Here is a 112,790-nt window from a genome sequence, read left to right as displayed (position 1 = left end):
CGTGGCCGCTGCTTTGCGCGACCTCAGGGCGAGCCACCCTTCCGTCGGCGTGCGCGTGTCCTTCCAGCCGCTCGGCGGGCCGTTGGTCGCCGTGCGCGAAGGCCGCTCGACACTCGGCATCAACGTGGGCGGCGACTTTCCCGACCCGCGCATCGCGCGCCGCATCCTGACGCGGCTCGCCTTCGTCGCTGTCGCCGCCGCCTCCCATCCGCTCGCCCGGCGCGACCCGCGGGAGCCGCTCGGCATGGAGGATCTCGCCGATCAACTGCAGATCATCCTCGAGGACCCCTCGCCCCTGTCGCAGGGGCGCGACTTCGGCGTCCTTTCGCCGGGCACATGGCGCGTCGACAGCCAGGAGGTGAAGCACGCCCTCATCCTCGGCGGCCTGGGCTGGGGGCGCTTGCCGCTGTGGCTCGTGGCGCGCGATCTCGCCGAAGGCCGGCTGGTGCGGCTCAACGCGACGGCCTTCGGGCCGGGCGGAGAGGCCATCGTCACCGCCTATCTGGTGCACCGGACGGACGCGCCGCTCGGCCCGGCGGCGCGCGCCTTCGGTGCCGCGCTCGAACGGCACGCCGGCGTCGGTCCCGCGCCATTGAGCGGTGACAAGCCCGACGCGTCGTGAGAAGACGGTATAAGCTCCGACCAGCCGCGAGGTGCGACCCATGCGTATCGAACCCGTCTTCCTGTTCGATCTCGACGGAACGCTCGTCGACAGCGTCTATCAGCATGTCCTCGCCTGGAAGGAGGCGCTCGATGCCGAGGGCATCGACCTGTCCGTCTGGCGCATCCACCGCAAGATCGGCATGAGCGGTGGTCTCTTCACCAACCAGCTCCTGCGCGAGACGGGAATGGATATTTCGGCCGAGCGCGTCGACCGCCTGCGCAAGGGCCATGCGGCGGCCTACAAGCGCCTCGCCGGCCAGGTGCGGCCGCTGCCCGGCGCGCGCGAACTGCTCGCCTGGCTCACCGACAACGGCATTCCCTGGGCGATCGCCACCAGCGGCCGGATGGAGACGGCATCGCTCAACATCGAGGCGCTCGGCGTCGACCCCGCCAAGGTGCCGGTCGTGACGCGCGACCAGGTGAAATATGCCAAGCCTGATCCCGACCTCTTCGTCGCCGCCGCGGCCCGGCTCGCCGCGCCCATCGAGACGGCTGTCGTCGTCGGTGATGCCATCTGGGACATGCTGGCGGCAACGCGCTGCCGCGCGCTCGGCGTCGGCCTGCTCAGCGGCGGCTACGGTCCGGACGAGCTGCGCCAGGCCGGTGCCTTCCGCGTCTATGAGGATCCGGCCGACCTGCTGAAGCACATCGACGAGGTGGGCGGCCGCCGCTAGAGCTCCGCACCGGGCCGAATCGGCTATCGTCGGCGTCATGGCGCCCGCGAAGACGACACCGCACGTCCTGCCGAAGGCGGCGGCCAGGCACATCTGGATCGCCGCGCAGCGGCTCGACACGCCCGAGCCCTTCGGTGCGGGGCCGGAGGCGACGAAGGCCGCGGTCGAGCACCTTGGCTACGTGCAGATCGACACCATCAACGTCATCGAGCGCTGCCATCACCACATCCTGTGGACGCGCATCCCCGCCTACCGGCGGGAGGATCTCGCCCGGGCGCAGAGCATCGACAAGAGCGTCTTCGAATACTGGACGCACGCCCTCTCATACGTGCCGACGCGGGATCTGCGCTTCTATCTCGGCGCCATGAAGCGCTACCGCCGCAAGCCGCGGCCATGGTTTGCCTCGGTGAAGAAGGCGGATCTCGCGCGGGTGCTGCGGCTCATCGAGGACGAGGGCCCGCTGACCATCCGCGACATTGAGGACGATGTCCTCGTCGAGAAGGATCACCCCTGGGCCAGCCGCAAGCCGTCCAAGCGGGCATTGCAGCTCGCCTTCTTCACGGGTGTCCTGACGGTCAGTGCCCGCAGTGGCATGGTCAAGACCTACGAGCTGATGGAGCGGCACTTCGGCTGGGACACGCTGCCGAAAGCGGCCTCGGAGCGGGAGCGGGCGGCCTATCTGCTTGACCGTGCGCTCCGTGCGCAGGGCATCGTGAGCCTCGATTCCATCTGTTATCTCGATGCGCCCAGCAAACCGGCGGTGCGGCGCGTCATCGAGGCCCGGGTGCGCCGCAGGGAACTCGTGCCCGTCGTTCTCGCGGGAGAGGAGAAGCTTGTCCACTGGGCGCGGCCGGAGGTGCTCGACATGGCGGCCCTACCGTCCGGCCAGGTCCACATCCTCTCACCCTTCGACCCGCTGATGATCCAGCGCAGGCGCACGCAGCTCTTCTTCGGCTACCAGCACCGCTTCGAGGTCTATGTGCCCAGGGACAGGCGCCGTCTCGGCTATTTCGCGCTGCCCGTGCTCTTCGGCGACGAGATCGTCGCCGCCATCAACCTCAAGGCCGACCGTGAGAACGGCCGGCTGCTGATCCAGCAGTGGACCTGGTTCGCCGAGGCGACGCGCGCCGGCCTGAAGGTGGCGATCGACGAGGAGTTGCACCGCTTCGAGCGCTTCCAGCTCGCCGCCTGACGGGCCGGCGAGCCGGCCCTCAGCGCGTCTGCTCGAGGCGGTCGCGCAGGGCACGCATCTCGGCGTGGACGCTCTCGATGTCGCGGATGGCGAAACCTTCCGCCAGCGCCGGCGAGTGCCGCGCCAGGGCATCGCGCAGCGCGCCCGTGTAGACAGCACGCCCGCCCTCGATGACGAGGCCGCCGCGCTCCTCGTAGGCGCGGTTCCACGCCACTGCCTCGTCCTCCGTCATTCCCTGCGGCAGGCGCAGCGAGAGCCGGCCCGCGCGCAGCGCGACGGGATAGCCGCCCGGCCGTCCGTCCGGGCCGGGCACGTGGCCGATCCAGTCCTCACCGGCGGCCATCGCCAGCACCAGCGGCACGCCGCTCGCGCCCGAGATGTCGATGACCGGTTCCGGTGTCAGGCGGATGTCGGCGAACGAGCCGTAGACATCCGCCACCTCCTGTCCGTCGATCCACACCCGCGGCGCCGGGCCGGAGCGCGTCTCGGGGGCGCGGCGGAAGGGCGCGAGATTCTGGTAGTGGGCCAGCACCTGGATGCGGGCCGGATCGGTGATACCGCGGGCGCCGGAGAAGGCGTTGGAGAGGATGGCGACGTTGCCCATGCCGCAGGCGACCTTGTGGCCGAGCGCGGCGATGAGCCCGTTGACGACATCCGGGAAGCAGCAGTTGACCAGCATCGTGCCGCCGCCCGAGGCGGTGATGGCCGCCGCGACGCGGGCAGAGATGACCGTCTGGAAGACGGCCGTGGCGCTGAGGCCGCCCTCGGCGACGAGCCGGGACCAGGCGTCACCCGTCGTTGCGATCACCTGCGAGGTCTGCACCGAGGCGGCCTGCACGACGACCTTCGGCCGGGTCGCGCCGATAAGGGCCGGGGCGGCGTCGCGAGCGAGAAGGTCGGTCCGGTGGCCGCGGAAGCTGGCCGGCGCGCCGAAGATGGCCGCGCGGGCATTGGCGGCCAGCACCAGCCAGTCGAGCCGCGCGGCGTTGCGGCCGGCGATGACGACCGAGACCGGGCGGCGGGCCGTCGCGGCGATGTCGAAGGCGATGCGGGCGGCGAAACCGCCGGTGCCGCACAGCAGGATGTCGCAACGTTCGTCCATGTCAGGCCTCCTGTGCAGCAAGCCGGTCCCAGCAGTCGTCGCGGCTCGTGGACAGCTTGTGCTTCATGATGCGCTGGCTCGCCGTGCGCTCGAAATCGTCGACGATGGCGATGTAGCGCGGGTTCTGATAGGGCGCGAGGCGGGCGCCCAGCCAGCGCGACAGCTCTGCCTCGTCGATGCGGCAACCGGGACGTGGCTTGACGAAGAGCTTGATGTCCTGCTCGCCGACATCGGCCTGGACGCCGATCATGGCACAGTCCTCCACGTCCGGGTGCTCGGCCGCCACGTGCTCCACCTCCCAGGCGGAGACATTCTCGCCGCGGCAGCGCACGCTGTCGGTCATGCGCCCGTGGAAGCGCAGGTTGCCGTGCGCGTCGTAAGAGCCGACATCGCCGGTGTGCAGGCGGCCATTCCGCAGCGCCTTGGCAGTTGCTTCCGGATTGTCGAGATAGCCCTCGAAGAGGGCGCCAGGCAGGCTCGTCTCGACCACGATCTCCCCGCGCTCGCCGGGGGCGACGGGTTTGCCGTTCTCGTCGAGGAGCAGCACCTTGAACCAGGGCAGGGGCGTGCCGACGGAGCCGACGGTGCCGCTGTCGTTGAAGGTGGTGATGCTCGAGGCCTCGGTCATGCCGTAGCACTCGCGGATCTCGACCCCGAAGCGTTCCTGGAAACGCTGCCAGATTTCGGTGGGACAGCCGCCGCCCCAGGCGATGCGCACCTTGTGCGCCCGGTCCTGCGGCCCTTCCGGCTGCTTGAGCAGGATCTGCAGGATACCGCCGAGATAGTGGATGTGGGTGGCGCCCTCGGCGATGACCTGGCTCCAGAAGCGGCTGGCGCTGAAGCGGTCCACCATGGCAAGCGTGATGCCGTGGGTCATCGGCAGCAGCAGCAGCTGCGCGCCGCCGATGTGGTAGAGCGGCTCCCAGACGAAGAAGACGTCGCCCGGCCGTGCCACCGACACGCGCGAAACGGCCTCGGAGGCGAGCCGCAGCATCCGGTGCGAGACGATGACCCCCTTGGGCCTGCCTGTCGTGCCGGACGTGTACATGATGGCGCCGGTGGTCTCGGGCTCCGGCAGCGGCCCGTCGAACGGCTGGCCCGTGCTGAGCACCGCCTGGAGGGCGGCCGGCTCCTCCGGCGTGCCGTTGAGCATCAGCGGCGGGCATTTGTCACCCGTCGCATCCATGACCGTCTCGACGAGGTTGCGCTCGACGATGAGGAGCTTCGGGGCGGCGTGGGAGAGAAGATAGGCGAGGCCGTCGCCACGCTGCTGCACGTTGACAGGTACCCAGGCAATGCCGGCACGCAGCAGGCCGAACACGACGGCGAGCGTTGCCGGGCTGTTGCGCAGCATCACGGCCACGCGGTCTCCCGGCCCGATGCCGCGCGCGGCGAGTTCGGCCGCGAAGGCCGCTGCTTCTGCGGCCAAGCGGCCGAAGGTCAGCGGCACGCCGTTGAAGCGGGCGTAGATGCCGTCCGGATCGCGCGCCGCGCGTTCCTCCAGGAGGCCGGCAAAGCGGAGCCCTTCGGGGGAAAGTCCGGCCAGTCCATCGTCGGTCAAAGCCATCGTCAGCGTCTCTTGCTCGATCGAAGCCGCAGTCCAGCAAGGCGCGGAGCCCTTCGGTGCGAAGGCCGCGCGCCGCGGCGCGTGTTGCACGGGTTGCCAGCCGCTTCGCGCGGCCGGCGGTTCAGGGCGAGCGGCGAACCCGCTCGGCGACGAGGAGCAGCACCGTCACGATCGCGAAGACCACGACGGAAACCGCCGCCAGCGTCGGGTTGAGCTGCAGGATCATGTCGTCCCACATCTGCTTGGGCAGCGTCGTCTTCACCCCGCCGCTGACGAAGATGGCGATGGTCAGTTCGTCGAAGGAGGTGATGAAGGCAAAGAGGAAGGCGGCGATGAGGCCACCCTTCACCAGCGGCACGGTGATGAGGAATAGCGTGCGCAGCCGGTTGGCGCCGAGCGTCGCCGCCGCCTGATCGAGGCGGGTGTCGTAGCTCTTCAGCACCGCCGCGATGGTGACGAGCGTGAAGGGAATGGCCAGCACCGTGTGGCCGATGACGAGGCCGAGGTCGGTCGCCACGAGACCGATCTGCGCGAAAAGGTAGAACAGCCCGACCGCGATGACGATGCGCGGCACGATCATCGGCGCGAGGAAGAAGGCGAAGATGGCGCCGTTCCACCGGCTGTTGCCGCGCGCGAGCGCCAGCGCCGCGAGCCCGCCGATGACCGTCGCCGCCGCTGCCGTCGCGCCGGCGACGAGGAACGAACGAACCGTGGCCTGCACCCACAGCGGCGAGGAGAAATAGGTCTCGAACCAGCGCAGGCTGAAGCCTGGCGGCGGGAACTCGAGGAACTGCGACGAGGTGAAGGCGATCGGGATGACGATGAGCGTCGGCGCGACCAGGAAGGCGATGACTGCCCAGGAGACGGCCGGCAGCATGGCCCGCCCGGCCCGCGGGCCGAACAGGCGGTTCACCGGCATGGCGATCAGCGCGCACACGCTGGCGAGGCCGTGCAGCAAGGCCAGGCCCGCAAGGCGCAGGCGGCCGCTGGCTTCCTTGCCATCGGAGCCCTGGCCGGTCACCGTTGAAAGGCCGAAGACGCGGTCGTAGACCCAGCAGGAGACCAGCGCCGCCAGCAGCATCATGGCGGCGAGCGCACCGGCGAAGGACCAGTTCAGCAGCTCCTGCACCTGGGCGATGATGAGCTGGGCCAGCATCGTCTCGCGCCGGCCGCCGAGGAAGGCGGGCACGATGAAGAAGCCGAGCGAGGAGATGAAGACGAGCAGGCCCGCCGCGGCGACGCCGGGCAGCGACAGCTTGAAATAGACGAGCCAGAAGGCGTGGACGGGCGAGGCGCCAAGGGTCTGCGCCGCCTGCACCAGGCGCCGGTCGATGCCGGTCATCACCGGCAGCATGGTCATGACAGCGAGCGGCACCATGGCATGCACCATGCCGACCATCACGCCGAACTCATTGTTAATGAGCGGCAGCGGCTGCGAAACGATGCCTGTGCCAAGGAGCAGATCGTTGATGACGCCGGTGCGGCCGAGCAGCAGCATGAAGGCGAACGTCTTGACGAGATAGCTCGTCCAGAACGGCACCATCACGAAGAGCAGCAGGCGCCCGCGCACGGCATCCGGCATGCGCGCCAGCCAGTAGGCGAGCGGGTAGCCGAGCAGAAGCGAGAAGATGGCCGTGTAGCCCGCGATCTTGAAGGTGATGCCGAGGACGCGGATGTAGACATCCGTCGTCGTGATGCGCGCGAAGGAGGCGAGGCTGAAGCCGCCCGTCTGCGCGTCCTGCACGCTGAGGACGAGAAGCCGCGCGACGGGGAAGGCGAAGAAGACGACGAGCAGCACAAAGCCCGGCACGGCGAGCCACAGCGGGCTCGGACGCCAGGGGCGCGGGCTCGTGTCCGTCATGGAGAGCGCCATCGTCATGGTACGAAGGCCGCGCTGTTGGCGTCCCAGCCCGCGGTGATCGTCTCGCCGATCTGCGGCACGGGATCGCCCGGCCACAGCCGCAGAATGGCCTGGGTGCCGCCGCCGAGATCGGCAATGACGCGCGTCTCGGATCCGGCGTAGACGATCTCGGATACGGCGCCGGTGATGCGGTTGGGGGACGCAGCGCCGATGCGCAGGTGCTCCGGGCGCACCACGAGCGCACCGCCCTTGCCGGTGGCACTGACGTCCTCCGGCAGGTTGAAGATGCCGTGCGGCGTGGCAAGCCGCGGCCGGCCGGCGTCATGGACGAACTCGCCGCGGAAGATGTTGGAAATGCCGATGAAATCGGCTGCGAAGGCGGTGCGCGGGCGGGTGTAGATCTCGTGCGGGGCGCCGATCTGCTCAATGCGCGCGTGGTTCATCAGGCAGATGCGGTCCGACATGGCGAGCGCCTCTTCCTGATCGTGCGTGACGTAGATGATCGTCGTGCCCGTCTCGCGGTGCAGGCGCTTGATCTCGATCTGCATGTGGTCGCGCAGCTTCTTGTCGAGGGCGCCCAGCGGCTCGTCCATGAGGATGATCGAGGGCTGGTAGACGAAGCAGCGTGCGAGCGCCACGCGCTGCTGCTGGCCGCCCGAGAGCATGCGCGGAAAGCGGTCGCCGAGATGGCCGAGATGGACCATCTCGAGGGCATCCTTGACGCGCCGGCTGATCTCGCCGGGGGCGCAGCCGCGCATCTTGAGCGGAAAGGCCACGTTCTCCGCCACCGTCAGGTGCGGAAAGAGCGCATAGTGCTGGAAGACGAGGCCGATATCGCGCTGGTGGACCGGCGTGTCCGACTGATCCACACCGTCGATGAAGAGCCGGCCGCTCGAGCGCTCCACAAGGCCACAAATGAGCTGGAGCAGCGTGGTCTTGCCCGATCCGGAGGGACCGAGAAGGGTCAGGAACTCGCCCTTCTCCACGGCTAGCTGCGTCGGCTCAAGAGCCGTCACGTTCCCGTACCGCTTGGACAAGCCGTCGATGAGGAGCTTGGGCATCGCGCCGCCGGCGGACCGGGGCGTGGAATGGATCATTTCCGTCGCCGTCACGGCAACCTCCGATGCATGTCCCGGCCGGGAAGGGCCGGAACATGCAGTACAATCAGGATACTACGTGTCGCACAAGGACGACGCGGTTCAGCTCAGCAGCCAGCTGTTGAAGCGCTCGGTCATGGCCGAACGATTGGCACTCCACCAGTCCTCGTTGGCGATCGTCATCTGGCCGAGGTTCCACGGCGACGTCGGCAGATGCGCTGCGCGTTCGTCGGGGATGAAGTCATAGGCGCTCAGGTTCGTCGGCCCGTAGGCGAGCGTCTCGGTGAAGATCGCCTGCTGGGCCGCCTCGGCGCAGAAGCGCACGAACTGGCGGGCGGCCTCGGCGCGCGGGCAGCCCTTGGGGATACCCCAGCCCTCGATGGAGTAGAGGCCCTGGTTCCAGACGATCTTGGCCGGCGCGCCGCCATCGATGGCCGCCTGGAAGCGGGCGCTCCAGCCGGCGATCATGTCCACCTCGCCGCTCTGCAGGAGCTGCGTGGACTGGGCGCCGCCGGTCCACCACACGTCGATGTGCGACTTGATCTGGTCGAGCTTCTTGAAGGCACGGTCGGCGTCAAGCGGGTAGAGCTTCTCGAGCGGTACGCCGTCGGCCAGCAGCGCCTCCTCGAGCGTGTCGATGGGATTCTTGCGCAGGGAGCGGCGACCGGGGAACTGCTCGAGATCCCAGAAATCGGCCCAGCTTTCCGGCGCCTTCTTTATGCGGTCGGTGCGATAGGCGAGGACCGCCGCGTAGACGTCGACGCCGAGCCAGAAGGGCGAGATGGCGAGGGGCATCAGGCTCGGAACGTCGGAATGCGAGAAACCGATCGGCTCCAGCAGCCCCTCCTTCGTCAGGATGTCGCGCGCCGAAAGGGTCAGCGTGCAGACGTCCCAGGTGTAGGAGCCCGTCTCCACGATGGCCTTGAACTGGGCCGTCGGCTCGGCCTCACGTGCCACGTTGACGATGCGGATGCCGGTCTTCTGCTCGAACGGGTCGTAGAAGGCCTTGCGGTAGGCCGGCCCGAAGGGGCCACCCGGGTCCGCGACAGTGAGCTGCGTCGCCGCCCTGGCGCGACCGATGATGGCCGGCGTCGCAAGTACCGCGAGACCGGCGCCGGCGCCCGCCTTCAGAAGGCTGCGACGGTCGAGATACTTTTTGTCCTTGTTCATGGAAGCCCTCCTGCAGGCATGTTGGCCTGTCTTGATCCCCACTGGTTGAACGGGCAGAGAAGGATCAGCCCTTTCTTGCCGCCCGACTGGCGAGAAACTTTTCCATCATTCTGGCGGGCTCGCCGGACGCGTAGGCCTCGCGCTGGATGCGCACGCCGGCCGCGAGCGCATCGCGGAAGCCCGCCTCCGTCATCTCGCGGAAGCGCTGGCGATTGAGACGCATGGCCGTCGGCGGCTTCTCTGCGAGATGCTCGGCTAGCGCGAGCGCCTCCTCCATGACCTTGTCCTGCGGAACGATGCGGTTGAGGACGCCGATGCGATAGCATTCCTCGGCGTCCATCATGCGGCCGGTGAGCGTGAGGTCGATGGTGTGCGCAAGGCCGATGATCTCGCGCATGATCCACGGGCCCGTCGTGCTGGCGATGCCGGAGTTGATCTCCGGCTGGCCCATCTTGACCCCGGGGTGGCCGATGCGCAGGTCGCACAGCAGCGCCACCTGGAAGGCCGAGCCGGCAGCCACGCCGTTGACGGCGGCGATGATGGGCTTCGACAGCGAGCGGATGCGGTCGTAGAGCCGCTCCCACTCGCCAACCCACTCCTCCGCACGGTCGGCATCGAAGGTCTTCGTCTCGTTGAGGTCTTGCCCCGCTCCGAAGGCGCGATCGCCTGCGCCGGTCAGGATGATCGCACGCACGGCGGCATCCGCCTCCATGGCGTCGAAGGCCTCGATGAGCTCGACGCGCATGGCCGTGTTCCAGGCGTTGAGCACCTGGGGACGGTTCAGCGTGACGATGCCGACATTTCCCCGCTTCTCCGTGAGCACGAACTCCGGCATCGGCGTCTCTCTCCTTTGATAGGAAATATTGACATGCAATAAAGTCTATTGAATGTTCATCGAACGGGCTGGCGTTGTCAACGGCATTTGTGAAACTGGGGCGCAGTTCGGTGAGAGAGGGGAAGATGGCTGACACGAACACGAAGCCAGCCAGGCGGGGCGGGACCGCGGGCAGCCGGGCCAGCGGCGACGCCCTGATGGTGATGTCGGTCGAAAAAGCCTTCCGTGTGCTCGAGGCCTTCGGCGGCCAGCGCCAGACGATGAGCCTCTCGCAGGTCGCGGCCGCAACGCAGATGGATGTCAGTGCCGCCCAGCGCTTTACGCACACGCTCACGCGCCTCGGCTACCTGCGCAAGGACCCGGAGACGAAGCGATTCGAGCTGACGCCGAAAAGCCTGGACCTCGGCTATCACTTTCTGCGCGGCAACCGGCTGATCGAGCGGGCGATGCCCTATCTCATGCACCTCAGCAAGGAGACGGAGGAAACGGTCAACCTCACGGTGCTCGACGATACGCACATCATCTTCGTCGCGCGCTTCATGAGCCGGCACATGCTCAACACCGACGTGATCATCGGCACGCGGATGCCGGCCTATTGCACTGCGCCGGGGATCGCCATGCTCTCGCGCCTGCCGGAGGAGGAGGCGCTCGACATCATCGACCGCTCCGAGCTCAAGGCCTACACGGCGCACACCACCTGTCGGCGCGAGGATCTCGCGGCCAAGCTCCGCCTCTCGGCCGAACGCGGCTTCGCCACCGCCTTCAGCGAGGTCTACAACGGCGACGCCTCGATCGCGGCGGCCATTCTCGACGAGCATGGCCGCCCGGAGGGTGCCGTCAACATCGCCGTGTCCTATGCCCGATACACGGAGGAGGAGGCCGTCGGGCGGTTCAGCCCCCTTGTCGTCGCTGCCGCCCGGGCCATCTCGCGCAACTGATCGCGAGGGCCTTGACAGGTCACCGCGTTCGCTCTTTCGTATATCTAATAAGAATTATTACAATACAATAAAAGAAAGGGGCAGCCATGGGCGGTGGCGGCGGGCGCGACCCGACGGCCGAAGGGCGCTTCATACGTGCCGTGCCACGCGACGCGGAGCGGGTGCGCTTTACCATCGACGGTCGGCCAGCCGAGGCTTGGTCCGGTGACAGTCTCCTCGCCGCGATCCTCGTGACGCAGCCGTCCCTGCGGCAGCACGAGTTCGACGGTGGCGCGCGGGCCGGCTTCTGCCTGATGGGCGCCTGTCAGGACTGTTGGGTGTGGAGTGAGAAGGGCGAGCGCCTGCGCGCCTGCACCACGCCTGTCGCGCCGGGCATGGCCATCTTGACGGCTCCGCCGATGGAGCGCTTCCCCCATGGCTGAGGTCGTCATCGTCGGCGCCGGCCCCGCCGGCATCCGCGCGGCGGGCGTTCTGGCGGCACAGGGGCTCAGGCCCATTCTCGTCGACGAGGGCCGCCAGGCCGGCGGGCAGGGCTATCGCCATCCCTCGCCGGGCCTTGCGCTCGATATGGATGCCCTCATGGGCACCGAGGCCGGGAAGTACAGGGCCCTGCACGCGGATTTCGCGGAGCTGCTGCCGCTCATCGACTACCGTCCCCGCACGCTCGTGTGGGGCATCGAGGAGCGCAGGCTCCACTGCATGCGCGACGGCCGCCAGATGACGATTCCCTTTGATGTGCTCGTCATCGCCACCGGCGCCATGGACCGCGTCGCGCCGCTGCCGGGATGGACCCTGCCGGGTGTCTTCACTCTCGGTGGCGCACAGGCGGTGCTGAAGGACCAGGGCTGCCTCATCGGCCGCCGGGTGGCCTTTCTCGGCGCTTCGCCGCTCCTCTCGCTTGCGGCGCTGCAATACCGCAAGCTCAGCGCGCAGGTCGTCGCCGTCTGCGACACCTCGCCCTTCCGTGACAAGATCGCAGCCCTGCCCCGGCTCGCCGCGGTGCCGCGCACCCTGGCGCGCGGCATCGCCTATCTCGCCGCCCTGAAATCCGCCCGCGTGCCTCTGTTCCACGGCGTGACGCCGCTGGCCATCGAGGGCGACAGGGAGGTAACGGCGCTGCGCTTCCTTGACGGGCGGGGTCGTGAGCGCCGCATCACCTGCGATGCGGTGGCGCTCGGCTACGGCCTCAAGCCGGAGACGCAGCTCGCCGAGCTGGCGGGTGCCCGTTTCGCCTTCGATGCCCACTTCCGGCTGTGGCTGCCGGTGACGGATGAGGACGGCCGGGCGGGTGAGGGGCTCTATCTGGCTGGCGACGGCGCGACGATCGGCGGTGCCGATGCCGCAGAGGCGAGCGGCACCCTCGCTGCGCTCGCCGTGCTGCACGACCTCGGCCTGCGGCCATCCGTCGACGAGCGCCCGGCCCTGCGCCGGCGGCTCGCCCGTCTGCGCCGCTTCCAGCACGGCCTCGCGCGGGCCTTTCGCTGGCCGGGTCCGGCGCTCTCGCGCGTGCCGGACGAGGTTACCGTCTGCCGCTGCGAGCATGTGACGGCAGGGGACATCCGCCGCGCGATGGATGCCGACCTCGGCCCCGTGGACGTCAACCGCGTCAAGGCCATCACACGCTGCGGCATGGGCCGCTGCCAGGGCCGCGTGTGCGGCCCGGCGCTGCAGGAGATCGCGGCTGCCCATGCCGGGCTGGAGGCCGAGGCGGTGGGCAGGCTGCGCGGGCAGGCGCCGGTCAAGCCGATTCCCATCGGCCTTCTTGCGGAGGAGCACGCATGACGAAGCGCCAGGCGGATGTCGTCGTCGTCGGCGGCGGACTCATCGGTGCGTGGACCGCCTTCTTCCTCGCGCGCCGCGGCCGCAAGGTGGTGCTGATCGAGAAGGGCGTGGTCGGGGCACAGTCGAGCGGCACCAATTTCGGCAACCTGCGCCTGCAGGGCCGCTTCCCCGGCCAGTATCCCCTGTCCCTGCGGTCGCAGGCGCTGTGGGAGGACATCGAGAACCTCATCGGTGACCGCTGCGAATTTCACCAGAGCGGCCACCTCTACATCGCCTTCAACGCCGCCGAGCGCGAGAAGCTCGAGGCCTATGCGGCGGTCAGCGAGAGCTACGGCCTGACCATCGAGCATCTCGGCCCCGCCGATCTCACCCGGCGCTATCCTTGGCTGAGCACCAGGGCGGTGGCGGCCACCTTCTCGCCGCGCGATGCCACCGCCAACCCGCGCCTTGTCACCCCTGCTGTGGCCCGCGCCGCCAAGGCGCTCGGCGTCGAGATCCTGGAACACTGCACGGTGACGCATGCACGCCGCGACGGGGCCGGCTTCATCGTCGAGACGGCCGACGGCCGCAGCTTCGGCAGCGACCATCTCGTCAACTCCGCCGGCGCATGGGCCGGAGAGATCGCCGAAATGTTCGGCGAGAGCGCGCCGCTCTTTCCCGCCGGGCCGCCCCAGTTCGTCACCGAGCCTTTCCCCTATTTCCTCTTCCCCTCCGTGCAGGCGGTGGACGGCACGGTCATCTTCCGGCAGATCCCGCGCGGCAACATCATTCTCGCCGGCTATCCACGCACGGCGGCGGACCCGATCCGCAACCGCGCGCCCGTGCCGCCGTCGAAGACGCTCGCGGCCATGCGGCACCTTGCGGCCGTGGTGCCGGCGCTGCGCCACTGCCACGTCATCCGGGTCTGGTCCGGCATCGAGGGTTACCTGCCGGACATGATCCCCGTCATCGGGCCGAGTGCGACGACGGAAGGGCTCTTCCATGCCTTCGGCTTCTGCGGCCACGGCTTCCAGATCGGTCCGGGTGTCGGGCTGTGTCTCAGCGAGATGATCTGCGACGGTCGCACCGAGACGCCGCTCGAGCCCTTCTCCATCGCGCGCTTCCGCGGCACTGTCGCGGAGGACGAGAAGTTCCGGCGGGAGTTCGATCGCCCAGCCGCCGCCGAGAAAGGGGGGCCTTGGGCCCGAAGGGCGTCGCCATCGCCGGCGGCGGCCCGCAGCATCCCGTGCGCTGCGGCGCCTCGATGGCCGCGGTGCCCGACGAGGTGAAGCGATGGAACGCACGGTTCTTTATCTCGACGAGGTGACGGTCACGGCCCTGACGGGCGACGTTGCGGCGGTGCGCGAGGCGGTTGCCGCGGCCTTTGCCGCCCACCGGGCCGAGCCGGCCCTGTCGCGGCCCAAGCTGTCGCTCGACGTGCGCCCGGGCCATGCCTTCCAGTCGATGTGCGCCGCCTCGCCGGCGCTCGGCTTCGCCGTCAACAAGTGGTACGGCCTCACCGAGCACGGCATCGATGCCTGCCTGTCGCTGAACGACTTCGCCACGGGCCGTTTGCTCGCCGTGATGGACGGAAACGCCTTCACCGGCGTGCGCACCGCGGCCATGTCGGCCGCGGCCGCCATGCATCTCGTCTCGCCCGGCAGCCGTACCATCGGCTTCGTCGGCTGCGGCTTGCAGGCCGGGAATCATCTTGCCGCGTTCCGCGCCGCCCTGCCGTCGCTCGTCGCGGTGCAGGCCTTCAGCCGCACGCGCACCTCGGCCGAGCGCCTCGTCGCGAAGGCGCGGGCCATGGGCCTCGACGCCGTCGCCACCGAGGATTGCGAGGGCCTTCTCGCCGCCTGCGACATCGTCGTCACCAGCGTGCCGATGCGGCCGGGCTTCCGGCCGTTTCTCGACGCCCGCCGCCTGAAGCCGGGCGCCTTCGTCGCTGCCGTCGATGTCGGCCGCAGCTGGATCGGCGAGAGCCTTGCCGCGTTCGACACGCTCGCCATCGACGACCGCAGCCAGGCCGGCGACTATGCCCCGATCCTCTCGGCGCGGCCGGAACCCGGCTATGACGCGGATCTCGCCATGCTGTGCGCAGGGGAGGGCGGGCGCCCCCGGTCGGGCGGGCGGTCGATGTTCCTCTTCCGCGGCTTTGCCCTCGCTGATCTCGCCGTCGCGGCCCTCGTGTACAGGCGGGCACTGGAGGCCGGTGCAGGCCTGCGCCTCGGCCGGTGAGGCGCCGGGCAGGCCGTGACAACACCCCGTCTTCGTGAGAAGAGGAGCTTTCCGTCGCGACCTGCAATATAGCAAGGGGGCCATGTTCCGCGTCCTCGCCGCCAGCCTTGCCGTCGTCTTTCACCTCATCCTCCCGGCAGCGGCCGGGCCGGACGCGCGGCCCGTGCGGGTCCTTACCTCCTTTCCCCCGCAGTTCGTCGAGCCCTACAGGCGTGCCTTCGAGGCACGCCATCCCGGCAGCACGATCGAGTTCGTGCATCGCAAGACAACCGCGGCGGTGGCCGGCATCATGGGCGGCCACCAGAAGGCCGACGTACTGTGGGCGTCGGCACCCGACGCCTTCGAGATCCTGAAGGCCGCCGGCCTTCTGGCGCACCTCGATCCCCGCCCCACCGGCGCGCCGGAGCGCATCGCCGGCTATCCGGTCAACGATCCGGACGGCGCCTATCTCGGCTTTGCACTGTCGGGCTACGGTTTCGTCTACAATCCCGACTACCTCGCCGAGAGGGGGCTGCCGGTGCCGCGCGGCTGGTCGGACCTTGCGGCGCCGATCTATGCCGGGCACATCGGCATCAGCGCGCCGTCGCGCTCCGGCACGATGCACCTCATGGTCGAGGCCATCCTGCAGGTCTACGGCTGGGAGCGGGGCTGGGCCCTGTGGTCCGAGATCGGCGGCAACCTTGCCACCGTCACGGCCCGCAGCTTCGGCGTCTCGGCCGGGGTCGCGCGCGGGCGCTTCGGCATCGGGCCGTCCATCGACTTCCTCGTGAACCAGGATGGCCTGCCCAGGGGCTCGACGGCCTTCGCCCTGCCGGAGGAGACGCTGTTCGTGCCGGCGAGCATCGCGGTGATGGCGGGTGCGGACAACCGTGAGGGCGCCGAGCGTTTCGTCGATCTGGTGCTGTCGCCCGAGGGCCAGGCGATCCTGCTTGATCCGGCCATCGCCCGGCTGCCCATCTCCCCGTCGGCCTACGCGCCTGGCTCGGCCGAAGGGAACAGCCCCTTCCAGCGCGAGGGGCTCTTTGCGCACGGCCTGTACGATCCGCGCCTTTCCGCCGCCCGCTACGAACTCGTCAACATCATCTTCGACGAGATGATCACCTTCCGCCGTGCCGAGCTTGTGCGGCTGTGGCGGATGGTGAGGGCGGCGGAGACGGCGCTCGTGCGCGGCGGCGATGCGGAGCTGGCGCGCCTCGTCGGCGAGGCGCGGGCCGCCCTGACGCGCCCGCCCGTGGACGCGGGCGAGGCCATGGACCTGGAGCGCTGGCGGAAGCTGGAACGCGTGCGCCGCGGCGTCCCCGTCCCGGAGCCGCAGGCGCAGCTCGAGGCGCGCATCAAGGCAGCCGTCGACGACAACATGCAGCAGGCAGCCCGTGCGCTTGCCGCCGTCACCGCCCGGCTCGAGGCACGCGCCACGACTGCGGGGGCCTTGCCGCGATGATCCGAAGGAGACGACTGGGAATCGGCGGGCGCCTTCTGCTCGCCTTCCTCGGGGTCGGCGGGCTTGCCGTCGGCGCCTGCATCGTCGGGTGGCTGTCCTATGCCCGGCTGAGCGAGGAGCTGGAAGCGGTCGCCACCGACCATCTGCCGGCGCTCGCCTTCTCGGCCCGCCTCGCCGAGGCGGGGGCGAACGTCATCGCCAGCACCCCGGACCTCGCCGTGGCCGAGCGGCGCGAAACCTACGACGCCATCCGCAAGACGCTCGTCGAGCGGCTCGGCGTGCTGCGCGCCGTCCTCGACACGCGCAGCAGCGAGGATTCGCTGTCGCCGGAGCTCATCCTCGTGAGCGAGGGCATCGAGGCAAATCTGGAGGCCATCGACCGCGTGGCGGAGCGGCGCTTCCCGCTTGGCGAACGGGCGCGGGCGATGAGCGAGGAGTTGCGCTGGCTGCAGGCGGACCTCATCGAGGAGGTCGAGCCCCTGATCGAGGACGCCCGTTTCAACATGGAATCGGCCATCGACAGGGTGGGGCCTGGTGACGCCGCGCAGGCGGGGCGCCGCACCCTGCGCGAGGAGAGCCGCAAGAGCGAGGCCCTGCTCACCATCAACGCCCACGCCAATCTCGTGGTCGGCCTCCTCGGGCGGCTCGCGACCGTACCGACGGTGGAGGATCTCGACGCGACGAGCCACTTCATCGGCGAGATCGCCGACCAGCTCGACATCGAGACGAAGGCGCTGGCTAACTGGACCGATACTGTCACGGTGAGCCAGATCGTGGCGCGCCTCCTCGCTCTCTCAGACGCGAAAACCGGGCTCGCGGCTCTCAAGCGGCAGGAGCTTGCGGCCATTGCCGAGGCGCAGGCGCTGCTGGCCGAGAACCGGCGCCTCGTCACGCGGCTCGGCGCGCTCATCTCGCAAGAGGTGAGCCGCACGGAGGCGATCGCGCGGCGCGCGGCGGAGCGCTCGGCCGAGGCCATTGTCGTCGGGCGCAATCTCCTGCTCGCCATAGCCATCACCTCTCTCGCCATTGCGATCGTGGTCGGCTGGTTCTATGTGCGCCGCAGCCTTGTTGCGCGGCTGGAAGGCCTGACGCTTGCCGCGACGACGATCGCCAGCGGACCCACCATGCCCGTGCTGCCGCCACCGACCGACGACGAGCTTGGCGACCTCGCCAGGGCGCTCGCCGTGTTCCGGCAGACGCGTGACGATCTCGTCCAGGCCGCCAAGCTCGCTGCCCTCGGCCAGATGGCGGCGGGCATCAGCCACGAGCTGAACCAGCCGCTTGCCGCCATCCGCTCGCACGCGCACAACAGCGCCATCCTGATGGAGCGCGGTCGTTCAGAGGAGGCGCGGGCGAGCCTCGAGCGCATCCAGGGGCTCACGGCCCGCATGGCGGAGCTCATCGGCCATCTCAAGCGCTTCGCCCGCCGCCCGGCGTCAACCCTCGAGCCGGTGGACCTGAAGGCCGTTGTCGAGGGCGCGCTGAGCCTCTTCGCGCAGCGCATCGACGAGGAACAGGTGGAGGTGCGGCTCGCGTTTCCCGAGGGGTCGGTTGTGGTCGAGGCGGAGGAGATCCGCCTCGAGCAGGTCATCGTCAACCTCGTTTCCAATGCACTCGATGCGCTGCGCGGGCGCGAGGAGCGGCGCATCGAGATCAGCGTGCAGGCAAAGGACGGGCGTGTCCTGCTCAGGGTCAGTGACACCGGCGCAGGAATAGACGCGGCGGCCCGCGAGGCGATCTTCGATCCGTTCTTCACGACCAAGCCGGTCGGGCTGGGGCTCGGCCTCGGGCTGTCGATGTCCTACAACATCGTCAAGGACTTCGGCGGCGCCCTCTCGCTGGCCGAAACAGGACCGGACGGCACGACATTCGTGGTCGATCTTGCCGCAGCAGGGCGGGCATGAGCATGGCGGACAGGTTGGAAACAGGCGTCGTTCTGGTGGAGGACGATGCGGAGGTGCGCGATGCGTACCGGCTGACGCTCGAGCTCGACGGGATCGGCGTCATCGCCGTCGGCTCGGCGCGCGAGGCGCTGGACCTCTTGGGCGCCGACCGGCCGGTCGTGGTCCTCAGCGACGTGCGCATGCCGGGACTCGACGGCTTCGGCCTGCTTGAGGCGGTGCGCAGCATCGACGCCGACATCCCGGTGGTGCTCGTGACGGGCCATGCCGACGTGCCGATGGCCGTCAAGGCGGTGCGGGCCGGCGCCTGGGATTTCATCGAGAAACCGGCCGATCCGGTTCGGCTCGTCGAGACGCTGCGGCGCGCCCTTGCCCACCGCGCACTCGTTCTCGAGAACCGCACCCTCAGGGCAGGAGCGGCCGAACGCGACCCCTTCGCCAGCCGGCTCGTCGGCCGCTCGGCCGCCGTCGAGCGGCTCAGGCGCAGCCTGCGCCGGCTGGCCGATGCGGAGACGGACGTGCTTCTTTTCGGCGAGACGGGCACGGGCAAGGAGGTGGCCGCGCGCGCCCTGCACGACTTCGGCCGTCGCGCCAGGGGGCGGTTCGTCGCCGTCAACTGCGGCGCTATCCCCGAGACGATGATCGAGAGCGAGCTCTTCGGCCACGAGCCGGGGGCCTTCACCGGCGCGCGTGAGCGGCGCATCGGCAAGATCGAGCATGCGAGCGGCGGCACGCTCTTTCTCGACGAGATCGAGTCGATGCCACTGTCGGCGCAGGTCCGGTTGCTGCGCGTGCTGCAGGAGCGCACTATAGAGCGGCTCGGATCGAACAAGGAGATCCCGGTCGATCTGCGCGTCATCGCCGCCACCAAGGTCGATCTCGCGGAACTCGCTGCGCGTGGTGCCTTTCGCGAGGATCTGGTCTACCGCCTCAACGTCGTCACCGTGCGGCTGCCGCCGCTGCGCGAGAGGCGCGAGGACGTGCCGCTGCTCTTCGCCCATTTTCTCGATCTCGCCGCCCAGCGGCAGGGCAGGGCGGCGCCGACGCTCGACCCTGCGTTCGTCGAGCGGCTGCGGCAGCAGGACTGGCCGGGCAACGTGCGCGAGCTGCGCAACGCCGCCGAGCGTTACCTGCTCGGGCTCGACGACGACGAGCCGCGCGAGCCCTCCCCCGGCACCACGGGCCAGCTGACGCTGGAGCAGCAGATGGAAGCGGCCGAGAAGCGCATCATCGAGGAGACGCTGGCGCGCTTTGCGGGCCGCATCGGCGTCACGGCCGAGGCGCTCGGCATCACGCGCAAGACGCTTTACCTGAAGATGAAGAAGTACGATCTCGGCCGCGGCGCCGCCGTCGACAGCTGATGTTACCCTTCTGACCCATCGGCTGGCGCCGCCGTTACATCGATTACTCGAGATCGCCGGCCGGAAGGGTGACCGTTTCAAGCGTAACCTTTGGCAGGCCGGTCCTTGCGCATTCTGGCCCGCTTGTTGCTCAGCGGCAGCGAGCCGCCACTGGCGGCCAGCAGAACAGCCCTTTATGGGAGGAACAAGATGCCACGCCATTACGCCGCCGCCGCGGCGCTCGTCGGTGCTGCCCTGTTCACGGGTGTTGCCTTCGCTCAGACCGGCAAGGTCACGGTCGTGACCTCCTTCTCCAAGGATGTGACGGACCCGATCAAACAGGCCTTCGAGAAGGCTCATCCGGGTCTCACGCTCGACGTGCAGAACCGCAACACCAATGCCGGCGTGAAATATCTCGAGGAGACGAAGGCCAACAACCAGGTGGACCTGTTCTGGGCTTCCGCTCCCGACGCGTTCGAGGTGCTGAAGGGCAAGGGCCTGCTCGAGCCCTACAAGCCGAAGGCCGAGGGCATTCCTGACAAGATCGGCTCCTATCCGATCAACGATCCGGACGGCTTCTACTCCGGGTTCGCTGCCTCGGGCTACGGCATCATGTGGAACGAGCGCTATGCCAAGGCCAATGATCTGCCCGAGCCGAAGGAATGGCAGGACCTCGCCAAGCCGGTCTACTTCGACCATGTCTCCATGGCGGCGCCGTCGCGCTCCGGCACGACGCACCTGACCATCGAGACCATCCTGCAGGGTGAAGGCTGGGACCAGGGCTGGCGCACGATCAAGGAGATATCCGGCAACTTCCGCGAGATCACCGAGCGCTCCTTCGGCGTGCCGGAGGCCGTCAACTCCGGTCAGGTCGGCTTCGGCATCGTCATCGACTTCTTCGCCTTTTCCTCGCAGGCTTCAGGCTTCCCGGTGAAGTTCGTCTATCCGACGGTGACGACCATCGTGCCGGCGAACGTTGCCGTGGTCGCGAATGCGCCGAACAAGGAAGGCGCCCAGGCCTTCGTCGACTTCCTCGTCTCGCCTGCGGGCCAGGAGGTTCTGCTCGAGCCGAGCATCCGCCGTCTGCCGATCAACCCGGCGGTGTACGAGAAGGCGCCGGCGGACTACCCGAACCCCTTCAAGGATCCGTCGCTCGGCGCACGGGTGAAGTTCGACGTGAACGTGTCGGAGAAGCGCTCCAACGTCGTCGACGTGCTCTACGACCAGACCATCACCTTCCAGCTCGACGCCCTGAAGGCGGCCACGAAGGCCATCCACGACGCCGAGGCGGCGCTCGCCAAGAAGGATGACGCCGAGGCCCGCGCCCTCATCAAGGAAGCGAGGGATCTCATCGCCGCCATGCCGGTCACGGAGGAGCAGGCCTCCTCGCCCGAGATCACCGGCGCCTTCACCGGCGGCAAGCAGAAGGGCGCCCGCCAGGCCGAGCTCGAGCAGCAGTGGGCCGCCTTCGCCAAGGAAAACTACGCCAAGGCCCAGGCGAAGGCCGAGGAGGCGCTGAAGCGCCTGCGCTGATCCCCTTCTCGACCGGACGGCCCCGCGGGGCCGTCCGCACCTTTCCATGTTGATTCGAGGGAGCGTCCATGGCTGACGCCACGACCGCCGGGCGAGCGCATGCGCCGTCCAGGCCTTTCCGGCATTTCATGACGTCCGCGACGCCGGGGCAGCTTGCCCTTGCCCTCGGTATTGCCGTCTTTCTCGCCCTTTTCCTCATCATTCCAGTGGCGACGGTGATCTACGTCGCCTTTACCGAAAAGGGCACGAACACCTTCACGCTCGTCAATTTTCTCGATTTCGCGCGGACGGACCTCTTCATCCGTTCCTTCTGGAACTCGGTCTATGTCTCGGCGATGTCGGTGGTCGTGGCGTCTGTCTTCGCCCTGCCGCTCGCCTACATCACGACGCGCTTCGAGTTCCGCGGCGCGATGATCATCCAGACGCTGGGCTTCCTGCCGCTCATCATGCCGCCCTTCGTCGGCGCCGTGGCGATGCTCCTGCTCTTCGGCCGCAACGGCACCGTCAACCTGCTGCTCAACGACTGGTTCGGCTTCCGTATCCCCTTCATGGAGGGGCTGAACGGGGTCATCTTCGTGCAGGCGGTGCACTATTTCCCCTTCATCCTCATCAACCTGTCGGCGGCGCTGCGCAACATCGACCGGGCGATGGAGGAGGCGGCACAGAACCTCGGCTGCTCGGGCTTCCGCCTGTTCCGCCGCATCGTCTTCCCGCTTGCCATGCCGGGCTATGTCGCCGGCGCGTCGCTTGTCTTCGTCAAGGTCTTCGATGACCTGGCGACGCCGCTGCTCCTCAACGTCAAGGACATGCTGGCGCCGCAGGCCTATCTGCGCGTCACCTCCATCGGCATTGCCGATCCCATGGGGTATGTCATCGCGGTCGTGCTCATCGCGATGTCGATCCTGGCGATGTGGGTGTCGTCGCGCGCCATGCGCGGCAAGGATTACGCCACCGTGCAGCGCGGCGGCGGCGGCCTCGCCAAGCGGCGGATGCGGCCGTGGGAGAGCGTGCTGGCCTATGCGGCCGTGCTTCTCATCCTCCTGCTCGTGCTTGCGCCGCACATCGGCCTGCTGCTCCTGTCGTTCGCCACGGTGTGGTCCTTCAGCCCGCTGCCGGACGGCTTCACGCTGGCGCATTACGGGCGCGTGTTCGGCGAGAGCTTCCTCTACGTGAAGAACACGCTGATCTATGCCACGCTCGCCGGCCTCGTCGACGTGGTGCTCGGCACGGCCATCGCCTATCTCGTGCTGCGCACCAGGCTCGTCGGCCGGCAGTGGCTCGACTGGGCGGCGACGGCGGCGCTCGCCATCCCGGGCGTCGTGCTCGGCATCGGCTACCTGCGCACCTTCTACGGCGTGCAGCTGCCGGACGGCACGCCGCTGGCGACGCTGTGGATCGTCATCGTGCTGGCGCTCGCCATCCGGCGGCTGCCCTATGCGCTGCGCGCCTGCTATGCCGCCCTGCAGCAGATCTCCGTTTCCCTCGAGGAGGCGGCAGAAAACCTCGGCGCCACCAAGATGCGCACCGTGCGCCGCATCGTGCTGCCGCTCATGGCCGGCGGCATCCTGGCCGGCTTCGTGACGAGCTTCGCCACGGCGGCGGTGGAACTGTCGGCGACGCTGATGCTCGTGCAGTCGAACGCGGACGCGCCGCTCGCCTACGGGCTCTACGTCTTCATGCAGTCGGCAGCCGGGCGTGGCCCGGGCGCGGCTCTCGGCGTCATCGCCGTGCTGCTTGTCGCCCTGTGCACCTTCGCCTCCCACCTCATCATCGAGAAGAGCCAGAAGGCCAAGGGGGCGGGGCGCTGATGCGCCCCCGCCCCGACCGAGCCGGCCCCAAGGGACAACGTCAATGAACCAGCCCGTTTCCGCTTCCGCGCTCGACACCAAGGCCGTCGACGTGGAAATCCGCAACGTCGATCTGTCCTACGGCACCAACCACGTGCTCAAGGGCATCAACCTTCACATCAAGCCCGGCGAGTTCTTCGCCTTCCTCGGCCCCTCGGGCTGCGGCAAGACCACGCTGCTGCGCCTGATCGCCGGTTTCAACCGCGCCGACAGCGGCGAGGTGCTGGTCGGCGGGCAGGACGTGTCCCATCTGCCGCCGTGGAAGCGCGACGTCGGCATGGTCTTCCAGTCCTATGCCCTGTGGCCGCACATGACCGTGAGGCGCAACGTCGCCTTCGGCCTCGAGGAGCGCAAGGTGCCGAAGGCCGAGATCGAACGGCGCGTGACCTCCGCGCTCGAGCTCGTCGGCCTCGCCCACCTCGCCGACCGGCGGCCCTCGCAGCTCTCGGGCGGCCAGCAGCAGCGCGTCGCGGTGGCGCGGACCATCGCCATCGAGCCCAAGGTGCTGCTGCTTGACGAGCCGCTCTCCAACCTCGATGCCAAGATGCGCGTGCAGGTGCGGCGCGAGCTGCGCGACCTGCAGCAGCGGCTCGGCCTGACGACGATTTTCGTCACGCACGACCAGGAGGAGGCGAACACGATCTGCGACCGCATCGCCGTGATGAACGACGGTGCCGTGCAGCAGGTCGGTTCGCCCATGGAGCTCTATGAGAAGCCGGCCAACCTGTTCGTCGCGAGCTTCCTCGGCACGGCCAACATCGTCCCCGGCCGCGTCATCGAGGAGGGCGGCCAGCGCGTGTTCGAGATTGACGGTGGCCTGCGCCTGCCGATTCCGGCCGATGCAAAGGTGCCGCAGGGCGCGAAGCTCGTCTTCCGCCCGCAGCACGCCTCGCTTGGGGCGACGGGAGCGCGCGACGTTTCCCTGCCGGGCACTGTCCTGCACAGCGAGTTCCTGGGCTCGACGGTCCGCTACGGTGTCAGGCTCGGCTCCACGGAGGTCTCCATCGATGTGCCATTCCAGTCGGGCGAGGCCATCCACAAGCCGGGTGCTGCCGTGGAGGTCGGCCTCTCCCTCGATGCGGCCGTCTGGCTCGCATCCTGAAGCGATGCGGAGCGGTCCGCGCCTTCGCAAGCGGCTCGCGACGGACCAGAAGCGCGGCGGCCAGTCCGCCGCCGCGCAGTCTCCCCGGCCGGAGCCTTCCCGATCCCGATCCTGTCCCATCGAGAACCTTTCATGACGCCCAAGGCCATCCTCTTCGACCTCGACGGCACGCTCGTCGACAGTGTCCGTGACCTGACGGATGTCCTCAACATCTTCCTTGCGGAGGAGGGGCTGCCGCAGGTCAGCCTCGAAAAAGTCAAGTCGATGATTGGTGACGGGGCGGCGAAGCTCGTCGAGCGGGCCCTCGTCGCGACGGGGGGAGATCTCGGGCGCCGCTCCGCCCATGTCGGCCGTTTCCTCGCCATCTACGAGGCCGGCGCCTCCCGCCACACGGTGCCCTACCCCGGCGTGCGCGAGGCGCTGGAGGAGCTCAGCCGGCGCGGGCTGAAGCTCGCGGTCGTCACCAACAAGCCCTACGCGGCGACCATGGACATCCTTGCGGCGCTCGACCTCACCGGTTTCTTCGGCGCGGTCGTTGGCGGCGACAGCCTGCCGGAGCGCAAGCCGCACCCGGCACCGCTCCTTGCTGCCCTCTCGCAGCTCGCGGTTCCGCCCGAGGCGGCGATCATGGTCGGTGACAATTATCACGACGTGGAGGCTGCGCACGCCGCCGGCGTGCGTGCCTTCGCCGTGACCTATGGCTACAGCCACCGGCCGCATCACGAGCTCGGCGCCGAACGTCTCCTCGACAACATGGCCGAGCTGCCCGCCCTCATCGACGTGGCGGTCTCCGCCTGAGCCGGACATCATCCATGCGACTGATCCTTGTGCGTCACGGCGAGACGGTGTGGAACGCCGAGCGCCGCCTGCAGGGCCATGCGGACGCCCCGCTTTCGGAACGCGGCCAGGAGCAGGCGCGGCGGGCCGCCGCCTTCTTCGCGGCCGAGCCGCCGCCCGGCCTCGTCGTTACCTCCGACCTCGGCCGCGCGCGCCGCACGGCCGAGATCCTCGGCTTCACGGGAGCCGAGACGGATCCGCGCCTGCGCGAGATGGATCTCGGCGAATGGACGGGTCGCTACATCAGCGACATCGAGGCCGAGGACCGCTACGCCTATCGCGATTGGCGCCTCGGCAGACTCACGCCGCCCGGTGGCGAGACCTGGGAAGCCTTTCGCGCCCGTGTCGGGGCGGCAATTTCGGATGTCATCGCCCGCGCGCAGGACGATGCCGTGATCGTGACGCACGAGGGCGTGGTGCGCGCTGCCTGCGATCTTCTCGTCGGGCTTGCGCCCGCGAGCCTCGCGCCGCTCTCACCGTGCGCCATCACCGTCTTTGCGGTCAACCGCACGGTGTCGCCGGCCACGGCACGCCTTCTGACCTTCAACTACGTCTCCTCGCCCGCGGACCTGAAGAGCCGCGGCCTTGACCACGCGCCGGTATAACCGGCGCAGCGTGGTCTCACTCGAAGACGGGCGGCTGGCGCGGGGCGCCAAGAGCTTCGCCGAGCCAGCGCATGTCGGGGTCGCCCCACAGGTCGAGCACCCCGGCGACGAGGCGCTCCACCGCGGGGGCCGCCAGCGCCATGCCGCAAAGGCCGTGCACCTTGTCGAAATAGGCGGCCTCGCCCACCGGATTGGCCGGCGAGCCGAGCGGGCTTGTCACGCGTGTCTCGAAGAAGCGCCCGTCACGCGTCGAGATGCGCACGAGGGGCTCGTCGGCGGCGGGCAGGGCCTCGTCGACGATGAGCGCGACGCGCTCCATGGCCGCCCGCAGTGCCGGGTCGGCCCGGTGCGCGGCGCGGTAGGCATCGAGGCCGGCGTGCCCCAGCACGAGGCGCGCCGCCAGCGCGTAGGGCAGGCTCATCTGCGCCTCTGGCAGGGTGTCGACAGTCCGGCCGCCGCACATGTCGAGGAGAAAGCGGCTGAGGCGCACCTCGATGCGCTCCACGTCGTCGCGGCCGAGGCCGTTCTCGTCGAGGAGAAGGCCCAGGGCATCGATGGAGGAATGCGTGCCGCGGCAGGACGCATAGGGCTTCAGTGACACGCGCTCCATGCGCCAACGCTCGCCAAGGCCGATGGTGAGCGCCTCCGGCTGCGCCGAGGCGGATGCGAAGGTGGCGAGGAAGCCGCCCCAGCGGTCCTCGAAAATGGCGGAGGGGCCGGTGACGCCGGCGCGGGCCAGCATCGCGGCGAGCAGCCCGGCTTCGGCGGCGCGGCCGGCATGCACGCGCTTCGTCTGGCTGCCGTCGTGGATGAAGGCCCACAGGCCGCCGCTGAAGCTCGCGGCGTGGCCGAGGGCGTAGCCCATGCGCGTCGTGTCGAGCTGCATCAGCCGTCCGGCGGCGACGGCGGCGCCGAAGGTGCCGCAGGTGGCGGTCGAGTGCCAGCCGGCATTGTTGTGCGGCTCGTAGCCGCCGCAGGCTTCCAGCACGCGCCGGGCGACATCATAGCCGAGCGTCACGGCGAGGATGAATTCGTCGCCGGAGATCGGCCGTTCCGACATCGCGACCGTGGCCATGGCCGCGGGCACGACGACCGCGCCGGAATGGTCGCAACCCCCCGTGTCGTCGAGCTCGAAGGCATGGCAGGCAATGCCGTTGACGAGCGCGGCCGAGCGCGCGGAAAGCCGCCGGTTGGTGCCCCAGGCAGCGGCAGGCCCCGGCTCCTCGCTCGCCTCGACGAGGGCAAGGCACGCCTGGGCCTCGCGCGAGGCGGCGCCGGCGATGCCACAGGCGAGCGTGTCGAGGATGTGCCGGACAGCCTTGTCGCGGATCGCGGCCGGCAGATCGGCGGGCGTGGCGTGGACGACGAAGCGCGCAAGCACAGCGGCGCGCAGGTTGTCTGCACTGGCGGACGTGGTCATGGACACTCGGCAAAGAGGACGCCGGGCGGAAACCCGCCCGGCGCGAGGGGGGATGGGGCTTACTTGTTGGCCCCGCCGTTGATCATCACCTTGTCGAGCTTGGCGTCGAGGAGGTCCCACTTCTTGAGGATCTCGTCATAGGTGCCGTCGGCCATCAGCTCCTTGAGGGCGGCGGCGACGGCGTCACGCAGCTCGGTGTCCTTCTTGGCGAAGCCCATGCCCTGGTAGACGGAGGTGAAGGGCTTGCCGACGACGGCGTAGGTGTTCGGCTCGAGGTTGAGCAGATAGGGAAGGGTCTCGCTGCCCTGCACCGCGGCGTCGAGGCGCTTCTGCCGCAGCTGCGTGCGGGCATCCGCCGAGCCTTCCGTGCCGACGATCTTGAGGCCGGGCTTGCCCTTGTCCTCGCAGTTCTCCTTGCTCCACTTCGCCATCTCGTTGGGGAAGGAGGTGCGGCGGCTGGCGCCGACGGTCTTGCCGCAGAGGTCCTCGGGTTCCTTGAATTCGGAGGCGCGATCGGCCGTCGTGTAGAACTGGGCGCCGGAGTTGAGATAGTCGACGAAGTCGAGCGTCTCGTGGCGGCTCGGCAGGTCGCTCATGCCGCTGAGGATCATGTCGGCGCGGCCGGTGGTGAGCGAGCTCACCATCTGCTCGAAGCCGATTTCCTCCCACTTGATCTCGACGCCGAGCTTCTTGCCGATGGCGTTGCCGAGGTCGATGTCAAGGCCGGTCAGCGTGCCGGTCTTCGGATCCTTGAACTCGAGCGGGGGATAGTTCGGCACGTTGGCGACGACGATCTGCTTCTTCGCCGCGATGCGCTCGGGCAGGGCCTGGGCCATGGCCGCGCCGCCGGCGAGGGCGAGCGCGAGCGCGGACAGGACGAGGGTACGTGTCTTCATAAGAGATCTCCGTTTCTCTAGAAGTGCTTGTCTTACTTGTGGACGGCGGAAATGAAAGCGCGCGTGCGCGCCTGTTGGGGATCGGACAGCACCTGGCGCGCATCGCCGATCTCGACGAGCTGCCCCTGGTCCATGAAGGCGACCCGGTTGCTGACCTCGCGGGCGAAGCCGAGCTCGTGGGTGACCACGATCATCGTCATGCCTGTGCCGGCGAGGTCGCGCATCACGCCCAGCACCTCGCCGACGAGCTCCGGATCGAGCGCCGAGGTGGGCTCGTCGAAGAGGAGCAGCTCCGGCCGCATGGCGAGGGCGCGGGCGATGGCGACGCGCTGCTGCTGACCGCCGGAGAGGTGGGCCGGGTAGGCGTCGCGCTTGTCGGCGAGGCCGACGCGCGCCAGGAGCGCCTCGGCCCGTTCCCGCGCCTCGGCCGGCTTCTCGCCCAGAACCTGCACCGGGCCCTCGATGATGTTCTCGAGGGCGGTGAGGTGGGGGAAGAGGTTGAAGCGCTGGAAGACCATGCCGATGCGGCGCCGCTGGCGCGCGATTTCGGCATCCGTCAGCTCGTAGAGGAAGTTGCCCTCGCGCCGGTAGCCGACGAGCTCGCCCGCCACCCAGATGGCGCCGCCGTCGATGCGCTCGAGCTGGTTGATGCAGCGCAGGAAGGTGCTCTTGCCAGAGCCGGAGGGGCCGATGATGCAGAGCACCTCGCCCTTCGGCACCCGGAGGTCGATGCCCTTGAGCACCTCGTTGCTGCCGAAGCGCTTGCGCACGTCCGCTGCGACCACGATCGGGTCGGCGGGCAGCATGTTCTGGTCGGCAGCGGCGGGGGTGGTGCGAATGGCCATGCGAGACCCTCCCGTCACTTCGTGCTGGCGGCGGGAGCCGCACCCTTGGAGAAGTACTTCTCGATGCGGCCCTGGATGAGGCTGAGTATCGTCACCACGATGAGGTACCAGAAGGCGGCGACGATCAGCAGCTCGATGACGCGCGAGTTGGCGTAGTAGATGTTCTGCGCGCTGTGCAGGATCTCGGCATACTGGATGACGCTGGCGAGCGACGTCAGCTTGACCATGCCGATGAATTCGTTGCCCACCGGCGGGATGATGACGCGCATCGCCTGGGGCATGATGATCCGGCGCAGCATCTTGAGCCGCGTCATGCCGAGCGTCTGGGCAGCCTCGTACTGGCCGCGGTCGACGGAGAGGAGGCCGGCGCGCACCACCTCGGCCGTGAAGGCGCCCTGCTGGATGCCGAGGCCGAGAAGGGCGGCGACGAACGGCGTCATCACGTCCACCGTCGGCACCGAGAAGACGCCCGGGATGCCCATGGTCGGGAAGACGAGGGCAAGGTTGAACCACAACAGCAGCTGCAGCAGCGCCGGTACTGCGCGGAACAGCCAGATGTAGCCGAGTGCCGTGTAGGACAGCACCGGATTTTCTGACAACCGCATGATGGCGAAGATGACGCCCAGGGCAATACCGACAACCATGGCGAGGATCGCCATGACGATGGTATTGACGAGGCCGGTCATGATCGCCGGCACGGTCAGGAACTCGCCGACGTAGTTCCACTCGATCTGTCCGACGGCGAAGGCGTGGGCGATGGCGGCCAGCGCCGCCACGACCAGGGCGGCCGCGACCATCCGGCCATAGTGCCGGCGTGGCACGTGCACGAGATGGCTGATCTGGTAGACGGTGTCTGTCATCGGCTCTTCTCGTTCTCTTGGATCCCGCCGTGGCCGCAAGGGCCTTCGGTCAGGGATCGTTCCTAGCATCGTCATCGGAGCCGTCGGTGCCGATGACGATGCTATCCCCCGGAAGTTTGGTGTCTCAGGCGCTCTCGGCCCAGTGCCGCTGCGCCTCGACGGTTCTTTTCAGCCGTTCGATCTGCTCGCCGACGCGGACCGGCGAGGTACCGCCGTAGCCGGTGCGGGCTGCGACGGCTGCTTCGGGCGTCAGCCGCGGCAGCACGCCGGGGCCGAGCCGGGCATCGACCGCGGCGAGGTCCGCCGGCGTCAGCTCGGACAGGTCGATGGCCTTCTCCTCACAATAGCGCACGAGGGCGCCGGTGATCTCGTGCGCCTCGCTGAAGGGGACGCCGTTCTGCGACAGCCAGTCGGCCACTTCCGTCGCCAGCGTGAAGCCTTCGGTCGCCTGCTCGGCCAGACGTTCGCGGTCGACCTTCATGGTGGCGATCATGCCGGCCATGGCGGGCAGCACGAGCTCGAGCGTGTCGATGGCCTCGAAGCTCGCCCACTTGTCCTCCGCAAGGTCGCGGTTGTAGGCGAAGGGCAGGCCCTTGAGCGCCACGAGGACGCCATTGAGCACAGCGATGAGGCGCGCGGCCCGCCCGCGCGTCAGCTCGGCGATGTCCGGATTCTTCTTCTGCGGCATGATCGAAGAACCCGTCGCATAGCCATCGTCGAGATCGACCCAGCGGAACTGCTTCGACGACCAGAGGAAGACTTCCTCGGCCAGGCGCGAGAGGTTGACGCCGAGCATCGCCGTGACGAACAGGAATTCCGCCACATGGTCGCGGCTGCCGACGGCGTCGATGGAATTCTCGCAGGGCGCGTCGTAGCCGAGCTCCCTGGCCGACAGCTCCGGATGCAGCGCGATGGCGGAGCCGGCCAGCGCGGCGGCGCCGAGGGGCGAGCGGGCGGCGCGCCGGTCGAAGTCGCGGAAGCGGTCGATGTCGCGCGAGAAGCCCTGCGCGTGGGCGAGAAGCTGCTGGGCGAAGGTGACGGGCTGGGCGGGCTGCAGGTGGGTGAAACCGGGGCAGAGCGTGTCGCGGTGCTGTTCCGCCTGCGTGATCAGCGCGTCCTGCAGGGCGAGCACGTGGCTGGCGAGCCGGCGCGCGGCGCTGCGCAGGTGCAGCTTGAGGTCGTTAGCCGCCTGGTCGTTGCGCGAGCGGCCGGCGCGGAGCTTGCCACCGAGGGGGCCGAGCCGGTCTTTTAGCATGCGCTCGAGGAAGGTGTGCACGTCCTCATCGGCCGGCGAGGGGGCGATGCGCCCGGCGCGCCAGTCCTTCCCGATCGCCTTGAGGGCGGCGATGATCTCCTCCGCCTCCGCCTCGGTGAGGATGCCGGCGCGCATCAGCTCGCGGGCATGGGCCACGGACGACATTAGGTCCTCGGGCACCAGGCGGAAGTAGTTCGCCGGGGACCGCGACAGATTCATCAGGGCCTCGGACGGCGGCGAACGGAAGCGCGCACCCCACAGTCTCACGGGTTCGGTCATGCGTAATCCTCCTGTCGCAATCAATGCTGGCATCGGCCCGAAAACTGGACAATTGAATTGATTTCCGAAACATTAGTCCAAAATGGAATAGGAGTAGGGCCATGACGCGCCCGCATCTGCCGACGACGACCGGACTGCGCGTCGTGGTGGCGCTCGCCCAGCACGGCACCGTTTCTGCCGCAGCCCAGGCCCTCAACCTCACGCAGAGCGCCGTGAGCAAGCAGCTCAAGGCCCTGGAAGATCTCGTCGGCCTGGCGCTCTTCACGCGCACGAGCCGCGGGCTGGCGCCGACCGAGGCGGGCGTGATCTACATTGCCCAGGCGCGGGTTGCGCTCGGCGCGCTGGAGACGGCGGCGGCGCGCGTGGCGGGCCTGCGTTCGTCGCGGCCGGCGCTCAGGCTGCACGTGCTGCCAATTCTCGGCGACCGGTGGTTCATGCCGCGCTTCTCGCGCTTCGTGGAGGCCCATCCGGACATCGAGGTGCAGTTCAGCACCTTCGCCGCCAGCGACACGATAGCAGAGGCGGACGTTGTCTTCCGCTTCGGCGACGGGCAGTGGCCGGGTTGGCAGGCGGACTATTTCCTCGGCCGCGAGGTCCTCCTCGTCGGCTCGCCACAGTTCATCGCCCGCGGCGGGGGCATTGCCGCGCCGGAGGATGCCTGGCGCTTCCCGATCCTGGAGCACCGGCAGACGCCGCTGCACTGGAGCGACTTCGCCACGAGCCACGGCATCGGCGAGGTGCGTGCCGAGCGCTTGGTGCGGCTCGGCTATTATTCTCTCGTCATCCGCGCCGCCATCGCCGGGCAGGGGCTGGCGCTTGTTCCGCGCAGCCTCATCCTCGACGAGCTCGCCAGCGGGCAGCTCGTCAACCCGGCGGGGCTCGGTTACATGAGCAGAAACTGCTACTGGCTGACGACGCCGCTCGACCGTCCGCGCAGCGCCGATCTTGCCACCTTCTGCGAGTGGGCGCTGGCGGAGGCGCGCGAGACGGAGAGCGCATCCCGGCCGGCGCCGCCGGCTCAGACGCCGCGCGCCGCCTCGCAGCGCTCGTAGTGGTCGGCGATGTCGCGGCCCGTCGCCCACCAGACATCGTCGAAGCCCGCCACATAGGTGAGGAACTCGTCGAGCAGGCGGTAGCGCATCGGCCGTCCCGACACCTGCGGGTGCAGCATCATGGTGGTGACGCCGCCCCAAGCGTGTGTCTGCTCGAACTCGTCACGCCAGATCGAGAGCACGGCCTCGCGGCTGAAGAGTGCGCGCGGGCTCATGCGGTGCGTGATGCCGAAGTTCCAGTCGTCGAGGCTGTAGTTGACCGGGATCTCGATGGGTCCGGGCCCGTCCGGCAGGAGATGGCGATAGGGCCTGATGTCGTCGCGCCAGGAGCTCGAATAGCGGATGCCCCGGTCGCGCAGCATCTTCAGCAGGGCCACACAGCTCTCGCCCGACGGCGCGCGATAGCCCACGGGTATCAGGCCGAGGACGCGCTTCAGCGCCTCGAAGCCGCGTTCCACCTCCTCGCGCATGGTCTCGTCGTCGCCGGGTTCCGGGCGCAAGTGCCAGTAGCCGTGGTGGGCGATCTCGTGCCCAGCCTTCAGGATAGCCTCGCAGGCGGCGGGATGGGCCTCCACCGTCCAGCCGGTGATGAAGAAGGTCCCCTTCGCATCGTGGCGGGCGAGCAGTTCGAGGAGCTTCGCAATGCCGACACGCGCCTCGTAGCCGCCGTAGGACATGGTGACGAGGCGTTCGGCATTGCGCCGGTCCATGCCGAGCCAGACCGATTCGGCATCGACGTCGAAGCCCAGGAAGAATGCGGAGCGCTTCCCCTCGGGCCAGGGAAAGTCTGGTGCGGGTGGCGCGGGATTGGCCGGGCGGGGCGTGTCGGCTGGCATGGTCTCTCCTCCTGCCGGCCGATGCTGCCAGCCGGCGGCCAAAATGCCAATTGAATGATTTCCTGCCTGCCAGTCGGCGACGGAATAGCCTTAGGGCATCTCGGTGGCGAGCGCGGCGAGCTGCTCGCCGGGCAGTGTGTAATAGATCTTCTCCATCACGCGGGCACCGAGCGCCGCATAGAGCCGCTGGGCGCCCTCGTTGTCCCTGTCGGTGGTGAAGTCGATGCGGCCGATGCCGTTCTCCGTCGCAAAGCGGGCCAGGAAGGCCATGAGGCTGCGGCCGAGCCCCCGGCCGCGCGCCTGCTCCACGACGAAGAGATCCTTGAGATAGACGAGCCCCTTGAGGTCACGGCCCGGCCGAATCACGGCGATGCAGGCGAGCCCGAAAGGCGTGCCGTCCGCCCCGCGGGCGATGACGAAGCGCGTGCCCTCCCGCTCGCGCAGCGTCGCCGCCACCATCGCGCGATAATCGTCCACCGGCGGCAGTGTCTCGCCCGGGCGGTAATGGGCGTCCATGGCCGCGATGAGCTGCGCGACATCGGCAGTGTCCGCGAGCGTAGCGAAGGCGATGGAAATGGCTGATGCCGAATCGGGAACGGACATGCGGGCAAACCGGCGTTGGGACGATCGACGCGACTTTGCCGGGCTCGTGGCGAAAGGCAAGCGGGCAGGAAGCGGCCCCTTCGCGGAAGCGGCGCCGGCGCTTGAACGTGCGGCGCGGGAGATGAATAGTGGCACTCCCGTCCAGCCGCGCGGCCGCGCCATGCACGGCACCGCACTCCTTCTCCTGCGAGGTCCGCATGACAGTGACCCTCGGCATCATCCATACGTCCCCGGCCACGCTCGACCTCTTTCCCGGCCTCATCCGCGCCCAGGTGCCGGACGTGCGCATCGTCAACATCCTCGACGATTCGATCCTGCCGGAGCTTCGCGACAACGGCGGGCGCCTCGAGGCAGTGCTGCCGCGCTGGGCCGGCTATTGCCGCGCGGCGAAGGATCAGGGGGCCCGGCTCCTCTTCAACGCCTGTTCGTCCATCGGCGCGCTCGGCGCCGTCGTCGCACCGCAGATCGGCATCCCCATCGTCCGCGTCGATGCCGCGATGGCGCGGGAGGCGGTGCGCCGCGGCCGGCGGGTCGGCGTCATCGCGACCTTGCCGACGACGCTGCATCCTACAACCGCTCTCGTCGAGGAGACGGCGCAGGCGGAAGGCGGTGCCGTCGAGGTCGAAGCCGTGCTGGTGGATGGCGCCTACGACGCCCTGATGGCGGGTGACCGCGAGGAACACGACCAGCGCGTGGCCGACGCCCTTGGGGCGCTCGTCGCGCGCAGTGACGTCGTGGTGCTGGCGCAGGCTTCGATGGCGCGGGTGGTGCCGGCCCTGGCGGAAGGCGAGCGCAGCAAGGTACTGGCGAGCCCGCCCTTCGCCGTGGCGGATGTCATCGCAGCGCTGAGGCGCATCGGCTGACCGGCCGCGCCTACGCCCGCTTCCTTTCGAGCTCCGGCTCCATCTGGGCGATCAACAGCTCGCAGCGCGCCTCCTCGATCATCGCCTTGATGACGCCCACGGGCTGCCTGTCGGTGACGAGTACGTTAAAGTCACGCAGGTGGGCGAGGCGCGCCATGGCGACCCGCCCGAATTTCGTATGGTCGGCGAGCAGCACCCGGCGGCGGGCGTTGCGCAGCATGCTGCGACCGACGACGACCTCCTCGTCCCGGTATTCCAGCAGATTCCCTTCCGAATCGATGCCGCCGATGCTCGTCACCAGCAGGTCGCACCGATACTGCTCGACGAACTCGGCTGCGTACATGCCGCAGACGGCGCCGTTGAACTTTGACCACCGCCCGCCCGTGACCTGGATGGACACGTCCGGACAGTCGGCGAGGATCGTCGCCGCCGAGATGCTGTTGGTGACGATGCGCAGCCCGGCCGGCTGGCAGCGGGCCAGTGCGCGCGCGAAGGCGTCGACGGTAGTGCCCGGCGTCAGGAACAGCGAGTTGCCCGGCTTGACGAGGCGGGCCGCAGCCTCGGCGATAGCCGCCTTCTCGGCTGCTGTTTCCTCGTAGCGCAGGTTGTAGGCGGCGTTGGCGGTGCTGCGGTTGATGCTCGCGCCGCCGTGGTGGCGGCGCAGGAGCCCCCGCTCGGCGAGGTCGCGGATATCGCGGCGGATGGTCTGGGGCGATACCGCGAACATCTCCGCCATTTCCTCGATCGTCAGGTAGCCCTGAACCTCGAGCGTCTCGAGAATTCGGTCGTGTCGGGTGATCAGTGCAGCCATGTTCTTGCCATAGCGCGCCCTAAGGGCGCCCGCAATGCTCGAAAAAGAAAATGGACTTGCGAAAACGAAAACGGAATGCTCATCATGAGTGGCATCCGGCTGCAGGATCATAACGCCTCCGCGCCGGAGGGAGCAAACAAGAACATGCGGGCCGCGTGAGCGGAACCGAAAAAGCCGCCGGCCGCGGCGGCAGTCGTGGGGAGCTGAAACGCGCCATGGGGCGGATCGTCTGTGTCGGCAATCTCGTTCATGACGAAGTTTTTCGGGTCGGCGAGCTGCCGGCGTCCGGCATCAAGACCGGCGTGATCGACTACGAAACGCGCTTCGGCGGTCCTGCCGCGACGGCGGCCGTGGCCATCGCCCGGCTCGGCGGCCACGCCGCCTACTGGGGTCGTGTCGGCCAGGACGATGCGGGACGCGATGCCTTGCGGCAGATGCGAGAGTGCGGCGTCGACTGCAGCGGCGTCGCGCAGCTGCCGGCTGGCCGCACGCTGCGCGCCATCGTCCTTGTCGATGCGCGCGGGGAGCGCAGTATCGTCTCCGACCGGCGCAGCCTCGCGACGGATCCCTCGGTTCTGCCGGACGACCCGCTGGACGACACGGCGGCCGTCCTCGTCGACAGCCGCTGGCCGGCAGCGGCGGAGGTGGTGCTGGACAGGGCAGGGCGGCGGCACATTCCCACCGTCTTCGACGCCGACGGCGGCCTCGCGGCCGACGGCGAGCGGCTGCTCGCCAAGGCCGGGCACGTCGTCTTCTCCAGCGAGGGCCTCAGGGACTACGCGGGTGACGGGCCGGCGGAGCATCTGCTGCGCCGCTGCGCCCGCGCCGCTCCGGACCATATTTTCGCCGTCACGCTGGGAGCCGAGGGCAGCTTGTGGCTGGTCGACGGCGACCTCGTGCACGTGCCTGCCTTCCGCATCCCCATGGCTGACACCACGGGCTGCGGTGACGTCTTCCACGGGGCGTATGCCCTGGCCTTGAGCGAGGGCATGGCGCCAATCGCGGCGGCCCGCTTTGCCGCGGCTGCGGCGGCGATCAAGGGCGCCCGCGGACGTGGCTGGGACGGCATGCCAGACCGGGCCGCGGTCCTCGGGCTGCTGGCCGAAGGCGAGCAGACGCCGGCCGCCGAGGTCGTTCGGGCATGAGTCATAAAGCGAAAACGTATGTTGCGAATCTGAAAAAATGGTGCCTAACTGATGGTCGAAAACAATCACGACGCATGACAGAGGCTGTCAGAGCCGGGCTCTCCCGAAAGGCTCCTTCTGCTTCGTGACGCCGTTCGATCATCATCCGGGAAGGTATCGACCATGGGCTGTTCCACCGTTGCCGCGCTCATCGAGGATCTCCGCAGCATCGACGTCGATCTCGCCAGGGGCGGGGATTTCTCGGCGAGCCGCCGGCCGCCGCCGGACATGATCGACCGCTGGGCTGAAACCGCGGCGCTCGGTGAGCCGGATGCCCGGGCGCTCGCCATCTGGGCGATCCGCGAGGCGGCGCTTGCTGCCGGCATTGTGCCGGCGTCGGTGCAGGAACTCTATCTCGCTCGCGCTGCCGGACGCTGGGAGGGGCGCACCGTCCCGGCCATGAACCTGCGCGGCTGGAGCTACCAGACCTGCCGGGCGGTGTTCCGCGCGGCGCGGGCGATGGATGCGGCACTGTTCATTTTCGAACAGGCGGTGGCCGAGTCGATTTATGCTGCGCAGCCGCCGGTGGAATACACTGCCGCCGTGCTCGCCGCCGCCCTGCGCGAGGGGCACGAGGGGCCGGTCTTTCTGCAGGCCGACCACGACCAGGTCAACGCCGCCGCCTATGCCAGGGACAGTGCTGCCGAGATCGCGCGGCTCGAGGCCGTGATGCGCGAGCAGGTGGCGGCCGGCTTCTACAGCATCGACATCGATGCCTCGACGGTGGTCGACCTCTCGCTGCCCACTGTGCGCGACCAGCAGCGCCTCAATGCGGAGCTGACGGCGTATTTCACGCGCTTCGTGCGCTCCATCGAGCCCGAGGGCGTGACCATCTCGCTCGGCGCCGAAATCGGCGAGGTGGGCCACGAGAACACCACGCCCGAGGAGCTGCGGGAGTTCATGGCCGTTTACCGGGAGGCCCTCGCCGCCGGCGGCGGCACCATAGCGCCCGTCAGCAAGATCAGCATCAACACGGGCACGCACCACGGCGGCAAGATGTTGCCGGACGGTACGCTCGCCCCGGTGAATGTGGATTACGAGCTTGTGCGCACGATTTCGGACCTGTGCCGGTCGGAGTACGGCATGGGCGGCGCGGTGCAGCACGGGGCCTCGACGCTGTCGGGCGAGCAGCTCGCCCGCTTCCCCGGCACCGGCGCCATCGAGATTCACCTGGCGCTCGGCTTCAACAACCTCATCTTCGACCACCCGCGCCTGCCGCAGGCGGTGAAGGACGAGATCAGGGACTACACCTTCGCCAACCACGCCTCCGAGCGGCGGCCGGACGAGAACGACGTGCAGTTCCTCTACAACACCCGCAAGAAGGCGTGGAAAGTCATGAAGAAGCGCTTCTGGGAGCTGCCGCAGGACATTCAGGCGGACATCATGGCCTCGCTCGAGGAGATGTTCCGCAACATGTTCACCTGGATGAACGTCGGCGGCACCCGCCAGCTGGTGCGCGAATATGCCCGCCCGGTGAAGGTGCATGCCGCAAAGCCCGAGGTGATCGCGAAAATCGCCCGCTGACTGAACCGGCGGGTCGATGAGAAGGGGGTCCGGCAAGGGCCGAGAGCCCCCCGGTGAGACAGAGGAAACGCCCATCTGAGGAGGACGATCATGAACAAGAGACGCGGATCGGTGTGGTTGACCGCGGCCGCGACCGCCCTTGCGGCGTCGCTCGCCATGTCGACATCGTCTGTAGCCCAGCAGCGCGAGGTGCGCTGGAGCCAGTGGAAGGGCACGGAGGTCGGCGAGAAGTTCATGGCCGAACTCAAGGCAGCCTTCGAGAAGGACCATCCCGACATCACGCTCGTTCCCGTCGATGCGCCCTTCACGGGCTTCCACGATCGGGCCATCGTGCAGCACCAGGCCGGCAACCTCGCCGACGTGCTGTTGGTGCAGGTGGACTGGGTGGCCGAGTTCGCCGATCTCGGCATGCTCGAGCCGCTCGACGACCTCATCGCCAAAGAGCCACCGGAGTTCTTCAATAACATTGCGTCCGCCTTCCACCAGAAGTGGCGCGGCAAGCAGTATTACCTGCCCATCGAGAGCGGCGCCGTTGCGCTGTTCTACAACACCGACCTGTTCAAGGCCGCAGGCCTCTCGGAGCCGCCGAAGACGTGGGACGAGTTCGCCGAGATGGCGCGCAAGCTCACGAACCCGGAGAAGCGCCAGTTCGCGATCACGGCGACGCTCCAGTCGGAGCCGCCGACAAACATGACCTACGACATCTATCCGCTGATCCTGCAGGCGGGCGGCAAGCTCATCGATTCCGAGACCAACAAGGCCGCCTTCAACAGCCCTGAGGGTGTCGCCGCCATCGAGTGGTACGCGGGGCTGATCAACAACGACAAGGTCAGCGTCCCTGGCGTCCTTAGCAACGGCGAGAAGGAGAAGCGCGCCAACTTCGCCTCCGGTAACGTCGCCATGATGTTCGAGGGGCCGTGGGGCATCGCCATCCAGCGTCAGCTCAACCCCAACCTCAACTACAAGATCGCGCCGCTGCCCGAGGGCAAGACCACCGGCACAATGGTGCGCGGCTCGCTCAACACTGTGACCACCCAGGCCAAGGACAAGGATGCCGCCTGGACCTTCGTCAAGTGGATGTCCGGCCCCAAGGGCATGGCCCTCTGGTCCAAGGGCACCGGCGCCCTGCCGGCCCGCACGGACGTCATGAACGAGGACTGGTTCAAGGAGAAGACGGAGTTCGCCGCCTTCGTCACGCAGATCAATCGGGCGAATGCCCAGTCGCCGTTCCTTGTCATGCCGAACGCGGTGCAGATGAACAAGATCATGACCACCGAGGTGCAGAACGTCGTGCAGGGCAAGAAGACTGCGAAGCAGGCCCTCGACGATGCCGCGGCCGAGTGGAACAAGATCTTCGACGCGGTCAAATAAATCGACGGCTCCTCTCGGGGCCCGCGGCGGCGGGTCCCTGCCGACCTCTTAATATGTCCAGGGGCCGCGCCGCCGTGACGGCGGCCGGTTCCCGACAACGGCCGGGTGAGCCATGTCCACCTTCCGAAACCGTTTTCGCGACGAGATCCTGGCCTATTCCTTCCTGTGGCCATCGCTGCTGATCCTCGTCGCCCTGCTCATCTATCCGCTCGGCGACGTCATCCGCCTCAGTTTCTACGACAGTAACCTTAAGCGGGAGACGTGGGTCGGGCTTGGCAACTATGTCGCGCTGCTCAACGACCCGTTGTTCTGGAAGGCCTTCGGCCAGACGGTTGTGTTCACTGCGGCGAGCGTCGTGCTGCATCTCGTCATCGGCCTCGGGCTCGCCCTGCTGCTTAACATGCAGCTCAACCAGACCTTCCGCTCGCTGGCGCGGGGCCTGTTGATCGTGCCCTGGCTGCTGGCGCCCACCGTGGCAGGCATGATCTGGGTGCTGATGCTCGCACCCTTCGGCGTCCTCAACGGCGTGCTGGCCCGCCTCGGGCTCATCGACATCAACTTCGCCCCGTCCTGGCTCGGCGATCCCTCGACGGCGCTCGGCTCGGTCACGGCCATGAATGTTTGGCGCGCCTTCCCATTCTTCATGGTCATGCTGCTCGCCGGGCTGCAGGCCATCCCGAAGCATCTCTACGAGGCGGCGGACATCGATGGGGCCTCGGGGCTGCAGAAGTTCTGGCACATCACGCTGCCGCAACTGCGCGGCGTCATCACCACCATCGTGCTGCTCGATTCCATCTGGACCTTCCGCGCCTTCGACCCGGTCTTCGTCATGACTGGCGGCGGGCCCGCCCACGCCTCCGAGGTGCTGGCGACGGTGATCTACTTCGACGGGTTCCAGAAGCTGCGCTTCGGCTACGCCTCGGCGGAAGCGATGGTGATGTTCATCGTTCTCTTCGTCGTCAGCGCCGTCTATGTGCGCCGTACCCTGAGCAAGGAGCAGTGACATGCCGAGGCCCGCGACCGAACCGGCCGTCGTCTCTCCCTACTACCTCGGCCTGCGCAACCGCGAGCGGCTGGCGCGCTTTGCGGCCTATGTGCTGCTCGTCCTCGCCATCGTCATCGTGTTCTTCCCTCTCGCCTGGATGGCCACCGTTTCGGTGCGCCCAAACCTCGAAGTGACGCGGATGCCTCCGGACTGGATTCCGGAGATCTTCACGTGGGAGCCCTACGCCAAGATCTTCACGACCCCGCGCTATCTCGTCGTCTTCGCCAACACGATGGTCATCTCGCTCGTGGTCACAGCGCTGTCGCTGGTGCTCGGGGCGATGGCGGCCTATGCACTGGCGCGCTTCCGCTTCGCCGGCCAGCGCGCGGTGCTGATGTTCCTGATCACGACGCAGATGTTCCCGCTCGTGCTCCTGTGCATCCCCTATTTCCGCATCTTCATCACCTTGGGGCTCTACGATACGCGCACGGCGCTGGTGATCGTCTATCTCACCTTCACGCTGCCCTTCTGCATCCTCATGCTGCGCAGCTACTTCCTCAACATCCCGCGCGACATCGAGGAAGCGGCGATGGTGGACGGCTGCTCGCGCCTGGGCGCAATCTTCCGCACGCTGGTGCCGATGTCCTATCCCGCCTTCGTCGGCGCGGGCCTCTACACGTTCCTGCTCGCCTGGAACGAATTCCTCTTCGCCGTGGTGCTGATCGAGTCCTGGGAGAACCGCGTGCTGACCATGGCCATCTACAGCCTGATGGCCGAATTCGTCACCGAGTGGAACATGATGATGGCCTTCTCGGTCCTCGCCAGCCTTCCGCTCGTCGTCGCCTTCATCTTCCTGCAGAAGTACATGGTCCAGGGCATGACGGCCGGCGCACTGACGTCCTGAAGTGATCGACGCGCCGGAAAACATTCATGCGCCCCGGAAAATGTCCGGGGCGCATTACTATTGGCAGGTAAATGAATTCTGTTGGCCACGCTTGTTATTGATAATTGTTCGCGGTAGATTTTGCAGATAAGTGTTCATGCTGGCGTTCCTCCAGCCCGACGCCAATCCTTCCCTGCCCTGAGCGGCTGTCTCACCCCCCAGACGACGATCTGCTCAGGGCCTTTTTGCCCGCTGCCTGTCCTGCCGTCCGCGCGCGCCGCGCAAACATGCAGTGACAACGTTGTCATTCACGCCAAATCGGCTATGATAACGTTGTCATTCGCGAATCGAGCGGGGTAACATGCAGCGCGCCGATGCCGTGTGGGGCGATATCGACAGCCGCTTCCGCGGCATTCCCGTCGATTGCGGGCCGGTGGATCTCGATGCCGTGGCGGCGTTCGGCTGGCGGCCTGCGGCCGGGGACATGCCGCTGCCGGTGTTGACGCTGGACGAGGAGGCTTTCGCCGGCAATTGCGAGCTGATGTTCGCCTATGCCCGCTCGCAGGGCGTCCTCATCGCTCCCCATGCCAAGACGCCGATGGCGCCGGCGCTTGCCCGCGCGCTCGTCAATCGTGGTGCCTGGGGTGCGACGGTTGCCAACGTGCAGCAGGCGTCCGTCATGGCCCGTGCGGGCATCAGCCGTCTGCTGCTCGCCAACGAAATCGGCGGGCGCTCCGGCGCCCGCCATCTCGGCGCCTTCCTCAAGGCCTGGCCGGGCGTCGAGCTGCGTGCATTCGCGGATTCGCCCGCCTGCGTCGCGGCGCTCGCGGAGACGGCGCGCCTTGCCGGGCGCATCCTGCCTGTTCTTGTCGAGGTGGGCGGCGCTCGCGCCGGAGCGCGGCATCTGGGGGCCGTAGAGGCGACCATCGCCGCCGTCGCCGGGGCGGACGATTGCCTGGTTCTCGATGGCGTCGCGGCCTACGAAGGGGCTGTGGCGAGCGCCGATGCGGCCGCGACGCGGGAGGCGATCGGTGCCCTGCTGGCGCTGGCGGGGGAGGCCTTTGCCCGCGTGCGCGCGGCCGCACCTGGCCGTCACCTCATCGCTACGGCCGGCGGCTCGTCCTACTTCGACGAAGTGGTGGCGATGCTCGGTCCGTGCGTCCGGGACGACGGCAACGCCTCCCTCGTCCTGCGCAGCGGCGCCATATTCTTCCATGACCACGGGGTCTATGCCCGCGCGCTCGCAGGGCTGGATGCCCGCGGCGGTTTCGCGATCGACGGCAAGTTCGTCAAGGCGGCCGAGGCATTCCGCCCGGCTCTGCGACTGTGGGCGGAGGTGCTGTCGCGGCCGGAGCCGGGCCTCGCCATCTGCGGCATGGGGATGCGCGACGTTTCCTTCGACCAGGGCATGCCCGTGCCGCTGGAGGCCTTTCGCGACGGGGTGCCACTCGGCCGTCTTGAGAGTGCTGCCGTCGTCAAGCTCAACGACCAGCACGCTTTCCTGCAGGTGCCGGACAATGCTGCCCTCGCGGTGGGCGACATCGTCGCCTTCGGCATCTCGCATCCCTGCACCTGCCTGGACCGCTGGCGGCTCGTCTTCGGCCTCGGCCCCGACGGGCGGGTGGCGAGTGTCTATCCGACATTCTTCGGCTGAGACCGGCCATGACGCTGAACTTCAGCCAGCTCTGGCGTTACGAAGATCTGCTCGCGCAGGGCACGCTGATGACGCTGCTCCTGACGGTGATCGCGGCCGGCGCGGGCACCCTGATCGGCGTCGGCGGTGCCGTCCTGGTGCGCGGCGGGCCGCGGCCGGTGCGCTGGGCCATCCGCGGCTATATCGAGGTCATCCGCAATACGCCGGCGCTCATCCAGCTCTTCATCATCTTCTTCGTGCTGCCGAGCCTCGGCCTGCGCCTGCCGCCCTTCGAGGCGGCGGCGGTGGCACTGAGCATCTATTTCGGCGCCTATGCCATCGAGATCATCCGCGCGGGGCTCGACGCCATTCCGCGCGCGCAACTTGAGGCGGGCCAATGCCTCGGGCTCACCCGCTGGCAGGTTTTCCGCCACATCGTCCTCCTGCCGGCGCTGCGCACCATCTATCCGGCCTTCACGAGCCAGTTCGTGCTGCTGCTGCTCGGCACCTCGCTTGCGTCGCAGGTCTCGGCGGAGGAGCTGTTCCACGTCGGTGGTTTCATCGAGAGCCGCACGTTCCGCAGCTTCGAAGTCTACGCCGTCATCTGCGCCATCTACTTCGCGCTCGTCATGGCCTTCAAGCTCGCCTTTGCAGGGCTCGAACGGCTCATCTTCCGCTGGCCGATGCGGCGCTGAGGATCCCATGCGCACGTTCAACGAAGCCGATCTCCTCTCGCTGTTCTCGGCCCTGCGCTGGACGGTGGTTCTCGTTGCCCTGGCGCTCGCCTGCGGCGGCCCGCTCGCGCTGATGCTGGCGCTGATGCGCTCAAGCCGCATCGCGCCGCTGCGCTGGCTTGCAGCCGGCATTCTGCAGCTCGTGCAGGGCGTGCCGCTGCTCGGCCTGCTGATGTTCTTCTACTTCGGCATGCCGGTGTTCCTCGGCGTCGAGGTGCCGGCCCTCGTCGCCGTCGGCGTCGCCTTCACGGCCTATACCGCCGTCTTCCTGGGCGAGATCTGGCGCGGCGGCATCCAGGCGGTGAAGCAGACCCAATGGGAGGCAGCGGCCTGCCTTGGGCTGACGCGCTGGCAGCAGTTCCGCTACGTGATCGCCCCACAGGCCTTCCGCATGGCGCTGCCGCCGACGGTCGGCTTCCTGGTGCAGCTCATCAAGAACACTTCGCTCGCCTCTGTCGTCGGCTTCGTTGAGCTTGCCCGCGCCGGACAGATGGCGAGCGCCGCAACCTTCCAGCCGCTGCTCGTCTACTCGGTCGTGGCGGCGATCTATTTCGCGCTGTGCCTGCCCCTCACGGTCTGGTCGCGCAAACTGGAGGCCCGTCTCAATGGCGCTCGTTGAAATCCGCGACGTCCACAAGAGCTTCGGCAGCGTCGAGGTGCTGAAGGGCATCACGCTCGACGTCGAGAAGGGCGACATCGTCACCATCATCGGCCGCTCGGGCTCCGGCAAGTCCACGTTGCTGCGCTGCATCAACGCCTTGGAGACCATCGACCGGGGTGAGATTCGCATCGAGGGCGAGCGGATTGCCGCCGACATGCCCAACCTCCGCCAGCTGCGCCAGCGGGTCGGCATCGTCTTCCAGGCCTTCAACCTTTTTCCGCACCTTACCGTGGAGCGCAACATCACGCTCGCGCCGGTGCTGACCGGCAAGGTGCCGAAGGAAAAGGCGCGGGATCTGGCGCTTGACGTGCTCGCGCGCGTCGGCCTCGCGGACAAGATCGACGCATGGCCAGAGCAGCTGTCCGGCGGCCAGCAGCAGCGTGTGGCGATCGCCCGCTGCCTCGCCATGTCGCCGCATCTCATGCTGTTCGACGAGGTCACGTCCGCGCTCGACCCGGAGCTCGTCGGCGAGGTGCTGAAGGTGATGGAGGACATGGCGCGCCAGGGCATGACCATGATCCTCGTCACGCATGAGATGGGGTTTGCCCGCACCGTCGCCACCAAGCTCGTCTTCATGCACCAGGGCAGGGTCTGGGAGCAGGGCAACCCCGCAGAGCTCTTTGCGGACCCGAAGACCCCTGAGCTCAAGAACTTCATCAGCTCCGTGAAATAGGCGCCCGCCTGGCGCCCGGGGAGAATCGTCAGGAGTCAGAGGAGAACAAGGATGAGGATTATCGCAACACTCGCCGCCGCGGCGATCGCCTGCGCGGCGCTGGCCATGCCGAATGCGGCGCGCGCGGACAAGCTGCAGGACGTGATCAGCGCCGGCAAGCTCCGCGTCGGCGTCCTGATGGATGTCGCCCCCTGGGGTTTCAAGGACGACAAGGGCGAGCCCACCGGCCTCGACATTGATCTTGCCAAGCTGCTTGCCGCCGACATGGGCGTGAAGCTGGAGCTCGTGCCGGTGACGGGCGCCAGCCGCATTCCGAGCTTGCTCGCCGACAAGGTCGACATCCTGATCGCGGCCGCAGGCGCCACGCCGGAACGCGCCCAGCAGGTCATGTTCTCCCAGCCGTACGCTGCGGTGAACCTTGGGGTCTACGGACCGAAGGACATGCCCTCCGCCAAGACGCCGGAAGACCTGAAGGACGTCACCATCGCCGTCGGCAAGGGCACGACGCTCGATGTCTGGCTGACCGACAACGCCCCCGGCGCCAAGCTGGTGCGCTTCGAGGATGCGCCGGCTGCTGTCGCCGCCTACCTTGCCGGGCAGGCCCAGGCTTTTGCCGAGAACAGCGCCATCGCGATCAAGGTGTCGGAGGATAACCCGGGCAAGGAAGTGGAGCTCAAGTTCCTCATCCGCCAGTCGCCGGCCCATATCGCGGTGCGCCAGGGCGAGCAGAACCTGCTCAACTGGATCAACACGACGCTTTTCTACAACCGCATGAACGGCAAGCTCGCCGAGCTGCAGAAGCGCTGGTTCAAGGAAGCGCAGGAACTGCCGCACATGTGACGTTTCCGGCGGCGCGGGAGCCCGCGCCGCCACCCACCCGAAAAAAGAGAGATCCGAAGATGATCCAGCGTTATCAGGCCGGCAAGCGCATGAGCCAGGCCGTCGTGCACAATGGGACCGTCTACATCGCGGGCCAGGTGGCCGATAACCCCAAGGGCTCGCTCGAGGAGCAGACCCGCTCCGTGCTCGCCAAGATCGAGGCGCTTCTGGCTGAAGCCGGCTCCGACAAGTCGAAGCTCCTGGCCGTCAACGTCTTCCTGCCGCACATCAGCGATTTCGACGCCATGAACGCCGTCTACGACGCCTGGATCGATCCGGCCAATCCGCCGGCCCGGGCTTGCGTCGAGGCTCGCCTTGCCAATCCGGACCTGCGCGTGGAGATGACGGCGATCGCTGCGCTCTGAGCCTTGCCGAGGCCGCGGCTCTGGCCGCGGCCGCCTCACGGGCGTCCGCCCGCTCGCACCAAGGTCTGCTCCATGCACACCGGCCTCATCCACTCGATCGACTTCGACGCCGACGGCAGGCAGTTCGGTCATCTGCGCCTGCCGTATTCCATCGACCGCTCGCCCTACTTCCACATCCACATTCCGATCTGCCGCATCCGCAACGGTGCCGGGCCGCGGGTGCTGCTGATGTCGGGCAACCATGGCGACGAATATGAGGGCGAGCTGCTGCTGGCGCGGCTGATGCGCCGCCTCACGCCCGCCGCCGTGCGCGGCGAGATTACCATCCTGCCCATGGCCAACCTGCCGGCGGTCATGGCGGCGCGGCGCCGCTCGCCGTACGACGACGGCAATCTCAACCGGGCCTTTCCGGGCGATGCCGGAGGCACGCCAACAGCACGCATCGCCCATTTCCTCGAGAACGATCTGTTCCCACGCCACGACGTGGTCTTCGATCTGCACGCGGGCGGCACCTCCATGGCGCATCTGCCGTGTGCGTTGATCGAGCGTCAGGGGCCGCCCGAGCGCTTCGCGCGGGCCGTCGAGCTGATGCAGGCGCTTGCCATGCCCTATGGCTTTGTGGCCGAGAATGGCCCGGCGGCGCCGACCTCGATGGGTGCCGCGGCACGGGCCGGCGCCATCGGCATCAGCGGCGAATTCGGCGGCGGGGCGACGGTGACGCGCGAGAGCATGAGGCTCACGGCGCGGGCCATCGACAACCTGCTCATCGCCACGGGCTCCATCACCGCCCCGGTCCTCTCGGAAGGGGAGGCGCCGGCCGCCGAGCCCATGCAGTTGCTTGTCCTCGACAGCCACGACCAGGCGATCTATGCCACGCGTCGCGGCTGGTTCGAGCCGGTGGCGGATATCGGTGACCGCGTGGCAGCGGGCGATCTTGCCGGCTACTACCACGACCTGACGCGTCTCGACCTGCCGGAAGAGCCGCTGTATTTCAAGCAGGGCGGCATCGTCATCTCTCGGCGGCTGCATACCGACAGCGAGGCCGGCGATTGCCTAATCCAGGTCGCACGTCCCGTCGCGGCGGGCGATCTTGTCGCGCCGTAGGGAGGCAACGGGGAGTAGGGGTGTGAAGGCTGGAGACGGGAGACGGCAGCCCACCATCGATGACGTCGTACGCCTGCCGGCTTCGGCCGGCCCTGCTGTCCCGGGCGAGCGGGCGATGCGTATCGAGGATGTCGCTGCGCTCGCCGGCGTCTCGCCCATCACCGTCTCGCGCGCCCTGCGCGACCCCTCCAAGGTGGCCGAGAAGAGCCGCAAGCGCATCCTCGAAGTGGTCGAGCGCACCGGCTATGCGCTCAACCCCCACGCGCGGGCGCTGCGTTCCGGCCGCTCGGACATCGTGGCGGCCTTCGTCTCCAACATCCTCAGCCCGCAGTTCAGCCTCGCCGTCAGGGCCTGCGCCGCCTTCCTGGAGCCGGAGGGCTTCCAGCTCATGATCGGCCAGACCTCCTACTCCTACGCGCGCGAGACGGCGATGATCCGTTCATTGCGGCAGATCCGGCCGGCGGCCGTCATGTTCACCGGTGTCATCGAGCTTGAGGACAACCGCCGCTTCCTCGCTGGGCTGGGCATTCCGGTGATGGAGACCTGGGCTTACCCGCGCGATCCCATCGACATGCTGGTCGGCTTCTCCAACATCGACGGCGGGCGCATGGCCGCCGATTGCCTCGCCGATGCGGGCTATCGGCGCGTCGCCTACGTGGGGCGCAGCGGCGGCCGCGGCGCCCTGCGGCGCAAGGGTTTTGCCGCCCGTGCCGGCGAGCGCGGGATGATGGTCGTCTGCGAGTTCACCGTGGACGTGGTGCAGAGCGTCGCCGACGGGCGCAGTGCCTTCCACGCCTTGCGTGAGCGGGCGCCCGATGTGGAGGCTGTGTTCTTCGCCAACGATCTGCTGGCCGTCGGGGCGCTCATGGAGGCCCGGCGGCTCGGCCTCGACGTGCCGGGCGACATCGCCATTCTCGGCTTTGGCGACAACGATCTCGCCGATGCGCTGAGCCCCGGCCTGACGACGCTGGCGATCGACGTCGAGGCCCTCGGCAGGCACGCCGGGCAGATGATCCTCAAGCGGCTGCGCGACGAGGAGCTCGCCCAGTCCGTCGTCGTTCTCGAGCCGGTGTTGCACCGGCGGGGCAGCGTCTGAGGCGGCCTCGTCACATGGCGCGGGGCCGCTCCTGCCCGGCGCGGGTGTCGAGCGCCGTCAGGGCCTGTTCGAGCAGCCGTCGGGTTTCGCCCGCCGAGCCGGCATCGAGCGCCGTGACATCGAGGAAGAGGTCGAGCCCCTGCGCCTGGCCGTGGATGACCCCGGCTTCGGGCACTTCGGCGAGCCGCCGCACGACATAGGGCACGACCGGCCGGCTGATTCCCTTGACGGTAATCGGCGGCAGCGCGTCGGCCTCCACGATGTCCCGCACAAGCGCGTAGGTCTCGTAGCTGATGATGATCGAACCCGGCTGCGCCACGGCTTGCAGGCGCGCGGCGAGGTTCGCCTCCGCCCCGATGATCGTGTAGTCCATGCGGTTGTCGCTGCCGAAATTGCCGACGTGGCAATAGCCGGTGTTGATGCCCATGCGCACCTCGAGCGGCTCGGCGAGGCCACGCTTGCGCCATTCGGCATTGAGCCGGGCGAGTTCCGCCTGCATGTCGAGCGCCATGCGCACGGCAGCCGCCGCATCCTCCCTGACGCCGCGCGTGTCCGGATCGCCGAAGAAGAGTAGCATGGCATCGCCGACGAACTTGTCGATCGTCGCGCCGTGGCGCAGGGCGATTACCGACATCTCGGTGAAATACTCGTTGAGCAGGGCCGTGAGATCCTCTGGCTGCAGCCGCTCGGTGAGCGCGGTGAAGTCCTTGATGTCGGAGAAGACGATGGTGAGCTTCTTGCGCTCGGCGGTGATGGCCACGTCCTTGGCGCCGCTGAAGATGCTGCGATAGACCTGCGGCGAGAGATAACGGGCGATCTTGGCCGAGACGGAGCCGAGGAAGGCGTTCGCCTGCGCGAGCTCGCCGTTCATATGCCGGACGAGGGCCGCCTGCCGGCTCTGCATGCGGATGAAGGCGAGGCCGCAGGCCGCAACCACGGCGATGTACGCGAGCAGGGCCTTGAAGGAGAAAATGCTCGCCTCGATGGGCCGGCGCACCGTCACCTCCTGCACGCCGCGCACGTCACCGACGCGCCAGTTCTGCTTGGGGCTGTCGGGATGGCTGTTGTGGCAGGCCACGCAGGCCGGGCCCATGACGATGGGCGTGGCGACGCGCACCGTGCGGTCGACGAGCGTGCCCGAGACATCGACGACCGGCTTCGTCGCATCCTGCCGCAGCCTTTCGAGCGCCGTCTGCTCGAACGCGTCGATCGGGTGGCCCGGCCGCTTGCGGAAGGGAAAGTCGGAAAAGATGCGGATCTTGACGGCGCCGTCGCGCGCGCTGATGCGCTTGCCCAGCTCGATGGACAGCGCAGTGGGCATGGGCGCTTCCCGGCCGTGCCCCTCGAGCCGCCCCAGAACCTCGTTCGCGTAGTAGGCGCGCATCTCGTCGATGAGCAGGCCGATCTCGCTCGCCTCGCCCTGCATCATGCGCGCAGACGGGCTTCTCAGGTCGAACCACACGGCAATAGGAAGTCCGATGACGACGGGCAGGAGCAGAAGGGCGAGCGCGAACGTCGCCGGTCTCGGTTGCTGATGCGGTATGAGCGAAACAGGAACGCGCATGGCTGACCCACGAGTCGGAGGCCCGCCGCCGGGCGAAGGCCCGGCCGGCGCTGCCGACGGCGGGAGAATGCGCGGGGCGCGTTTCAGGCGCATTGCGTCCGAAACGTTTTTGGTTTCGTCTCTTGCGGTTTTCCCGCAACAATCGTTTGATTCAGCCTATCAGCGGTTTCGTTTGGCCTTCGCTTTCAACGTGTGGCTTCCCCTTCGAGATCGACACCATCGAAGACGTGGCGGCCCAGCGGATCGATGCCGAAACCCTTCACCTCCTTGCGGGTGGCCATGAAGACGATCGAGTGTGCGAGGGGCACCCACGGCGCCTGGCGCTTGAAGCTCTCCTGCGCTTTCCGGTAGAGCGCCTCGCGCTCGGCCCGGTCGCTGGTGGCCTTGGCGCGCGTGACAAGCGCGTCGTATTCGCCATCGCACCACTTGGCGACATTGTTGCCGCCGGGGCGGGCTGCGGCGCAGCCCAGGAGCACGTTGAGGAAGTTGTCCGGCTCGCCGTTGTCACCCGTCCAGCCGTAGAGCGCGAGGGCGGGCTCGCCGGCCTGCAGCTTCGCGCGGTACTGGTCCCAGTCCGCCGTCATGAGGCGGGTGCGGATGCCGACACGCGCCAGATCGGCCTGGATCAGCTCGGCCACGCGGCGGCCGTCCGGGTTGTAGGGCCGGCTGACGGGCATGTACCAGAGGTCGGTGTCGAGCCCGTGCGGATAGCCGGCCTCGGCGACGAGGCGCCGCGCCTCCTCGGGGTCGTAGGGATGGTCCTCGACGGCCTCGTTGTAGGACCACAGCGTCGGCGGAATCGGGTTCTTGGCCACCGTGCCGGTGCCCTGGTAGACGGCCTCGATGATGGCGCACTTGTCGATCGCCATGTTCACCGCCCGGCGCAGGGCGAGGTTGTCGAAGGGCGGGCGCGCGGCATTCATGGCGAGATAGCCGATGTTGAGCCCCTCCTGCTGCAGCAGCCGCAGCGAGGGATTGGATGCGATGGCCTGCCGGTCGCCGGGGTTGGGGAAGGCCATGACGTGGCACTCGCCTGCCTTGAGCTTGGTGAGCCGCACGACAGGGTTGGGGGTGATGGAGAAGACGAGCGTGTCGATCTTCGGCCGTCCGTTCCAGTAGTCGGCCAAGGCCCGGTAGCGGATGGCGATGTCCTTCTGGTAGCCGACGAACATGAAGGGCCCCGTGCCGATGGGCTCGGTGTCGAGCCGCTCGGGCTCGCCACGGCGCAGCAGAAGCTCGCCATATTCGGCGGACAGCACCACGTTGAACGGCATTGCGAGATTGGCGAGGAACGGTGCTTCGGCCCGCGTGAGGCGGATGCGCACGGTGTGGTCGTCGATTTTCTCGATGGCGCGGATGAGATCCGGCATGCCGAGATCGCGGAAATAGTCGAAGGTCGCGCCGGGCGTGTTGTGGAAGGGGTGGTCCTCCTTCCACTGCCGCATGAGCGAGAAGAGGACATCGTCGGCGTTGAAGTCGCGCGTCGGCGTGAAGATGCCGTTGGCGTGGAACTTCACGCCCCGCCGCAGGCGGAAGGTGTAGGTGGTGCCGTCCGGGGAGATGTCCCAGGACTGCGCCAGGGCGGGCACGATCCGCGTCGTGCCGGGCGCGAACTCGACAAGATTGTTGAACATCGGCCGGCCGGCGTTCATGCCCGTCGTCGTCGTCACGATCTGCGGGTTGAGGGCCTCGGGGCTGCCTTCCGAACAGAAGACGAGCGTCTTGGCGGCCGCGGGCGAGGCGAGGAGGGCGAGCAGGAGGGCGCCGGCTGGCAGCTTCGTCGTCATGGATCCGTTCCCCTTTACAGCGCCGCCATGGCCTCAGTGCGGGCCTCGCCGGCAAGCTGCTTCGGCATTTCGATGCGGAAGGTCGTGCCGGCGCCCGGGCGGCTCTCCACGTCGATGCGCCCCTGCAGCTTGTTGGTGACGAGGTTGTAGACGATGTGCAGCCCGAGCCCGGTGCTGCCCCGGTGGCGGGCCGTGGTGAAGAAGGGGTCGAAGATGCGTCCGAGGTGCTGCGGGGCGATGCCCTTGCCGTCGTCGCTCACGGTGAGATGCAGCTGGTCGCCCGCGTCCCGCACGGTGATGGCGATGCGCCCGCTCTCGCCCTCGTCGTAGGCGTGCAGGGCGGCGTTGATGACGAGGTTGGTCAGCACCTGCGCCAGCGCCCCCGGATAGGTGCCAACCTGCAGCGGCGCCGGGCAGTCGATGGCGACGGCATGCTGCGTCTTGCGCAGCAGCGGCCCGAGGCTGCGGATCACGTCCTCGAGCCAGCCCTTCATCTCGAAGCGCCGAGGCTCGTCGCTGACCTGGTCGACCGCCACCTGCTTGAAGCTGTGCACGAGGTCGCTGGCCCGGCCGAGATTGTCGAAGAGCAGGCGCGAGCCCTCCTTCATCCGGTCGAGGAAATGGGCGAGGCGCGAGCGCGGCAGCTGGTTGCCCTTGAGCGCGCGCTCAAATTCCTGCGCCTCGTCGCCCAGCAGCGTGGCGGTGGTGAGGGCAATGCCGAGCGGCGTATTGATCTCGTGTGCGACGCCGGCGACGAGCTGGCCGAGGGAGGCAAGCTTCTCGGCCTGGATGAGGTCGGCCTGGGCCTGCCGCAGCTCGGCGAGGGTCTCGTCGGTCCTTTCCTTGGCCTGGCGCAGGTCGCGCTCGCGCCGGCTGATCTCGGTGACGAAGATGTTGGCGGCCCGCGCCATGTCGCCAAGCTCGTCGCGCCGGTCGGATTCGGCGATGCGGCCGGCGAGCGGATCGGCGGCGAGGGCGAGCATGCTGCCCTGCAGGCGGCGCAGCGGCATGGTGATGGAGCGTGCTGCCGCGAAGGCCGCCACCGAGCCGAAGAGCAGGCCGACGGTCGCACCGATGACAAGCACGTGGCCGATGAAGTCGCCGAGCCAGTCGGCGTCGCCCGTGAAGAGGTCGTTGAGCGAGCGCGCCTTGGCCACCATGGCCGCGGCCGTCTGGTCCATGTCGGCGATCATCGCGTTCTGCTTGCGTATGCCCTCGATGGTGGTGCCGAGCCGCTCGCGCCATTCGGTGATGGCGTCGATCATGTCGGTCTGGATGAGGGGCGAGATCGGCAGGGCGGCGGCGATGTCGGCAAGCTCGCCGCTGCGCGCGAGCTTGCGCTCGGCGAGGTCGGCGTCGCGACGGGTCAGGGCCTCGTGCGTCTCCTGGCCGAGCCTGAGGGTGGCGACGGCGACGTTCTGTGTCGCCTGCTCGGTTTCGTTGGCCTCGACAGAATAGGTGAGAAGCTGGGCTACCTCCTCCTGAAGGGCGCGCTGGGCGGTCACCTCGATCTTGAGCAGGCGGTCGCACCAGGCAAGCAGTCGCTCCGTGATCGCGGCGAGATCCGCGCGTTCCGCCGACGCCGCGGCGCGCGAGAGGTCGCCAAGTTCGCGCGCCTCGCCGCCGCGCCGCGTTCCCAGCGCCTCGCCGAGGCCGGTCGCGGCGTGCTGCATCTGCGCCAGAGCGAAGCTGGGGTCGCTGCCATCCGGACGCTGGAGCACCGTCTGCAGGCCCCACAGGGTGGCGCGCAGCTGGTAGGCGCTGTCGACGATGTCGCGCAGGCGTCTCAGCTGCTGGTCCTTCTCGGTGAGGGTGGTGATGATGTCGGCATTGGATGCGTGCTGCCGGGCGCGTGCCTCCTCCGCCAGGGTGACGAGCCTTGCCGCGCGCAGCGACATTTCGGCGATCAGCCGGTCGTTCACCGTCGTCACGGCGATGTAGTCGTCCATGCGCGCGGCATAGCGGGCGAGCGTGTCCTGGAAGCTCGTCACCTCGCGGCGCTGCTCCTGCGTGCGCGCGAGCGGAGCGAGCGATGCGAGCTGCACCTGCGCCCGCGCCGCCAGCTCGCGGAAGCGCTCGGCATGCGGGTCGCGCTCGGCCGGGTTGGCGCCCACATAGTCGTCGCGCACGCTCATGGCGACCAGAAGGTCGCGGTAGATGGCGCCGGCGAGGACGGCGCCGCTGCGGGCCCGTTCGGCCTCGCTTAGCAGCAGCCAGGCGGCCACGGCGATGCCGGCGGCGATCGCAATGGGAATGCCACCCACGAGCATGATCTTGTTTCGGATCCGCATGAGCTCTCCTACGGACTGGCAGGCATCCTGCCCGCGCGCCGTTGCGGGGCTTTTGCGTCGCCGGTGGGGCAAGGCGCCGTTTCTTTTCCGGCATGACACGATGTTTCGTGTCCCCGTCGGGCACGAAACGCGGGGCAAGGCGCCGTCCGGCTCAAAGGCGTAGCCGAGGCCGCGGACGGTGCGGATGAAGCGCGGATTGGCCGGATCCGGCTCGATCTTGCGCCGGATGCGCGTGATGCGCACGTCGATGGCCCGGTCGAAGGCCTCGGCGTCGCGCGCATCGGCGATGTCAAGCAGATACTCGCGCGACAGCACCCGTCGCGGATGGTCGGCGAAGGCCTTGAGCAGCAGGAACTCCGACTTGGTCAGCGGCTGCGTGCGGCCGTCCTCGTCGCGCAGGCGGTGGGTGTCGATGTCGAACCACTTGGTGCCGAAGCGGACACTGCGCCCGGCCTCGGGCTGGGCAGGGGCGGACCGGGCGCTGCGGCGCAGGACCGAGCGGATGCGCGCGACGAGCTCCCGAAGCTCGCAGGGCTTGGCAAGATAGTCGTCGGCGCCGAGCTCGAGCCCGACGATCCTGTCGATGGCGCTTGCCGTGGCGGTCAGCATGATGACCGGCACATCGCCTGAAGCCTTGAGCTGGCGCACCACCGAGAGCCCGTCCTCGCCGGGCATGTTGAGGTCGAGTACCACAAGGTCCGGCTGCTGGCGCGCCATGAAATGGCGCAGGCTGGCGGCGCCGTCGCACAGCGTCACGGCAAAGCCGTGCATGCGCAGGTAGTCGCCCACCATCTCACGGGTTGCCAGCTCGTCGTCGACCACGGCGATGTGCGGCCCTGTGTTCATGGCGTGTCGATACCATTGTCGAGGGGTAGGACGAGGCTGAAGGTGGAGCCGTGCCCCGGGCCGCCGCTGCGGGCGGTCACGGTGCCGCCGTGCAGCTGGGCGATGCGGCGGGTGATGAACAGGCCGAGGCCGGTCGCGCTCTCGCCGCCCGTCGGCTGCGCCGAAAGGCGCTGGAAACGGCCAAAGAGGCGCATCTCGTCCTCGGCCGACAGGCCCGGCCCTTCGTCGCGCACGTGGCAGACGGCGTTTCCGGCCTCGCGCTCGAGCGTCACGGCGATGCCTGTGCCGGGAGGGCTGTACTTGATGGCATTGGAGAGGAGGTTGTCGAGTGCCTCGCGCAGGCGGTCGGCATCGCCGGTCAGCATGAGGTGCTCGGGGCCAGCGAGGGCGATCCGCTGGTTCTTGCGCTCGGCGAGGATGCGGTTGCTCGCGACAACGTCGGCCGCGAGCGCGGCGAGGTCGACCGGGCCGCGGTGCAGGGTGATGTCGAGGGCATCGCCCATGGCATCGGCGATGAGCGCGTCGATCATGCGGCCCATGTGGCGGGCCGAGCCGCGCACGTGCTCCACCTGTGCGCGGATGGCCTCGCGCGGTGGCGGCTCCAGCGCCAGGAGGTCGTCCAGCATCTCCATGCGCCCGAGGATGATGCCGAGCGGGTTCTTGAGGTCGTGCGCGATGGTGCCGAGCATCTCGGACTTGAGGCGGTTGGCGCGGGCAAGCTCGGCGCTGCGGGAGGCAAGGCGCTCGTTGGCCTCGCGCGCAGGCTGGCGGTGCGCTCGGCCACGCGCTGCTCGAGCAGGGCATTCGCCTCGGCGAGTTCGCGGCGCGCCACCTCGAGACGCTTGAGCTGGGCATAGCTGCGCAGGGCTGCCGTCAGCGTGGTGAAGAGCCGGTCGGCCGTGAGTTCGGTCTTGGCCTTGTAGTCGTTGATATCGTGGTCGATGACGATGCGGCGCTCCGGCGCCTGACCGGGCTGGCCGGTGCGCAGGATGATGCGCACCGTCTCGTTGCCGAGCTCGTGACGGATGAAATCGACAAGGCTTAGGCCGGCATCGTCGCGCTCCATGACGACATCGAGCAGGATGACCGCGATGTCGGGTCGCTCGGTGACGAGCCTGCGGCCCTCGGCGGCCGAGGCGGCGGTGAGGATCTCGAGGCCGCGCCCGTCGAGCCGGTAATCCCGCAGGGCGAAGCGGGTCGCCTCGTGCACGGCCCAGTCATCATCGATGACGGCAACCGTCCAAGGTCGCGTCCTGCTGGCCTCTTCCTCGTGAGGCATATCATCGGTGAGGTAGAAAAGATCGCTCTCGTCCACCAGCACGCCTCGCTCCCGCCCGGTGGAAAGACTAGCACGATCATGCGCCTGCAACATCCGCCACGCTGCCGAAAAGCTTGGCAGACGACAGGCCGCAGCTAAGCAGCAAGCCACCGCCGGCAGCGGCACACCGCTGCAAGAGCGGTAGCATCTCGTTGTATTTTCGAGCTGTTTTATTTGCCGGACTGGCCGCCGGCCGGCGGGTGGACCTCCCGAATTCCGATGGAAGTTTGGTCGAAAATCGCTCGATCGGATAGTGCCGTCGGCGGCCACAAGGCCGGGCGCCCCTCCGGGCGGGGAGGGGCGCCGGAGGTTCACACGACGGAAAGCCGCACGTCCACGTTGTTGCGGGTGGCGTTGGAATAGGGGCAGACCTCGTGCGCCCTGGCGACGAGTGCCTCGGCGGCGGAGCGCTCGACGCCGGGCAGCGAGATCTCGAGCGCGATGTCGAGGCCGAAGCCGCCGGCTGCGCGTGGCCCGATGCCAACCGTCGCGGTGACGGCGGCGTCGGCCGGGACCTTGGGGCCGCCGCCCTGGGAGGCGACGAACTTCATGGCGCCGAGAAAGCAGGCGGCGTAGCCGGTGGCGAACAGCTGCTCGGGATTGACGCCGTCACCGCCGGGTCCGCCCAGCTCCTTCGGCGTGGTGAGCCTGACGTCGACAGCGCCGTCGAGCGTTGCCGAGCGGCCGTCGCGGCCGCCGGTGGCGCGGGCGGAGGTGCGGTAGAGAACGTTCACGGACATGGCAGTTCCTTTCGGGGACAGGGGGCGTTGTGCTTCAATATCGTGCGCGAGTTCATCGCGTGCGATATAAATGATGCAGGGATGCTGCGCTGTCAAGTCAGGCGAGGGCTGGCCCGCCTGGGCTGGCAGGGACCTGGGCTGGCAGGGAATGGCGGCCCGCACAGGACACAAGGGCTTGCCGCCGGACCCGGCGAGGACGGCGGCGGGAGCCTTTGGGATGCGGTGCAGTCTTCGTCAGGCCACGGGGGCGCGTCTCAGGTTGGGCAGGAAGACGGTGAGGAGCCCCAGCATCGGCATGAAGGAGCACAGCCAGTAGACGAAGCCGATGCCCTTTGCATCCGCCACGATGCCGAGCAGCGCTGCCGCGACGGCGGCCGTGCCGAAGGCGAGGCCGAAGAAGATGCCGGCGACCATGCCGACGCGGCCGGGGACGAGCTCCTGCGCCAGGACGACGATGGCCGGAAAGGCGGACGCGAGCACGAGGCCGATGATGGCCGAGAGCACAATCGTCCATTCGAGGCTGGCGTAGGGCAGGGCGAGGGTGAACGGCAGCACGCCGAGGATGGAGATCCAGATCACCGCCTTGGCGCCGATGCGGTCCCCGATGGGGCCGCCGATGATGGTGCCGAGGGCCGCCGAGCCAAGGTAGACGAACAGCATCACCTGCGACATCTGCACGGACACGCCGAAGCGGTCGATCACATAGAAGGTGTAGAAGCTCGAGATGCTCGCCGTGTAGACGTTTTTCGAGAAGGTCAGGATGGCGAGGATGGCGAGCGCGAGGACGACCTTGTGCCGCGCGATGGTGACGGGGCGCGTTGTCTTCGGCCGCTGCTTCGCCCTGGCCTGGTAGCGTGCGTACCAGCCGCCGACCTGCCACAGGATGGCCATGCCGACGAAGGCGATGACCGAGAACCAGGCGACGCTCGCCTGGCCGCGGGGCACGACGATGAAGGCGGCGAGCAGGGGGCCGAGCGACGAGCCGAAATTGCCGCCCACCTGGAAGAGCGACTGGGCAAGGCCGTAGCGCCCGCCCGAAGCGAGGCGCGCGACGCGCGACGCCTCCGGGTGGAAGACGGCCGAGCCGATGCCGATGAGCGCCGCACCGCAGACGAGGAGCAGGTAGTCGCTGGCGAAGGCGAGCACCATGAGGCCGAGGAAGGTGGAGCCCATGCCCACGGGCAGCGAATAGGGCATCGGCTTCTTGTCGGTATAGAGCCCGATCATCGGCTGCAGCAGCGAGGCCGTGCCCTGGAAGGTCATGGTCAGGAGCCCGACCTGCCAGAAGTCGAGCCCGTAGTCCCGCTTCAGCATCGGATAGATCGCCGCCAGCAGCGACTGCATGACGTCGTTGATGAGATGGCACAGGCTCACCGCCGCGATCACGAGGAAGGCCGTGGTCTCGGCCTGGGATCTGGCGGTTGCGGCGGGCGTGTCGGTCACGGGCGGCTCCGGCGGCTTGGGGCTTCTTCCATAAGCGGGTCTCGGGCGTACTGCTATCGTGTTCTGGTCCAGACGTTTCGTCATCGGGCCGGACGTGAGGGCGGCGCATGGATGGGCGCTGCATCATGCAGCCCCTGCATGCCGATACTGGTCCCCGCGGCGCATGATGACTGTGCTCCGAGCCACGGTGTTTTCAGCGAGGTGTGTCTTGCGCGGTGTCGTCATCCACGCTCCCCGGGATCTGAGGATTGAAGAGGTGCCCATCGTCCCGCCCGCGCCGCTCGAGGTGCGCGTGCGCATCGAGGCCGGCGGCATCTGCGGGTCCGACCTGCACTACTACCGCCACGGCGGCTTCGGCACCGTGCGCATCAGGGAGCCGATGGCGCTCGGCCACGAGGTCGCCGGCGTCATCGAGGAGGTGGGTGCCGGCGTCTCGCATCTCGTTCCCGGCATGCGCGTGGCGGTCAATCCGAGCCGTCCGTGCAACGCGTGCCGCTTCTGCCTCGGCGGGCAGCGCAACCAATGTCTCGACATGCGCTTCCTCGGCAGCGCCATGCGCTTTCCCCATGTACAGGGCGGCTTCCGGCAGAGCCTTACGGTCGATGCCGCCCAGGCCGTTCCGCTGAGCGACACGCTGTCGATGGCCGAAGCCGCGATGGCGGAGCCGCTGGCGGTCTGCCTCCATGCCGCGAGCCGGGCCGGCAACCTGCTCGGCGCACGTGTCCTCATCACCGGCTGCGGTCCCATCGGCGCGCTCGCAGCGCTCGTTGCGCGCCACGCCGGCGCGGCAGAGATCATCGTGACCGACGTGGCCGCGGCTCCGCTCGTCGTGGCGGAGCGCCTCGGCATCACGCGTGCCGTCAACGTGGCCGAGGAGCCCGAGGCGCTGTCCGTCTATGCCCGTGACAAGGGCACGATCGACGTTCTTTTCGAGGCTTCGGGCAGCGCGGCGGCGCTGGCCGGAGCGCTCGATGTCATGCGGCCGGGCGGCGTGATCGTCCAGCTCGGCCTCGGCGGCGACGGCGCCCTGCCGATCAACGTGCTCGTGGCGAAGGAGCTGCAGCTGCGCGGCACCTTCCGCTTCGACCGCGAGTTCGAGCTTGCCGTCGCGCTGCTCGGCGGCGGCGCCATCGACGTCAAGCCGCTGTTGACGGCCATTCTGCCGTTCGAGCGCGCGACGGAGGCCTTCGAGCTCGCCTCGGACCGCAACCAGGCGATGAAGGTCCAGCTCGCCTTCTGAAGGGCGGCCGATCTCCACCATTGGCGGGAATGCGATGGCGAAGATCTCGTGCAGCTGCGTGTCCGAGGCCCGCGGCACGCAACGCTTCCCGCCCAACGGCAAATGGTTTTCCGCCCGTCCATCTCGGCACGTATTGCGGACGGTCGCATCCTCCGCCCGCGCGAACGGCACAGGCCGGTGACTGCCGGGCACAAAAAACTCGTCGCGTCGGCCCGCGCAGCCGTTATCTTGCCCGCCATGCAGCCGATCCTCTCCATCTCGAATCTCTCCAAGACCTACGCATCCGGCTTCCAGGCCCTCAGGCAGATCAATCTCGAGATCCGGCGCGGCGAGATCTTCGCCCTGCTCGGGCCGAACGGCGCCGGCAAGACGACGCTGATCAGCATCGTCTGCGGGCTCGTGACGCCGAGCGCCGGCAGTGTGCGCGTGGATGGGCACGACATCATCACCGATTACCGGGCGGCGCGTTCCATCATTGGCCTCGTGCCGCAGGAGCTGACCACCGACTCCTTCGAGACCGTGTGGGCCACGGTCACCTTCAGCCGGGGCCTCTTCGGCAAGCCGGCCAACCCTACCTATGTCGAGAAGGTGCTGAAGGACCTCTCGCTGTGGGACAAGCGCAACGCCAAGATCATGACGCTATCGGGCGGCATGAAGCGCCGCGTGCTCATCGCCAAGGCGCTGGCGCACGAGCCGCGGCTTCTCTTCCTCGACGAGCCGACGGCGGGCGTGGACGTGGAGCTGAGGCGCGACATGTGGAACGTGGTGCGCGCGCTGCGCGATGCGGGCGTCACCGTCATCCTCACCACCCACTATATCGAGGAGGCGGAGGAGATGGCCGACCGCATCGGCGTCATCAACCGCGGCGAGCTGATCCTCGTCGAAGATAAGGACGAGCTGATGCGCAAGCTCGGCCGCAAGGAGCTGACGCTGTACCTGCAGGCGCCGCTGGCGGCGCTGCCCCCCGGCCTCGAGCGCTATTCGCTGGCGCTGTCCGCGGACGGCATGGCGCTGACCTATGTCTACGACACCCAGGGCGAGCGCACCGGCATCACGACCCTCCTGCAGGATCTTTCCGCGGCGGGCATCCGCTTCCGCGACCTGCAGACGCGGCAGAGCTCGCTCGAGGAAATCTTCGTCAGCCTCGTGAGGAACGCCTGATGAACCTCTACGCCGTCAGCGCCATCTACCGCTTCGAGATGGCGCGTGCCGGGCGCACCCTGCTGCAGAGCATCGTTTCGCCCGTCATCTCCACATCGCTCTATTTCGTCGTCTTCGGTGCGGCCATCGGCCCGCGCATGGCGGAGATCGACGGCGTCGGTTACGGCTCGTTCCTGGTGCCCGGGCTCGTCATGCTGACGCTCCTCACTCACAGCGTCTCCAACGCCTCGTTCGGCATCTACTTCCCGCGCTTCGTCGGCACCATCTACGAGGTGTTGTCGGCGCCGGTCTCGCCCATGGAGATCGTGGTGAGCTACGTCGGTGCGGCGGCGACGAAGTCGATCATCCTCGGCCTCATCATCCTGGCGACGGCGGCCCTGTTCGTGCCGTTGCGCGTGGAGCATCCCTTCTGGATGGTGACGTTCCTCGTCCTGACGGCGGTGACGTTCAGCCTCCTCGGCTTCGTCATCGGCATCTGGGCGGACAACTTCGAGAAGCTGCAGCTCGTGCCGCTGCTCATCGTCACGCCGCTCACCTTCCTCGGCGGCAGCTTCTATTCCATCGACATGCTGCCGCCCTTCTGGCGCACGGTGAGCCTGTTCAACCCGGTCGTCTATCTCGTCAGCGGCTTCCGCTGGAGCTTCTTCGGCACCTCGGACGTCAACATCGCCGTAAGCGTGGGGATGACGCTCGTCTTTCTCGTGCTCTGCCTTGTGGCGGTCAGCTGGATCTTCCGCACGGGCTACCGCCTCAAGACCTGAAGCGGGGGCCCGGCTGCCTTCCCAGGGTGGTCGCGTGCCGTGTGTTGCTCACAAAGCAACTCTCGTGCGCGAAAAGAGTTCTATCCGCAACGCATTTTTGCCGGCATTGTGCCTCGTTGCCGGCCTGATCGTGGGCGCGAGCGTTCGAGAATCAGCGACGGCCGGCGCCACAGAGGGGGTCTGCTCATGGCTACCAGCCGCGGCGGGGCGATCGGTCCCGCGATTGTTCTTCATCTGGCGGTTCTCGCCATCGTCCTCGTGTCGGAGTACATCGGGCTCATCCGCGTGCCGATCGGCATCGCAGCGGTGATCCTCCTGCCGATCCTCTATGCCTTTGCACTGGGCATCATCTTCAATCCCAACGTGCTGAAGGTGACCGGCAAGGTCCTCAACCACAAGGCGACGAAGCTCGCCGGGACCATGATCACCATTGCGATCATGCCCTTCATCGCCCGTTTCGGCACCACGGTGGGGCCGCAGATCAAGGAGATCATCGCTGCGGGGCCGGCGCTCATCCTGCAGGAGATCGGCAATCTCGGCACGATCGTCGTCGCCTTCCCCGTTGCCGTCTTCCTCCTGCGCATGGGCCGCGAGGCGGTGGGCGCGAGCTATTCCATCGACCGCGAGCCGAACCTTGCTCTCATCGCTGACAAGTATGGCCTCAACAGCCCCGAGGGCGCGGGCGCCATGGGCGTCTATGCCACGGGCACGCTGATCGGCACCTTCATCTTCGCCATCATGCCGCCGCTCATCCACGGGCTCGGCATCTTCGACGTGCGCGCACTCGCCATGTCCTGCGGCGTCGGCTCGGGCTCGATGCTCGCAGCCTGCACCGGCGGCCTCGCCGCTGTGGTGCCGGACCAGAAGGATCTGATCCTCGCCCTCGCCGCGGCGAGCAACATCCTGACCTACGCCACCGGGCTCTACGCCGGCCTTTTCGTCGCCCTGCCGCTCACGGAGTGGCTCTACCGCACCTTTGCGCCGGCCGATCGCGCCAGCACGCTCCAGCACTGAGGAGGCTCCGTCATGAACAACGAGATCTCCATCACCGAAGCGCCGGCCGAGGGCCGCGCGATCGACCTCGCCAGCCATGCCGTCCTGCTCGTCGTCGTCTGCGCCATCGCGCTCGTCGGCAACTGGGTGGCGACGAAGGTGACGCCGCTCGATGCCCTGCCGGGCATGGCCTGCCTCTATGTGATGACGATGGTCGGGCTCGTCATCGCCAAGTACATGCCGTTTTACCTGCCGAGCGTCGCCTGGATCTCCCTCGTCGCCATCATTGCGACGATCCCGGGGGTGCCGGGCGCGGCCTTCGTCAGCGAGGCGGTGAGCAAGATCAACTTCCTCGTCATGGCTACGCCGGCCCTTGCCTACGCCGGCCTCGCCCTGACGCAGCAGGAGTTCACCATCGCCCGCAAGTCGGGCTGGAAGATCGTCGTCGTCGCCATCTGCGTGATGTTCGGCACCTACATCGGCTCGGTCGTCATCGCCGACCTGACGCTGCGCATCACGGGCTGAGAAGGTCTGGCACAATGGCAGCAGGCAAGATCGCGGTCGTCGGTCTCGGCCGCATGGGGCAGGGCATGCTCGCGACGCTGGCGCGGGCCGGCGTACCGGTGATCGGCTACGACGTCGCCGCCGGTGCGCGCGAGGCGGCGGCCGCCGTTCCGGGAGTCGAGGTTACCGAGGATCTCGGCGTCATCTGGCGGGAGGCCGAGACGATCGTGCTGTCGCTGCCGTTCCCGGCGACCGTGGAGGCGGTGCTGACCGGGGAGGGCGGCCTCCTCGGCTCGCCCGCCAGACACCGGCTCGTCATCGACACCTCGACGAGCGATCCGGACCTGACACGCACCCTGCACGCGCGCCTGGCGGCGGCCGGCCATGCGCTGGTCGACGCCCCCGTCAGCGGGGGGCCCGCCGGCGCGGCGTCCGGCGCGCTCTCCATCATGGTGGGGGGTGTGCCCGAGGCTGTGGAGCGCGCGAAGCCGGTGCTCGACATCCTCGGCCAGAAGGTCTCGGTCGTCGGCGGGCCGGGCGACGGCCACATCGCCAAGCTGGTCAACAACGTGCTCGTCGCCGGCCATCTCATCCTCGCCGGCGAGGCGATGCGCGTCGGCGTCGCGGCCGGCGCGACGCTGGATGCGCTGCTCACGGTGGTCAATGGTGCCTCCGGCCGCAGCGCCGTGACGGAGGTGAACTATCCGCGCTGGATCGCGAGCGGCAGCTTCGATTCCGGCTTCACCATGGGCCTCATGGCCAAGGACGTCGGCCTTGCGCTCGAGCTCGCCGAGCGCACGGGCCTCGCCATCCCCATGCTGCGCGAGGTGCGCGAGCGCTGGAACGCGCTGACTCAGGGCTGGGGCCCGACCGCCGACTTCAACCGCGCCGTTCTGGGAGATCCCGCATGACCGCTCCGTCCTCAGCACCTGTCGATGCGCGCACGCTCCTTGCCCCCTTCTGGGGAGGGGATGCGCGGGTGGCGAGCCTCGTGGCCGGCCGCCTCGTCGACGGCACCGGCGAGACGGTGACGGTGGCCGACCCGGCGAGCGGCCGCGCCCTGCTCACCTATGCTGACGCGGGCGAGGCGGTCGTCGCCGCTGCGGCTGCCGCCGCCGAGGAGGGGCGCCGCGCCTGGTGGAGCCTGACGGCGGCCGAGCGCGGCCGCATCCTGTACCGCGTCGGCGCCCTGGTGCGCGAGCGGGTCGAGGATCTCGCCCGCATGGAGGCGGTCAACGTCGGCAAGCCGCTGGCCGATGCCCGCGCCGAGGCGATCAAGGTCGCCGAAATGTTCGAGTACTACGCCGGCTGGTGCGACAAGATCCACGGCGAGGTCATTCCCGTGCCGACCTCGCACGTCAACCAGACCATGAAGGTGCCCTACGGCGTCGTGCTCATCATCACGCCGTGGAACGCGCCGCTCTTCGTTGCTGGCTGGAACACGGCGCCGGCGCTCGCCACCGGCAATGCAGTGTTGCTCAAGCCCTCGGAGAACACGCCGCTCACGGCGCTTGCCCTCGGCCGGCTCATGATCGAGGCGGGCGTGCCGGAAAAGACCATCGGCGTGCTGACGGGCCTCGGCCACACGACGGGCGCCGCGGCCATCCGCCACCGCACCGTGCGCAAGGTGGCCTTCATCGGCTCGCCGGCGACGGGCCGGCGCATCGCCGCCCTGAGCGCGGAAGGCGTCAAGCCCTGTGTGCTCGAGCTTGGCGGCAAGTCGGCCAACATCGTCTTTGCCGATGCTGATATCGAGAAGGCGGTTGGCGGTGCGGCCGCGGCCATCTTCTCCGGCGCGGGGCAGAGCTGCGTCGCCGGTTCGCGGCTTCTCGTGGAACGCAGCATCTATCGCGAGGTGGCCGACCGGCTTGCCGCGCTCGCGGACAAGATCGTGGTCGGCCCGCCGCTGGCGGCGGGCACGCAGATCGGCCCGGTGCAGAACGCGCGCCAGTACGAGCGCATCGAGACAATGGTGGCCAAGGCCCGGCGCGACGGGGCTAGGCTTCTTGCCGGCGGCGCCCGCCCGGCCGGCTGCGGCGAGGGCTTTTTCTACCGTCCGACGGTGCTGGGCGACGTCACCAACGATCTCGAGATCGCCCGCGAGGAAGTGTTCGGGCCGGTGGTCGGCGTCATCCCCTTCGAAGGGGAGGCGGAGGCCGTTGCCATCGCCAACGACAGCGACTTCGGCCTCGCCGGCGCGGTGTGGACCGGTGACGTGGGCCGCGCCATGCGCGTCGTCTCGCAGCTTGAGGCGGGCACGCTGTGGGTCAACTCGTACAAGACCATCAGCGTGATGACGCCCTTCGGCGGCTTCAAGGACAGCGGCTATGGCCGCTCCAGCGGGCGCGAGGGACTTGACGAATACCTGCAGACCAAGAGCATCTGGATCGAGACGGCGGAGAAGCCTGGCTTCAGCTTTGGCTACGGTTGACACAGACGACGGCGAGCGCAGCCGGCGGGCCGCGATGCAGCCCCGCGGGCGGCTGGCGCGCGCCCTGCGCTCCATCGACGATCGCTCGCTGCAGTATTTCCGCGCTGCCTTCGATGCCGGCTCCATCCGCGGTGCGGCCGAGGCCATGGGCGTGGCGCCCTCCGTGGTGAGCCGCGCCGTGCGCGCCATCGAGCTCAACCTCGGCGTGCCGCTGCTGGAGCGCGACCGGCGCGGCATCCGCGCGACCGTCGCCGGTGAGGTCCTCGCTCAGCACGCGCAGGAGCGCTGGCGGCTCGACGAGCGCCTCATCGAGGAGCTTTCGGCCGTCGAGGGGGGAGAGCGCGGCATCGTGCGCTTCGCCATCGGCGAGGGTTTCATCGCCGCCACCTTCCGCACCCGCACGGCGCGCTTTCTCGCCACCCATCCCAACGTGACGCTGCATGCGGAGACGGCTGGCACGGAGCAGATGCTGGAGCGTCTCGCCGCCGGCGAGCTCGACCTGGCGCTCGCCTTCAGCCCCCGCCTGACACCGGCGCTTGAATGCCTCGCCGAGGCGGCGACGCCGGTCTTCGCCGTGATGAGCAAGGACCATCCCTATGCCGGCGCCGAGCGGCTGCCGCTGTCGGCCTTCGCGGACGTGCCCTCGGCGCTGCAGCTCACGCGCTACGGCACCCGCCGTGCCATCGAGCAGGCCGAATGGCTCGGCGGCTTTCGCCTGCGCAAGCAGGTGGAGAGCAATTCCATCGCCCTGCTGCTCGAATTCGCGCGCGAGGGCAGCGGCGTTACCTTCCTGCCCCGCTTTGCCATCCGCGGCATCGACGGCGGGCTCGCGACCGTGGCGCTCACCGACGGACCGCTGATCGGTGCCCGGTCGATGCTGCTGAAGAAGCGCGGGCGCACCCTGGGCGCTGCGGCGCAACTCTTCGCCGCCGACATCGCGGCGATGATGGCGCGGCTCGGCCGCTTCGACGACACCCCGTGAGACGGCCGGCGCGTCAGCGCACGGCCACCGCGCCGTCCGGCGTGGTGCCCATGGCGACGCCGCCAGCGTTCACGGGGCTGACGGAGACCTGCAGCACGTCACCGGGGTAGAGCTCCGTGTCCTCGTCCGCGACGAAGTGCTCGCGGCCCTCGTCCGTCTTGCGGACGATCATGATCTGGGGCTTCAGCGCCGCGCTCGGGGACGCCTCCGGCAGGCTGAGGGTGCGCTGCCGGACGAGCGTCAGGCCGTTGATGCGCGCGCGCAGGCCTTCGGCCCTGCCGGTGGCCTCCTGCAGCTCGCGCAGCAGGCCCATGCGCAGCTCGCCGTCGAGCCGGTCGAGCTGCGACTGCAGCTCGACGCGCAGCCGGCGGATCTGCATGAGGTGTGACGTCGTCTCGAGGCGCCGCGACTCGGACAGCATCACGGCACGCCGCGCATCCGTCACCCGCTGGCTGATGAGTTCGCCGCGGCCGTAGAGCTTGGTAATGCGCGCCAGCTCCTCCGCGTCGTCGGCGGCGCTCTTGTCCTCGACCTTCTGACGCTCGGCGAGAACGGCGATCTCGTCGTCGCACTCCTTGAGGGCGCGCACGAGGGCATCCCGGCGGCGCTGCTGATCGGCCTCGACAGCGGCCACACGCTCGGATTCGATGGCGAGGACTTCGCTGGCGCTGGCGCGCGTGATGGGCCCGCCCACCAGCGTCGCATAGTCGAAGGGCTGCTCCTGCCCCAGGAGCTTGCGCAGACCCCAGATGCGCGCCTCGGCGCGCACGTATTCGGCCCACAGGGCGCCGAACTCGGCCTCGAAATTGGCCGTCTCGGCGAAGCGGTCGCCCGTGCCGAAGCGCACCAGCGAATAGCTGCCGGCCGCCGTCACCGCCTGGCGCACGGTCATGGACGGGCGATAGGCGTATTCGCCCGGCTTCAGCACATCGCCGTTGACGTAAACGGGCCGGTACTCGACGACGCTGGCCGTGACCTCGTCCGCGCCGATGATGATGTCGACCTGGGTGCCGTCGGGCATCCGCCGCTGGAAGACCTTGGCCGAGAGCGCCGCCTGGACGCGGTCCTGCAGCTCTGAGGCGGTGAGGCCGGCGACCTTCATGGTGCCGATGAGGGGAAAGGAGATGTTGCCGTCGATGCGCACCGGCAGGCGGCGCTGCAGCTCGGGCGCGGACGTCACGACGATCTCGATCACGTCCCCCGTGTCGACCCGGAAGTCCGCCCGTGCCGGCAAGACGAGGAGCAGCATGGCGGCCGCGACGGCGAGGGGAAGGCGCGCGAACGGGCGGCGCTGCGGCGCCAGCATCGTGGCGCGGGCAAACCGCCGCTCCGTGCTGGCGCCGCCGTCGCGCCCCGCCCCGTGCCCCATGCCGTCGGAAAAGAGCGTCTCGTTCATGGTCGCGGCCCTGGTGCTGGTTTGAGGGTGCCCTTCTTGCCCGCGTGGTGGCAGGCGGCGGGCAGGGAGCATGCGGTCACGTCAGCGCCCGGCAGGGCTCACGAGCGGCCGCGCGGCGGGCCTCGCCGAGGCCACGGTCCTCGCCGTCGTCGGCCACCGCCGAGAGGTAGGACTGGTGGTTGAGAGCCCAGATGGCAGCCTGCGTACGGTTGCGAACCTTCATCTTCCTGAGAAGCACCTTCAGGTGCGCCTTCACCGTGCCTTCGCTGACCGCGATCTTGCGCGCAATGAGCTTGTTCGAGTCACCCTGGACGAGACAGCGCAGGATGAAGTGCTGGCGCGGCGAGAGGGCCGGCAGCCCGGTCTCGGGGAACTGGGTGACGGTCGCTCCGCCCGTTTCGGTGTCCTGGCCGGCGAGGCTGGGGCCGTTGTCCGGGCCGGTCCCCGGGCCCAAGCCTTCGGCGGCCGCATCGTTCCCTTCCGCCGGCTCGCTGCGGCCGGACGACCCGTCGTTGTCATCGGCGAGGTTGAGCGCCCAGAGCACCGGCTGAACCACCGGCTCGCCCAGCATCACGAGTTCCAGCGCCTTGATGAAGACGTCGCAGGCCGACACCTGGGCAAAGCAGGCATTGGCTCCGGCGCGCAGGGCGGTGGCGATGTCGCTGCGGCGGATGTTCTGGCCGAAGACGGCGACGCGGACCGAAGGGCAGGCGGCCTTCAGCGACTTGATCTGCCGGATCTTCATGTCGAAGTCGGAATCGACGTCGACGATAATCAAGGCTGATTCCGCCGAGGGAAGAGACGAGATATCCACGGCATCGAGGGTCGGAACCGACAGGATTTCCGTAAAATTGGCGCCACTCAGAACCTGCGCCAATCCTTCCCTGAGAAGAGTATTTGACGATACAACAACAGTAGTGGCAGGAACATGTCCCATTCCGTCGCCCCATGCCAATAAGAGTACGCAAGAGCTTACAATGTAAAATTTATCCGAATCGTCTGTCCCATCAAAGCGGGGCAGTTAATCTGTTTAAATTAGATGCGGCCCTTTGGCGTTGTGGCGCACGGGTTTAGCGCCTTTGCAGCAAGTATCGGACCGGGTGCGAGACGGCCTTTCCTCCCCGACGCAGTCGGTTCCTGCGGCGTTTTCCGGCGAATCAGGCCTGCGACGTGCGCAGGCACAGCAGGCCCGGCATGAGGCCGAGCCTGCGCCAGATCCACAGGGCCATCATGGCGTTCCAGGCCAGCAGCGTCCCGGCCGAGCCGATGGCGGCGCCGACGACGCCGAAGAACTGCACCAGCATGAGGCTCACGACGACGTTGGCCGAGGCCGCTGCCACGAGCAGCACCGCTGCGCTGCGCTCGTGCCCCGTCATCGTCATCACGTAGAGCTGGGATCCGGCGCCGACCGCGAGCACCTGCGCCACGAGCAGGACGCGCAGCGGGGCGACGCCTTCGCGGTAGGCGGCGCCGAAGGACGACATCAGCGGGTCGGCGAGGACGAAGATGACTGCCGCGATGGCCGCCGCGGCGACCAGGGTCCACTGGGCCGTGCGCCGCACCAGGGCCTGGAGGGCCTGCCGGTCTCCGGCCGCGTGCAGGCTGGAGATGGCCGGGGCGAAGAGCGTGTTGACGGCAACGCGCGGCAGGGTGACGAGAAGCGCCACGTTGAAGGCGAGGCTGTAGATGCCGGCTTCCTGCGTGTGGTCCGTCCAGCCGAGCACGATGACGCCCGTGCGGTTGATCAGAACCTCCGTCGCTCCCGCGATCATCAGGGGCAGGGCCGCCTTGCGCCAGGCCGGGGTGTCGTATGACGGCGGCAGGCTCCCGCCGGGCAGGGGGTGGTGCACGCGCTGGGCATAGTACGCGAGCAGCAGGCCGGTCACGGCGCCGACCAGTGCGGCGGTGAGGGCCCATTGCGCACTGACCTGCCATCCGAGGACGAGGGTCGCGATGGAGACCAGCACCACGAGGCTGCCCTCGCGCACGATGCGGTCCGGCGCAAGCGCGGCGACGACGGCGCCCGAAGCCCGCAGCACGGTGCACTGGACCCTGAGCAGCGCGACGACGGGAACCGTGGCGAAGCCGATGATGAATGGCACGGCCAGCGCGTCGTCGGGCTGCCACGCGAGGAAGAGGCCGGCGCTCGCCAGCGCGAGAACCGAACCGACGATGGCGACGCTGCGCCGGGCGTAGCGCACGACGCCCCGCATCAGCCCCCAGGCATCCTTCGCGCGGTAGACGGGCACGAAACGCAGCAGCGCGACATCGAACCCGAGGGTCGAGACATAGATGAGGACTGTGGCCCAGGCCGTCACGTAGGCATAGATGCCGTAGTCCTGCGCGCCGATCAGGCGGGCGACGACGAGCTGCGAGAGATAGGTGACGGCGTAGCCGACGCTGTAGACGAAGAAGGCGACGACACCGCCGCGCCGGACGCGCCCGGCGGCCGAGGAGACCGAGAATGGCTGCGCCTCTGCCGTCTTGCTTCGCGGTGCTTCGCTCCCGGGAGCGTTGAGGGCCGTCATGGTCGACTTCATCGGTTTCATTCCGTGGCCCTCCCCCCTTCTTGTTTGTCTTGCACGGCCGCGTACTGGCGGATCACCTCCTGCTCGATCCGCTCGAGGCTCGTTTCGGTCTCTTGCTCGTCCACCGAACTGGCGCACACGACGGTGCGGCCGCTGCTGGAAAGGACATCATGAAGCTGGTGCGCGACCGGGAAGAAGTCCTGCCTGCTGCGGCGCTCGAGGAGGCGCTCGACGAACTGCAGGCGCGACAGCCTGTCGACCGTCCGCCGCTTCAGCAGGGTCGGCGAGACCGTGACGAGCACCGAGAGCTGGGCGAGTGGAAGGCCCTCGAGCAGCGTGGCGAGCGGCGCGGCCTCGCCATGGCCGGAGAGGATAAGGAGCGAGCAGAGCTCCTGCGCCAGCCCCTGGTCGAAGATGGTGATCCGCCCCATCCGCGCGGCGGCGTACCACGCCCGGGCCATGCGGCAGATGTACTGGGCCTCGCGCAGCCGCGTGAGGAGGCCGCGCGGCGGCAGGGCCTTCAGCAGACGGTTGGCGAGCGCGATCTCCTCGGCGTTGGCGAGCGGATGGCTGACGATGGACAGCGTCTCGGCCACGGAGCGGTGCATGCGGCGGATTGGAGCGAGCTGGCGCGTAATCCGGTCCGGTCCGCTCGGCGGCACGAGCTCTGTCGGACGGCTGCTGTGCCACATGGCCGCCTCGTAGCCGTGGGCCCTCAGTCGATTGAGGAGCATGCGGGCCAGCGTGGTCTTGCCGGCACCCGGTGGGCCGAAGAACTCGACGATCATGGGGCCTGTCTTTCTAGAGACGCTGCCAGATTTCCCTTTTCGCCTGCAGGATCACCTGTTGCAGCGGCCTGTCGACATCGAGGCACACGATGTCCGCGCCGCCGAAGGCGAGGCCGGACAGCGCATCGAGCCGGCGGCGGATGACCAGGGGATCCATCGTCGGCTCGCGCGCGGCCAGGGTCTCGGGAGCTGCCACGAGCTTGAGCACGAGGTGGGGTGGCAGTCGCTCGGCGCGTGCATAGACCGCCCGCTCCAGCCGACGCAGCCAGCCCGGCGCGGCCGGCAGGCGCTCCAGCAGCGGGCCGTCGTTGAAGCTGCGGGTCTCGTTCTGCGGGTAGCGGTCGGTCAGCACGAGAAGGCCGCGGTTGGCGCCCCGCCTCGCGGCGGTGAGCTTGCTGCGCTTGTCGGCCGCCACGGCGAGCGCCCAGACCGTGAGCAGGAGGCTGTAGGCGAGGGAAGGGGGCCCGGCGGAGGGCTTGCCGTGCGACGCGACGCGCGGCTTGCTGCCGGCAGCGCGCGTCGCGAGCGGCATCAGCCACTTCAGCGGCCGCAGGACGAGCGAGGGGCGCCCGTCGCCGGTGCCGAAATAGACCGGCAGGACGTCCACCTTCGGCCCGAGCCATCGTGTCAGTTCCGCAAGCAGCGTGGACTTGCCGCTGCCGTCGACACCGACGAGTGCCACCACCAGCCCGCCCGCAGCGGGGCGGCGGTTCCACGGGCGCGGGGCCCGGATGACATCCCGGTTAAGCCGCCGGACGAGCCACGAGACCGACCGCGCCACGCTGCGCAGCGCGGCCTCGGGCCTGTTGTAGCTGCACCCGCCCTCGGAAAGATGCCGCCGGATGGCGCGTGCGAGGGGTGAACGCCGGTCGGGCAGCGGGCCGTCGGCGAAGGCATCCGCCAGGTCCGCGGCAATGTTCGCCGGCAGGAGCGTCGCGGCGAGGGCGTGCAGCTCCTCGCGCGGAACCTTCGCCGCGAGAGCCTGGCGCGCGGCGGCGAACTCTGCCCGCTTCGCGGCACCGCGCCGCAGCGAGACGGGGTCCCAGCCGCCGCATTCGAGGCAGCAGCGCGTGACGAGCAGCAGCGCCTCCGCCGCCGGGTCGAGATGCCTGACCGGCAGGTGGGCGTGCTGGACGGCCCGGGCCAGCAAAGCCTCCTCCCACGGCAGGTGCCAGTAGCGCGTCAGCGGCCCGCCGCTGACGAGGCGCGTGTGGAGGTGGACATGGACGAGCCGTCCGCTGCTTTCGTCGAAGCCGAGGTAGGTGGAGACGCCGACCGGCTCTCTGTCCCCGGCCGAGGGGAAGAACTTGAAGCCGGCACAGAGCAGGATGGCCTGCGCCCGCGCATGGTCGGAGCGTGACACGAGAAGATCAATGTCGCCTTCGCCGTGGAGGGCGCTCGTGAGCTTGTCCGTGCTCTTCCAGTAGCAATAGGCGATCTGCTGCAGGCCGAAGCGGGCGAGCAGATCGAGGACAAGGCCTGGCCGCGCCTCCTGCGGGGGCGCCGGACGCAGGGTGTCGATATGGCGCCGGACTCCCTGCGTACGGGCCATCAGACGCTCCCTTCAACAGGGGTTGCGGGCTCCGCCGTCCGCGCGGGAAGGCGCTTCTCCCGGTTTGGCCTGACGGGACCGAGGTCGATGACGGGGCTGCCGTCCGCACCGCCGACGGAAAGGCGGGCCTGCTTCACCTTCACGTGCGAGAGCACGGCGAAGGTGGAGCCGAGGCTGGGCTCATCCACGGCGCGGAAGCGGCGCAGGAAACTCAGCGCATGCTCGGCGATGTCGCGCTTCGTCGAGGCCCAGCGCACGACGAACAGCACCTGGTCGGCGATGGAGGGGAGCAGCCTCGCCTCGGAGGAGCCGAGCACCGGCGGGCCGCCCACGACGATGACATCGTAGGACTTGCGCAGGTCGGTCAGCAGGCGCGGCAGGCCCTCGGGCTCGAAGAACAGCAGAGGATCAACGCCGAGACGCGACAGGCCGAGATAGTCCACCCCCAGTTCGGGCTGGGGGGCGATCATCGCCCGCATCTGCTCGCGCGAGGGCGAGCGGCAGACGGCGAGCGCCGCCGGCTCCCGCTCCGATGCCGGCAGGATGTCGAGGTCGATCAGCAGCACCCGGCGGCCGAGGGTGCCGAAATAGGCCGAAAGGCCGGTCGCCAGCGTCGACTTGCCCTCGCCCGCGACGCTCGAGGTGACGAGGACGACCCGCGAGCCGCGGCCGGTGTGGTGCGCCTGCAGTGCCGCGGCGATGTTCCGCACAGCCTCGGAATAGGGCGAGGTCGGATGGTTGAGGATGTGGAGCCGCGGTGCGCCGATGGTGCCCGCGCGCACCCGCGGGAGGTGCCCGATGCAGGGGATGCCGAGGACCCGCTGCACCTCCCGCTCGCTGCGCAGGCGGCGGTCGGCCCGCTCCAGGATCAGCGCCAGCCAGCAGCCCGCCATGAGGGACAGGACGGCGCTCGGAATGACGAAAAGGAGCGGATTGTGCGAGCTCGGCCAGGTCGGCACGGCGGCGCGCGAATGCACGTCGATGCCGGGCCGGATGCTCGCCTGCGCCTCCTTCAGCTCGGTGCGGCGGCGCAGGAGGTTGTCGTGGAACTCGACGGTTTCGCGGCTGGCGCGGGTCAGGTCGCGGATCTCGCGGTCCGCGTCGGCGGCAGCGTCCGGCGAGGAGGCTGCGACGCGGCGGCGGATGGCATCCTGTACCGCCTGCTGGGCCGCCTGCACCTCGGCGCGCGCGGCGGCAATCTGGCGGTCGATCTCCTTCAGCCGTTCGGCGGCGTCCTCCTCCATCTGTCGCCGCAGACTGTCCACGTAAGCCTCGGCGATGCGGTTGGCATAGGTGGCCGCCGTCTGCGGATCGGGCGAGGTGAAGGCCACCGTGATGAGGCGCGAGCGCCGCTCCTGGATGACCTGGGTCTTGCGGAAAAGGTTCTCGAGGAACAGGTCCGCCTCGCTGCGTCCCGACAGAGCGGGGATCCAGACGGCGAGGCGCTGCATCATCCGCTGGATGAACCCGGGTTCCTGCTTTGCCCCGTCGGGAGGCGACCCGTCCGTTGCCTCCGGCTGGCTGGGCGGCGCCGCAGGCGCGGCCGCTTCGGCATTCTCCGGCTGCGGCGGGCGCAGGCTGTCCGCCACATGGCGCAGGTGGTCCGGCGAGGCGATGAGCGCGAGGTGGGTGTCGATGATCTCGTCGAGGACGCGCTCGGACGCCTGGCCGGCACCGGAGGGGCGCTCGACGGTGAGCTGCGCCTTGGCCGTGTACTGCGGCGGCACCAGCAGGGCGAGGATCGCCGCGAACAGCGTGCCCGCCGTCGCGATGGCGAGGATCATCCAGCGCCGGCGCAGCAGAGCCTGGATGAGGTGCAGGAAGGCGGGAGGCGCCGTCGGGTCCTGAAGCGAGCCATGCCCGCGATCATCGGCGAGGTTCTTTGGTCCGCCGGCTTCGGCGAGGCGCAGGATCCCGTCGGGGTTCAGTACACGCATGGTTCCCGCTCTCCCCTTGGAAAGGTCTTGCTCATCCCGGTGCGGACGCCGGCGGTGAACCGCCCGGACGTCGCGGCGAGGCAGACGACCAGCGCGAACCAGACGACCGGCTGGCGCAGGATGAAGTGGAACAGGCTGTAGGCGGCGAGGCCGCAGACGAGGGTCGTGACCGCATCGAACTGTCGTCGCCAGGCGCCGGCGACGATGCCGCCGAGCAGCCAGGCGAGGCACAGGAGCGCCGGCAGCCCGCCCTGCACGAAGATGTCGAGCACAGTGTTGTGCGCCTCGAAATTCGGAGCGAGCTGGATCTCCGGCTGCGTCACGTCCCGCGGCCCGCCCGAGCTGCGGCGCCCGACGGCGATCTCGTCCGGGATCTTCAGGTGCGGTCCGGGGCCGAGGCCGAGCGAGAGGGCCTCGAGCCCGCGGCGCACGGCGTCGCTCCAGATGACAAAGCGCAGGTTGGCCGTCTCACGCGTCTCGTGCTGGCCGCCGCCGCGCATCGCCTGCGCTGCAACCGTCTCGGCCTGCTGCGCGATCGAGGAGCCGAAGGGAGCGGCGAGCGCCACGGCGAAGGGCAGCGACAGGGCGAGCCCCCAAGCGGCAGCCGAGCGCAGCGGCAGCGGGTTCTGCTCCGCCAGCATCCAGGTCTTCAGCTTCATGACGACGTAGACGACGCCCGACACCGCGATGACGAGCAGGAAGGCATCGCTCTTCGTCAGACGTCCCACGACGACGGCGACGCCGATGCACAGGCACGCCGCAAGCCGTGGCAGCGGCCGCCGCGCCGTGTCGGCGAGGTGGAGGGCGAGGAGGCCGACGACGGCGCTGGTGAGGGCGAGCTGGTTGGCATTCTCGGTGAGGCCGCGCAGCCGGTCCCATTCCCAGGCCTCGAAGCCGCCGAAGCCGTCGCCCATCCAGCCGATGGCCGCCTGCAGCGCGAGCAGCACCGCGCCGAGCCCGACGAACAGCCACATGCGCGGCCGCAGCCGGCCGTCCGTTTCGAGGTGGACCAGGCCGAAGCAGCTGAGGAGGGTGGCAAAGGTGTAGGCCGCGATGTCGTGATAGAACCAGCGCGGATCGTGCAGGTCCCCCAGCGCGTAGCCCGTCATGGCGCCGAGACAGAGTGCGCCGCCGAAGGCGGACCAGAAGATCAGGAGGCGGCTCAGCGCCGGTGTCAGCGGCGGGCCGAGCCGCGCCACCTCGCGCGTCGCCATGATGGCGAGCCACGCGAGGAGGAGCCCCTCGCCCGGGCCGAAGGGGATGCCATCGACGCGCAGCTGCGAGGCGGTGGACAGGAGAAGCCCGGCGATGAACACAAGATCGAGGAGCATGGCTCACCCCGCCGAGGATGCAGAGGGGCCCGGGGGCGAGGCACTGCGCCGTGCGGACGGATCGACGAGCATCAACGGGGCATAGGCCGGCCACAGCCGTGCCCCCGCCGCCGTGCGGCCGATGATCTCGTCGTAGACGGCGGCATAGCGCGCGACCGTGACCTCGAGGTTGAGCTCCTGGCGCACATGGGCCGAGGCCCGTGCGCCGAAGACCTCCGCCGTGGTGCGGTTGCGCAGCAGGCACATGATGGCGTCGGCGAGGAGGGTTGGCGAGCGGGCGGGGACCACGAGGCCGCTCGTCCCGTCCTCGATCACGTCCGTGCAGCCGGGCATGTCGGTGGTCACGCAGGGCAGGCCGGCGACGCAGGCCTCCATCAGCGCGCGCGGGATGCCCTCGCGCAGCTCGGTCGGGAAGGCGAAGACGTCGGCCATCTTCAGCAGCGACGGTACGTCCTTCCTGGCGCCGAGCGCGATGACATAGGGCCAGTGCCGCTCGATCTCGTCCGCGCTGACGGCGAGCGGCCCCTCGCTCTCGCGCGGGCCGATGAGGAGAAAGCGCACCTCGGGCGCGCGCCGGTGCACGATGGCAGCCGCCTCGAGCAGCGTGGGGATGCCCTTCTGCCGCGTGAGACGCGTGACGGTTACGACGACCGGCGCATCGCCGAGCCCCAGCTCGGCGCGGAGCGCGGCCCGCGAGGGGCCCTCGGCAACGGCGCGGTCGAAGCGAGCGACGTCGATGCCTGAGCCGGGGATGACCCGGTGGTCGGCGCCGCCGAGAAGGCCGCGGCGGGCGAAGAACGCCTCGTCGTCCCGGTTCTGGAAGACGAGGGTGGTCGTCCGGCGGGAGGCCCGGCGCTGCAGGAAGGTGAACACCGGCCTGAGGCCGAGGGCGAGCGGAGACCGCGACGAGTAGAGCCAGCCCAGCCCCGTGATCGTGCTGACGACCGGCACCCCACCCGCGATGCTGGCGGCGAAGGGCACGAGGATGTCCGGCTTGGTGTCGAAGCACTGGATGATCGTCGGCCGCAGCTCGTCGATCAGGCCCGCCAGGGCAGCGACCGCCGCCCTGTCCGTGCGCGGGGCGATGAAGCGGCTCATGGCATAGCGATAGTAGTCGATCTCCGCCCGGGCGAAGGCCTCGCCGTCACCGGTGCCGGCGGCCGACACGTTGAGGCCCTGCTCGCGCAGGGCGAGAAGGAAGGGAATGCGCAGCGCGTGGTCATCGCCGCCGATGCAGAGGAGATGGGGGCGCATGCCGTGCATCATGCCCTCCCGGCCATGGAGACGGCCCCCGTCGGCAACGGCGCGGGGCGCGGGGCGGACGGCGCCGCCCGCGGCGCGGCGAGGGCTTCGCCGATGGGCTGCCAGGAAAAGGCGCCCGCGAGGGCCTCCAGCCGCTCCGCACAGCGGGACAGGTTCACGCGCTGGCGCCAGGCGTTGAGCCTGCCCATTCCGGCCATGTGCGGCTGCCCGGGGTCCATGTCCCACGGATGGATGTAGAAGATGTAGGGGGCGCCCCGGCGCAGGATCCGCTCGATGCCGAGGCGCCACAGCCCGAAGGGCACCAGGCGGAAGTAGCCGCCGCCGCCCCAGGGCAGAGCGACGGGCCCGGCCGGCAGGCACGAGATGCAGAGTTCCGTGAGCCCCTCGATCACCTCGAAGGGGCCGGCATTCGGCTCGATGCCCTCGAGGCGGCCGTAGCGGTCGTGCGCGGTAAGGGGGAAAAACGAGGAATCGTAGGTGAAGCCCGCCTCGCGCAGGATCGGCAGCGCCCAGTTGGTGATGGAAAAGCAGGGCGCGCGGTAGCCGAGCACCGGCAGGCCCGTGACGTCCTCCAGCACCGCCTTCGACCGCTGCACGTCGTCGCGGAACGCATCGGGCGTGAGCGAATAGACCGGCTCGTGCCAGTAGCCGTGCGACGCCACCTCATGGCCGGCGCCGGCGACGCGCCGCACGAGATGCGGAAAGCGTTCCCCGACCCAGCCGAGAACGAAGAAGGTGCCGCGGACCGAGCAACGCGCCAGAATGTCGAGGACGCGTTCCGTGTTGCGCTCGACACGACTTTCGTAGTTCGGCCAATGGTCCCTGGAGACGAGCGGCCCGTAGTTGTAGCTGTGAAACCAGTCCTCGACATCCACCGTCATGAAACAGGCGCGCGCCGCGTCCGGCATGTGACCTCTCCCCTGCACTCCTGAACTCCGGCGCTTTGTTCGTTCTTGCCGCTTTGACGATCTGGATGGAATTTGGCCGGCGCCTCCGGAAACTGTTGCTTGCCGGTTTCAGCATTGAAATGCGGCAGGCTTCGCAGGCGCGGCTTTTTCCTTTCCAGCGCCAAGTGGAACATTTCCAGATTACCACACAGGCATGGATCGGCGCCGGTTCTGTGGTGGTATATCCCTTAAGTGGCCGGCGACCGGCGCTTACGCGAACGTGCCATACTCGCAAGAGGCCGGTCGGTCGCGGATCTTCCGCAAAGGATGCCGGGAAGGACGGCGGGACCAGCCGGAAGAGTCCGCCCGCCCGCCTTTCTGGTCAGCAGACGCCACGGGTCGCTGCGGATAGATTCTCCCGACATGAGCAGTGACGCCGGGAGAGCGTTGCGATGGCATCCATCGAGATCGTCGACCTGGCCGGGACGCGGCTGGAAGGGGACTGGGACGCCTACGTCGCGTCGCGGCCGGATGCGTCCTGCTATCACGCCCTCGTCTGGCGCGAGATCCTGAGCCAGAGCTTCGGCCACCGTCCGCACTATCTTGCAGCGCGCTCCGGCGGCGCCATCGTCGGGGTGCTGCCGCTTTTCGAGATGAAGAGCTGGCTCTTCGGCCACTATCTCGTCTCGCTGCCCTTCGTGAACTACGGTGGCATCGTTGCCGACGGGCCCGAGGCGGAGGCGGCCCTGGCGGAAGCAGCCATGCGCCTCGCCGCGCGGCTCGGCGTCGGGCACATCGAGCTCAGGCAAGTTTCCCAGCCCGGGCTCGGGGACGGGAAAGGCTGGCAGGTGCGCCATCACAAGGCGGCGCTCGTCGTGCCGGTGGAGGCCGATCCGGAGCGGCACTGGACGGCACTCAGCTCGCGCCTGCGCGGCAAGGTGCGCAAGGCCGAACGCTCGGGCGCGGTCTTCTCGCGCACCGGCATGGAGGGGCTCGACCGCTTCTACCGCGTCTTCGCCAAGAACATGCGTGATCTCGGCACGCCGGTGCATCGGCAGCGGTTCTTCCGCACCATCCTCGAGCGTGTGCCCGGGGCGGAGATCCTGCTGGTCGAGCTCGGGGGGCTGCCCGTGGCGACGGCGCTTGCCATCCCCTCGCGCGACACGATCGAGCTGCCGTGGATCGCGTCGGACTATGACGTCTCGTCGTATTACGTGAACGAGTTTCTCTACTGGAACGCGATCGAGATGGCGTGCGGCGCGGGTGTGCGCCGCCTCGACCTCGGGCGCTCCAGCATCGGCGCCGGCACCTACACCTTCAAGCTGCAGTGGAAGCCGGATGTGGTGCCGCTGTCCTGGTGCTACTGGCTGCCCGCCGGGGGGGAGCTGCCGGAACTCGCTCCGAGCAATCCGAAATACGCGCTCGCCATCACGTGCTGGAAGAAGCTGCCTGTGCCGATCGCCAACGGCCTCGGGCCGCATATCGTGCGCAATATCCCCTAGGGTTCGGCGGCCGCGCTCAGGGCTTCGCGTCGGGCCAGTCGATGCGCGCGACATAGTCGGCCACGGGCCCGCCGGGCTCGCCCCAGTTGCTCGACCAGATCACCTGCGAGCCATCCGGCGACGGCGAGGCATGGATCTCGCTGTAATAGTCGGAGACGTCGTTGTGCGTGTGCACGATGCGCCGCAGCTCGCCGCTTCCGTCGATGCGCAGCGCCACGATCTCGCGGTAGAAGGGCGCCCAGCCGGACGCCTCCTTCACCTTGTCGTAGCTGCCCTCGTAGCTCAGGAAGACCCAGCCGGGGCGCCGGATGTTGCGCACCGAGGCGTGCGATGCATAGCCGGGCGGGGTGAGGACGGTAACGGCCCCGTCCTCCAGGCGCCGCTTGATCACGTGCCATTTGTCGGGGTCGGCCTTGCTGATGCCGATGTAGACGTCGCGGCCGTCCTCGTCGATGGCCATGTCGCCGTGGCCCGGCCGGTGATGCTCCGGCCAGACCTGGATCAGCTGCCCGTCCACCTTGAAGACGTGCACGGTCTCGCGGCCGGTCGGCAGGGTCTGGAAACACATGACGAACCGCCCGGTGGCGGAGATGCCGCAATAGCCGTTCTCGCCGGGCAGGGCGGCCACGGGAATGTCGGGAAACTTCCGGCGCTCCTCGAGGTCGTAGGCGAAGGCGACGAGCATCCCTGTTGCGTCGCGGGCGCGCAGCACGAGGCGGCGGCCGTCGGCCGAGACGTTGCCCTTGTAGGGGCCGAAGGAGAGGTCCGAATAGTCGTCGGGCCTGTAGACGACCTGATGCTCGTCGGTTCGCGGCCACCACAGGGTGACGCGGTCGTCGTAGACGCAGACCATCTCCTCCGCGCGCGTCGGGTGCCACTTGCATTCCTCGCCCATGGGGCGGTGGAACAGCGGCCGGTAGGTGCGCCCATCGAGGAAGCACATGCCCGAGCAGCCGTTGGTGATGACGAGCAGGCTCTGGTCCGCGTTCCATGCCTGTGTGCTCGAATAGCGGTGCCGGCACATCTCCTCGTCGCAGGCCATATCCTTGCCGAGCCGGCCTCCCGGATCGGTGACGCGCGTGAAGGGCGTGCCGAAGACAGGGTCCCGCACCGTCTGGAGATAGGCCGGCCGGGGTATCGCTGGCGTCGCGACAACCGCGGGCCGGGAGGGGAAGGTGACGCTGCCGGTGAAGGATTGCCCCTCCGTCGCCGGGCCGGCGAGGCCCAGCGGCAGCAGGACGAGAAGGCACAGGGCAAGGCCGCGCACGTGGGCCGACGTGCAGCCGGGGTCGGGTCTGCTGTCTGGCGTACCGAGTTGGCGTTGCATCGCCGTCGCCCTGCGGATCAGCCGCGGCCGGTGGAGGGTGCTCATCGTGCGGCTGCCCTCGCCGGCCGGTCAATTGCCCAAAGGGGAGAGGAGGGGGCATTCGGCAGCTCCCTTCGGCAGTATCGGCGCTATCCCTATTGCGTGCTTCCTCCGAAGGAGTAGGGGAACGATGCCGAATTTCGGATGCGTTCTCTGCTCAGGCAACCTGCGTGTCTTCTGTCTTTACTTTCGACATCTACCCTTTTGCGCCCTGTACACCTGGTAATCCGCGCTGTTTCATCATGGGACGCGGCCGCCCTGGTTTTCCGGGGGCCGCCGGCGAAGGAGGACAAGATGAAGGTCGTCATCCAGTGCGGAGGCCGCGGCACCAGGTTGCGTCCCTATACCATGGTGCTCCCGAAGCCCCTCATGCCGGTGCAGTCGAAACCGGTTCTCGAGCTCCTCCTGCAGTGGCTGCGGCGCAACGACTTCTGCGACGTATACATCACGACGGGCTATCTCGGGCATCTCATCCGCAGCTTCTGCGGCGATGGCCACCAGTGGGGCATGAACATCCGTTACACGACGGAGAAGGAGCCGCTCGGCACCATCGGTCCGCTGACGATGCTGCGCGACGAGCTCGACAGCACATTCCTCGTCATCAACGGCGACGTGCTGACGGATCTCAGCCTCAACGCCTTCACCCAGGTTCACCGCGAGCAGGGTGCGCTCGTCACCGTTGCCGCCTCGGTGCGCAAGACGAAGCTGGACTTCGGCGTCATCGAGCACACCAACGGCCGCATCGTCGGCTTCAAGGAGAAGCCCTCGCTCACCAACATGATGAGCATGGGCGTCTACTGCATGGAGCCGCGGGTGCTGGACTACATCCCGCCCGGTGTGCCGTTTGGCTTCGACGATCTCATCCACACGCTGCTCGCCCGCGGCCTGCCGGCCTACACCTTTGCCCACGACGGGCTGTGGCTCGATATCGGGCGGATCGAGGACTTCCAGACAGCGCAGGAACTGGCCTGGGATGACCAGCTGCCGGCCTTCGAGGTGGTCGCGGCCGCCTGAGCGGGCGCGCCATCCAGCGTCGACAGGGCCCGGGGTCTTGGGGGCTGACAATGTTGCTCGTATCGGAACCCGTTCTTGGCGCTGAAGAGAAGTCGGCGCTGTCGGATGTCGTCGAAAGCGGCTGGATCACCATGGGCCCGCGGGTACGCGCCTTCGAGGAGGCGTTCGCCGCGGCCCATGGCCTGCCGGACTGCGTGGCCGTGAGCTCGTGCACGGCGGCACTGCACCTCATCCTGCTGGCGGCTGGCATCGGCCCGGGCGACGAGGTGCTGGTGCCCTCGCTCACCTTCGCCGCCACGGCCAACAGCGTGCTCTATGTCGGGGCGAAGCCGGTCTTCGTCGACATCGAGTCCCTTGACGTGCCGCTCATCTCGCCGGCGCGGGCGGAAGAGCTGTGCAACGAGCGGACGAAGGCCGTGATCCTCGTTCACTATGCCGGCGCCCTGGCGGACGCGGCGCCGTGGCGGGCTCTCGCCGAGCGGTACGGCTTGCTGCTCGTCGAGGATTCGGCCCATGCGGTCGGCGTCGAGGGGCCCGGCACGATCGGCGATGCCGCCGCCTTCAGTTTCTACGGCAACAAGAACATGACGACGGGCGAGGGCGGCGTCGTCACGGCGCGCGACCCGGCGCTGCTCGAGCGGGTGAGGCTGATGCGCGGCCACGGCATGACGAGTGGCACCTTCGCGCGCCTCAACAGCCGAACGCCGCACTACGACGTGACCATGCTCGGCTTCAACTACCGGATGGACGAGTTGCGTGCCGCCGTCGGCCTCGTCCAGCTCGGCCACCTGCCGGCCTGGAATGCCACACGGCGCGCCTTCGGCCGGCTCTACCGGCGCCTCATCGCCAACGCCTGCCCGGACGTGCGCGTGCCCTTCTCGGACGAGCACGCCTGTTCGCACCATATCATGCCGGCCATCCTGCCGGCCGGCGTCGACCGGGACCGCGTCATCGAGCGGCTGCGTGATGCCGGCATCCAGACGACGATCCACTACCCGCCGGTCCACAGCCTCACCCTCTACCGCGAGCGGCCGGACATCGGCCCGCTGCCGGTGACCGAGGAATTTGCCAGCCGCGAGCTCACGCTGCCGCTGCATCCCCGGATGACACCTGCGGATGTCGAGCATGTGGTCGAGGTGCTCGCTGCCGCCCTGCGCGACCAGGGCGCCCACCCGCCACAGACCTGACGAGGCGCACATGACCACCAACCGAAGCGGCTCTTATCCCGCAGGCCTGGCGCGCCTGTTCGACATCGTCTTCGCCTCGCTCGGCCTCGTCGTGCTGAGCCCGGTGATCGTGCTCGTCAGCATCGCCATCGTGGCCGAGACGGGCTGGCCGATCCTGTTCGCGCAGACGCGGCTGGGCGTCGGCGGCCGCCACTTCCGCATGTACAAGTTCCGCAAGTTCCGGCCCGATACGGGCAAGTCCCTGCCGCTGACGATGCAGGCCGACGACCGCATGACGAAGGTCGGGCGCTTCCTCGCCAAAAGCAAGCTCGACGAGGTGCCGCAGCTCTTCAACATCCTGCGTGGTGAGATGGCCGTCGTCGGCCCGCGCCCGGAGAGCCTGGAACTCGCGGACTGCTTCACCGACGCGACCCGGCCCGTCCTCGCGCACAAGCCCGGCATCTTCGGGCCGAGCCAGTGGGCCTTCCGCAACGAGAGCGCGCTCTATCCGCCGGACGTCGACCCTGTCGCCTTCTACCGGCAGACGCTGTTCCCGGCCAAGGCGAGGCTCGACCTCTCCTACTACCCCGAGCGCACGCTGGTTTCGGACATGAAGTGGATCGTCCTGTGCTGCCTTGCCATCCTCGGCATCGGCAGCGAGCCGGAACGCGCCATTGCGGCCGCCGGCGTGACGGATGGTCCCGAACTCCGTTTGCAATAGCGCATGCCAGACAAGAGGCACGCCATGGAACGCCCTCACATCATCCAGTCTCAACCGCACGCATCGAACTACAGGAACGTGAGGGTGCTGGTGACGGGTGCCGATGGGTTCATCGGCTCCCATCTCACCGAGCGGCTCGCGCTCATGGGTGCCGACGTCACCGCGCTGGCGCTCTACAACTCCTTCGATTCCGCCGGCTGGCTTGACCATGTGCCGGCGGATGTCGCCACCAGGATCCGCATCGTGCGCGGTGACGTGCGTGACGCCGCCTTCGTGCGCCGGCTCCTCGCGGAGCAGGAGGTGGTCTTCAACCTGGCGGCGCTGATCTCGATCCCCCATTCCTATGCGGCCGCGCAGTCCTATGTGGAGACCAATATTCTCGGTCTCATCAACGTCCTGGAGGCCGCGCGCGAGCACCGCGTGCGCCGCGTGGTGCAGACCTCGACGAGCGAGGTCTACGGCACGGCGATCACGGTGCCGATTGCCGAGACGCATCCCCTGCAGGGGCAGTCCCCCTATTCGGCCTCCAAGATCGGTGCCGACATGATGGCGGAGGCCTATGCCCGCAGCTTCGACCTGCCCGTCGCTATCCTGCGCCCGTTCAACACCTACGGACCGCGCCAGAGCGAGCGCGCCGTCATCCCGACGGTACTGCGCCAGATTCTCGATCCTGATGCGGAGACGGTGCGTGTCGGCGACACCTCGACGAGCCGGGACTTCACCTATGTGGAAGACACGGTGGCCGCCTTCCTCGCCATCGGCAGCGCGCCGGACATCGAGTTCGGGCGGCCCTACAACGCCGGCAACGGCAAGGGCATCACCATCGGGGAGCTGGTCGATCTCCTCATGACGCTGACGGACCGGCGCAAGCCTGTCGAGCAGGACACGGAGCGCCTGCGCCCGGCCAATTCCGAGGTGCGCGTCCTCCTGGCGGACAGCACGCGCTTCACCAAGGCAACCGGCTGGCGCCCGCAGGTGGAGCTGCGCGAGGGCCTTGCCCGCACCATCGCCTTCTGGCGCGAGCGCTTCGCCCGCAACGCCGTCCGCAGGGACAGGTCACATGTCACGTAGGGCAGGCTCGCCTCACTCGGTCCTTCCTTGCTCCGAAAACGTCACTTGGCCCGCCGGGACAGGAGGTGCCATTGCGGTACTATTTCCATCTGTCGACTGGGCGCGAGATCGTGCTGGATGACTGCGGCCTCGAGCGGTCAGACCTCGACGAGGTCCGAATAGAGGTCATGCAGGCCATCGAGGAGCTGCGCGACGAGAACCCGTTCGCGAACTGGGACGGCTGGCGCTTCGACGTCACCGATGCCACCGGCAGCCGGCTTTTCTCGGTCTTCCTGACGACGCCCCTGCACTGACGCTCCGGCGCGACCGGCGGCGGGCCCAAAAGTCCCGCCGATAGCCGCCATCGCAATCTTCTATTGGCATGCGCGCGAAAAATCGCCTCCCATCGCCGGGAAGGGGAGGACAGTGCATGAGCCTGACGACCGAACTCGTTCGCCTGATCCGTTCAAGACCCATCGGTGAGGACGACCTGGAACGGGCGGCGCTTTTCGTCGTCGACACGCTCGCCTGCGCCGTGGGCGCACGCGATACGGTGCCGGCGCGGGCCATCGCGGCGGTCGCCCCGTGGGGCACCGGCGACACTGGCCGCAAGGCATTCCATTTCGGCGGGCTCGCCCACATCCTCGAGCTCGACGACCTTCACCGCACTTCCGTCACCCATCCGGGGACGGTGATCATCCCGGCCGCGGCGGCGCTCGCCGAGGCGGGCAACGCCGACGGCCGCGCCTTCCTCACTGCCGTCCTCCACGGCTACGAGGCCACCTGCCGCATCGGCAATGCCGTCGGCAAGGCCCACTATCGCGTCTGGCACAACACGGCGACGTGCGGGCCCTTCGGCGCGGCCATGGCGGCAGCGCACCTTCTCTCGCTCGACGACGAGCGCACAGTCTGGGCGCTGGGCAATGCCGGCACGCAGGCGAGCGGGCTGTGGGAGTTCCTCGCCGCCGGGGCCATGAGCAAGCATCTGCACACGGCGCGGGCCGCCGAATCCGGCGTGCTCGCCGCCCTGCTGGCGCGCGAGGGATTCACCGGCCCTGCCTTGATCCTGGAAGGCGAGAAGGGCTTCTTCGTCGGTCTCTGCCCGGATCCCAATCCCTCCGCCGTCCTCGCCGAACCCTCCGCCCCGTGGCAGCTTGCGCTCACCTCGATCAAGCCCTGGCCGTGCTGCCGGCACACGCATCCGGCCATCGATGCGGCCATCGCGCTCCACGGCCGCGTCGCCGGCAGGCCCATCGCCGAGGTCTCCATCGGCTCCTACCGCGCCGGCATCGATGTCTGCGACCGGCCGCAGCCGCAGGAGCCCTATGGCGCCAAGTTCTCCCTGCAGCATTGCGTTGCCGCGGCGCTTGCCGACGGCAGGGTGGCCGAGGCGAGCTTCGGCGGCGAGGCGCGCGAGCGGCTCGCCGGCCTGCGGGCGAAGACGACGCTCGGCCTCGACGAGGCCGTCAACGCCGGCTATCCCGGGGCCTGGGGCGCGCGGGTCACGGTCACGCTCGAGAGCGGCGAGCGGCTGGAGGAGCTGCGCACCGTCTGCAAGGGCGACCCGGACTATCCGCTGACGCGCGAGGAGCTGACCGGCAAGGCCCTCGACCTCTTCACCCTCGGCGGCATGGCGCGGGCCGAGGCGGGACGGGTGATCGAGGCCGTCTATGCGCTGGCGAAAGGAGCCCCGGTCGGGCGGCTGTTCTCCGAGTGCTTCGCCGCCCCGGCCGGGCGGGCGAGCGCGGCGGCCATGTGAGCCGCCGGCCGGGCCGGATCAGGCGAAGGTCACGGTCGCCGTCATCACCAGCCGTTCGTCCTCGGCGCGGGCCTCGAAGACGGGAGCCGCTTCCGGCCCGTCCGTCCGCACGAGGCGCAGCGGCGTGCCGCAGAAGAGGGGAGAGGCGGCGCGGAAGCTGAAGGCTGCCACGTCCCGCCCGCCCTCGGTGCGCCGCGCGAACTCGAACAGCAGCATCGCGATCAGCGGCCCATGCACGATGAGCCCGGGATAGCCCTCGACACCGGTGACGTAGGGGTGGTCGTAGTGGATGCGATGGCCGTTGAAGGTCAGCGCCGAGAAGCGGAACAGCATCACCTCGTCCGGCTGCACCGTTTCTTCCACCGCCACGGCCCGTTCCGCCCGCGGCGCCGGCGCAGGCGGCGCACCGGGCCGGGCCGCCTCGCGATAGACGATGTCGTGCTCCTCGGTGGTGACGAGGGCGCCGTGCTGGCTGATCTCGTGGCGCACGGTGACGAAGGCGAGCGGGCCGCTGCGGCCGCGTTTCTCGGCGATCGAGGTGACCGTCGAGACGCGCTCGGCCGGGGCGCCGAAGGCGAGCCCGCCGGGGAAGGTCAGCCGTCCGCCGGCATACATGCGCCGCGGCAGGGGGATCGGCGGCAGAAAGCCGCCCTTGGCGGCGTGGCCGTCCGGCCCGATGTCGGCGCGCGGCGTCGCATCGAGGAAGTAGAGCCAGTGCCACAGCGGCGGCAGGGTCGCCGCGTCGGGACGATAGGAGGAGGTCAGGTCGCCGAGGGTAGCGGCGAGGCGCATGGCCGGGCTGCGGACGATGTCGTCGCTGCGCCGCTCGCTACGGCCGAGCCAGTCGTTCCAGTCGCTCATGGCCGCCTCAGAAGGAGCGTGGCAGGCCGAGCACCTTCTCGGCCACGTGGGACAGGATGAGGTTGGTCGAGATCGGCGCCACCTGGTAGAGCCGCGTCTCGCGGAACTTGCGCTCCACGTCGTATTCCTCGGCAAAGCCGAAGCCGCCGTGCGTCTGCAGGCAGGTGTCGGCAGCGTGCCACGAGGCTTCCGAGGCGAGGAGCTTGGCCATGTTCGCCTCGGCCCCGCAGGGGCGGCCCGCGTCGTAGAGCGCGACGGCATGGGCGACGGCGAGGCGCGCGGCGTGCAGCTCGACATAGGCGCGGGCGATGGGGAATTGGACGCCCTGGTTCTGCCCGATGGGCCGGCCGAACACCTTGCGCTCGTTGGCGTAGTGCGTCGCCTTCTCGATGAACCAGCGGGCGTCGCCCACGCATTCGGCCGCGATCAGGATGCGCTCGGCGTTCATGCCGTCGAGGATGTAGCGGAAGCCCTTGTGCTCCTCGCCGATGAGCGAGTCAGCCGGGATCTCGAGCTCGTCGAAGAACACCTCCGTCGTAGCGTGGTTAATCATGGTGCGGATGGGCCGGATGCGCAGCCGCTCCGGCGGTGCCGCCTTCATGTCCACGAGGAAGACGGACAGGCCGTCCGTGCGCGAGGGCAGAGACCCCTTGGGGGCCGTGCGGGCGAGCAGGATCATGAGGTCGGAATGCTCGGCACGGCTCGTCCACACCTTCTGGCCGCGCACGACATAGGTGTCGCCGCGCCGCTCGGCCGTCGTGGTGATGGAGAGCGTGTCGGTGCCGGCGCCGGGCTCGGTCACGCCGAAGGCCTGCAGCCGCAGCTCGCCGCTCGCGATCTTCGGCAGGTAGCGCCTCTTCTGCGCCTCGCTGCCATGCCGCAGCAGCGTGCCCATGGTGTACATCTGCGCGTGGCAGGCGCCGCCGTTGCCGCCGCTGGCATGCACCTCCTCGAGGATCGCCGCGGCGGCGGCGAGCGGCAGGCCGCTGCCGCCGTACTCCTCGGGGATCAGCGCCGCCAGCAGGCCGGCTTCGGCCATGGCGTTGACGAACTCGGTGGGATAGGCGCGCTCGCGGTCGAGGCGGCGCCAGTACTCGCCCGGAAACTTCGCGCACAACGCCCGCGTCGTCGCGCGGATGGGTTCAAGGTCGAGCGCCTCTTTCGTGTCTTCCTGCATGCCGGACGGTCTCGCGTTCATGGCCGGGTCGGCCCTCATGCTGCGGCCCGACCGTGCGCGGCAAAGCGGCATATTGCAAAGATATTTTGAAGCTGGCACCGATAAGATTGTGCTATATCGTCTGCTTTCATGGACATCCGGCACCTGCGCTATTTCGTTGCCATTGCGGAGGAGGGCTCGCTCTCCCGGGCGGCAGAGCGTGTGCATGTCGCCCAGCCGGCGCTCAGCCAGCACGTCCGCAACATGGAGCTTGACCTCAAGACCGAGCTGCTCTTCCGCACGTCGCGGGGTGTGCAGCTCACCGAAGCGGGCGAGCGGCTCCTGGCACAGGCGCGGCGTCTCCTGGAGGCTTTCGACGCCCTGCCGGACCAGGTGCGCGGTGACGGCGACGCGCCGTCGGGCGAGGTGCGCTTCGGCGTGCCGGGCACGGTCAGCCAGGTTCTGAGTGCGCGGCTCATCAAGGAGACGGCGAAGCTCTATCCGCGCATCAAGCTGCGCGTGGCCGAGGCGATGAGCGGCTTCATTCTCGACTGGCTGCGCGAGGGCAAGGTCGACATCGCCGTGCTCTATCGGGGCATCGACGGACGCGGTCTCAAGCTCAAGCACGTCCTGTCGGAGGAGCTGCTGCTGTTTGGCCCGGCTGACGCGACGCTGGACGATGCCCGGCCGTTCCGCGACCCCATCGACTACGCGCGGGCGATCACGCTGCCGCTCGTTGTGCCCAGCCCCGGCCACGGCCTGCGCGACCTGCTCGACGAGGTGGCGGCGGTGGAATGCGGGGCGGCGCTCAACGCCGACACCGAGATCGATTCCTACGCGCCCATCAAGACGCTGGTCGAATCGGGCTACGGCTTCTCGATCCTGCCGGCCATGGCCATCAAGGCCGAATGCGCGGCGGGCCGCCTGCGCGCCTGGCCGCTGACGCGCCCGCAGATCCGGCGCAAGGTCTTCATCGCCACGGCGTCGGACAGGCCACTTCCGGCTGCGGCCGCAGCCATCGAGACGCTGTGCCACGACATCCTGCGTCAACTCGTCATCGAAGGCACCTGGGACGCGAGCCTCGCCGAGGCGGACTGATCACTTCCTGCCCGCTGCGGCGGCGGTGCCGAACTCGCGGCGCAGGGCCTCGTCATGGCTGCCGAGGGCCGGCACCGGCCCGTAGCTGCGTTCGCCATCGGTGAAAGTGGCGGCCGGCGAGAAGATGCGCAGTGGCCCGCCGGGGGTCTCCACCGTGATGAAGCGTGCCTGCGGATGGTTGCCAATGTCGGCTACCTCGGACAGGCGCCCGTAGGCGATGCGCGCCCGGTCGAGCCGCGTGACGACGGTGTCGCGGTCAAGCCGGCCGAGGGCCTCCTGTACGGCGGCATCGGTCGCCGCGCGGTTGTCGACGCGGTCGTTATTGGTGCGGAAGCGGGGATCCTCCAGGAGTTCAGGCCGCTCCAGCACATCGGTGCAGAACATCCGCCATTCCGGTTCGTTCTGGATGGAGATGAGGAAGGAGGCGCCGTCCGCGCAGGTGAAGATGCCGTAGGGCGCGATGGAGGGATGGGCGAGGCCGATGCGCTGCGGCGTCTTGCCACCGTAGGCGTGCGAGATCCACGGCACGTTCATCCAGTCCATCATGGAGTGGAAGAGCGAGACCTTCACCCCCGTGCCCCGCCCGGTCTGGGAACGGGCGATGAGCGCCTCGAGAATCGCCTCGTAGGCGTGCATGCCCGTGGCGATGTCGCAGACGGAGACGCCGACGCGTGCCGGCCCCTCGGGCGTGCCGGTGATGGCGGCAAGTCCGCTCTCGGCCTGCACGAGCAGGTCGTAGGCCTTGCGGTCGCGCATGGGGCCGCTGTCGCCGTAGCCCGAGATGTCGCAGGTGATAAGCCGCGGATGCTCGCGGCGCAGCGCCTCGCTGCCGATGCCGAGGCGCTCCGTGGCGCCGGGCGCGAGGTTCTGGATAAAGACATCCGCCTGCGCCAGCATCGCCCGCACCAGCGCCAGATCTGCCGGATTGCGCAGGTCGACACGACAGGACTGCTTGCCGCGGTTGAGCCAGACGAAATAGGACGAGGAACCCTTGGCGAAGCGGTCGTAGCCGCGCGCGAAGTCGCCCTCGGTCCGTTCCAGCTTGATGACGCGCGCGCCGGCGTCGGCGAGCCGGCACGAGGCATAGGGTGCGGCAACCGCCTGTTCCAGCGTCACGACCAACAGTCCGCTCAACGGCCTCGGCATGGGTCCTCCCCGGGCATTTGCTGCCATCCTGCGCCGTCCTGCTAAAGGGGGGCCAATACAGAAGCAATATCCGCGCTATAAGCTCACCTTCCAGCTCGGTGCCGGCAAGAGGCCACCAAGAACATTTGCTTATACCGGCCAAAGCAACTCTGTCTTTGCTTTGAACGCGAAACTCCCCGAGCGTTTGGGATACCGACTACACGGCCCGGAAGAGGCCGGCATCGTCGTCACTAGGGAGGATACAGCCGTGAAACAAGGCGGAAAGTGGGCCGCATTGGCGGCCGGGCTCGGACTGTCGCTCATGCTTTCGGCGCCCGTTCTGGCGCAGCAGAAGCCGAGCGAGATCAAGATCGGCATCGCCACCTTCACCTCGGGCGCGGCGTCCGTCTTCGGCGTGCCGGGCAAGCAGGCGGCCGAGCTGCTGGCCGACCGCATCAACAAGAAGGGCGGCCTCCAGGGCGTGCCGGTGAAGCTCTACTTCATCGACGAGGGCGCCGGCGCCGAGACGCTGACCAACGAATACCGCCGTCTCGTGGAGAACGAGAAGGTGGATGTCACCATGGCGGCCATCTCCTCGGGCAGCTGCGTCAACCTCGCGCCGCTTGCCGAGGACCTCAAGATGCTCAACCTGCTGTGGGACTGCGGCACGCAGCGCATCTTCGAGGAGGGCAAGCACCGCTATAACTATCGCTCGCAGGCCAATGCGACGCCGGAGATGATGGCGGCGTTGCTCTACCTCCTCAAGAAGAAGCCCGACTTCAAGACCATCGCCGTTGTCAACCAGGACTACGCCTGGGGCCGCGACAGCTGGGAGCTGTTCTCGGCCGCGCTCAAGAAACTGAAGCCGGACGTGCAGGTGGTGGCGGAGCTCTTTCCGAAGCTCGGCGCCCCCGACTTCTCGGCGGAGATCTCGCGGCTTCTCGCCGCCCGCCCGGACGTCATCCTCTCCACCTCCTGGGGCGGGGACCTCGACACCTTCGTGCGGCAGGCCAACCAGCGCGGCCTGTTCCGCATGTCGACCTTCGTGCTGCCGCTCGCCGAATCCTCGCTGCAGCGGCTCGCCGGCGAGTTGCCGGACGGCGTCATCGTGGGCGCCCGCGGCGACCACTATTTCCTGCATCCCGAATACAAGGATGATGCGGACTTCAAGAGCTTCGTCGAGGAGTTCAAGCAGCGGACCGGCTCCTATCCGATCTATCCCGCCTTCCACATGGCCCAGGCCTTCGCTGCGCTTGAGGCAGCGTATGACAAGGCTGCGGCCGCGAACGGCGGCGCCTTTCCGGACCGGGAGAAGGTCGTCGATGCCATGAGCGGGCTGCAGTTCCGCGGCTACGGGCGGCCCATCACCATCCGGCCCGACAACCAGGGCCTCGAGGCGCAGCTCATCGGCGTCACGCGCACCACCAGCGAGTATCCGTTCCCGATCATCGACGACATCATGATCTTCGACGCCGAGACCATCATGGCGCCGCCCGGCAAGAACTCGCTCGAGTGGATCCAGGAGCTCGACGCGAGCTTCCTCGAGACGCCGGCCAAGGAATACAAGCACGGCAAGTGACACTTGCCCGCCCGGGGCGACGGCCCCGGGTGCCCCTTTCCCATTCCTGGTGCAGCGGGTCCGATGTCACACATCATCATCCTCGCCGTCCTCGACGGGATCGCGTACGGCTCCCTCGTCTTCCTCGTCGCCGTCGGCCTGACACTCGTCTTCGGCGTGATGCGTATCCTGAACGTGGCGCACGGCAGCTTCTATGCCCTCGGCGCCTATGCTGCGGCGAGCCTCGGCCTCGGGCTCACGGCCCTCGGCCTTTCCCCGTGGCTGAGCTACCCGCTCTTCGTCGTGGCGGCGGCGGCGGTGGGCGTTGTCGTGGGCGGCGCGCTGGAGCGCCTGCTGCTGCAGAGGATCTACCGGCACGAGGAGGCACTGCAGCTTCTCGTCACCTTCGCGGTGTTCATGATCCTCGACAACGCGCAGCGCCTCATCTGGGGCGTGCAGCCCTATTTCTACAGCGAGCCGCTGCGCCTTCTCGGCAACGTCTCCGTGGCCGGCATCACCTACACCGCCTACCAGGTGGTGTTCCTGCCCCTCGTCGCCATCGCCGTGCTCGTGGCGCTGCGCCTCTTCCTGCGCCACACGCTTGCCGGCGCCGTGATCGTGGCCGTGACCGAGGACCGGGAGGCGGCGACGGCCATCGGCGTCGACGCGCGCCGCGTCTTCCTCATCACCTTCATCATCGGCACGACCCTCGCCTCGCTCGGCGGGGCGCTCGCGGCGCCCACCACCTCCATTCTGCCTGGCATGGGGGCGGACATGATCGTGCTGTCCTTCGCCGTCGCTGCGACGGCGGGCCTCGGCCAGATCGAAGGCACGGCGGTGGCGGCGCTCGCCATCGGTCTCGGCCGCTCCTTCGCCGTCTTCTTCGCTCCCGAGCTCGAGGTGCTGATGCCCTATCTCATCATGGTGCTCGTCCTTCTCGTGAGGCCTGAGGGCCTTTTCGGCAAAGCCACGGCACGGAAGATCTGAGCCATGGCGACCCACAGCTCTCTCCGCCGCACTGCCCTTGCCGTCGCCGCCCTCGCGGCCATCGCCTATCCCCTCGTGACGGGCTCGTCCGGCAGCTTTCTCACCATCGTCTGGGCAAAGGCGCTGCCCGTGCTCGGCATCATCCTGCTGCTGCAGGCGGGGCAGGTGTCCTTCGGCCATGCCATGTTCTTCGCCGTGGGGGCCTACACCATCGGCTTCATCGGCCGCGCCATGGCGGGTGGGGACCTGGCGCTGCTGCTTCCCGCGGCGGCGCTTGCCTCGCTGCTCGCCGGCCTCGTGATCGGCGTCTTCGTGGTGCGCTACCGCTACATCTTCTTCGGCATGCTGAACCTCGCCTTCTCCATGGTGCTGTTCTCCATGCTGGACAAGTTCATCCACATCACCGGCGGTTCGGACGGGCTGCGCATCGCGCGGCCCGCGGTTCTCGGCGCGGCGATGGAGCGGAGCGACTACGAGACTGTGCTCTACTATGTCTCGCTCGCCATCCTGGCACTCGCGCTATACGGCGGCGCGCGCTTTCTCGACAGCCCGCTCGGCCATGCCCTGAAGGCCATCAAGTCGAACGAGACGCGCGTCGAATATCTCGGTATCTCAGCCCGGCTCGTGCTTCTCGTCGCCTATGTGGCATCGGCCGTGCTCGCCGGCGTCGGCGGCGCCCTCGTCGGTGCCGTCCAGGGCATCGCGACACCCGACTATGCCTATTGGGTGCGCTCGGGCGAGTTCGTCTTCGTCGCCATCCTCGGCGGCACCGGCCACGTTGCCGGCGCGCTGGCGGGCGCCTTCGTTTACGAGTTCATCCGCTCCGCCGCTGCCGCCTATGTGGGTGACACTTGGCAGATGACGCTCGGCATCGTCCTGCTCGCCGTCATCCTCTTTGCCCCGCGGGGCATCGTCGGCATGGCGGCCGAGCTGTGGGGCCGGATCACCAGCGCATCGGCGCGGCACGGGGCTGCCTCGCCGGAGGCGGCGCCGGACGCCGCGTCGGCGCGTGATGCCCGGCCCCTCCGCATCGTGGGAGGCGGCCGATGAACGCGCTCATCTCTGTCCGCGACATTGCCATCCGCTTCGGCGGCGTCGTGGCGGCCGACGGGGTCTCGCTCGATGTCTTCGCCGGCGATCACCTCGCCATCATCGGGCCCAACGGAGCAGGCAAGACGACCTTCCTCAACATCTGCACGGGCTATCTGAAGCCCCAGCGCGGCACCGTGCAGTTCAAGGGTCGCGACATTCTCGGCTCCTCGCCCCGGGCCATCACGCGCCTCGGCATCGCCCGGGCCTTCCAGATCCCGCAGCTCTTCCTCGAGCAGACAGTGCGCGAGAACATGCTGATCGCCGCCGCGTCCGCGGCGCGGCGCTTCGCCCCCTTCGCGCGACTTGCCGATATTCCCGAACGCGGCGACGTGGAGAGCCTGCTCGCCCTCGTCGACTGTGCCGACGTCGCCGACCGCAAGGCGGGCGAGCTGCCCGAGGGCAAGCGCAAACTCGTCGACATCGCGCTCGCCCTGGCGCTCAAGCCCGAGGTGCTGCTGATGGACGAGCCGACCTCGGGTGTCGCCTCGTCGGAGAAGTTCGCCATCATGGACACGCTGGTCGCCGCGCTGAAGGAGCGGGCGGTCACGGCCGTCTTCGTGGAGCACGACATGGAGATGGTCTCCCGCTACGCCAACCGCGTGGCCGTGTGGAGCGCCGGCACCATCAGCCGCCAGGGCCCGCCGGCAGAGATCCTCAACGACCCTGAGGTCGTGCGCACGGTGATCGGAGGCTGATGCGATGCTGGAACTTGCCGACATCTCGGTCTCCATCGCCGGCACGCCCGTGTTGCGGCGCGTCGCCTTCCGCGTCGGCGAGGGCGAGACGGTCGCCTTCGTCGGCCGCAACGGCGCGGGCAAGACGACGACGTTGCGCGCCCTCATGGGCCTCATCGACTACACGGGCTCGATCCGTCTCGACGGCCGGCCCATCGATGCCGTGCCGGCGCACGAGCGCCCGGGCCTCGGCATCGGCTATGCGCCCGAGGACCGGCGGCTCTTCTCCGCTTTCTCGATTGCCGAGAACATCCTGCTGCCGGCCCGCGTTGCGCGGCTGTCGGCGGCCGAGACGAAGCGCCGGCTCGACCGCGTCTACGCCATCCTGCCGGAGCTCGCCCAGCTCGCCGAGCGGCCGGCCGGCTCCGTCTCCGGCGGGCAGGGCAAGATGGTGGCGCTCGGGCGCGCCCTCATGCTCGGCACGCGGCTGGTGCTGCTCGATGAGCCCTTCCAGGGCCTCGCGCCGGTTCTTGCCAATCGCTACGCCGAGGCGCTGCGCGCCCTGCGCGATGCCGACCGCACGCTCTCTCTCATCATCACCGAATCCAATCCCGCCCTGCTGAAGCATTTCGCCGAACGCACGATCACCATCGAGCGTGGCGAGATCGACGGCCGGGCTGCTGCCTGAGGACAGTGCCATGAGTGTTTCCGCCACCGCCAAGAAACGCGAAGCCGCCCGCCTCCAACCCGCCAAGGGCATCTTCATCGACAATCAGTGGCAGCCAAGCGAGAGTGGCGGCACCATCGATGTCATCGCGCCCGCCGAGGGCCGGCCCTTCGCTCAGATCGCCGCGGGCAACGCGGCGGATGTCGACAAGGCCGTGAAGGCCGCGCGCCGGGCCTATGAAACGGGCGCCTGGGGGCGCCTCACCGCGGCCGAGCGCGGACGGCTCCTCATCCGCCTCGCTGATGCTGTGCTCGCGGCTGCAGAGGATCTTGCCCGCCTCGAGGCGCGCGACACCGGCAAGCCGATGAAGCAGGCGCGCGCCGACATCGCGGCGCTTGCGCGCTACTTCGAGTTCTACGGCGGCGCGGCTGACAAACTCCATGGCGAGACGATCCCCTTTCTCCAGGGCTATTTCGTCGCCACGGAACGCATCCCGCATGGTGTGACCGGCCACATCATCCCCTGGAACTATCCGGCCCAGATGTTTGGCCGCACGCTGGCTCCGGCGCTCGCTGTCGGCAATGCGACGGTTATCAAGCCGGCGGAAGAGGCGTGCCTCACGCCCCTGCGCGTCGCCGAGATGGCGGCGGAGGTCGGCTTCCCCGAAGGGGCGATCAACGTTGTGCCGGGCCTCGGTGGCGTTGCGGGACGCGCACTCTCTGAGCATCCGGGCATCGATTTCATTTCGTTTACCGGCAGCCCGGAGGTGGGCGTCCTCATCCAGACCGCCGCGGCGCGCAACCACATCGGCTGCACCCTCGAGCTCGGCGGCAAGTCGCCCCAGATTGTCTTTGCCGACGTGGATCTCGAGGCGGCGCTGCCGGCGCTCGTCAACGGCATCGTGCAGAATGCCGGCCAGACCTGCTCGGCGGGCTCGCGCCTGCTCGTCGAGCGCCAGGCCTATGACCGCGTTGTCGCCGCTGTGGTGGAGCGCTTCAACGCTCTGCGCGCCGGCACGCCGGAGATGGACCTCGACCTCGGACCGATTATCAGTGCCCGCCAGAAGGCGCGGGTCGAGCAGTTCTGCAACGGGGCCGGTGCGGACGGCATCGACCTCCTCGCCGAGGGGCAGATCGCCGAGGGCACGCCGGCCGAGGGCTATTTCGTCACGCCGAAGCTCTTCGGCCCTGTGCCGCGGTCCACCCCGCTGGCACGCGAGGAGGTGTTCGGCCCGGTCATGGCCGTCATTCCCTTCGACGACGAGGCTGACGCCATCGCGCTCGCCAACGGCACGGACTACGGCCTCATCGCCGGCGTCTGGACGCAGAACGCCAGCCGGGCGACGCGCGTCGCCCGCTCCATCCGCGCCGGCCAGGTCTACGTCAACGCCTATGGCGCGGGCGGGGGCATCGAGCTGCCCTTCGGCGGCATGAGAAAGTCGGGCCACGGCCGGGAGAAGGGCTTCGAGGCGCTGCACGACTTCTCGACGCTGCGCACCATCGTCTTCAAGCACAACTGAGACCAACGGGAAGGAAACGCACCATGCGGCTCAAGGACAAGTCGGCACTGGTCACGGGCGGCGCCTCGGGGTTCGGCGCCGAGATCGCCGCGACCTTCGCCCGAGAGGGCGCCAGGGTCGTCATCATGGACCTCAACGGCGAGGGCGCGCAGAAGATGGCCGACTCCATCGGCCCTGCCGCCCGTGCCGTCGCCGGTGACGTGACGAAGGCGGCCGACATCGAGAAGGCCGTGGCGGCGACGACCGAACTCGGCGGCGGACGCATCGACATCGTCGTCAACAATGCCGGCTGGACGCACCGCAACAAGCCGATGCTGGAGGTGACGGAGGAGGAATTCGACCGCGTCTACGACATCAACGTCAAGTCGATCTTCCACATGACGCGAGCCGTGGTGCCGCTGATGCGCAAGGCCGGCGGCGGCACCATCATCAACATCGGTTCCACGGCCGGCATCCGGCCGCGGCCGGGCCTAACCTGGTACAACTCCACCAAGGGTGCGGTGAACCTCCTGTCCCGCTCCATGGCAGTCGAGCTCGCGCCGGACCGGATCCGCGTCAACTGCATCGCCCCTGTCCTGGGCGCCACCGGGCTTCTCGAAGCCTTCATGGGTGCGCCGGACACGCCGGAGAACCGCGCGAAGTTCCTCGCCACCATCCCGCTCGGGCGGCTGTCGACGCCGCGCGACATCGCCAACGCCTGCCTTTTTCTCGCATCTGACGAAGCGGAGTTCATCACGGGCGTCGTGCTGGAGGTGGACGGCGGCCGCTGCGTCTGAGGGAAAAGGGGCTGGGGGTGCCGGGCCGGGCATCCGCGCCCGGGGGCGTTTTCAAGCGGATGCGCAACAGCAAGTTGGAGGGAGGTTCGATGAAGGGTCTCGACTTCAGTCTGTCGCGTCGCCAGCTCATCGGGGGAGCCGCCGCAGGCGGCGCGCTCGCCCTGATGCATCCGGCCAGCCTCCTCGCCAAGGCGCCGATGATCGGCCAGCCGGCACCCTACTACTACCGCTTCAAGTTTGGGGACGCGGAAGCGACGGTGGTCTCTGACGGCACGCTGCCGCTCGGCAACCCGCACACCAACTTTCTCGGCCTGACGCCGGAGGAGATGGACCAGCAGCTCACCGACCACTTCCTGCCGCTGACGGATGCGGTGCTCGAGCAGAACGCGCTCATCCTCAACACGGGCGACCGTCTGATCCTCTTCGACACCGGCATGGGCAGCCTCAAGCTTTTCGGCCCGTCGACAGGCAAGCTGCTCAATTCCATGAAGCAGGCCGGCATCGACCCGAAGGACATCGACGCCGTGGTGCTGAGCCATGCCCATGTCGACCACTGCGGCGGCTGCATGGCGGACGACGGTACGCGCCACTTCCCCAACGCGCAGTACTACATCAGCCAGGCGGACTTCGACTTCTGGACGGACGACACCAAGGTGCCGAAGGATTTCACCGTCTTTCTCGAGACGGCGAAGAAGAACCTGCTGCCCAACCGCGACCGTCTCGTCTTCTTCAAGGACGGGGAAGAGTTCCTGCCTGGCATCCAGGCGATTTCCGCCCCCGGCCACACCGTCGGCCACACGATCTTCATGATCAGCTCGGGGGGCAAGCAGATGTGCTACATCGGCGACCTCACGCACCACCCCGTGCTGCTCATGAAGAAGCCGTTGACGGAATTCGCCTATGACACTGACCCGAAACAGGCGGCGCAGACGCGGGTGAAGATGCTGACCATGCTGGCGGAGAACCGCATTCCCGTCCTCGCCTATCACTTCGCCTGGCCGGGCGTTGGCCACGTGGCGAAGGACGGGGACGGCTTCCGCTACTTCCCCGAGCCGATGAAGATGGAAATGTGAGCCTGCCGGCCGCGGCCCGCGCCGCGGCCGTGCGCCCGTGGAGCGACGATGGCCGAGCTTTCGCTTCTCTCACCACTCTTCGTGCCGGCTGACAGGCCGGAACGCTTCGCCAAGGCGGCGGCGAGCGGCGCAGGGGCGATCATCGTCGATCTCGAGGATGCTGTGGCGCCGGACGCCAAGGCGGGCGCGCGCGCCAACCTCGGACACCTGCCCGTCGATGCCTGCCCGGTGCTGGTGCGCATCAACAGCCGCGCGAGTGGCTGGTTCGAGGATGACCTTGCGGCCGTCGCCGCCTCGGCTGCCCACGGCGTCGTGCTGCCCAAGGCGGAGGAGGCGGCCGACATTGCAGCCCTGCGCGCCCTCGGCGAGGCGCGGGCCATCGTGCCGCTCATCGAGACAGCGCGGGGGCTGGCGCAGCTGTCCTCGGTCCTTGCCGCGCCCGGCGTGACGGCGGCGGCCTTCGGCTCGCTCGATCTTGCGCTCGACCTCGGCTGCGAGCACACGTGGGAGGCGTTGCTCATGGCGCGCAGCGAGCTGGTGCTGCGCTCGCGTCTCGTGGGCCTGCCGGCGCCGGTCGACGGCGTCACCACGGCGCTCGACGAGGAGAGTGCCGCCGCCGACGCGCGCCGGGCGGCAGCGCTCGGCTTCGGCGGCAAGCTCGCCATCCATCCCCGGCAGGTCGCACCCATTCAGGCGGCCTTCCGTCCGAGCGAGGCCGACATCGTCTGGGCAAGGCGCGTCATTGCCGCGACGCGGACGGGCGCGGCCGTCAGGCTCGACGGGGCGATGATCGATGCCCCGCTCGTCGCCCGCGCCCGGCGGATCCTCGCGGCGAGCGGCGGCTAGGGCAAGCGGCGCCGGTCAGGCGCTGGCGATGGCGATGCGCCGCGCCTTGCTGCGGGCCTTCTCGGTTTTCGGCAGCCGCACCGTGAGCACGCCGTTGCGGAAGCTCGCGCTCACATTGTCCTCGTCGATCTCATCGTCGAGCCGGATGCGCCGCTCGAAGCGGCCGTAGAAGCGCTCCGAGAACCGGCGGTCCCTGTCTTCGACCTCGGCCTTCTTCTCGCCGCGCAGCGTCAGGACCCCGTTGTCGAGGAGCACCTCGACGTCACGTTCCTCGAGGCCGGGCAGCTCTGCCACGACGCGGATCTCCTTGTCGTCGTCGCTGACCTCGATGCTCGGCCAGGCGTCGGAGAAGGCGGCAAGGTGCCCGTCGCGGAAGGGCCTGTCGAAGCTGCGGAAGACATCGTCGAACAGCCGGTTCACCTCGCGGTGGAGGGCGAGGAAGGGATCGCGGTCACGATAGGCCACGGGCGCCGTCTCGTGGCTGCGGCCCCAGGGAATGAGATCGCGAAAGGTCATGGGTCTCCTCCTTCGTTCGGATGAAGCCGCTCCGAAGCGGAGCGCCGGCGCAGGGCGGCAAGGGCCGGAGGAGAGCGGTCGAACGTCGCCCGGTGCCCATGCCCTTCCATAAGCAGCATGGTCAAGCGGGCGCTGCGGAGCGGACCCCGCGGTCCGCCGGCCCCTGTCGGCAACCGGCATCCTTGATCTAGGCGGGGTTAGGCAGCCTTCAAGAGGTCCCTTCACGGCTCCGGGATGAAGCTCTCGCGCACCACGAGCCGGGCCTCGATGCGTTCGCTGATAAGCGGCCCGGCGGGGTTCGCCTGGCGTGCATCGAGCACGGCGACGGCCCGTGCCGCCATCAGTTCCGGATTCTGGCGGAAGGTGGTCAGGCGATAGGCGAGCCAGCCCGCCTGGGGCACGTCGTCAAAGCCGACCACCGCGATGTCGTCTGGCACGGCGAGGGCGAAATCGGTCCGCGCCGCATCCATGACGCCGAGGGCAACGAGGTCGTTGACGCAGAAGACCGCCTGCGGCCGGGGCTGCCGGCCGAGCAGGGCGCGACCGGCGGCGAGCCCGCTGGCATAGGTGGTGTCGGCTCCGCGCTCGACGGCGACGAAGGCGCCAAGGCGCACGGCCTCGTCGCAGAACGCCTGTTCGCGCTCGAGGATGCTCGGCGTCGCCAGGCTCGAGCCGGCGAGGCCGAGGCGCGTGAAACCGCGCGCCGTGAACAGCCGGGCAGCGAGGCGCGCGGCGGCGATGTTGTCTACCATCACATGGTCGGTCTCCGGCTCGGAGCGGCCGATAACGACGAGCGGCTGGCCATTGCGCCGGGCGAGATCGACGAAGGACGAGGGCGGCGAGCCGGAGAGGACGATGGTCGCCTCGGCGCGATGGCCGAACAGCGCCTGCTGGGCGGCGGCGAGTTCCTCCGCCGTCTCGCCCGTGTTGATGAGCAGCGGCACGCTGCCGCGCCGGATGAGCGCCTTGGCAAGCGCCGCGGTGAGATCGGCGCGGAAGCCGACCTCGGGCCTCGTCGCCACGATGCCGACGAGGCGGCTGCGGTTGGCCAGCAGCCCGCGCGCGAGGTCGTTGACCTGGTAGCCGAGCTCGGCCGCTGCCTGCATCACCTTCTCGCGCGTCTGGGGGGCGATGCTGGCGCCGGGCGTGAAGGCGCGCGAGACGGCGGAGCGCGACACGCCGGCGCGTCGCGCCACATCCTGCGCACTGACGAAGCGCGGTCTGCCAGCGAGGCGGAGCGGGCGGGGTAGGTCGTCCACGGTCATGCAGCCCCTGCGTCAGTGGCCGACGCGCGACAGCACGTCCGCCTTGAGGAAACGTTCCACCACCAGCATGAAGCCGATGGAGGGCACGAGCAGCAGCAGCGCCGTGATCGACGCGATCTGGTAGTTGCCGCCGGCACCTGCCGTATAGAGCAGAAGCGGCAGCAGGTTGACATCCGGCGCGCCGACGAAGAACGAGCCTGTGAATTCGTCGAGCGACTCGAGGAAGACGAAGATGGCACTCGCCATGAGCCCCGGCGCGGCGAGCGGCAGCGTGACATCGCGGAAGGTGCGCAGCGCGCTCGCGCCGATGGAGCGGGCGGCCTCCTCCAGCTCCCGGTCGATTGCCGAGAAGGCGGCGGTGGCGATCCACACCGCATAGACGAGCCCGTGCGTGACGTGGACGAGGACCACGCCGGGGATCGTGCCGTTGAGGCCGAGGCCGTAGAACAGCCGGGCGATGTTGACGTAGACGGGCAGGTTCGGGAACGCCTGCGGAATGAGGAAGGCGACGAGGATGAGACTGCGCAGCGGCAGTCTGAGGCGCGCCAGGGCATAGCCCGCCGGCACGGCGAGCGCGAGCGCCACGATCACCGTCAGGCTCGCGACGAAGACGCTGTTGGCGAGTGACTCCATGGCGTTGCCGCGCGGCGAGAAGACGCGCTGCCAGTAGCTGAAGCCGTATTCGAGCGGCAGCGCGTGCGGGAAGTACCAGCGCTCCGCCACCGTCCACAGCACCAGATTGGTCAGCGGCCCGAAGATGGCGAAGGCGAGAAGGCCGAGGACGAGCCCGCGCGGCACCCACCAAAGGTCGATCCGCGGCAGGCGGCGGGCGGTGGCCGTCGTCGTCGCGAGGCTCGTCATGCCTGGCTCCTCACGTTGTGCTTCAGGTAGATCCAGGCGACGCTCGCCGTGATGAGAAGGGAGATGAGGCCGAGCGCATTGGCGACGCCGTAGTCGCGGTATGCGTTGAGGCGGAAAGCGATGTCGGCGGTGATCATGGTCGGCGACTGGGCGTTGATCATCAGCGGCACCGACAGCACCGACATCATCGTGACGAAGGACAGGACGAGCCCGACGATGAGTGTCGTCGCCACCTGCGGCACGACGATTTCCACGAGGATGCGCAGGCGCGAGGCGCCGAGGTTGCGCGCCGCCTCGATGGTGCCGCGGTCGAGCGAGGCCATGGCGCCGGAGACGAGGAGGGCGACGAAGGGTGCCTGTTTCCAGACGAAGGCGATGACGATGCCGCGCCAGTCGAGGAAACTCGTCGCCTCGAGCGGCGTGATGACGCCAAGGGAGACGAGCGTGTTGTTCATCATGCCGTTCTTGGCGAGGAAGGTGCGCAGCACCTGGCCGACAACGATGAAGGGGATGAACAGCGGCCAGCGGTAGAGCCAGCGCAGGATGGAGACCGCAAGCGTGTTCTCGCCGAGCGTCAGATAGCCGCCGATGGCGATGGCGACGAGGCCGATGATCGCCGTCGACAGGCTGACGATGACGACCGTGAACAGGATGTCCTGGCTGTAGAGCGCGAAGGCCTTGTCGAAATTGCCGAGCCCGTAGCTGCCCTCGATCTCGAAGGCCCCGATAATCGAGGCGGCGAGCGGCACGAGAAAGAGCAGCGTGATGGTTGCGAGCGCCGGCAGGACGAGGATGAGGCCGAGAAGGCGTTTCGACATGGGAGGGTCCGTGATGTCGGGAACGTTGCCCTTCCCGCCGGGAAGGGGGCGGCGCCCGGCGGGGCCGCCGGATGCCGCAGGCCTTCGTCAGTTCGTGACGTCAGTTGGTGACCTGGCGCTCGTAGGCTTCCAGGATCGCGTTGTTGTAGGGCGCGATGGGGAAGGGCTTGCCGTACTTGGCGAGGTCTTCCGGCGTGATGTCCTTGAACAGCTTGTTCCAGGTCGCCTCGTCGAGCTCGGCCTGGACGTGCTGGGCGTCGATGCCGGGATACCAGTTGAAGCGCTTGACGATGCCCTCGGCCTGCACCTTCGGGCTCGTTGCCAGGGCGACGAACTTCTCCGCCAGCTCCTGGTTCGGGCTCTTGGCAGGGATCACATAGTGCATCGGCTGGCCGGGCATGCCGGGCGCGGGCAGCACGAGCTTGAGGTCCGGCGGCAGCCGTCCGTCGGCCTGCCAGGAGTAGAACATGTCGACCCACACCGGGCCGATCGCGATCTCTCCGCGGCTCAGGAGGTCGAGCGTGCCGGCGTTGCCGGGCGTCAGTGTCGCGTTGGAGGTGAAGTGCTTGAGGCTCGCGAGGGCCTTGTCCCACTTCTTGGTCTCGGCCTCCTCGAAGGGGCCGTTCTGCAGCTTCTCGGCATCGCCCTCGCCGAAGGCGTAGATCCAGCCCATGACGAAGCTGACGCCTGAGGCGCCGCCCTTGATGCCGTTGTAGCCGAACTGCTTGGGGTTCTCCTTGGCCCATTCGGCAAGCTCGGCATAGCTCTTCGGCGGATTGGGCACGAGGGCCGGATTGTAGGCGAGCGCCGTCTGGCTGTTGAACATGGGCATGACGTAGCCGCTCACCTTGGTGCCGAGTGCCATGTCCGCATTGCTGCGCGTGACGAGCTTGCCCGTCGGGATCTTGTCACGATAGGCGGCGAGATAGCCGCCTTGCACCATGGGGCCGACGAACTTCTCGTGCACCACGGCAACATCGACGTCCCACTTCTCGCTGCCGGCCTTGTGCTGGGCCTCGAAGCGCTCGAGGATCTTCTGGGAGCCGGCATCGCCGGGCCCGGTGCCGACCACACGCACCTTCGTGCCGGGGTTCTCCTTCTCGAACAGCGGTCCGAGATACTCGCTGACATACTCGACCATGTTCTGGTCGCCGGCGGTGACGACCGTGAGCTCGGCTGCCGCGGCCGGGGAAGCCGCGAAGCCGAGGACGAGAACCGCATTCAACAACGTTTTCATCGCTCGGTCTCCGTTATGGTCGGGCTCGGCCCGATGTCAGGCTCCGGCCAGTTCGCTGGCCTTGTTGCTCTTGTACGCAGAGGGCCCGGCCTTGGCCGTCTCGGCGCCGGCCGGGCTGAACAGGAAGAGCGCCTGCGGGGGCACACACACCTTCACGGCCGTATTGGGGGCGAAGGCCGCGGGCGCATCGACCAGCACGGTGTCGGGGCCGACGACGACGGCGTGGCGCCAGTGGCCTCCGGGATAGCTCGCGCTCTCGACACGCCCTGAGAGCACCAGGGTGCCCTCCGGCTTCGCCGAGGCGTCGTCCGCCGGCACGAGCGTGGCCGCCTCGGCGCGGAAGCGGGCGACGACGGGCCCGTCCACCAGTGGCCGCCCCGCGAGGGGTACGGTGCAGGGTGCGTTCGTCGGGCCGGCGGCGATGGCGAAGTGCCCTCCCGTCACGCGGCCGGCGAGGCTGACGCAGTTCTCCGCACCCATGAAGGCAGCGACGAAGGACGAGACGGGGCGGTTGTAGACCTCCTCCGGCGTGCCCGCCTGGGCGATGCGCCCGCCGTCAAGGATGACGATGCGGTCGGCCATCACCATGGCCTCCTCGCGGTCGTGCGTGACGTGGACGGCAGTGATGCCAAGACGACGCTGCAGGGCGCGGATCTCGTGCCGTACGGACAGGCGGATGCGGGCGTCGAGGTTCGACAGGGGTTCGTCCAAGAGCAGGATTTCGGGATCAATGGCGAGTGCCCGGCCGAGGGCGACGCGCTGGCGCTGGCCGCCGGAGAGCTGCGCCGGCTTGCGCCGGGACAGGCCGGTGAGGCCGAGCAGCGCCTCCATCTCGGCGACGCGCCGGGCGATCGCATCGGCCGGCTGGCGGCGCAGCTTGAGGCCGTAGCCGATGTTCTGTGCCACGGTCATGTGCGGCCACAGGGCGTAGGACTGGAAGACGAGGGCCATGCCCCGCTTGTCCGGCGGCAGCCGCGTCACGTCGCGCCCCGCAACAGAGATGGTTCCTGCCACGGGTTTCACGAAGCCGGCGATGGTTCTCAGCAGGGTGGTCTTGCCGCAGCCGGAGGAGCCGAGCAGGGCAACGAACTCTCCCTTGGCGATGGCGAGATCGATGCCCTCCAGCACCGTGGTTGCGCCATAGGCGACACTCGCCTTCTTCACTTCGAGAAACGGCGCCGGTGTCATCGAGCCCCCTTTGCACAGCTGTGCATCGCCGAGTGGCGCTGCCTGCAAGCCAGGTCCGGATAGCTTCCATTCATAACATTCCGATGACGGTTTGGGCAGCTCGTACTGCACGCGTGCCGAATTCATGGGCAGCAGCGGGATGAGGGCACGCGATTACGCTCGAAGAACCTTCGGTTCTTCCGGTTGGCAGGGCGCCATTGCAGCGAGGGTGGGGGAGGGGAGAGGGAAGGCGCGTCGCGGCTCTGCCCCCTGGAGATCAGCTGGCGCGCGCGGTCTGCGGTCTTGCCGCCGGTGACCGCTCGTTTCCCGGGCCGAGCACGGCCACGATGCTGTCCCGCAGCCAGGCGGCGGCTGCGTCGCGGTCGCTGCGCGCGGACCAGACCATGGAGACGGGCGGCAGGTCCAGGGCGAGCGGCAGCGGGCTCGTGGTGAGGCCGAAGCGGGGTGCAAAGCGGCGCAGCATGCGCGCGGGCAGGGTGGCGACAAGCGGCGCCTCGGCAACGGCAGCCAGGATGGTGAGGAATTCGGATCCGGCCATCACCACGTTGAGCGACACCCCGATGCGGGTCAGCGCCTCGTCGAGGCAACCCTGCAACGACTGGCCGAGGCTGACGAGCGCGTGTTCGGCGGCGTGGTAGGCATCGAGGCCGATGGGCGTTGCGAGAGGCAGCAGGTCGGCGTTGAAGCAGCACATCAGCTCGGGCTCGAAGAGATGCCGCTGACGGTGGCGCTGCGCGCCGGCCTCGTAGCAGCCGACGGCGACGTCGATGGTGCCGTCGTCGAGCAGCGCGTACACGTCCTTCTTGTCCGTGGCGCGCCCGAGCAGCCGGATGCCCGGCGCCGCGTGCCGCGTGAGCGCGACCAGGTCGGGAAGCAGCAGCAGCTCCATCTCGCTCGAGAAGCCGATGCGGAAGGTGCGCCGGTGCGTCGCCGGATCGAACCTGTCCTCGGCGCGGATGGCGTGCTGCATCTCCTCGAGTGCATGGCGCACGCGCGGCGCGATCGCCAGCGCCCGCGCCGTCGGCTGCATCGTCTGCCCCACGCGCACGAAGAGCTCATCCTGCATCAGCAGGCGCAGCGTCGCCAGGCTGTGGCTCATGGCGGGCTGGCCGATCTTCAGCCGGGCCGCGGCGCGCGTCACCGTCCGCTCCTGCATCAGTGCGTCGAACGCGACGAGCAGGTTGAGATCGAAGGAGCGCAAATCGAAATGATCGATGGAGCTCATGATCCGTATCGATTTGTTTGCTGGATCAGCCGTAGCCAGATTTCTGCGGCGGCGCAATGCGCCGCGAGAGCAACAGCGGATCATCGGACGGTATCATGGATAGACGCAGCTTTCTGTCGCTAGTTCCCGCCGCTGCGGCGGCGGCCGTGGCCAGGCCGGCGCTCGCTGCCGCGCCGATGGCGGGCTTTCCCGCGCCGGGCTTCCATCGCATGAAGCTCGGCGACTACGAACTCACTGCTTTGCTCGACGGCGTCCTGCCGGTGCCGCTTGCCGATCTTTACAACAACACCACTCCCGAGCACGTGGAGGAGGCGCTCGGCGCCGCGTTCCTGCGCTCGCCCGTGGAGCTTTCGGTCAACGCCTTTCTCCTCAATACCGGGGAGCGGCTCGTCCTCATCGATGCGGGCACGGGCTCCCTGCTCGGCCCGTCCTTGGGGCGGCTGCCCGCGGCGCTGAAGGCTTCGGGCTATTCGCCCGAGCAGGTGGACGACATCATCCTCACCCACATCCATGCGGACCATTCGGGCGGCCTCGTCGCGGGCGGGGAGCCGGTCTTCCCCAAGGCCACGGTTCACGCCAACCGCCGCGATGTCGACTACTGGCTGAATCCGGCAAACCGGGACGCGGCGCCGGCGGGCAAGAAGGAGTCATTCGTGAACGCGATCGCCTCGCTCGCGCCCTACCGCGAGGCAGGCCGCCTGATGCCGTTCGACGACGATGCCGAGCCGGTGCCGGGTTTCCGCACGGTCCTGCGCCCGGGCCACACGCCCGGGCACAGCGCCGTTGTTGTCGATAGCCGCGGGGAGAAGCTGGTGCTGTGGGGGGACATCACCCATGGCGACGTCATCCAGTTCGACGAACCCGGCATCGGCATCGCCTTCGATGAGGATTCCGAGGCGGCAGCGGCCACGCGGGCGCTCGCCTTTGCTGAGGCGGCGGACGAGCGCTATCTCGTCGGCGGCGCGCACATCCGCTTTCCCGGGCTTGGCCACGTGCGACGCGACGAGAGGGGCTACGACTGGGTGCCGGTCAACTACAGCCTGCCGGGCTGAGCCGGATCTCGCGGCGCTCGACGCGCCGCTCCGCAGTGCGCTGCAGAGGCAACCGATCCGATGCGTTCGGGCGGTTGCCTCTGTTGCATTGCGGGCCTCGATGCGATAAGCCCCATTCACCTTTTGCAGGTTTCATCTGCTGGTTGGGGAGGACGCCATGTCTCACGACGCCCTCTTCCAATTGGGGATGGGCTCAGTCGGACTGAATGCCACCCAAACGGAAGAACCTTTTGGGGCGCGGGCCATAGGGGCACGCGCGACGGCGCTATGCGCCACGGATCGGGGCATCAGTCCTGATGCGGCCATGGCGGCCGCAAAGGCGCTTTTCCCGGCGACAGGTTGCGCAACCGGCCGGGCCTAGCCGCTTCCCGATCACTTTTCTCGTCGCGCACGGCGGCGCTGTTGGCCCGTGGCCATCGCGTGCTCGTGCGCAGAACGGCATTTCAGGCAGCGGCTGCCGAGCCGCGACGCATCAACCACCAAACCCGACGGGCCAGAGACCTTGAAGCTGCAGACGCCCTATTACCTCATCGACAAGAGCGCGCTCCTGAAGAACCTGCGCGTGATCCAGCGCGTGCGCGAGCAATCGGGCGCAAAGGTGCTGCTGGCGCTCAAGTGCTTCGCCACCTGGTCCGTCTTCGACCTGATGCGCGAGTACATGGACGGCACGACCTCATCCTCGCTCTTCGAGGTCCGGCTCGGGCGCGAGACGTTCGGCGGCGAGACGCACGCCTACAGCGTCGCCTATGCCGACCACGAGATCGACGAGGTGGTGTCCTACGCCGACAAGATCATCTTCAATTCCATCAGCCAGTTCGAGCGTTTCGCCGGCCGGGCCGACACGCTCTCGCGCGGGCTGCGGCTCAACCCCGGCGTCAGCTCGTCGGATTTCGACCTTGCCGATCCTGCCCGCCCGTTCAGCCGGCTCGGTGAATGGAACCCCGAGAAGGTCGCGGCAGTCGTCGACCGGCTCGACGGCTTCATGATCCACAACAACTGTGAGAATGCCGACTTCGGCCGCTTCGACAGGCTGCTTGGCCAGATTGAGGAGCGCTTCGGCGCCTTGCTCTCCCGGGTCGACTGGGTGAGCCTTGGCGGCGGCATCCACTTCACCGGCGAGGGTTATCCGGTCGATGCCTTCTGCGAGCGGCTGAAGGCCTTCTCGCAGCGCTACGGCGTGCAGGTCTATCTCGAGCCGGGCGAGGCGGCAGTGACGAAGAGCACCACCCTCGAGGTGACCGTGCTCGACACACTCAACAACGGCAAGGATCTGGCCATCGTCGACAGCTCGACCGAGGCGCACATGCTCGACCTGCTGATCTACCGCCAGAGTGCCAAGGTCAGTCCCGACTCCGGCCCGTACCGTTACATGATCTGCGGCAAGTCGTGCCTGGCCGGTGACATCTTCGGCGAGTTCTCCTTCGAGGCTCCGCTGAAGCCGGGCGACCGCATCTCGATCAACGATGCGGCCGGCTACACTATGGTCAAGAAGAACTGGTTCAATGGCGTCCAGATGCCGTCCATCGTCGTGCGCGAGCTCGACGGCAGCCTGCGGTGTGTGCGCGAATTTTCCTTCGAAGACTACAAGTCGAGCCTGTCCTGAGGCTCATGCGGAACAGCGAAAGGAGATCCCAGCCCAAATGAAGAGAAACGTTCTGATCATCGGTGCCGGTGGCGTAGGCCAGGTCGTGGCCCACAAATGCGCGCAGCACAACGACATCCTCGGCGACATTCACATCGCTTCGCGGACGCTCGCCAAGTGTGAGGCGATCGTCCGCTCCGTCCACGAGAAGAAGAGCATGAAGACGGCGGGCAAGCTCGTCGCCCATCAGCTCAACGCCCTCGACGTGGACAAGACGGTCGAGCTCATCCGGTCCACGAACAGTCAGATCGTCATCAACGTGGGCCAGGCCTTCCTCAACATGTCCGTCCTCACCGCGTGCATCCGCACGGGTGCGGCCTACATCGACACGGCGATCCACGAGGATCCGCTCAAGATCTGCGAGACGCCGCCGTGGTACGGCAACTACGAGTGGAAGCGGCGCGAGGAGTGCGAGAAGGCCGGCGTGACGGCCGTGCTCGGCGCCGGCTTCGACCCGGGCGTCGTCAATGCGTACGCCGCCCTGGCGCGTGACGAATATTTCGATCGCATCGACTCGCTCGACATCATCGACGTCAATGCGGGCGACCACGGCCGCTACTTCGCGACCAACTTCGACCCCGAGATCAACTTCCGCGAGTTCACGGGCCAGGTGTGGTCGTGGCAGAACAACCAGTGGACGTCGAACAAGATGTTCGAGGTCCGCAAGGAGTGGGACCTGCCGGTGGTCGGCACGCGCACGACCTACATGACCGGCCACGACGAGATCCACTCGCTGTCCAAGAACCTGGGCGTGCCGCACATCCGCTTCTGGATGGGCTTTAGCGAGCGGTACATCACGGTCTTCACCGTGCTGAAGAACCTTGGGCTTCTGTCCGAGCAGCCGATCCGCACGGCGGAGGGGCTCGAGGTCGTGCCGCTCAAGGTGGTGAAGGCGGTTCTGCCTGATCCGTCGTCGCTGGCGCCGAACTACACCGGCAAGACCTGCATCGGCGATCTCGTGAAGGGCGAGAAGGACGGCAAGCCGCGCGAGGTGTTCATCTACAATATCTCGGACCACGAGGAGGCCTACAAGGAGGTTGGCAGCCAGGCGATCTCCTACACGGCGGGCGTGCCGCCCGTCGCGGCCGCGATCCTCATCGCGCAGGGCCCGTGGGACATCCGCGGCATGGCCAACGTAGAGGAGCTGCCGCCGCGGCCGTTCCTCAACCTCCTCAACCACATGGGCCTGCCGACCCGCATCCGCGACGAGGCCGGCGACCGTCCCCTGACGTTCGACGACGAGCCGGCCCAGGCGGCTGCACAGCGGTCGGCCGCCGGCTGACCGTCCTGCGGGGCCGGTGGGCTCTCGTCCTGCCGGCACGGCGAGAAATGACGGGCCCCGGCGTGTGCCGGGGCCCGAAAGCTTTTGTTGGCGATTGGGCGCGTAGAATCCCGCGCCGCCGAGGGAGCCGATCGCGCCGACCATGCCTTCCGAGCAGATCCTGCACGTCCTCTACATCGTCGCCATTATCGCGGAAGCGATGACGGCGGCCCTTGCCGCCGGCCGACGGTCGATGGACTGGGTGGGCGTCGCGATGCTGGGGTCCATCACCGCCCTCGGCGGCGGCTCGGTGAGGGACGTGCTGCTCGGGCGCCATCCGCTCACCTGGATCGAGCATCCCTCCTATCTGCTCATCACGTCCGGCGCGGCGCTCGCCACAGTCTTCCTTGCCCGCTACATGTACCACCTGCGCCGGCTCTTCCTCTTCCTCGATGCCGTCGGGCTGGTGGTCTTCACCGTCATCGGCTGCAACATCGCCAGCGGGCTCGGCATGCCCTACGTCATCGTCATTGCCTCAGGCATGATCTCGGGTTGCGTCGGCGGCGTGCTGCGGGACATCCTGTGCACCGAGGTGCCGCTGCTGTTCCGCGCCGAGCTCTATGCGACGGTCTCGATCCTGGCGGGGGCGCTCTACATCGGCTGCCAGCATGCCGGCGTGCCGCACGCTCTCGCCATGGGGATCGCGATGCTCGCGGGCCTGGCGCTGCGGCTGCTCGCCCTGCGCTACGGCTGGAGCATGCCCAAGTTCATCTATACCGAGAACCTCCACTGAGGCCGGCGCGCTCCTTCAGTAGAGCCAGCGCGCCGGCACGGTCACGAGCTGCGGGAAGACCGTCAGCAGGAAGAGGATCGCCGTCTCGGCAGCGAGGAACGGCAGCACGCCGCGGATGAATGCGCTTCCCGTGCAGGCCGGAGGTCTTCCGCCACTGGCCCATCGGACTTTTCGCGACGCTAACACCGCAAAAATGCACCATCAAGCATTCTGCATGCAGAATGTAAAAGGCTGAGGACAATGCACGCACGGGCGCGGTGCTCGTCAGGCCCGGCCGAGCGTCGGAAAGGTCTGGGCAGCGGTGGGAGGGGTGTGTCCAGGCGTGAAGGGACGGCTCTTGCTGTCGACTCAGGACGGCACGGCGACGCAGAAGAACGAAAGCCGTCCGGCGGATGCGCCCTGCGCCGAGGCAGAGCGGGCCGCGGGGGCGCCGCTCCCTCACGGGAGGGTGTTTTTGACGCGTTCCCAGCTGTTGTGCATGTGTCGTGCGAGGACTTCGGCGAGGCGGTCTGGCTGGCGCTGCGAGAGTGCGGCGATCATTTCCTCGTGCTCGGCGACGGCCTCATTCCACTTTGTGGGCTCCTGGTTGCCGAGGAAGCGGATGCGCTTGAGGCGCGACTGCAGCGTCTCGTGGATGTCGGCGAGCACGGCATTGCCCGA

At 68.6% G+C, this 112,790-nt stretch carries 100 protein-coding genes and 2 pseudogenes (1 of these 102 running past the window's edge); 60 read left to right on the top strand and 42 right to left on the bottom strand.

From position 1 onward, the window contains the following. The 3 genes in view from HNQ73_RS11785 to HNQ73_RS11775 are tightly spaced (at most 40 nt apart) and all read left to right on the top strand, a layout consistent with a single transcriptional unit that may run on beyond the window. On the top strand, positions 1-622 hold the 3' portion of the coding sequence (locus HNQ73_RS11785; protein ID WP_183335069.1) for a LysR family transcriptional regulator. The gene continues 326 nt to the left of window position 1, outside the view; only the last 622 of its 948 coding nucleotides appear in the window; the start codon falls outside the window, past its left edge; its stop codon occupies positions 620-622. A gap of 40 nt (positions 623-662) precedes the next feature. Continuing rightward, complete coding sequence (locus HNQ73_RS11780; RefSeq protein ID WP_183335068.1) at positions 663-1,337, top strand: HAD family hydrolase; 675 nt, start codon at positions 663-665, stop codon at positions 1,335-1,337. A 37-nt stretch (positions 1,338-1,374) separates the two neighbouring features. Then, positions 1,375-2,529, top strand: a complete 1,155-nt coding sequence (locus HNQ73_RS11775; protein ID WP_183335067.1) for a winged helix-turn-helix domain-containing protein — start codon at positions 1,375-1,377, stop codon at positions 2,527-2,529. A gap of 19 nt (positions 2,530-2,548) precedes the next feature. Here HNQ73_RS11775 and HNQ73_RS11770 read toward each other — a convergent pair whose 3' ends face one another. From HNQ73_RS11770 to HNQ73_RS11745, 6 genes are all read right to left on the bottom strand, one after another. Further along, positions 2,549-3,631, bottom strand: coding sequence for a hypothetical protein (locus HNQ73_RS11770; RefSeq protein ID WP_183335066.1), 1,083 nt, complete (start codon positions 3,629-3,631; stop codon positions 2,549-2,551). Between the two features lies 1 nt (position 3,632). After that, positions 3,633-5,198: an AMP-binding protein gene (locus tag HNQ73_RS11765; protein WP_183335065.1), complete on the bottom strand. Its 1,566-nt coding sequence runs from the start codon at positions 5,196-5,198 to the stop codon at positions 3,633-3,635. A 121-nt stretch (positions 5,199-5,319) separates the two neighbouring features. Beyond that, positions 5,320-7,059: an ABC transporter permease subunit gene (locus HNQ73_RS11760; protein WP_244650141.1), complete on the bottom strand. Its 1,740-nt coding sequence runs from the start codon at positions 7,057-7,059 to the stop codon at positions 5,320-5,322. A 14-nt stretch (positions 7,060-7,073) separates the two neighbouring features. Continuing rightward, positions 7,074-8,171 carry an ABC transporter ATP-binding protein gene (locus HNQ73_RS11755; RefSeq protein WP_306415755.1) on the bottom strand — a complete coding sequence of 366 codons (1,098 nt, stop codon included), beginning with the start codon at positions 8,169-8,171 and terminating at the stop codon, positions 7,074-7,076. An 87-nt stretch (positions 8,172-8,258) separates the two neighbouring features. Beyond that, entirely contained in the window at positions 8,259-9,326 is a 1,068-nt protein-coding gene (locus HNQ73_RS11750; RefSeq protein WP_183335063.1) for an ABC transporter substrate-binding protein, read from the bottom strand. A gap of 64 nt (positions 9,327-9,390) precedes the next feature. Further along, positions 9,391-10,161: an enoyl-CoA hydratase/isomerase family protein gene (locus tag HNQ73_RS11745; protein WP_183335062.1), complete on the bottom strand. Its 771-nt coding sequence runs from the start codon at positions 10,159-10,161 to the stop codon at positions 9,391-9,393. A gap of 125 nt (positions 10,162-10,286) precedes the next feature. On the opposite strand from HNQ73_RS11745, the gene HNQ73_RS11740 reads away from it, so the two are divergent. The 13 genes from HNQ73_RS11740 (at position 10,287) to HNQ73_RS11680 (ending at position 25,707) form a co-directional block, all read left to right on the top strand. Further along, positions 10,287-11,099 carry an IclR family transcriptional regulator gene (locus HNQ73_RS11740; RefSeq protein ID WP_183335061.1) on the top strand — a complete coding sequence of 271 codons (813 nt, stop codon included), beginning with the start codon at positions 10,287-10,289 and terminating at the stop codon, positions 11,097-11,099. Positions 11,100-11,185: 86 nt separating this feature from the next. Beyond that, a complete protein-coding gene (locus HNQ73_RS11735) occupies positions 11,186-11,521 on the top strand; it encodes a (2Fe-2S)-binding protein (RefSeq protein ID WP_183335060.1) in 336 nt (111 codons plus the stop codon). After that, positions 11,514-12,881: an FAD/NAD(P)-dependent oxidoreductase gene (locus HNQ73_RS11730; protein ID WP_183335059.1), complete on the top strand. Its 1,368-nt coding sequence runs from the start codon at positions 11,514-11,516 to the stop codon at positions 12,879-12,881. The genes HNQ73_RS11735 and HNQ73_RS11730 overlap by 8 nt, the downstream gene beginning before the upstream one ends. Next, positions 12,878-14,149, top strand: a complete 1,272-nt coding sequence (locus HNQ73_RS11725) for an NAD(P)/FAD-dependent oxidoreductase (protein WP_244650139.1) — start codon at positions 12,878-12,880, stop codon at positions 14,147-14,149. The genes HNQ73_RS11730 and HNQ73_RS11725 overlap by 4 nt, the downstream gene beginning before the upstream one ends. A gap of 4 nt (positions 14,150-14,153) precedes the next feature. Then, a complete protein-coding gene (locus HNQ73_RS11720; RefSeq protein WP_183335058.1) occupies positions 14,154-15,101 on the top strand; it encodes an ornithine cyclodeaminase family protein in 948 nt (315 codons plus the stop codon). 82 nt (positions 15,102-15,183) lie between these two features. Then, a complete protein-coding gene (locus tag HNQ73_RS11715; protein ID WP_183335057.1) occupies positions 15,184-16,542 on the top strand; it encodes an ABC transporter substrate-binding protein in 1,359 nt (452 codons plus the stop codon). Next, positions 16,539-18,446, top strand: coding sequence for an ATP-binding protein (locus HNQ73_RS11710; protein ID WP_183335056.1), 1,908 nt, complete (start codon positions 16,539-16,541; stop codon positions 18,444-18,446). The genes HNQ73_RS11715 and HNQ73_RS11710 overlap by 4 nt, the downstream gene beginning before the upstream one ends. Before the next feature lie 2 nt (positions 18,447-18,448). Then, on the top strand, positions 18,449-19,804 hold the full coding sequence (locus HNQ73_RS11705) for a sigma-54-dependent transcriptional regulator (protein WP_188658758.1): 1,356 nt from the start codon (positions 18,449-18,451) through the stop codon (positions 19,802-19,804). Positions 19,805-19,993: 189 nt separating this feature from the next. Then, entirely contained in the window at positions 19,994-21,316 is a 1,323-nt protein-coding gene (locus HNQ73_RS11700; RefSeq protein ID WP_183335055.1) for an ABC transporter substrate-binding protein, read from the top strand. A 128-nt stretch (positions 21,317-21,444) separates the two neighbouring features. Then, a complete protein-coding gene (locus HNQ73_RS11695; RefSeq protein ID WP_183335338.1) occupies positions 21,445-23,124 on the top strand; it encodes an ABC transporter permease in 1,680 nt (559 codons plus the stop codon). A gap of 43 nt (positions 23,125-23,167) precedes the next feature. After that, complete coding sequence (locus tag HNQ73_RS11690) at positions 23,168-24,265, top strand: ABC transporter ATP-binding protein (protein WP_183335054.1); 1,098 nt, start codon at positions 23,168-23,170, stop codon at positions 24,263-24,265. A 132-nt stretch (positions 24,266-24,397) separates the two neighbouring features. Continuing rightward, a complete protein-coding gene (gph, locus tag HNQ73_RS11685; protein ID WP_183335053.1) occupies positions 24,398-25,063 on the top strand; it encodes a phosphoglycolate phosphatase in 666 nt (221 codons plus the stop codon). 14 nt (positions 25,064-25,077) lie between these two features. Continuing rightward, positions 25,078-25,707, top strand: a complete 630-nt coding sequence (locus tag HNQ73_RS11680) for a histidine phosphatase family protein (protein ID WP_183335052.1) — start codon at positions 25,078-25,080, stop codon at positions 25,705-25,707. A 16-nt stretch (positions 25,708-25,723) separates the two neighbouring features. Here the strand turns inward: HNQ73_RS11680 and HNQ73_RS11675 are convergent, their stop codons facing one another. The 5 genes from HNQ73_RS11675 to argH form a co-directional block, all read right to left on the bottom strand. Next, a complete protein-coding gene (locus tag HNQ73_RS11675) occupies positions 25,724-27,127 on the bottom strand; it encodes an MmgE/PrpD family protein (protein ID WP_183335051.1) in 1,404 nt (467 codons plus the stop codon). Positions 27,128-27,186: 59 nt separating this feature from the next. Continuing rightward, positions 27,187-28,023 carry an ABC transporter substrate-binding protein gene (locus HNQ73_RS11670; protein ID WP_183335050.1) on the bottom strand — a complete coding sequence of 279 codons (837 nt, stop codon included), beginning with the start codon at positions 28,021-28,023 and terminating at the stop codon, positions 27,187-27,189. 32 nt (positions 28,024-28,055) lie between these two features. Continuing rightward, the gene (locus HNQ73_RS11665; protein WP_276513676.1) at positions 28,056-28,868 is read right to left on the bottom strand and encodes an amino acid ABC transporter ATP-binding protein; all 813 of its coding nucleotides are present in this window, start codon (positions 28,866-28,868) and stop codon (positions 28,056-28,058) included. Between the two features lie 14 nt (positions 28,869-28,882). Further along, positions 28,883-29,728 carry an amino acid ABC transporter permease gene (locus tag HNQ73_RS11660; RefSeq protein ID WP_183335049.1) on the bottom strand — a complete coding sequence of 282 codons (846 nt, stop codon included), beginning with the start codon at positions 29,726-29,728 and terminating at the stop codon, positions 28,883-28,885. Between the two features lie 124 nt (positions 29,729-29,852). Then, positions 29,853-31,262, bottom strand: a complete 1,410-nt coding sequence (argH, locus tag HNQ73_RS11655) for an argininosuccinate lyase (RefSeq protein ID WP_183335048.1) — start codon at positions 31,260-31,262, stop codon at positions 29,853-29,855. 101 nt (positions 31,263-31,363) lie between these two features. Between argH and HNQ73_RS11650 the strand changes: the two genes are divergently transcribed. Beyond that, positions 31,364-32,314: a LysR substrate-binding domain-containing protein gene (locus tag HNQ73_RS11650; protein WP_183335047.1), complete on the top strand. Its 951-nt coding sequence runs from the start codon at positions 31,364-31,366 to the stop codon at positions 32,312-32,314. Here the strand turns inward: HNQ73_RS11650 and HNQ73_RS11645 are convergent. Together HNQ73_RS11645 and HNQ73_RS11640 are read right to left on the bottom strand one after the other, a co-directional pair. Further along, the gene (locus HNQ73_RS11645; RefSeq protein ID WP_183335046.1) at positions 32,281-33,150 is read right to left on the bottom strand and encodes a polysaccharide deacetylase family protein; all 870 of its coding nucleotides are present in this window, start codon (positions 33,148-33,150) and stop codon (positions 32,281-32,283) included. The genes HNQ73_RS11650 and HNQ73_RS11645 overlap by 34 nt on opposite strands. A gap of 90 nt (positions 33,151-33,240) precedes the next feature. Further along, positions 33,241-33,753, bottom strand: coding sequence for a GNAT family N-acetyltransferase (locus HNQ73_RS11640; protein ID WP_183335045.1), 513 nt, complete (start codon positions 33,751-33,753; stop codon positions 33,241-33,243). 197 nt (positions 33,754-33,950) lie between these two features. Here HNQ73_RS11640 and HNQ73_RS11635 point away from each other — a divergent pair, with 197 nt between their 5' ends. Next, positions 33,951-34,616 carry an aspartate/glutamate racemase family protein gene (locus HNQ73_RS11635; protein ID WP_183335044.1) on the top strand — a complete coding sequence of 222 codons (666 nt, stop codon included), beginning with the start codon at positions 33,951-33,953 and terminating at the stop codon, positions 34,614-34,616. A gap of 10 nt (positions 34,617-34,626) precedes the next feature. Here the strand turns inward: HNQ73_RS11635 and HNQ73_RS11630 are convergent, their stop codons facing one another. Beyond that, positions 34,627-35,427 (bottom strand): DeoR/GlpR family DNA-binding transcription regulator, encoded by an 801-nt coding sequence (locus tag HNQ73_RS11630; protein ID WP_183335043.1) that lies wholly within the window; start codon positions 35,425-35,427, stop codon positions 34,627-34,629. Positions 35,428-35,582: 155 nt separating this feature from the next. On the opposite strand from HNQ73_RS11630, the gene HNQ73_RS11625 reads away from it, so the two are divergent. The 13 genes from HNQ73_RS11625 to HNQ73_RS11565 all read left to right on the top strand — a co-directional run bounded on the left by HNQ73_RS11625 (position 35,583) and on the right by HNQ73_RS11565 (position 48,519). After that, positions 35,583-36,572: a PfkB family carbohydrate kinase gene (locus HNQ73_RS11625; RefSeq protein ID WP_183335042.1), complete on the top strand. Its 990-nt coding sequence runs from the start codon at positions 35,583-35,585 to the stop codon at positions 36,570-36,572. A 162-nt stretch (positions 36,573-36,734) separates the two neighbouring features. Next, positions 36,735-38,135 (top strand): class II fructose-bisphosphate aldolase, encoded by a 1,401-nt coding sequence (locus tag HNQ73_RS11620; RefSeq protein WP_183335041.1) that lies wholly within the window; start codon positions 36,735-36,737, stop codon positions 38,133-38,135. A 90-nt stretch (positions 38,136-38,225) separates the two neighbouring features. Continuing rightward, positions 38,226-39,506, top strand: coding sequence for an ABC transporter substrate-binding protein (locus HNQ73_RS11615; RefSeq protein WP_183335040.1), 1,281 nt, complete (start codon positions 38,226-38,228; stop codon positions 39,504-39,506). A 112-nt stretch (positions 39,507-39,618) separates the two neighbouring features. Then, complete coding sequence (locus HNQ73_RS11610; protein WP_183335039.1) at positions 39,619-40,509, top strand: carbohydrate ABC transporter permease; 891 nt, start codon at positions 39,619-39,621, stop codon at positions 40,507-40,509. 1 nt (position 40,510) lies between these two features. Beyond that, positions 40,511-41,395: a carbohydrate ABC transporter permease gene (locus HNQ73_RS11605; protein ID WP_183335038.1), complete on the top strand. Its 885-nt coding sequence runs from the start codon at positions 40,511-40,513 to the stop codon at positions 41,393-41,395. A 340-nt stretch (positions 41,396-41,735) separates the two neighbouring features. After that, positions 41,736-43,028 (top strand): type III PLP-dependent enzyme domain-containing protein, encoded by a 1,293-nt coding sequence (locus HNQ73_RS11600; protein ID WP_183335037.1) that lies wholly within the window; start codon positions 41,736-41,738, stop codon positions 43,026-43,028. Positions 43,029-43,042: 14 nt separating this feature from the next. Further along, positions 43,043-43,702, top strand: coding sequence for an amino acid ABC transporter permease (locus HNQ73_RS11595; RefSeq protein WP_210305205.1), 660 nt, complete (start codon positions 43,043-43,045; stop codon positions 43,700-43,702). 7 nt (positions 43,703-43,709) lie between these two features. Further along, positions 43,710-44,360 (top strand): amino acid ABC transporter permease, encoded by a 651-nt coding sequence (locus HNQ73_RS11590; protein WP_183335035.1) that lies wholly within the window; start codon positions 43,710-43,712, stop codon positions 44,358-44,360. Then, entirely contained in the window at positions 44,347-45,075 is a 729-nt protein-coding gene (locus tag HNQ73_RS11585) for an amino acid ABC transporter ATP-binding protein (protein WP_183335034.1), read from the top strand. Before HNQ73_RS11590 ends, HNQ73_RS11585 begins: the two co-directional genes overlap by 14 nt. A gap of 51 nt (positions 45,076-45,126) precedes the next feature. Then, positions 45,127-45,915 (top strand): transporter substrate-binding domain-containing protein, encoded by a 789-nt coding sequence (locus HNQ73_RS11580; RefSeq protein ID WP_183335033.1) that lies wholly within the window; start codon positions 45,127-45,129, stop codon positions 45,913-45,915. A 59-nt stretch (positions 45,916-45,974) separates the two neighbouring features. Next, positions 45,975-46,319: a RidA family protein gene (locus tag HNQ73_RS11575; protein WP_183335032.1), complete on the top strand. Its 345-nt coding sequence runs from the start codon at positions 45,975-45,977 to the stop codon at positions 46,317-46,319. Between the two features lie 72 nt (positions 46,320-46,391). Beyond that, entirely contained in the window at positions 46,392-47,423 is a 1,032-nt protein-coding gene (locus tag HNQ73_RS11570; protein ID WP_183335031.1) for a succinylglutamate desuccinylase/aspartoacylase family protein, read from the top strand. 115 nt (positions 47,424-47,538) lie between these two features. Then, a complete protein-coding gene (locus HNQ73_RS11565; protein WP_244650137.1) occupies positions 47,539-48,519 on the top strand; it encodes a LacI family DNA-binding transcriptional regulator in 981 nt (326 codons plus the stop codon). A gap of 10 nt (positions 48,520-48,529) precedes the next feature. Here the strand turns inward: HNQ73_RS11565 and HNQ73_RS11560 are convergent, their stop codons facing one another. The 7 genes and pseudogenes from HNQ73_RS11560 to HNQ73_RS11530 form a co-directional block, all read right to left on the bottom strand. Further along, on the bottom strand, positions 48,530-50,083 hold the full coding sequence (locus HNQ73_RS11560) for an adenylate/guanylate cyclase domain-containing protein (RefSeq protein WP_183335029.1): 1,554 nt from the start codon (positions 50,081-50,083) through the stop codon (positions 48,530-48,532). 185 nt (positions 50,084-50,268) lie between these two features. Beyond that, positions 50,269-51,870: an ABC transporter substrate-binding protein gene (locus HNQ73_RS11555; RefSeq protein WP_183335028.1), complete on the bottom strand. Its 1,602-nt coding sequence runs from the start codon at positions 51,868-51,870 to the stop codon at positions 50,269-50,271. 14 nt (positions 51,871-51,884) lie between these two features. Next, positions 51,885-53,768: a sensor histidine kinase gene (locus tag HNQ73_RS18165; RefSeq protein ID WP_338077632.1), complete on the bottom strand. Its 1,884-nt coding sequence runs from the start codon at positions 53,766-53,768 to the stop codon at positions 51,885-51,887. 534 nt (positions 53,769-54,302) lie between these two features. Beyond that, positions 54,303-55,007, bottom strand: a pseudogene (locus HNQ73_RS18160) (response regulator); the annotation flags it as partial. Further along, positions 55,004-56,325, bottom strand: a pseudogene (locus HNQ73_RS11540) (ATP-binding response regulator). The pseudogenes HNQ73_RS11540 and HNQ73_RS18160, both read right to left, overlap by 4 nt. Before the next feature lie 311 nt (positions 56,326-56,636). Beyond that, positions 56,637-57,065 carry an organic hydroperoxide resistance protein gene (locus HNQ73_RS11535; protein WP_183335027.1) on the bottom strand — a complete coding sequence of 143 codons (429 nt, stop codon included), beginning with the start codon at positions 57,063-57,065 and terminating at the stop codon, positions 56,637-56,639. Between the two features lie 234 nt (positions 57,066-57,299). Beyond that, on the bottom strand, positions 57,300-58,508 hold the full coding sequence (locus HNQ73_RS11530) for an MFS transporter (protein WP_244650133.1): 1,209 nt from the start codon (positions 58,506-58,508) through the stop codon (positions 57,300-57,302). 208 nt (positions 58,509-58,716) lie between these two features. On the opposite strand from HNQ73_RS11530, the gene HNQ73_RS11525 reads away from it, so the two are divergent. The 8 genes from HNQ73_RS11525 (at position 58,717) to HNQ73_RS11490 (ending at position 66,580) form a co-directional block, all read left to right on the top strand. Beyond that, a complete protein-coding gene (locus HNQ73_RS11525; RefSeq protein WP_183335025.1) occupies positions 58,717-59,748 on the top strand; it encodes an L-idonate 5-dehydrogenase in 1,032 nt (343 codons plus the stop codon). Positions 59,749-59,985: 237 nt separating this feature from the next. Beyond that, positions 59,986-60,909 (top strand): ABC transporter ATP-binding protein, encoded by a 924-nt coding sequence (locus tag HNQ73_RS11520; protein WP_183335024.1) that lies wholly within the window; start codon positions 59,986-59,988, stop codon positions 60,907-60,909. Beyond that, a complete protein-coding gene (locus tag HNQ73_RS11515) occupies positions 60,909-61,670 on the top strand; it encodes an ABC transporter permease (protein ID WP_183335023.1) in 762 nt (253 codons plus the stop codon). The genes HNQ73_RS11520 and HNQ73_RS11515 overlap by 1 nt, the downstream gene beginning before the upstream one ends. A 186-nt stretch (positions 61,671-61,856) precedes the next feature. Then, positions 61,857-62,684: a DUF3100 domain-containing protein gene (locus HNQ73_RS11510; protein WP_183335022.1), complete on the top strand. Its 828-nt coding sequence runs from the start codon at positions 61,857-61,859 to the stop codon at positions 62,682-62,684. Positions 62,685-62,696: 12 nt separating this feature from the next. Next, on the top strand, positions 62,697-63,188 hold the full coding sequence (locus HNQ73_RS11505) for a hypothetical protein (RefSeq protein ID WP_183335021.1): 492 nt from the start codon (positions 62,697-62,699) through the stop codon (positions 63,186-63,188). Beyond that, positions 63,095-64,078: an NAD(P)-dependent oxidoreductase gene (locus HNQ73_RS11500; protein WP_338077631.1), complete on the top strand. Its 984-nt coding sequence runs from the start codon at positions 63,095-63,097 to the stop codon at positions 64,076-64,078. The genes HNQ73_RS11505 and HNQ73_RS11500 overlap by 94 nt, the downstream gene beginning before the upstream one ends. Next, positions 64,075-65,598, top strand: a complete 1,524-nt coding sequence (locus HNQ73_RS11495; RefSeq protein ID WP_210305166.1) for an aldehyde dehydrogenase family protein — start codon at positions 64,075-64,077, stop codon at positions 65,596-65,598. The genes HNQ73_RS11500 and HNQ73_RS11495 overlap by 4 nt, the downstream gene beginning before the upstream one ends. A 34-nt stretch (positions 65,599-65,632) precedes the next feature. After that, on the top strand, positions 65,633-66,580 hold the full coding sequence (locus HNQ73_RS11490; protein WP_183335019.1) for a LysR family transcriptional regulator: 948 nt from the start codon (positions 65,633-65,635) through the stop codon (positions 66,578-66,580). Between the two features lie 13 nt (positions 66,581-66,593). On the opposite strand, the gene HNQ73_RS11485 is transcribed toward HNQ73_RS11490, so the two are convergent. From HNQ73_RS11485 to HNQ73_RS11445, 9 genes are all read right to left on the bottom strand, one after another. Then, positions 66,594-67,976: a polysaccharide biosynthesis/export family protein gene (locus HNQ73_RS11485; protein ID WP_183335018.1), complete on the bottom strand. Its 1,383-nt coding sequence runs from the start codon at positions 67,974-67,976 to the stop codon at positions 66,594-66,596. A 76-nt stretch (positions 67,977-68,052) separates the two neighbouring features. After that, entirely contained in the window at positions 68,053-68,754 is a 702-nt protein-coding gene (locus tag HNQ73_RS11480) for a LuxR C-terminal-related transcriptional regulator (protein ID WP_210305163.1), read from the bottom strand. A gap of 379 nt (positions 68,755-69,133) precedes the next feature. Continuing rightward, positions 69,134-70,525: a lipopolysaccharide biosynthesis protein gene (locus HNQ73_RS11475; protein WP_183335017.1), complete on the bottom strand. Its 1,392-nt coding sequence runs from the start codon at positions 70,523-70,525 to the stop codon at positions 69,134-69,136. Continuing rightward, positions 70,522-71,292: an AAA family ATPase gene (locus HNQ73_RS11470; protein WP_183335016.1), complete on the bottom strand. Its 771-nt coding sequence runs from the start codon at positions 71,290-71,292 to the stop codon at positions 70,522-70,524. Before HNQ73_RS11470 ends, HNQ73_RS11475 begins: the two co-directional genes overlap by 4 nt. A gap of 13 nt (positions 71,293-71,305) precedes the next feature. Beyond that, the gene (locus tag HNQ73_RS11465; protein WP_183335015.1) at positions 71,306-72,844 is read right to left on the bottom strand and encodes a hypothetical protein; all 1,539 of its coding nucleotides are present in this window, start codon (positions 72,842-72,844) and stop codon (positions 71,306-71,308) included. After that, the gene (locus HNQ73_RS11460; RefSeq protein WP_183335014.1) at positions 72,844-74,781 is read right to left on the bottom strand and encodes a tyrosine-protein kinase domain-containing protein; all 1,938 of its coding nucleotides are present in this window, start codon (positions 74,779-74,781) and stop codon (positions 72,844-72,846) included. The genes HNQ73_RS11465 and HNQ73_RS11460 overlap by 1 nt, the downstream gene beginning before the upstream one ends. Continuing rightward, entirely contained in the window at positions 74,769-76,112 is a 1,344-nt protein-coding gene (locus HNQ73_RS11455) for an O-antigen ligase family protein (RefSeq protein WP_183335013.1), read from the bottom strand. The genes HNQ73_RS11460 and HNQ73_RS11455 overlap by 13 nt, the downstream gene beginning before the upstream one ends. A 3-nt stretch (positions 76,113-76,115) precedes the next feature. Then, a complete protein-coding gene (locus tag HNQ73_RS11450) occupies positions 76,116-77,366 on the bottom strand; it encodes a glycosyltransferase family 4 protein (RefSeq protein ID WP_183335012.1) in 1,251 nt (416 codons plus the stop codon). Positions 77,367-77,374: 8 nt separating this feature from the next. Further along, positions 77,375-78,283, bottom strand: a complete 909-nt coding sequence (locus tag HNQ73_RS11445; RefSeq protein WP_183335011.1) for an XrtA system polysaccharide deacetylase — start codon at positions 78,281-78,283, stop codon at positions 77,375-77,377. Positions 78,284-78,714: 431 nt separating this feature from the next. On the opposite strand from HNQ73_RS11445, the gene HNQ73_RS11440 reads away from it, so the two are divergent. Continuing rightward, the gene (locus HNQ73_RS11440) at positions 78,715-79,764 is read left to right on the top strand and encodes a FemAB family XrtA/PEP-CTERM system-associated protein (protein WP_183335010.1); all 1,050 of its coding nucleotides are present in this window, start codon (positions 78,715-78,717) and stop codon (positions 79,762-79,764) included. 16 nt (positions 79,765-79,780) lie between these two features. Here HNQ73_RS11440 and HNQ73_RS11435 read toward each other — a convergent pair whose 3' ends face one another. Continuing rightward, entirely contained in the window at positions 79,781-81,136 is a 1,356-nt protein-coding gene (locus tag HNQ73_RS11435) for a hypothetical protein (protein ID WP_183335009.1), read from the bottom strand. Between the two features lie 288 nt (positions 81,137-81,424). Here HNQ73_RS11435 and HNQ73_RS11430 point away from each other — a divergent pair, with 288 nt between their 5' ends. From HNQ73_RS11430 to HNQ73_RS11405, 6 genes are all read left to right on the top strand, one after another. After that, positions 81,425-82,144: a nucleotidyltransferase family protein gene (locus HNQ73_RS11430; protein ID WP_183335008.1), complete on the top strand. Its 720-nt coding sequence runs from the start codon at positions 81,425-81,427 to the stop codon at positions 82,142-82,144. A gap of 50 nt (positions 82,145-82,194) precedes the next feature. Next, complete coding sequence (locus tag HNQ73_RS11425; RefSeq protein ID WP_183335007.1) at positions 82,195-83,331, top strand: DegT/DnrJ/EryC1/StrS family aminotransferase; 1,137 nt, start codon at positions 82,195-82,197, stop codon at positions 83,329-83,331. 10 nt (positions 83,332-83,341) lie between these two features. Then, positions 83,342-84,031 carry a sugar transferase gene (locus HNQ73_RS11420; protein ID WP_183335006.1) on the top strand — a complete coding sequence of 230 codons (690 nt, stop codon included), beginning with the start codon at positions 83,342-83,344 and terminating at the stop codon, positions 84,029-84,031. A 24-nt stretch (positions 84,032-84,055) separates the two neighbouring features. Continuing rightward, on the top strand, positions 84,056-85,102 hold the full coding sequence (locus HNQ73_RS11415) for an SDR family NAD(P)-dependent oxidoreductase (RefSeq protein ID WP_183335005.1): 1,047 nt from the start codon (positions 84,056-84,058) through the stop codon (positions 85,100-85,102). A gap of 71 nt (positions 85,103-85,173) precedes the next feature. Further along, positions 85,174-85,395, top strand: coding sequence for a DUF6894 family protein (locus tag HNQ73_RS11410; RefSeq protein ID WP_183335004.1), 222 nt, complete (start codon positions 85,174-85,176; stop codon positions 85,393-85,395). Positions 85,396-85,511: 116 nt separating this feature from the next. Continuing rightward, positions 85,512-86,840 (top strand): MmgE/PrpD family protein, encoded by a 1,329-nt coding sequence (locus tag HNQ73_RS11405; protein ID WP_183335003.1) that lies wholly within the window; start codon positions 85,512-85,514, stop codon positions 86,838-86,840. An 18-nt stretch (positions 86,841-86,858) separates the two neighbouring features. Here the strand turns inward: HNQ73_RS11405 and HNQ73_RS11400 are convergent, their stop codons facing one another. Both HNQ73_RS11400 and HNQ73_RS11395 read right to left on the bottom strand, forming a co-directional pair. Beyond that, positions 86,859-87,701 (bottom strand): HTD2 family dehydratase, encoded by an 843-nt coding sequence (locus tag HNQ73_RS11400; protein ID WP_183335002.1) that lies wholly within the window; start codon positions 87,699-87,701, stop codon positions 86,859-86,861. Between the two features lie 7 nt (positions 87,702-87,708). Next, entirely contained in the window at positions 87,709-88,878 is a 1,170-nt protein-coding gene (locus HNQ73_RS11395) for an acyl-CoA dehydrogenase family protein (RefSeq protein WP_183335333.1), read from the bottom strand. A gap of 129 nt (positions 88,879-89,007) precedes the next feature. Here HNQ73_RS11395 and HNQ73_RS11390 point away from each other — a divergent pair, with 129 nt between their 5' ends. Continuing rightward, on the top strand, positions 89,008-89,955 hold the full coding sequence (locus HNQ73_RS11390) for a LysR family transcriptional regulator (RefSeq protein ID WP_183335001.1): 948 nt from the start codon (positions 89,008-89,010) through the stop codon (positions 89,953-89,955). Here HNQ73_RS11390 and HNQ73_RS11385 read toward each other — a convergent pair whose 3' ends face one another. Continuing rightward, entirely contained in the window at positions 89,956-91,101 is a 1,146-nt protein-coding gene (locus HNQ73_RS11385) for a CaiB/BaiF CoA transferase family protein (protein WP_183335000.1), read from the bottom strand. 247 nt (positions 91,102-91,348) lie between these two features. Here HNQ73_RS11385 and HNQ73_RS11380 point away from each other — a divergent pair, with 247 nt between their 5' ends. The 9 genes from HNQ73_RS11380 (at position 91,349) to HNQ73_RS11340 (ending at position 100,272) form a co-directional block, all read left to right on the top strand. Continuing rightward, positions 91,349-92,659 (top strand): ABC transporter substrate-binding protein, encoded by a 1,311-nt coding sequence (locus HNQ73_RS11380; RefSeq protein WP_306415753.1) that lies wholly within the window; start codon positions 91,349-91,351, stop codon positions 92,657-92,659. 63 nt (positions 92,660-92,722) lie between these two features. Next, entirely contained in the window at positions 92,723-93,625 is a 903-nt protein-coding gene (locus tag HNQ73_RS11375) for a branched-chain amino acid ABC transporter permease (protein WP_183334999.1), read from the top strand. 3 nt (positions 93,626-93,628) lie between these two features. Then, the gene (locus HNQ73_RS11370; RefSeq protein WP_183334998.1) at positions 93,629-94,675 is read left to right on the top strand and encodes a branched-chain amino acid ABC transporter permease; all 1,047 of its coding nucleotides are present in this window, start codon (positions 93,629-93,631) and stop codon (positions 94,673-94,675) included. Continuing rightward, positions 94,672-95,412, top strand: a complete 741-nt coding sequence (locus HNQ73_RS11365; protein WP_183334997.1) for an ABC transporter ATP-binding protein — start codon at positions 94,672-94,674, stop codon at positions 95,410-95,412. Before HNQ73_RS11370 ends, HNQ73_RS11365 begins: the two co-directional genes overlap by 4 nt. A gap of 4 nt (positions 95,413-95,416) precedes the next feature. Beyond that, entirely contained in the window at positions 95,417-96,079 is a 663-nt protein-coding gene (locus HNQ73_RS11360) for an ABC transporter ATP-binding protein (RefSeq protein ID WP_183334996.1), read from the top strand. A 10-nt stretch (positions 96,080-96,089) separates the two neighbouring features. Further along, positions 96,090-97,577, top strand: a complete 1,488-nt coding sequence (locus HNQ73_RS11355; protein WP_183334995.1) for an aldehyde dehydrogenase family protein — start codon at positions 96,090-96,092, stop codon at positions 97,575-97,577. 23 nt (positions 97,578-97,600) lie between these two features. Beyond that, on the top strand, positions 97,601-98,353 hold the full coding sequence (locus HNQ73_RS11350) for an SDR family oxidoreductase (protein WP_183334994.1): 753 nt from the start codon (positions 97,601-97,603) through the stop codon (positions 98,351-98,353). An 89-nt stretch (positions 98,354-98,442) separates the two neighbouring features. Next, complete coding sequence (locus tag HNQ73_RS11345) at positions 98,443-99,426, top strand: MBL fold metallo-hydrolase (RefSeq protein WP_183334993.1); 984 nt, start codon at positions 98,443-98,445, stop codon at positions 99,424-99,426. Positions 99,427-99,474: 48 nt separating this feature from the next. Beyond that, entirely contained in the window at positions 99,475-100,272 is a 798-nt protein-coding gene (locus tag HNQ73_RS11340; protein ID WP_183334992.1) for an HpcH/HpaI aldolase/citrate lyase family protein, read from the top strand. A gap of 15 nt (positions 100,273-100,287) precedes the next feature. Here the strand turns inward: HNQ73_RS11340 and HNQ73_RS11335 are convergent, their stop codons facing one another. From HNQ73_RS11335 to HNQ73_RS11305, 7 genes are all read right to left on the bottom strand, one after another. After that, positions 100,288-100,788, bottom strand: coding sequence for an Hsp20/alpha crystallin family protein (locus HNQ73_RS11335; protein ID WP_183334991.1), 501 nt, complete (start codon positions 100,786-100,788; stop codon positions 100,288-100,290). A gap of 221 nt (positions 100,789-101,009) precedes the next feature. Beyond that, positions 101,010-102,053 (bottom strand): LacI family DNA-binding transcriptional regulator, encoded by a 1,044-nt coding sequence (locus HNQ73_RS11330; RefSeq protein WP_183334990.1) that lies wholly within the window; start codon positions 102,051-102,053, stop codon positions 101,010-101,012. Positions 102,054-102,065: 12 nt separating this feature from the next. Then, positions 102,066-102,914 carry an ABC transporter permease gene (locus HNQ73_RS11325; protein WP_183334989.1) on the bottom strand — a complete coding sequence of 283 codons (849 nt, stop codon included), beginning with the start codon at positions 102,912-102,914 and terminating at the stop codon, positions 102,066-102,068. Then, positions 102,911-103,732, bottom strand: coding sequence for an ABC transporter permease (locus HNQ73_RS11320; RefSeq protein ID WP_183334988.1), 822 nt, complete (start codon positions 103,730-103,732; stop codon positions 102,911-102,913). Before HNQ73_RS11320 ends, HNQ73_RS11325 begins: the two co-directional genes overlap by 4 nt. Before the next feature lie 100 nt (positions 103,733-103,832). Further along, positions 103,833-104,969 (bottom strand): ABC transporter substrate-binding protein, encoded by a 1,137-nt coding sequence (locus tag HNQ73_RS11315; protein ID WP_183334987.1) that lies wholly within the window; start codon positions 104,967-104,969, stop codon positions 103,833-103,835. A gap of 36 nt (positions 104,970-105,005) precedes the next feature. Further along, positions 105,006-106,157: an ABC transporter ATP-binding protein gene (locus HNQ73_RS11310; protein ID WP_183334986.1), complete on the bottom strand. Its 1,152-nt coding sequence runs from the start codon at positions 106,155-106,157 to the stop codon at positions 105,006-105,008. A 256-nt stretch (positions 106,158-106,413) separates the two neighbouring features. Continuing rightward, positions 106,414-107,382, bottom strand: coding sequence for a LysR substrate-binding domain-containing protein (locus HNQ73_RS11305; RefSeq protein WP_183334985.1), 969 nt, complete (start codon positions 107,380-107,382; stop codon positions 106,414-106,416). Between the two features lie 95 nt (positions 107,383-107,477). On the opposite strand from HNQ73_RS11305, the gene HNQ73_RS11300 reads away from it, so the two are divergent. The 4 genes from HNQ73_RS11300 (at position 107,478) to HNQ73_RS11285 (ending at position 112,130) form a co-directional block, all read left to right on the top strand. Continuing rightward, a complete protein-coding gene (locus HNQ73_RS11300; RefSeq protein WP_183334984.1) occupies positions 107,478-108,434 on the top strand; it encodes an MBL fold metallo-hydrolase in 957 nt (318 codons plus the stop codon). 502 nt (positions 108,435-108,936) lie between these two features. Then, a complete protein-coding gene (gene nspC / locus HNQ73_RS11295; protein ID WP_183334983.1) occupies positions 108,937-110,037 on the top strand; it encodes a carboxynorspermidine decarboxylase in 1,101 nt (366 codons plus the stop codon). A gap of 37 nt (positions 110,038-110,074) precedes the next feature. After that, positions 110,075-111,358, top strand: coding sequence for a saccharopine dehydrogenase family protein (locus HNQ73_RS11290; protein ID WP_183334982.1), 1,284 nt, complete (start codon positions 110,075-110,077; stop codon positions 111,356-111,358). A 142-nt stretch (positions 111,359-111,500) separates the two neighbouring features. Further along, the gene (locus HNQ73_RS11285; protein WP_183334981.1) at positions 111,501-112,130 is read left to right on the top strand and encodes a trimeric intracellular cation channel family protein; all 630 of its coding nucleotides are present in this window, start codon (positions 111,501-111,503) and stop codon (positions 112,128-112,130) included. Positions 112,131-112,568: 438 nt separating this feature from the next. Here the strand turns inward: HNQ73_RS11285 and HNQ73_RS11280 are convergent. Then, a partial coding sequence (locus tag HNQ73_RS11280) for an FCD domain-containing protein (RefSeq protein ID WP_183334980.1) occupies positions 112,569-112,790 on the bottom strand: 222 nt, incomplete at its 5' end.

The sequence above is a fragment of the Chelatococcus composti genome, from assembly GCF_014201415.1.
In the GTDB taxonomy this organism is placed as follows: Bacteria; Pseudomonadota; Alphaproteobacteria; order Rhizobiales; family Beijerinckiaceae; genus Chelatococcus_A; species Chelatococcus_A composti.
Note: the sequence above shows the minus strand (reverse complement) of the source record. Positions and strands in the feature narration are given on the sequence as shown.

What these genes read in the sequence shown, in the direction of transcription:
- HNQ73_RS11405 (WP_183335003.1), top strand. Translation starts at nt 85,512, where the DNA reads ATGAGCCTGACGACCGAACTCGTTCGCCTGATCCGTTCAAGACCCATC.
- HNQ73_RS11605 (WP_183335038.1), top strand. Translation starts at nt 40,511, where the DNA reads ATGCCGAGGCCCGCGACCGAACCGGCCGTCGTCTCTCCCTACTACCTC.
- HNQ73_RS11660 (WP_183335049.1), bottom strand. Translation starts at nt 29,728, where the DNA reads ATGACAGACACCGTCTACCAGATCAGCCATCTCGTGCACGTGCCACGC.
- HNQ73_RS11340 (WP_183334992.1), top strand. Translation starts at nt 99,475, where the DNA reads ATGGCCGAGCTTTCGCTTCTCTCACCACTCTTCGTGCCGGCTGACAGG.
- HNQ73_RS11400 (WP_183335002.1), bottom strand. Translation starts at nt 87,701, where the DNA reads ATGAGCGACTGGAACGACTGGCTCGGCCGTAGCGAGCGGCGCAGCGAC.
- HNQ73_RS11290 (WP_183334982.1), top strand. Translation starts at nt 110,075, where the DNA reads ATGAAGAGAAACGTTCTGATCATCGGTGCCGGTGGCGTAGGCCAGGTC.
- HNQ73_RS11415 (WP_183335005.1), top strand. Translation starts at nt 84,056, where the DNA reads ATGGAACGCCCTCACATCATCCAGTCTCAACCGCACGCATCGAACTAC.
- HNQ73_RS11365 (WP_183334997.1), top strand. Translation starts at nt 94,672, where the DNA reads ATGAACGCGCTCATCTCTGTCCGCGACATTGCCATCCGCTTCGGCGGC.
- HNQ73_RS11780 (WP_183335068.1), top strand. Translation starts at nt 663, where the DNA reads ATGCGTATCGAACCCGTCTTCCTGTTCGATCTCGACGGAACGCTCGTC.
- HNQ73_RS11375 (WP_183334999.1), top strand. Translation starts at nt 92,723, where the DNA reads ATGTCACACATCATCATCCTCGCCGTCCTCGACGGGATCGCGTACGGC.
- HNQ73_RS11590 (WP_183335035.1), top strand. Translation starts at nt 43,710, where the DNA reads ATGCGCACGTTCAACGAAGCCGATCTCCTCTCGCTGTTCTCGGCCCTG.
- HNQ73_RS11350 (WP_183334994.1), top strand. Translation starts at nt 97,601, where the DNA reads ATGCGGCTCAAGGACAAGTCGGCACTGGTCACGGGCGGCGCCTCGGGG.
- HNQ73_RS11460 (WP_183335014.1), bottom strand. Translation starts at nt 74,781, where the DNA reads ATGCGTGTACTGAACCCCGACGGGATCCTGCGCCTCGCCGAAGCCGGC.
- HNQ73_RS11535 (WP_183335027.1), bottom strand. Translation starts at nt 57,065, where the DNA reads ATGTCCGTGAACGTTCTCTACCGCACCTCCGCCCGCGCCACCGGCGGC.
- HNQ73_RS11320 (WP_183334988.1), bottom strand. Translation starts at nt 103,732, where the DNA reads ATGTCGAAACGCCTTCTCGGCCTCATCCTCGTCCTGCCGGCGCTCGCA.
- HNQ73_RS11495 (WP_210305166.1), top strand. Translation starts at nt 64,075, where the DNA reads ATGACCGCTCCGTCCTCAGCACCTGTCGATGCGCGCACGCTCCTTGCC.
- HNQ73_RS11675 (WP_183335051.1), bottom strand. Translation starts at nt 27,127, where the DNA reads ATGACCACGTCCGCCAGTGCAGACAACCTGCGCGCCGCTGTGCTTGCG.
- HNQ73_RS11520 (WP_183335024.1), top strand. Translation starts at nt 59,986, where the DNA reads ATGCAGCCGATCCTCTCCATCTCGAATCTCTCCAAGACCTACGCATCC.
- HNQ73_RS11775 (WP_183335067.1), top strand. Translation starts at nt 1,375, where the DNA reads ATGGCGCCCGCGAAGACGACACCGCACGTCCTGCCGAAGGCGGCGGCC.
- HNQ73_RS11600 (WP_183335037.1), top strand. Translation starts at nt 41,736, where the DNA reads ATGCAGCGCGCCGATGCCGTGTGGGGCGATATCGACAGCCGCTTCCGC.
- HNQ73_RS11445 (WP_183335011.1), bottom strand. Translation starts at nt 78,283, where the DNA reads ATGCCGGACGCGGCGCGCGCCTGTTTCATGACGGTGGATGTCGAGGAC.
- HNQ73_RS11395 (WP_183335333.1), bottom strand. Translation starts at nt 88,878, where the DNA reads ATGCAGGAAGACACGAAAGAGGCGCTCGACCTTGAACCCATCCGCGCG.
- HNQ73_RS11390 (WP_183335001.1), top strand. Translation starts at nt 89,008, where the DNA reads ATGGACATCCGGCACCTGCGCTATTTCGTTGCCATTGCGGAGGAGGGC.
- HNQ73_RS11335 (WP_183334991.1), bottom strand. Translation starts at nt 100,788, where the DNA reads ATGACCTTTCGCGATCTCATTCCCTGGGGCCGCAGCCACGAGACGGCG.
- HNQ73_RS11475 (WP_183335017.1), bottom strand. Translation starts at nt 70,525, where the DNA reads ATGAAACCGATGAAGTCGACCATGACGGCCCTCAACGCTCCCGGGAGC.
- HNQ73_RS11370 (WP_183334998.1), top strand. Translation starts at nt 93,629, where the DNA reads ATGGCGACCCACAGCTCTCTCCGCCGCACTGCCCTTGCCGTCGCCGCC.
- HNQ73_RS11700 (WP_183335055.1), top strand. Translation starts at nt 19,994, where the DNA reads ATGCCACGCCATTACGCCGCCGCCGCGGCGCTCGTCGGTGCTGCCCTG.
- HNQ73_RS11725 (WP_244650139.1), top strand. Translation starts at nt 12,878, where the DNA reads ATGACGAAGCGCCAGGCGGATGTCGTCGTCGTCGGCGGCGGACTCATC.
- HNQ73_RS11690 (WP_183335054.1), top strand. Translation starts at nt 23,168, where the DNA reads ATGAACCAGCCCGTTTCCGCTTCCGCGCTCGACACCAAGGCCGTCGAC.
- HNQ73_RS11720 (WP_183335058.1), top strand. Translation starts at nt 14,154, where the DNA reads ATGGAACGCACGGTTCTTTATCTCGACGAGGTGACGGTCACGGCCCTG.
- HNQ73_RS11750 (WP_183335063.1), bottom strand. Translation starts at nt 9,326, where the DNA reads ATGAACAAGGACAAAAAGTATCTCGACCGTCGCAGCCTTCTGAAGGCG.
- HNQ73_RS11610 (WP_183335039.1), top strand. Translation starts at nt 39,619, where the DNA reads ATGTCCACCTTCCGAAACCGTTTTCGCGACGAGATCCTGGCCTATTCC.
- HNQ73_RS11730 (WP_183335059.1), top strand. Translation starts at nt 11,514, where the DNA reads ATGGCTGAGGTCGTCATCGTCGGCGCCGGCCCCGCCGGCATCCGCGCG.
- HNQ73_RS11385 (WP_183335000.1), bottom strand. Translation starts at nt 91,101, where the DNA reads ATGCCGAGGCCGTTGAGCGGACTGTTGGTCGTGACGCTGGAACAGGCG.
- HNQ73_RS11555 (WP_183335028.1), bottom strand. Translation starts at nt 51,870, where the DNA reads ATGACGACGAAGCTGCCAGCCGGCGCCCTCCTGCTCGCCCTCCTCGCC.
- HNQ73_RS11315 (WP_183334987.1), bottom strand. Translation starts at nt 104,969, where the DNA reads ATGAAAACGTTGTTGAATGCGGTTCTCGTCCTCGGCTTCGCGGCTTCC.
- HNQ73_RS11345 (WP_183334993.1), top strand. Translation starts at nt 98,443, where the DNA reads ATGAAGGGTCTCGACTTCAGTCTGTCGCGTCGCCAGCTCATCGGGGGA.
- HNQ73_RS11585 (WP_183335034.1), top strand. Translation starts at nt 44,347, where the DNA reads ATGGCGCTCGTTGAAATCCGCGACGTCCACAAGAGCTTCGGCAGCGTC.
- HNQ73_RS11645 (WP_183335046.1), bottom strand. Translation starts at nt 33,150, where the DNA reads ATGCCAGCCGACACGCCCCGCCCGGCCAATCCCGCGCCACCCGCACCA.
- HNQ73_RS11630 (WP_183335043.1), bottom strand. Translation starts at nt 35,427, where the DNA reads ATGGCTGCACTGATCACCCGACACGACCGAATTCTCGAGACGCTCGAG.
- HNQ73_RS11465 (WP_183335015.1), bottom strand. Translation starts at nt 72,844, where the DNA reads ATGGCCCGTACGCAGGGAGTCCGGCGCCATATCGACACCCTGCGTCCG.
- HNQ73_RS11735 (WP_183335060.1), top strand. Translation starts at nt 11,186, where the DNA reads ATGGGCGGTGGCGGCGGGCGCGACCCGACGGCCGAAGGGCGCTTCATA.
- HNQ73_RS11765 (WP_183335065.1), bottom strand. Translation starts at nt 5,198, where the DNA reads ATGGCTTTGACCGACGATGGACTGGCCGGACTTTCCCCCGAAGGGCTC.
- HNQ73_RS11670 (WP_183335050.1), bottom strand. Translation starts at nt 28,023, where the DNA reads ATGAAGACACGTACCCTCGTCCTGTCCGCGCTCGCGCTCGCCCTCGCC.
- HNQ73_RS11420 (WP_183335006.1), top strand. Translation starts at nt 83,342, where the DNA reads ATGACCACCAACCGAAGCGGCTCTTATCCCGCAGGCCTGGCGCGCCTG.
- HNQ73_RS11695 (WP_183335338.1), top strand. Translation starts at nt 21,445, where the DNA reads ATGACGTCCGCGACGCCGGGGCAGCTTGCCCTTGCCCTCGGTATTGCC.
- gph (WP_183335053.1), top strand. Translation starts at nt 24,398, where the DNA reads ATGACGCCCAAGGCCATCCTCTTCGACCTCGACGGCACGCTCGTCGAC.
- HNQ73_RS11505 (WP_183335021.1), top strand. Translation starts at nt 62,697, where the DNA reads ATGAACAACGAGATCTCCATCACCGAAGCGCCGGCCGAGGGCCGCGCG.
- HNQ73_RS11440 (WP_183335010.1), top strand. Translation starts at nt 78,715, where the DNA reads ATGGCATCCATCGAGATCGTCGACCTGGCCGGGACGCGGCTGGAAGGG.
- HNQ73_RS11490 (WP_183335019.1), top strand. Translation starts at nt 65,633, where the DNA reads ATGCAGCCCCGCGGGCGGCTGGCGCGCGCCCTGCGCTCCATCGACGAT.
- HNQ73_RS11620 (WP_183335041.1), top strand. Translation starts at nt 36,735, where the DNA reads ATGGGCTGTTCCACCGTTGCCGCGCTCATCGAGGATCTCCGCAGCATC.
- HNQ73_RS11770 (WP_183335066.1), bottom strand. Translation starts at nt 3,631, where the DNA reads ATGGACGAACGTTGCGACATCCTGCTGTGCGGCACCGGCGGTTTCGCC.
- HNQ73_RS11515 (WP_183335023.1), top strand. Translation starts at nt 60,909, where the DNA reads ATGAACCTCTACGCCGTCAGCGCCATCTACCGCTTCGAGATGGCGCGT.
- HNQ73_RS11325 (WP_183334989.1), bottom strand. Translation starts at nt 102,914, where the DNA reads ATGACGAGCCTCGCGACGACGACGGCCACCGCCCGCCGCCTGCCGCGG.
- HNQ73_RS11705 (WP_188658758.1), top strand. Translation starts at nt 18,449, where the DNA reads ATGGCGGACAGGTTGGAAACAGGCGTCGTTCTGGTGGAGGACGATGCG.
- HNQ73_RS11650 (WP_183335047.1), top strand. Translation starts at nt 31,364, where the DNA reads ATGACGCGCCCGCATCTGCCGACGACGACCGGACTGCGCGTCGTGGTG.
- HNQ73_RS11635 (WP_183335044.1), top strand. Translation starts at nt 33,951, where the DNA reads ATGACAGTGACCCTCGGCATCATCCATACGTCCCCGGCCACGCTCGAC.
- HNQ73_RS11665 (WP_276513676.1), bottom strand. Translation starts at nt 28,868, where the DNA reads ATGGCCATTCGCACCACCCCCGCCGCTGCCGACCAGAACATGCTGCCC.
- HNQ73_RS11745 (WP_183335062.1), bottom strand. Translation starts at nt 10,161, where the DNA reads ATGCCGGAGTTCGTGCTCACGGAGAAGCGGGGAAATGTCGGCATCGTC.
- HNQ73_RS11310 (WP_183334986.1), bottom strand. Translation starts at nt 106,157, where the DNA reads ATGACACCGGCGCCGTTTCTCGAAGTGAAGAAGGCGAGTGTCGCCTAT.
- HNQ73_RS11575 (WP_183335032.1), top strand. Translation starts at nt 45,975, where the DNA reads ATGATCCAGCGTTATCAGGCCGGCAAGCGCATGAGCCAGGCCGTCGTG.
- HNQ73_RS11615 (WP_183335040.1), top strand. Translation starts at nt 38,226, where the DNA reads ATGAACAAGAGACGCGGATCGGTGTGGTTGACCGCGGCCGCGACCGCC.
- HNQ73_RS11450 (WP_183335012.1), bottom strand. Translation starts at nt 77,366, where the DNA reads ATGCGCCCCCATCTCCTCTGCATCGGCGGCGATGACCACGCGCTGCGC.
- HNQ73_RS11565 (WP_244650137.1), top strand. Translation starts at nt 47,539, where the DNA reads ATGCGTATCGAGGATGTCGCTGCGCTCGCCGGCGTCTCGCCCATCACC.
- HNQ73_RS11510 (WP_183335022.1), top strand. Translation starts at nt 61,857, where the DNA reads ATGGCTACCAGCCGCGGCGGGGCGATCGGTCCCGCGATTGTTCTTCAT.
- HNQ73_RS11740 (WP_183335061.1), top strand. Translation starts at nt 10,287, where the DNA reads ATGGCTGACACGAACACGAAGCCAGCCAGGCGGGGCGGGACCGCGGGC.
- HNQ73_RS11355 (WP_183334995.1), top strand. Translation starts at nt 96,090, where the DNA reads ATGAGTGTTTCCGCCACCGCCAAGAAACGCGAAGCCGCCCGCCTCCAA.
- HNQ73_RS11305 (WP_183334985.1), bottom strand. Translation starts at nt 107,382, where the DNA reads ATGAGCTCCATCGATCATTTCGATTTGCGCTCCTTCGATCTCAACCTG.
- HNQ73_RS11710 (WP_183335056.1), top strand. Translation starts at nt 16,539, where the DNA reads ATGATCCGAAGGAGACGACTGGGAATCGGCGGGCGCCTTCTGCTCGCC.
- HNQ73_RS11430 (WP_183335008.1), top strand. Translation starts at nt 81,425, where the DNA reads ATGAAGGTCGTCATCCAGTGCGGAGGCCGCGGCACCAGGTTGCGTCCC.
- HNQ73_RS11760 (WP_244650141.1), bottom strand. Translation starts at nt 7,059, where the DNA reads ATGACGGACACGAGCCCGCGCCCCTGGCGTCCGAGCCCGCTGTGGCTC.
- HNQ73_RS11330 (WP_183334990.1), bottom strand. Translation starts at nt 102,053, where the DNA reads ATGACCGTGGACGACCTACCCCGCCCGCTCCGCCTCGCTGGCAGACCG.
- HNQ73_RS18165 (WP_338077632.1), bottom strand. Translation starts at nt 53,768, where the DNA reads ATGTCGCTGCGCGCGGCAAGGCTCGTCACCCTGGCGGAGGAGGCACGC.
- HNQ73_RS11485 (WP_183335018.1), bottom strand. Translation starts at nt 67,976, where the DNA reads ATGAACGAGACGCTCTTTTCCGACGGCATGGGGCACGGGGCGGGGCGC.
- argH (WP_183335048.1), bottom strand. Translation starts at nt 31,262, where the DNA reads ATGACCGAACCCGTGAGACTGTGGGGTGCGCGCTTCCGTTCGCCGCCG.
- HNQ73_RS11560 (WP_183335029.1), bottom strand. Translation starts at nt 50,083, where the DNA reads ATGCGCGTTCCTGTTTCGCTCATACCGCATCAGCAACCGAGACCGGCG.
- HNQ73_RS11570 (WP_183335031.1), top strand. Translation starts at nt 46,392, where the DNA reads ATGCACACCGGCCTCATCCACTCGATCGACTTCGACGCCGACGGCAGG.
- HNQ73_RS11680 (WP_183335052.1), top strand. Translation starts at nt 25,078, where the DNA reads ATGCGACTGATCCTTGTGCGTCACGGCGAGACGGTGTGGAACGCCGAG.
- HNQ73_RS11300 (WP_183334984.1), top strand. Translation starts at nt 107,478, where the DNA reads ATGGATAGACGCAGCTTTCTGTCGCTAGTTCCCGCCGCTGCGGCGGCG.
- HNQ73_RS11425 (WP_183335007.1), top strand. Translation starts at nt 82,195, where the DNA reads ATGTTGCTCGTATCGGAACCCGTTCTTGGCGCTGAAGAGAAGTCGGCG.
- HNQ73_RS11470 (WP_183335016.1), bottom strand. Translation starts at nt 71,292, where the DNA reads ATGATCGTCGAGTTCTTCGGCCCACCGGGTGCCGGCAAGACCACGCTG.
- HNQ73_RS11640 (WP_183335045.1), bottom strand. Translation starts at nt 33,753, where the DNA reads ATGTCCGTTCCCGATTCGGCATCAGCCATTTCCATCGCCTTCGCTACG.
- HNQ73_RS11285 (WP_183334981.1), top strand. Translation starts at nt 111,501, where the DNA reads ATGCCTTCCGAGCAGATCCTGCACGTCCTCTACATCGTCGCCATTATC.
- HNQ73_RS11360 (WP_183334996.1), top strand. Translation starts at nt 95,417, where the DNA reads ATGCTGGAACTTGCCGACATCTCGGTCTCCATCGCCGGCACGCCCGTG.
- HNQ73_RS11435 (WP_183335009.1), bottom strand. Translation starts at nt 81,136, where the DNA reads ATGAGCACCCTCCACCGGCCGCGGCTGATCCGCAGGGCGACGGCGATG.
- HNQ73_RS11455 (WP_183335013.1), bottom strand. Translation starts at nt 76,112, where the DNA reads ATGCTCCTCGATCTTGTGTTCATCGCCGGGCTTCTCCTGTCCACCGCC.
- HNQ73_RS11580 (WP_183335033.1), top strand. Translation starts at nt 45,127, where the DNA reads ATGAGGATTATCGCAACACTCGCCGCCGCGGCGATCGCCTGCGCGGCG.
- HNQ73_RS11715 (WP_183335057.1), top strand. Translation starts at nt 15,184, where the DNA reads ATGTTCCGCGTCCTCGCCGCCAGCCTTGCCGTCGTCTTTCACCTCATC.